Origin of the sequence: Candidatus Cloacimonas sp., assembly GCA_039680785.1 — a bacterium.
Classification (GTDB): domain Bacteria; phylum Cloacimonadota; class Cloacimonadia; order Cloacimonadales; family Cloacimonadaceae; genus Cloacimonas.
In genome coordinates, this window is the sequence record JBDKSF010000025.1 from 1 (window position 1) to 92,462 (window position 92,462).

Below are 92,462 nucleotides of genomic sequence, written 5' to 3' on the forward strand. Positions count from 1 at the left end.
GATATTAACCAGGCGGCAAAATACAGGAGGGTTGACGTCCTCGTCAACCACAACAAATAAACTTTCAAGCTATCATAAAATAAGGCGGAAACTTGATAACTCAGCTGTAAGGGGAACGACGGGGACGCCGTTCTTGGTACAGGCGGACGCTGTTCCGCCTTATTTATTCAGCGCTACAGCGAGGGCCGGTACTCTCACAGATGACACAGATTTAGTTTTTAGAAACGAGGATTTTGATGCGTAGATTGAGGACGCTGTTCCGCCTTATTTATTCGGCGCTACAGCGAGCGCCGGTACTCTCACAGATTACGCAGATTTAGTTTTTAGAAACGGGGATTTTGATGTGTAGATTGAGGACGCTGTTCCTCCGCAAACATAATAATTAAAAGTATGCGGAGCTTCAGCGAGCTCCGGCTACACAAAATGCAGAGCTCCGGCTACACAATAACTTATGACTTTTATAATCTATCAATCTTACGATGTTTACCCTGGGTTTCACTTTTTCACTTTTCCACTTTTCCACCTTCCACTTTTCCACCTTTCCACTTTTCCACCTTTCCACTTTTCCACTTTTCCACTTTTCCACTTTCCAACAAAAAGATAACTCACTGAACCTGTAGTTTCACAATCATTATTCAGAATAGCTGAAAAGCGATTTTATATCTTCCTTGGTCATTGTCTTCAGCACATTTTGTCCGCCTTCAATAACGGTATCAAAAAGTTCGCGTTTACTTTCCTGCAGTTGCAAAATCTTTTCTTCCACAGTGCCTTTGGTGATCAAACGAAAGACCTGAACTTTTTGGGTTTGGCCAATTCTATGAGTTCTATCGATTGCTTGATTTTCCACCATTGGATTCCACCAAGGGTCATATAAAATAACTGTATCGGCGGCGGTTAAATTTAGCCCTGTTCCTCCCGTTTTTAAGGAAATTAAGAAAAGCTTGATATCGGGATTGGTCTCAAAGCGTTTTACGGGAGTGACTCTATCTTTGGTTTGTCCATCCAGATAACAATAGGATAAAGAATTGGCATCAAAAACTTTACGAATAATGGTTAGCATTTGGACAAACTGACTGAAAACCAAGACCTTATGTCCTGCAGATGTTGCTTCGATAGCCAATTCCAAAAGTTGTTCCAATTTGGAAGATGCCTCCAGTTCTGGCAGTATGTCGCTATTGGCAAGATGGGGGTGATTACATACTTGGCGCAGTTTTGTAAGTGCCGCTAAAATATGAAGATAATTTGGCATTGCATTGCCTTCGGGCAGAAGCTTTTTATGCACCATATCCAAGATTTGCAAGTAAAGTTTTTCTTGGAGAGGATTTAGTTTGCACCATGAAATTTGTTCTTGTTTATCGGGAAGTTCAAGCAGGACATCTTTTTTCACTCTTCTCAGTAAAAAAGGAGCAGCCATCCTTTGCAAAGAAAGGCGAGCATTATTTTCTCCTTCAGCGGGAAGGAAGTTTTGTTTAAATTTGTTTAGTGTTCCCAAATAGCCAGGGTTTAAAAAATCAAAGATAGACCAAAGTTCGGTTAAATTATTCTCAATGGGGGTTCCAGTTAAAGCCAAGCGGTGTTTGCTGTTCAGTTTTTTTATGGCGAAAGTGCGCTGGGCGGATACATTCTTGATGTTTTGTGCCTCATCCAGAACAATCCATTCAAAGTCCAAATTTTTCAGATAGGCAATATCTCCCAAAACCATAGAATAACTCATAATAAAGAGCCGAACATTCGGATTGGAAAGAATTTCAATGCGGGTATTCTTGTTACCTTCTACAATAGTATAAGGGATATTTGTGTGAAATTTGTCAATTTCGGCAGCCCAGTTGTAAAGTAATGTTTTAGGGCAAATTACCAGTGATATCTGTCCCGTTGTTGTAGAAATGATGGCAGAAAGTGCTTGAATGGTTTTTCCCAGACCCATTTCATCGGCAAGAATACCATTTAAGTGATAATGCGCCAACATTTTAATCCAGGCAACCCCGCCTTTTTGATAGCCACGCAAAACGGTCTGAAGATAAAGAGGCAAGGATTCAATGCTTTCTAAGCGTCTTTTGATTAAGGCATCATAAAGACCTTCCAACCATTCATCTCCCTGCATTCTAAATGCCGGATTTGCTTCCCGCAAGCGTAAATAATAGGGTAGATTCATCAGGCGGGAACGATATACTTGATCTGCTTTTTGTTCACTGCGAGAAATGAGTTCTTCCACTTCATAAAAGACCTGCGGATTGCTGATAAAGATAAGGTGTCCATCAGCCGTATGTAAAAATTCTTCTTTGCTGCGGAAGAAATGTTTAAGTTCGTCATAAGTAAAACTAAGATCCCGATAATGATAGCGAACTTCATAAGTAAACCAATCAATATCAATATCTTTGCGAGCTATAATTTCCACCTGTAGAGGAATTTTGGCAATGAAATAATCTTGTAACTCCGGCTCAATTTGAATATCCCAGTCCTCGTCACTAAGGTTAAAAAGGGCGGATTTTAATTGGGCAATTCTTTCTTCTCCGCTGAAAACCAGTTCCGCAAATTGTTCCAAACGGTTCATTTCGGGTTCAGGGAGTTTTGTTAGCAATTCCTTGGTTTTGGCAAAAAGGTCATAAGTAAGATGAAACCAGGCATCTCCTTCATTACCCTCAGAAGTATAATGGGAATGAACCAAGGGTTTTTGAAAACGAAGAACCGAAAGCGGTATTTCTCTTTCCCTGGAAAATACCAAAGTGCCGCCAACCAATATTTTATCACCCAATTTTTTGATATGTAAACGCTTCAGGGGTTTTTCATCTATGATCTCCGGCAGGATAATGCTTTCGTCAAAATCAAGATAAATACCCTGCTCACTAAGTTCGCGATGAACGATGCAACGGAAATAAATCAAATCTCGGGCAGAGAGAATTTCGCCGCTGCTAAAAATATTATCGATCAAATTATGCCGAAACGGAAGATTTACGTTGTAAACCCGGTTGCGAAAAAACAACCACACAGGGTATCCTGCAAACCAGGCAGAAAGTTCATCTACAATTACTGCTTTTAAAGCATAATTCTTAGTTCCAGCTGGCTCAATTCTTAAAGATAGGGGATAGGGCTGGGGCTGAAAAATTAGCTCCTCGCCGGTTTCTTTGATAATAAAATGCGTGTGACAATTTTGCATAATCAATAGGGCTTCGGCAAAGTCATTTTTATAGATAGACCAGAATTTGTTTTTTTGACTGTAAGCAGCTCTATTTTTATTTAAATGGCAGAAAAGATGTCTGTCTTCATCTGAAAAAGCGCCTAAATTGGCAAGATAATATTCTGCTTGTTTTAATTGTGCTTCATCCAGTTCATTGTTTTTATACAAATTTCCGATTAAAACAGGGTCCAAAGGATCAAAAGCATTATGATAAAAACGAATTTTATCGGTCTCCGGATTATAAATGCCTTCTACATATATTTTGGCATTACGGGCGATATTTAGCCATAATTCATTGCCAGCCAAAGCAGTTCCATCACAGGTCTCAATTGTGTCCTCCTCAAAAATACGCGTGCTTAAATAAAGATAAGCATAGCGTAAAATGGAAAGATAATGACGACAGGAATCATAAGTTCCACATTCAGAACAAGTATGCGCAACAATCAGTTCGGTTTCGGGGTTAAAAACAATATCTACAAATTCGGCAAAATACTCCTTTTTATCAGGAGCAGGAAAAAAGCGAATTTGATAGTTTCCATCTTCATTGCGGGTTTTCCAAAACCATAAATCATCTTTTTCCAAAACAATGATTGCTTGATTGAAATACCAGCTATCAGATTGGCTATGATAATCCTTGGCAAAGAGGCGAGCCATCTATTGTATAGTCCTTTTATAGTTAATCGGTTCATTTAGATAAAAGAGAGTAAATCTGTCAATTGAAAAAGCTGTAAATAGGGCTGAAGTTTGCCAAAGATGGGTTTTTAAAGGAAGATAGGCAGTTGCATCAGTTTCTTGTTTGCTGAGTTATGGAGTTCCTATATTACCTTTTAGCAACTTCCTAAATATTTTTGATTATGGAAAAAGGAATCAACTCTTCCGAACTTCCATAAATTTGATTTGACAAAAAAAAGCATTATCAGAAAAGGGCTTATATAACAAAATCACATTGGACTATATTTGCAATGCCATATTACAGCTGATTCAAGGCAAGCGAAGTTCAAAATAAATTATCTGATATATAGTGAGGAAGTAAATGCAATCAACCAAAGAAGCAATCCAGAAATTACTGGAAAAAGAAGAAAAAATTCTCCAAATGGGTGGCGAAAAGGCAGTTGCCAAGCAAAAACAAGGCGGAAAATTAACAGCCAGGGAACGCATAAACTTGCTTTTTGATGAAGGCACTTTTCGGGAACTGGATATGTTTGTTGCACACCGTTGTGACAATTTTGGTATGGAAAAAATTGAAATCCCTTCCGACGGAGTTATAACTGGTCACGGTTTAGTTGATGGTCGTCCGGTTTTTGCCTTCAGTCAAGATTTTACTTCTCGCGGGGGTTCTTTGGGCGAAATGCATGCTGCCAAAATTTGTAAAGTTATGGATATGGCATTAAAAAGTGGAGTCCCTTTAGTGGGTATTCAGGACTCTGGTGGAGCCCGTATTCAAGAAGGAGTTGATGCTCTAAAAGGTTATGGAGATATCTTTTTCCGTAATTCGCGTGCCAGTGGTGTAATTCCTCAATTAACGGCAATTATGGGTCCCTGTGCAGGGGGAGCCGTTTATTCTCCTGCAATGACGGACTTTGTGTTTATGGTGAAAAATACCAGCTTTATGTTCATTACCGGTCCTGATGTAATTCGAACTGTAACTGGCGAAGATACAAATCAGGAAGATTTGGGGGGTGCAATGGCTCACAACAGCAAAAGTGGAAATGCCCATTTTGCGTGTGAAAGCGATGCCGATGCCATTGAACAGATAAAAGTGCTGCTGTCCTATTTGCCTTCTAATAATATGGAAGAGCCACCCCGGATAAAAACAAATGATGATCCCTGGCGTTTGTGCCTGGAGCTGGATTCCATTATTCCAGACGATCCTAAAATGAGTTATGATATGCGAGATGTGATTCATAGCGTAGTTGATGATGGCATCTTTTTTGAGCCCCACTATTATTATGCCCAAAATGTGATTATTGGTTTTAGTCATTTAAATGGAAGGACAATTGGCATCATAGCCAGTCAGCCAGCTTTTTTAGCCGGTTGTTTGGATATTGACGCTTCCGATAAATCAACGCGTTTTGTGCGGTTTTGTGATGCTTTCAATATTCCGTTAATCACTTTTGTGGATGTGCCAGGTTACCTTCCGGGAACGCATCAAGAATGGAATGGCATTATTCGTCACGGAGCCAAGCTTTTATGGTGTTATTCCGAAGCTACGGTTCCTAAATTGACAGTGGTTACCAGAAAAGACTATGGGGGAAGCTATATAGCTATGAGTAGCAGACATTTAGGGGCAGATATGGTTTTTGCTTGGCCCACTGCTGAAATTGCCGTTATGGGCGCTCAAGGTGCAGCAAATATTATTTTCCGGAAAGAAATCGCTTCTGCTGAAGATCAAGAAGCCAAAAGGCAGGAAATGATCAAGATTTATGAAGAGCAGTTCAACAATCCTTATGTTGCTGCTTCGCGTGGTTATGTGGATGCGGTCATCGTTCCTTCGGAAACTCGTAAACGCTTAATAGACGCTTTGGAAATACTTTGCACCAAGAGTGAAAGTTTGCCTCCCAAAAAGCATGGTAACATTCCTCTCTAAACATAACAAGGAAACAGGATTATGAAAGATAAAAAAGAAATTGCTGCCATTGGAGCAGTTTTAACCCTAATTCAAAGTGAAGAGACATTTGAACAATATAAGGAACCGGTTAGGGGAATTCCCAGCCAACCCTATACTGCTTATGGCAGACAGTTAACTATGCAATACCGTGATTTAACTCAACGCAGAGTAATTAAAAGAAGCAGATAAAAGGAGATATAAATGGATCAACATAGTTGCGTAAATATCACTACTATGCATTATGAATCAGACCGTCCGAAAGCGGCAAATCCTGTTAAAGTTCAGGATTTAACTTTTAGGGATGGACATCAGTCACTTTTTGCTACTCGGGGCAGAACTGAAGATATGCTAAATGTGGCAGAATTGATGGATCAGGTTGGTTTTTATTCTATGGAGGTTTGGGGCGGAGCAACCTTTGATACGATGCATCGTTATTTGGGAGAAGACCCTTGGGAGCGCATTAGAGTTCTGAAAAAGCATATAACCAAAACTCCCTTTTCTATGTTGCTTAGAGGTCAAAATCTGGTTGGTTACCAAAATTACGCAGATGATGTAGTGGAAGCATTTGTTCAGCGCTGTTGCGATAATGGCATAGATATTTTCCGGGTGTTTGACGCTTTAAACGATTTTCGCAATTTCCAAACAGCCGTTAAAATTATAAAAAAGAATAAAAAGCTCTTTGAAGGCGCCATTTGCTATTCCTTAACCGAACAGCGGATGGGCGGAGATATTTATAATATTGACTATTATGTTAAAAAAGCTAAGCAGTTGGAAGAAATGGGTGCAGATACAATTTGCATTAAAGATATGGCTGGAATTGTTGCACCTTACGATGCTTATGATCTTATAAAAGCACTGAAAGAAAATGTGAAAGTTCCAGTGCATTTGCATACTCACTTCACCTCCGGAATGGGAGATTTGGCTTTGCTAAAGGCAATTGAAGCCGGAGTAGATATTATTGATACTTGTGTAGGGCCCTATGCTTATCGAACTTCGCATCCAGCCATTGAGCCATTGGTGATAACCCTTTTGGGAACTAATCGCGATACCGGTTTTGATATTAAGTTGCTGAATAAAATCGGTAAAGCAATGGAGAAAGATATTCCCAAGTATATGGAATTTGCAGATACTACCAAGTTCTCCATAATTGATACCGATGTGATTATTCATCAGACCCCGGGAGGAATGCTTTCCAATTTGGTAAATCAGCTAAGGGAAATGGACGCATTGGATAAATTGGAAGATGTGTTTAAAGAAATTCCTAAAGTGCGAAAAGACCTGGGACAGATTCCTTTAGTTACTCCCACCAGTCAAATTGTTGGTATCCAGGCAGTTAACAATGCTTTATTTGATACTTATGAAGGTGAATATGCACGCATAACGGAACAAGTGAAAGACCTTTGCTATGGTTTATATGGAAAAACTACTCTGCCGATCAATCCGGAAGTGCAAAAGAAAGCACTGAAAGGTTATCCTAAAGGTGAAACTCCCATTACCTGCCGTCCGGGAGATGTAATTCCCCCCGCGATGGAGAAAGTTCATAAAGAATGTGAGGGCTTGGCTAAAAACATAGACGATGAACTGATTGTTGCCCTCTATAATATTACAGGCAAGAAATTCTTACGCATAAAATATGGCTTGGAGCCAATGCCGGAAGAAATGAAACCCAAAACTCTGGAAGATATAAAAAAGGAAGAAGAATTGATTAATAAAGCTAAAGCTGGAAAACTGATAGAAAAAACCGAACCTAAAGAAAAACCGCAAGATCTGCGTCAATTTGATGTTTATGTTGATGATACTTATTACTTGGTAGAGGTCTCTGAGAAAGGGGGAGCTCCTAAAATTATAAGTTCGCGTCCTGCAATGCGAAATTCGGACCCGGTTGTTAAACCAGTTAATAACCCTACTCCCCAAGTAAGAGCTTCAAATCCTGCTCCGGAACATAAATCAGCGCCTGTAGCTTCTATAGAAGGTGGCACCAAAATAACTTCACCGATGCCAGGAATGTTTGTCCGCTATGAGAAAAAGATTGGTGACCCTATTAAACAGGGAGAAACAGTTTTAGTTTTGGAAGCAATGAAAATGTATAATAATATTCCCTCTCCAGTTGATGGTGTGCTGGTTGATGCACCCTTTTCCGGAGGAGCGAATGTTGCTAAAGGGGATGTGTTAGCGGTTGTGAAGTAAAAAAAGTGGAAAAGTGGAAAGGTGGAAAAGTGAAACATAGGAATAAATTGAGTTGCAGTCCTGTTTTATGTTGACAGGGGATAGATGATTCTCTTAAAAAATATAAGAAAAGGCAGATGAGATGTATAATTACAAAGATATGCAGGTTTGGCAAGTGATACTGTCTCATTCTTTACTATGTTCAACCTGGGTTTCACTTTTCCACCTTTTCACCTTTCCACCCTTCCACTTTTTCACCCTTTCACTTTTCCACCCTTTCACCTTTCCACCTTTCCACTTTTTCACCCTTCCACCCTTCCACCTTTCCACTTTTCCACCTTTTCACCTTTCCACTTTTTCACCTTTCCACTTTTCCACCCTTCCACCCTTCCACCCTTTCACCCTTTCACCCACACCACTTGTAGTTAGGAGGTAAAATGCAAGTAAAAAGTCAAATTATGGACAAAGACCAAATGGAGCGTTCTTTACAAAGAATGGCTCACGAAATTATTGAACAAAACCGCGGACTGGAAAAAATTCGCCTGGTGGGTATTCGTTCCAGAGGAGTTCCTTTAGCAGAACGACTTTCCAGTTACTTAAAACTGATAACAAATCAGGAAATTCCGGTTGGAATTTTGGATATTACTCTTTACCGTGACGATCTTTCCACAATCAGTCATCAACCCATCATAAAAGGTTCTGCCATCGATTTTGAAATTGAGGACGCGGTAATTGTGTTAGTGGATGATGTTCTTTATACAGGCAGAACAGTTCGCGCTGCCATTGATGCCTTGATGGATTTTGGCAGACCGAAACAAATTCAATTGGCTGTCTTAATTGATCGCGGGCATCGTGAACTGCCTATTAAAGCGGATTATGTAGGTAAAAATGTTCCTACTTCCAAAGAGGAAATTATCAAGGTCTCGCTGGAAGATTTAGATGGGGAAGATAGTGTCAAAATCGTTTTGGTCTAAATATCAGGAACGCTATAGAAATACAAAATCTGTTCTTTGCGTAGGCCTGGATTCAGATTTTAGCCAGCTTCCTAAAGAGGTGAAAAATGCCCAAAACCCTATTTGGGAATTCAATAAAGCCATAATTGAAGCAACTTTGGATTATGCTTGTGCCTATAAACCCAATTTAGCTTTCTATTTGGCAGACGGATTACGCGGTTTGGATGCTTTATACAAAACAGTAGATTTTGTTCCGGATAATATTCCTGTTATATTGGATGTAAAAGTGGGCGATATTGGCAACACAATGAATTCCTATCTAACGGCATTTTTTAAGGACCTCAAAGTTGATGCCATTACTCTTAACCCGCTTATGGGAAAAGATGTAATGCAACCAGTTTTGGATAAGAACGGTTTTGCCTTTGTTTTATGCTTAACTTCCAATCCGGGAGCATCCGATTTTTTGAAAAATGGTATGGCAGAGAAAATAGCTAACTGGCTGCAAAATTATCCCAAAGAGAATTTTGGAGCTGTAGTGGGAGCAACCCAAAGCGCGGACTTGAAAAAGATGCGTAATTTATTACAGGATCGGATATTACTTATTCCTGGCATTGGAGCTCAAGGGGGAGACCTAAAAACAGTTTTACAGCAGGCAAAATATAGTGAAGCAACACCTAATATCTTAGTTAATAGCTCACGGGGAATCATTTTTGCCTCCCAGGATCATAATTTTGCCTCTGCTGCCAGAGAGGAAGCAAGAAAAATAGCGGAAAGCGAAGATTTATAAGGATCATAGAGAGTATTGAATCTCCCTGTTCCTTGGTTAAAATAATCGCCAAAGGGATTTTCTGCTCTCCATCTTAATATATTTGAACAGATATTGATCTTAAGAGCATTATCCCAATTGGATTCCGAATCGTTTTTTTTAAGCGGATAAGACCAAAGTGAATCTTCTGGAAATTAAGGAGAACCAATGCCAGGAATAAATTGTCTGATTAATGCCAAGGGCATCACTCCACAGAATCAAAATATTTTTTACCGCACAATGGTTAACCAGACCCGTAAAATTCGCTTAAAAGATAGAAGCCATAAGGCAGCAATCAGTCATCAGCAAAGTTTTGCGGAACAGGATTATATAATAAAGTGGATTTTGGAGCAGAGCCAGAAATCCATTGTAAAGGAAATTATGCCGGGGGCAAAATCATTTCTCAATTTACAGAATTTGAAAAATCTATCATCCAGTCAATTGGGGACATTGTTCACCAGTATTTCCGTGATGACGGGAAGCGCGATGTCACCACAAAAGTAAATTAATCTTGTGCTGCCTGATAATTTGCTTTTTCTTGTTTTTCGCTTAGTTTATATAGAAAGTTGATATTCTGAACTCATTTTTCTGGAAGAGGAGGAAGATATGAGGAAGATTTTTATTCTTATGCTATTTAGTTGGTCAGTTCTCTGTTCCGCATTCCAAGTTGATGTATTTGGTCCTGAGGCAGATGATTTTAATTGTGCCAATTTAGACCAAGAGCCCGCCAGTTTTGGAACGCGGATAAATGAGCAAGAAAAACTTTGTCTTTGGGAAAATGGTGAATGGAATAGCTATTCCTATTATGTTAATGGTTTACCTGTTAGAAGTACTTGTATGTTGAATGCAGACACAATGTTGGTTGCTATGGGGGAAATGACATTCAGTGATGGAATTTACAACTTTGACATTCACACGCATACCTGGCAATTGAATGATTGGTTTATGCTTCCTAATTTCGTTAAATATAACCCCAATAGTCAATTATATTATGTGGGAGAGCGTGATGGTTTGTATCGTTCAACGAATGGATATAACTGGTCACGGATTAATTCTCTCGGTTTAAATGAGTGCAGTTCTCTTGCTTGGTATGGTAACAATATCGTAACGAATAATGGCTCAATAGCTTACTATACTAATGATAATGGACTAAACTGGCATCAGTCATCAATTAGTAATCTCAGTAGTTTCAGGTTTGACGACAATGGCATTCTATATGCCATTATGGATGTAACAAGTGATTCGGACGGACTTTGGCGTTCCAATGATTTTGGCGCAAACTGGGAAAATATTCTTTATACTTCCGCCCTTGCTTGCATAGGCCCTATTTTCAATAACAATGTAACCCTTGGCTGGAGAGAATGTTATGAGGATAGTTCCTATGTGGGAATGTTTCGCTCCAATGGAACCGTATCTCTCTTTAATCATCCTTACATTAATAAACCAGTTAAGCAGATGGGTATTTTTCCCTATATCAATACCCTTTCCTTTTATGTGTTAAATTCCGATGGGTGCTTTTATTTAACCAGTTTTTTGGTAGGAATAGAAGATCCCGTAAATCCGCCAATACCTATGGCAAAAATATCTGCCTATCCCAATCCAGCCACGGCTTATGCTAATATTGCCATTTGTAAAGATAGCCCTGAGCCGGCAGAACTGAATATTTACAACCTGAAAGGTCAATTGGTGAGAAGTATGGAAATTTCGGGAGTTACGAAAGAGAGCACCTTAAACTGGGATTTAAACAGTTTTAATTCCACTAAAGTAGCGGCAGGGATTTATCTATTGGTTTTACGGGACAAAGCCGGAAAACCTTTGGCAAGCAATAAACTGGCAGTAGTTAAATAACGGGCTATGCGTCCTTTTTCACCTGAATGAAGATGGCTCCCAGATTGTCAGGATTATCCTGAGTTGAGAGCTGAAAAAACAGATTATTGATCTTTTGCCTAAGCGGCGCTTTTTCTTCCAAAGTTTGCATCAGTTCCTTTTTGCTAATTGCTTTCAGCAGACCGTCTGTGGTAACCACTAAATTATCACCTGGCAAAAGAGTGGATACCTTGGTGCTAAAATCAATATACATATGGGGTAGAGTAGAACCAAAATAGTTTATAATAGGACTATTGGGGATGTGTTCATATTCTAAATGCGGTCTGGTTATGCGAAGCAAATCTTTATTCCGGTAAAGCCATATTTCTGAATCGCCTACATTCATTGGAATGAAAACTCGGTCACGATAGATAAGCCCGCAAAGAGTTGTGGCTGATTCAGCAAATTTTCCCGCTTCCCGATTCATTTGTACCAGTTTTAGGTTAGCATTTTGCAAAAATGACTCGATTAAATCATACCAGTCAAGTCCAGGAATCAACCGTAGATAATCAATCTGCTCCAAAACATACTGAGCGGCATTCTCGCTGTTTTGCAAACAACCAACTCCATCTGCTACAAAACAAAAAAGCGCAGCGACATTTTCCAGATGTTTTACTCCGCAGGATACAATATCTCCGTTTACAATAACTCTGTCCTGGTTTTTTATTGCACTATTACCATAATGGCAGAAATACGAGACATCAAATCTCATCAAAATTCTCCTAAGGCAGTTTTTGTACCTAAAAAAAAGATCAATCTCGTCTGGGGGTTAGAATTATTTAACCTCTTTTCTTGGCAAGAACTATTTTCATAGGTTGAATTTTTTTATTTTACATCCCGAATGATAAATTTATGAAAATATAGAGTGCTTTATAATTATCATCACATCCGTTAGTTATGCTATGATGACTAAACTGCACTGCAGTAGTAACTTATCCTATGCAAACCTTTGCATATTAGCCATAGTCATAATGTTGTAAATGACGCAGTTTTCCACCAATTTGTAACTGTATTAGCTGAGTTAAGTCCGTTAGTGAATTTCAGTTTTGTTGCCAAGAAAGGATTGGTTCGCCCATTTTTCCTGAACTGTAAAACTTTAGGTCGCTATTATGTCTTATCTTCTTGTGTTTATCTACCCTAAGGTATTTGCCACATTAATGGACAGCATATCGGAAACCAGCTCCGCTTTTCTCTCTTGCTTCAAGGCGTCAATCAAGTGTTTATCACTCCTTAATCAAGCGTTAATTGTTAACGCTTGATTAAGGGTTGTTGAACGCTAAATTAAAGTCCTCAAGCAACTAAGATAGAAGACAAAATTATGGGAATTTTATTTAAAAAGTGATTGATAAACTGGAAGAATGTCGCCCTGCAAAAGTTAGGGCGTGTCCCTTAAATTTGTTATAACATAATGACAGAGCATTGTCCTCAGTTTTATATGCAATAATCTTAGCTAATGTTCTTGTCACGAATGGCTCAATGGTCTGGCAATTATTAGCAGGAGATAGGACTTTAATCTTTTTCCTATTTTAGATTATGACGATATCCCTTAGAAATTAAGTTAGTTATATTAATCAAAATTTCTGGAAGGACAATTCCTTGAGGAGAAGCAACATAAACAGATTCCCAAACAGGTTTAAATTTTTCCTTAAATTGCCTTAATCCCTGCAAACCATAATAAGAACTTCCCAAACGAAAAATTAGAGAGCCAACTCTATGCCAGAGAGGAGCTATCGATCTATCCTGCAAACCTGATAAAGTAACATTTCCCAGATCAAACCATTGATATTGATTTTCTTTTGCCCACAGCATAAGTTTCAAAAAAATATATTCCATAACTCCATTAACTTTATCTGGATTGTAACGCATCAAATCTACAGAAAACATTTCTTTATTTTCGGTAGTCCAAATGTTAGCAAAGGCAACAATTTCATTTTCCTTTTTAACTAAAATTATAGGAAATTCAGAGATATATTCTTCAGAAAAGAAACCTAAGGAGAATCCTTTTTCTTTTTTGTGTTTCAATTTAAGCCAGCTATCAGATATTTCTCTTAGCTTGGGTAAAATATCAGGGATTTGTTCGGGAAGTAATATTTCGGTTGAACATCCGGTTTCTTCCACTTTTCTAATTGTTCTGCGTTGTCTTTTAAATTCTGGATCTGATAAATTGAAAGATTTTAAATCTACTTTTGCTCTTTCTCCAATCTTAAAAGGAATTAATCCCATATCCAAAAAAAGATTAAGAGTTTGAGGACGAATTTGATAAAAAACTGGAATTCCACCATTTTTATCGCAATATTCTCTAAACTGCCAAGCGAGTTCTGAAACGGCTTCTGGAAATCCAACAGGTTCACCCATGGCAATCCAACATCTTCCTTCTATGGCATACATAATAAAAGCAGTTTTAGCTTGATTAAAAAAGAAAAGTTTGTCTCCCAAAAAGGCAAGATTTACATTGGAGTCATCAGAATATTTCACCAGTTTCCTTATGGCATCCATATCCTGATTAATTTCTTTGGTTGGAGCAGGATGCCGTAAAAGTTGGACAATTCCCAAAATTAGCAGAAAAGAAGTTACTCCAACTGTCGCTCTTAAAAATCTGGGAGCATCTCCATGCAAACTAAAAGTCCACCACAATTCATTGGAATAAGTTATATGCTTATAAGAAAAGAATCCGAGCCAAAATGCAGAGATTATGACCATTAGAATGGAAAATATCCAGGAAGGAGTAAAAGGTTGATTAATTAATGAGGATTTCCTATAAAAGTGATTCTTGCTTGGAATTAGGAGAAGTAACATTATAGTTAAGATGATGGCTTCTTCGTAATCAAATCCTTTTAATAACGAAACAAGGATGCCAGCAATTAGCATTAAAATTGTCAGCCAATAAGCGGAATTAATTCTCTTTTGTAAACCCCTTGATACAAATAAAAGGGCAATTCCTATAATACTACAGATAAAATGGGAAAGTTCAATTATCGGTATAGGAATGAATTTGTAAAGCAAAAGTACTCTGCCATAAACTGAAGGAGTAACTGTAGAAAATAATAAAATAATACCGGCTAAGAAAGTTAGAATAGCATAAACTTGGGGCGCAAAAGGGGAGATTATTCTATCATACATACTTAAGGCATATTTTATCTGTTTTCGCTGCAATAATAATTCTTTTCCGGTGAAAATGACGGCACCTAATCCTAAAGGAACAAGATAATAAATTACTCTATAGGTAAGCAGAACTCCCATAATTTTTAAAGGGGAGATAAAATTTCCCAGGATAATCAACATTACCGATTCAAAAACACCTATCCCTCCAGGAACCTGACTAACAATTGCAATTGCCATAGCTACAAGATAATATCCTAAAAAGTTAAAATATCCGATATTTATTTCAGCAGGCAATAAAATGTACAATATAGAACCGGCAAGCAACCAATCAATTACAGATACCAATAATTGAGGAAATACTATGTTCAAGGGCGGAAAAGTAATGCTTCCCTTTTTGAATTTTATATTTATCTTGCCGGAAGCAGAACTTACAATGTATATTAAGATTAAACTTAAAAGCAATATGCCTAATATACGCTTGGAAACGATAGTGAAAGGAAAATTTACGGGAAGGGTTACTGTGGTAAAAGTGAATAAAGAACCAATTAATAAGATAAAACCTAACCAAATTGTATAAGAACAAAATACAATTACTTTGATAATATCTACTGCATTCAAACCCCATCCGGAATATATCCTATATCTTACTGTTCCGGTAATTAAAGGATGTCCTAAACTATTGCTAAAGGAATAACTGATGAATGAAGAGAGAGTAATCTTAGGATAGGATAATTTGAAATTTACATACTTTAACGCTAAGTAATCATATAAAGTCATAACCAGATAGCTGAAACAAGTGAATACAAAAGCTAAAAAAATCTTTGACTGAGGAATACTATGCAAAGATTGAATAATTTGATGGTAGCTGTATGCCTGTAATTTATTATGGATTATCCAATAAGCGAATATCAGGAAACCTAAGCTAATGAACAAGCTTAATAAATTAGTATATTTCTTCTTTGCCATAAAGTTTATTCCTTTCCTTTTTCGCTTTTCCCTCATTAGTTAAAGCTTCTAACTATGAAGCAAATAATTTGTCAATTTATTTGTTTTAAATTGTGGAATAAACTTTTTAGGAAGAATGATAGGGTTTCGTTCTCCTGATAGCCAAGTTATCAAGTTCCCTATAACTTATAGGTAACTGCATAAATATCTTGTTGTGGTTGACCAGGAGGTCAACCCTCCATTATTTCTATGCCGGATTAAAAACCCCATCGCTCAAATCTGTCGGCCTTTGAGTTAAAATCGGTTTTGTTTGTGATCTTCCCCATAATTTCATTCTTTTTTCCCATCTTTGAACAATGTCACTAATAATTCATAGAAAAGGCCGATTTTGACTTAAAGCCGACGAATCGTCAATTATAAAATACAATCCTTCTAATCCTAAAATCTTTGTTTCTAACATTTAATCTGTGAGAGAATATATGAAGGAAGAACGACGGCCTCGTCGTTCACCTTACAACCAAATTATACAGTTTCCGCGAAAATTTATAATAGCTTGATAGTTTGTTTGTTGTGGTTGACCAGGAGGTCAACCCTCCATTATTTCTACGCCGGATTAAAAACTCGTCGTTCAAATCTGTAGGCCTTTGAGTTAAAATCGGTTTTGTTTGTGATCTTCCACATAATATCATTCTTTTTTTCTATCTTTGAACAATGTCACTAATTATCTCATAGAAAAGGCCGATTTTGACCTAAAGCCGACGAATCGTCAGTTATAAAATACAATCCTCTTAAAATCCTAAAATCCTTGTTTCTACTGATTAATCTATGAGAGAATATATAAAGGAAGAACCACTTCCTCGTCGTTCCCCTTACAACCAAATTATCAAGTTTTCCATAACTTATAGGTAATTGCAAAAATATCTTGTTGTGGTTGACCAGGAGGTCAACCCTCCATTATTTCTACGCTGGGTTAAAACTCGTCGCTCAAATCTGTCGGCCTTTGAGTTAAAATCGGTTTTGTTTGTGATCTACCACATAATTTCATTCTTTTTTCTCATCTTTGAACAATGTCACTAATAATCTCATAGAAAAGGCCGATTTTGACTTAAAGCTGACGAATAAAGGAAGAACGACGTCCTCGTCGTTCCCCTGACAACCGAGTTATCAAGTTTCCACTTAATTATAGGTAGCAGTATAAATATCTTGTTGTGGTTGACGAGGACGTCAACACTCCATTATTTCAACGGGTTAAAACCCGTCGCTCAAATCTGTCGTCCCGCTGGGACTAAATTATTTGTTCTTCTTTTCAACGGGTTAAAACCCGTCGTTAGTATGTATCGTTCCTAACGGAACTATTTTCATTATATGTCTTTCTTTTCGAGGGGCTTACGCCACCATCGCTATCATTGTGTCGCCCTGAGGGGCTTTTTTGGAAGACGAGAGATAGAATAGTATTATCGTATCTTTCTCTTTTCGAGGGGCTTACGCCACCATCGCTATCATTGTGTCGCCCAGAGGGGCTTATTTTGAAGGCGAGAGTTAGAATAGTATTATCGTATCTTTCTCTTTTCGAGGGGCTTACGCCACCATCGCTATCATTGTGTCGCCCTGAGGGGCTTATATTGTCTGTATAATTCAATCCTGTAAATCCCTTTCATCTTGTTCATCCCATACCTATTATTTTTTAATCTGTGCAATCAGTATAATCTGTGAGAGTTATTATGTTTTTCGGTGCTCTCGGTCTCTTCGGTGATTTCGGTGTAAAATTATCCCCAGAATCCCCAGAAATCTTGTTCATCCCATACCTATTCTTTTTTTAATCCGCGAAATCTGCGTGAAAAAATTACTGTAGCATTTCTGCGGACGGTTTAGCATTATCGTTTCTTGTCCAGCGATCATCAATTCTGGTCGTAATCGGGCTATTTTTTTGGAAATAATGCACAATAGCATCCCGCAAGTTGATTTGGTGATTAGTGATATTTTCTTGCGGAACTTGAATCAGCATTGTGAGTCCGGCATTACCTTGCATAATGAAATCTGTAGTTGCTACAGTATATATCTTCTTGGGATCAAGCGGTTTGCCTCCAATCTCAAAATGAGTTACGCGGTCAAAATTTTCCCGTTTTTTGGAATAGACAATTTTGCCGCCGGAGACGATTAATCCATGCCGGGAGCCCTCCACGCGGGTTTCGATAATCTTGCGTAAAAATTCGCCAGAACAACGAAAAGAAACTACCATATTATCGAAAGGCATAACTTCAAAAATATCGCGATAAGTAACGGGTCCCGCTTTTATATCAGCTCGCACTCCGCCCAAATTTAAAAAGGCAAAATCGGCATTAACTTCGGCGCGCATAGCATCTACAATCGTATTGCCAATTAAGGATTGGGCATCCACATTAGTTCTGGAAAGATAAACCCCGGCGTAGCCAACAACTTCATCCATTCCTTTTTCTGCAATGGCAACTTGTTCAGCTATCATTTGTCCCAATTCCTCATCGGGAATAAATTCATCTTCAAAAAGAGTTACCATACTGCCTTCGCGTAGGGCAGGGACTTCATAACCGCTAACAGATTTAGTTTTAGGATCAATTTTAAGTGTTATCCAACCCAGATTGGAACCGTAAGCATAACCTTGGATGACCATTGTATGTGTGTAAGGATCAATCCAGGGAGTGGGAATTCCTTTATGCATATGCCCACCGATAAAAATATCTATGCCTTCAACTTCTCTGGCTATTTCTTGAGCATCATATCCCCAAACGGCAGTTCTTTCACTAAATAAAGGATTACCCATAGCATCATAACGCGAAAGATAGGTAGGAACGATATCATAAGGAAGTCCAGAATGTCCCAAAACAATGACGATATCCACTTTTTCCTGATTGCGGAGGATTTTCACATACTTATCTATGGTTTCCTTTTCGGAAAGGAATTTCACATTTTTGATGTTTTCCGGAAAACTCATTTTTTCGGTATCGGTAGTAGTGAAACCTAAAATGCCGATTTTGAGCCCTAAGCGTTCTACCACAATATAGGGCTTGGCATAGCTGGGAATTTGACCGGTTTTTTTATCAATCAGGTTGCAGGAAAGAATCGGAAATTTAGCTAATTGTAAGGTCTCTTTTAGTTTTGCTTCCGGAATATCAAATTCGTGATTGCCAATGGTCATTGCATCGTAACCGATGGCATTCATAAATTCCACAACTGCCTTCCCGTTGGTTACAGTTCCCACGGGACGACCCTGAAAAATATCTCCCGCATCCAAAAGTAAGTTATCTCTATCTGCATCCGCCAAAGAACGAATATGCTTAATTAGAGTGGCTGAAGAACCTCCCCCTCCCAACAGAGGTGGAAAATCTGGATTCATAAAAGTTGCCTCGGAACGGTCTATGCCACCATGCACATCATTGGAAAATATAAGGTCTAAACGCAGGTCTTCCGCTTTGGCGATAGAGCAAAATAAAGTTAAGGCAACAAGTATAATTAAAGCTCGTTTCATAGTTATTACCAGGTAAAATTAAGGCCGGCATTAAGGGAGATATTATTCTCACGCACTTTATCAGGATTTTCCCAACCGCGATTTTGTAAAGTAATATGCGAATTTGGCCACAAGACATAAGTGGAAGAGCCGGTATAGGTTTTATCGTTATAATAGGCATCACCGAACATATCCACAGCTTCATATTCACGCCAAGAATAGCCAAAACCGAGATCAATTTTCAAATTATCCATCAGTTTGATACTGCTGCCACCGGTAATCATAGGGGTAACAATTTTGTTGGCATGATATAAAGTTACAGGAAGGTTATTTTCATCCGTGCCTTCTTCAGTTGTGACATACCAGTTATTAACTGCCTGAAAACCAAGCCGTAAAGGCATAAAATTCACTACCTGATGTTCTACTCCAGCATAAAAATTGACCACATCATCATAGCGTTTATGAATTTCGCTGTAGGCAACATATTCTATATCCATATTGAATTCGGTGCGAACAACATTACGAGGGGTATAAACAAAGCCGAAACGAATTTGAGTGGGAAGCTTGTAATCCTCTTTGATAGCTGTATTGACACTATCTACGGCAGTATTCCGATAGGCATCTCTTTTGTAATAATAGCTCCCTTTTTTATCTAAAGTGGTTCCGGTAGTGAAAGTTGCCGCCAAACCAATACGATTACTTAAAAGAGCTGAAGCGCCAATTTTAAATTGGTCTCCGCTTAATTCATAATCTTCAATCTCAGTTAATTCCGGTAGATGATATGTCCCTACCTGAGTTATCGCCCAATCGGTCCAGCGAATGGATTTTTCGCGTTTTACATCCCCGGCTAAAATACCATATTCAAAACCTAAATTCAGGTCTATCAGATCGCTTAAACCATAAGCGCCAGAAACAACTATGCCAGTTTTATTGAGGGTGCCTTCACTTTCTATGGCGTTGATGGCTATTTTTTCAGGATATACATCATTATCGGTATTGCGATTGTTCCGAACCTCTTCATAATAATTGGCATCAAAACTGGAAACCGGTTTATAATAAGCACCCAAACCAACGCCCCATTTATTAAAACGGTGCGCATAAAAACCAGCTGGTGCATAATCATCAAAAGTATTGATATTGGAGGAATAGACGGAATCGTCAATATAGTTATCAAAGGAATTATACAAGGGAATACTGCGATTATCCTCATTGCGATTCAGATAAGTATTGGCAGAAACTCCTAAGGTCTTTTTCATCAAAGTAAGGTTGGCAGGATTGTCGGCTATTCCGAAAGCACCCTTGCTATTAAATAAACCAGCTCCTCCCATTGCAAAACTGCGGGCATCAAAAGTGGAATAAGGATTGCCGAAATAGGTATCGGTGATGCTCCAGGCAGAAAGAACTGAAGCAAATATTAAGAGAGTTAAAAGTATGATTGTTTTATGAGATAACATTATTCCTCCACATTAGTAACGGTAGTCAATGCTTAAGCGAATAGTATTTTCGCTATGTTCAACTCTTTGAAAATAAACGGGATCATCCAGCAAAGTAGGATCATCCGCAAGATTATAATTACGGATATTTATTTCTTTATCCTGATAGGTCTTATTTTTAAACTTCAGGTTCAGATACATATTTGGGGAAATGCGACTGGTGAAGGCAACCCATGCTTTGGAACCTTTCTCACCCATAAAATCAATTTCCAGATCTTCCCAATCCCAATGCGAAATTCCATGCCCAAACCAATATAGGAAAGAACCTTGCATTTCTAATGCTTTATTAAAATAGTGAGTATAATTAACCGCTATGTAGTCACCAATCATCAATGTCTGAGCCGCTGCCATAGAATTTTCGCCTTCCGTGGCAGGATAAGTTAAAGATGTATAGGGTGGATTCCAAACCGTGTTATAACGATATTCAAATTCCAAGAAGTCACGATTGGAAAGGAAAGACCGAACTGCTAATGTATATTCGTTGGTCTTGGAAACACCGCGTTCAGCATCATCGTCATAACGATTAACTTGATTTTTATAACGCAACCGCAAACCCAGTTGATAGATAGGGCGAAATTCCAGTTCACTTTGAAATCTGGCGCTTCTGCGTCCGTCGGTTAATCGCTCCCAGAGGTCTAAATAGCTTCTGCCAATGGTGAAATAGCGATTGAATTTGTAGCGGGTTTCAAAATATACACCGCGTTCAGGTTGGGACTGATTTGAGTTTTGATATAGGTCTGCAATTGTAGGATTGGTTAAAGCATAAACATTTTTTTCCAAAATTGTATCTTCAAAACGCTGATGTTCCGAAAAGCTGTTGCTGTAAGGATTATCAAAATCCACATCAATATTGCGGAACAAAGTAATGAAATAGAGGTTTTCAAACAGCGTATGCGCAGACACCAGATATGCCTTGGGGTCATCTCCCAATTTGAGGTCATCGCCTTCTACGGAAAGTTCTGCATATTCACCCTGGATGGAAGTGTTGCCAATCACGGTTTGACCATCGAAACCAATCACTCTTCTATAATCTCGAGTGTAGCTATCCGTTTGAGTGCTATAGAGATTACTGATTTCCGCATTCATATTCTTTACCAACTTGGCATAGTAATACGAATCCCTCAATACAGTAGGTAACAAATAATTATAACCGGGAACCACAAAATGGGCATCGTCATAAATGGATGTATAGGTTGTAAAACCAAGCTTTGTACCTAAAAAAGGATTTACCTGCAGATGCGTTCCCCACAATTTTTCCTGCAAAACATCTTTGCGGGTGGCAAGATTAATATAGTTCATTGCATAGGGGACGCCTGCAGAAATTTCATCATTAAACCATTCTTCTGCTTCCAGCATTGTGTCATCATCATAACGCAAAGTAGGATTAATAAGTGCGAAGACCTTGGTTTTATCTCCCTGAACAGCAGTTCCATCTTCATAATTATAGATATGCTGTCCGTTATCATTAAGATAATATTGCCTGCCATAAAAAGCGGAAGTTGTATCCCTATCAGTATAAATATCGTTACCGAGTTCATCTCTTTTAACTGCATAGCCATCGCTATCAATGTAAGTGAGAGCATCTTTATCGTCAACGGATACAAAAGCTGTAACTCCAAACAAGGGAGTAGTATATTCTACGGCTCCCCCTTTCAAGGAATTTTCTTGAGTTCTGGAAAGGTCTGGAGTGATGCCCAAAATTCTTTTGCTGAAGCCAAAACCGGTTTTGCGGGCACTGTAATAATCCGTATTTTCCATCACTAACCCTTCTCCAAAAGTGGCACGATAATTTCCGGCATAAACCTTCAAACGCGAGTTATATAAACCAGGCATTTCGTTATTTTCATAGCCGACATACCATTTGGAATCGGCTAAAAAGTCCTCTGCTTTTGTGTTGAGCAAGTCCTCTTCGCCTTTTGCGGAATAATGCATCAAACCCAGCTTATAGTTATTTCCATAGCGCATTCTAAGCTTTAACATAAGATCGGGATCAAGTTCATCCAAACCAAAATAACCCCAGTAAGAATTGGTTTTTAAGTGCGGAACCACCACATTGGAAGCATTGTAGTCATTACGCAAAAAACTTTCATGCAACATATCATACTGCCCTTCTTCAAAATAGCGAGTATAATATAATAACGACGCATCACACATCAAACGGTTTTTTACCGGCGGTTCATTGTAATATACATAACTGCGCAAGTTCGTATAACCATAATAAGAAAGACCTTGAGTATTGCGTAAATCCCTTGTATCGGCAATAGTATCACCTTGAGCAACTCTTTTCAAAATGGCAACTGCATCAATGCCAGAAACATTGGGCAAGCTCATAAAATCATCCAAGTGCATTTTGTTGACATTTTGAGGCGTCATTAAATAATCTTCCCAAACATCTGCCATTCCTTCAGAAGCGCCTTCATTACTATCCAGACGTTCCAGTAAATCTCTGATTTCATCTCTGCGAATGGCTGCTTCATCGGTTTCCACATATATGGAAACAGCTACTAAGGGTTTTAGCCGATCGAGCGTCGCTTGATCTATGGAAGGGATTTCTTTTAGCTCATAGATATTATCAAAGACCTTCACAAACTGCCGGTAGTCATAGATATCCTGTGCTTGCTTTTCCGTTATGGGCAATTGATTTAAATCTGCCAAAGAAGCTGTGTTTAAATCTACCTTGGCAAATAAAAACGCTGCACCAAACAGAACGAAGAGCATTACTACAAATTTCTTCATCGCTTTTCCTTAAAGTGCTTTATACTTTGTTCCTTTATAATATAACCACTAATTGACATTCTGCAAGTATCGATAAATCTGTCCAGTTTTTTCTTTGATTTTGGTAGCCATTGCGATTTAGTTTTGTTTTAACTCTAAACCAATTCTTTTTTTACTGCAACGAGATACAGATAGCAACAGGTAATTTTGTTCTTGTTTCGATACTGACAAAGCTGAAGCCCTTGTTTGTTTTGACTCTAAACCGATTCTTTCTTCTACTGCAACGAGATTCAGATAGCAACAAGTAATTTTGTTCTTGTTTCGATACTGACAAAGCTGAAGCTCTCGTTTGTTTTGACTCTAAACCGATTCTTTCTTCTATTGCAACGAGATACAGATAGCAACAAGTAATTTTGTTCTTGTTTCGATACTGACAAAGCTGAAGCTCGGTTTAGAGTTAAAATAAAACTTCTATTCCCTCTCTGAGTAGTTTTTGAACAGTTCATAATTTGGCTGACTGAAAATGAATTCTTGTTTTAACTCTAAACCGATTCTTCCTTCGGCTGCAACGAGATACAGATAGCAACAAGTAATTTTGTTCGTAGTTTGATTCTGACAACGCTGAAGCCCTCGTTTGTTTTGACTCTAAACCGATTCTTCCTTCGGCTGCAACGAGATACAGATAGCAACAAGTAATTTTGTTCTTGTTTCGATACTGACAAAGCTGAAGCTCGGTTTAGAGTTAAAATAAAACTTCTATTCCCTCTCTGAGTAGTTTTTGGACAGTTCGTAATTTGGCTGACTGAAAATGAATTCTTGTTTTAACTCTCAATTTTGAAATCTTAATACCAGCAAAAGTTTGACTCTTTAACCTGTAATTTTAGGGAAGTGGTTTTTTTGATGCCTTCGCAAAATTGAAAGTCAAAAGCAAGCATTTTGTTTTGACTCTAAACCGATTCTTTTTTTACTGCAACGAGATACAGATAGCAACAAGTAATTTTGTTCTTGTTTCGATACTGACAAAGCTGAAGCTCGGTTTAGAGTTAAAATAAAACTTCTACTCCATCACAGCGTATTTTTTGAACAGGTTATAATTTGGCTGACTGAAAATGAATTCTTGTTTTAACTCTCAATTTTGAAATCTTAATACCAGCAAAAGTTTGACTCTTTAACCTATAATTTTAGGGAAGTGGTTTTTTTGATGCCTTCGCAAAATTGAAAGTCAAAACAAGCTGTCTGTATCGGTAAAAATGGAGAAGGAAAACCTTTCTTTCTATATTGATGTAGGGATAACTCCAATAGTAAAAAAAAATTATTGGCAATGTGGACAAAAATCAACAGATAAAATTAGCTTAAGAGCATAAAAAATCTCTGTAAATTTGCTATCCAATGTCAATGTTAATTTCCGATGTGGTTTTGTAAGTGCTTCCTAATCAAACTAATAGCAATATGGTCAGTAAACGGCAAATAAAATATTCGCTAAATATCTCCCTATTTTTATTCTGCACTCTATCTAATATTTCAAAAATATGATAATTTCTTTACTCCCATTTTTCAGTTTTTTGCTTGACAGAGTTCTTGCTTTTTGATTAAAGAGAATTAGTATTTATAGGGACTCTGAAATGAACTTCGGTTAAGAATAAAAAAAATTTGAAATATAAGAAGAAGTATATCCAAGGAGGATATGATGTATAAGAAACTATTGATCTTATCAGTCATTTTATTGTGGGCTATAGTGTTAGTAGGAGCAACAATAACTTTGAATTATGTGGGAATTAAAGGACCGAGTAGTAATCCTGTAATTCCCGGGCAAACTGTCTATATAAAAGTAGAATATACTCTCAGTGGTTTTAATTCAGAATTTGGGATAGTAAATGGTGTTTGTGCCTCTACTTCAGGTCCTTATGATAAAGCACGAATTTATTGGTATTCAAGTTCGGATGGAACTGGAAGTTATTTATCTTTCACTGATGTTACTGCAACTCAAATAAACAGAACTGGAATAACAGATAATGCTTACACAGATGAAGTGCAAATTACTTTACCGACATATACAGGAGCTAATAGTTTTAAAATCAGGGTTAGAGTGTATGGTGATGATGGAGAGGGAAATACTATAACATCCGGTTTAGTAATATCTACCGGCCATTTTACCGGTTATAGTGCCTATCTTCAAATAAATACAAATACTGCACCTTATGCTACAAATGTTATAATTACTAATCCGTTATATGCTAAGGTGGGGCAAACTATTTATGGCGATTATGATTATAATGATGACACATTTAATGAAGAAAGCGGAACCATTTTGCATTGGTTAAGAAGTGACAGTCAATCAGGAACTTATACTGAGATAGATGGAGCAACAAGTAAAACCTATACAGTTGTTCAAGATGATTTAGGAAAATATCTAAAATTTGAGGTTACTCCTAAAAATGGAGTAGAACCAGGAACCGGGGCTACTGTTCTAAGTGATCCGACAGGTCCGGTTACTGGAACTCCGAGAATAGAATTCAATGCATCCTATAAAACAATAACAGAAACTACAGACAACGATGGATCTGTTAGTTCTGATACATACCTTAGGATAGATGCTGTTAATACTTCTTTTAATACAGGAATTTCTGTCTCAGATATTATATCAGTGCAAAATCTGCCAGAGGGTCTTCACATAGCAAGTTTAGTTTGTGAAAATGTTTCATATATTGATGTTTATCTTTCTGGAAGAGCCACTTATCACGAATATGCAGCCATTGTAAGTAATTTTAAAATTACTGTTGATGATGCGAAATTAGTTGGAGTTAGTGGAGATAAACAAACGACTAACAGTTGTACTATTAATTTTACCAACAATCCTCCTAAAAATTTAGCTTTAAATAGTGTAGGCAATAACTATGTTAAAATAACCTGGGTAAAGCCGGATGGTTTGAAGAGTTCGGGAAGTGGTCTGCGGAATTTTTATATCTATCGTAATAATTCCTATTGGACGAGTGTTAGTCCTACTACTTATAGCTATACTGATAATAGTGTTTCTAATGGGACACAATATACATATAAGGTTATGGCAGAATATATTAACGGGACAGACGAGACCACAGAAGATATAATTTTAGCAACACCACTGGCGATTACTGCATTTTCTTTCAGTTCTCCTTCTGCAACGGGGACAATTGATCATATCAATAAAACCATCAAGGTAGTTGTCCCGAATGACACTAATGTTACTAACTTAGTTGCTAATTTTACAGCTCCCGGGGCAACTGTAAAGGTTGGAACAGCAACTCAGACCAGTGGCACAACTGCAAATAATTTCACTAATCCTGTAACCTATATTTTAACGACCAGTAGTGATGCTTCCACTTGTTCTTATGTAGTGACAGTTTATAAGATGTTAGCAACTCCTACAACACAAGATGGAAATATAACCACTTCCAGCATTCAAGCAAAGTGGGGTTCGGTTTCAGGTGTCTCAAATTATTTACTGGATGTTTCCACTAACAGCGGTTTTTCCAGTTTCCTTCCCGGTTATCACGATACGAGTATAACTTCTACTTCTTGCACTATTAATGGCCTGAACTATAATACAACCTATTATTATCGGGTAAAGGCAGTTGCCAGTGATCCGGACTTGAATAGTAATTATTCTACTACTAAATCAGTTACAACTAACAATGTTTCCGCAGGCACAGGTAGCACAGAAATCAATAGCAGTGAGGAAACCACAATAAATGTAGGGGATTATGTTTCCGGGCACGGAACTGTTACTCCTACTGTGAAAGTGCATCCTACCAGTTTTAGTCCTTCTGACAATGATATCATTAATGTTTCAATGGGTTATGGAACAGTTGTCCCTCAAGGTTTAATCTATACACTTGCCTTTGCTAACCATACTATTGGCAACGGAACTTTTACTCTTTCCTATTCTGGATTGTATTATGACCCTAAAGATATTGGTTATATCTTAGATGACGGAGAATTGCATTCAATAGGCGTGTTAGGTGTTAATACCACAAATAAGACCATTACTTTTACTATGAGCGGATTAACCAAAGGTAGCAAATCCGCACATACACTAAAAATAATTACCAATGATGGCAGCGATCAGACCCTTCCCGTTGTTCTTTCCTCTTTTACAGCCACTTTAATGGTTCAGGGTAAAGTGCGTCTGGATTGGGTAACTCAATCGGCATCAGGTTTAACTGGCTTTAGAGTTTTGCGCAATACTGTGGCTGAAGTTTCTTCTGCCGTAGTGGTAAGTTCTTTAATTGAGGCAAATAATACTTCCACAGCTGTTTCCTATTCCTTTATTGATAATGAAATTCCCTGCAACGGCACTTATTATTACTGGCTACAGATTGAGGAGCAAGATGGCTATGTATCTTATTCTGCCTCTGCTGCAGTGGAAGTGACCAATGGCGATAATCCCGATATCCCAATTCCGCTCATCACGGCTTTAAATAAACCTTTCCCCAATCCTTTCAATCCTTCTTTGACCATTCCTTTTGATCTTAGCAAGGATGGCAGGGTAACGATTAAAATTTACAATTTGAAAGGTCAGCTGATTAAGAACCTGGTAGATGAAGATAAGAAGGCATCTAACTATCGCATTGTTTGGGATGGAAAAGACAATAGCGGGCACATTGTTTCTGCCGGAACTTATCTTGTGCGGATGAATGCCACCGATTATCAGTCCTCTTGTAAAATTGTAATGGTTAAATAACTAAACGCTTTAGCGATATTGCAGGTGAGTTTTTTGCTCTTCTGCAGAATGCAAGCGTTAAAAAATAAAATGCCGAAAGGTGATACAATGCAAAATATCCCCTTTCGGCTATTTTGTTAATTAGCTGCCAATTAGGTTAAATGTCCTTCTTCTCTTTTTTACTAAATACAATGCCATAAAGGGTAGGATGTCTTTTCCTGCTTACTCTTTCTGCGTGTGCAGCTGGTGATTATCCCGAATCCTTCCCGTGTCGCGATACGGGTTGGATACGGGATGCTGTTTGGCGGGATAGGGTTACCAAGCAAGAAGGGAGCGAGCGAAGCCAAGCAAAATCATTTTCTATAACGGCGTATGCAAAAAAGCCATTGACAGATTTGGCATAGATAAGTTTATGACTAAATATAAAGTATTTTATATAAAGATAAAGCTATGGAGGATAAATGAATACGAGTAAACGACTTTACCTTTTCGGAAATGGAAAAGCCGAAGGTAGTGCAGAAATGAAAAATCTTTTAGGTGGAAAAGGTGCCAACCTTGCAGAAATGAATCTGATTGGGGTTCCTGTTCCTCCCGGATTTACTATCACTACTGAGGTCTGCTCAGAATATAATCAGCTGGGTTCTGCCAAATTACGAGAAATTTTATTGAGCGATGTTCAGGCGGCTGTTCAGCATATAGAAAACATTATGAAAATGCAATTCGGCTCGGCTGAAAATCCACTTTTGGTTTCAGTTCGCTCCGGTGCCCGGGCTTCAATGCCTGGAATGATGGATACAATCTTAAATCTGGGGTTGAATGACACTACAATTCAGGGCTTAATTCAAAAAACCAACAACGAAAGATTTGCCTGGGATAGTTATCGTCGGTTTGTGCAAATGTATTCGGATGTGGTTTTAGGCCTAAAACCTGCCAGCAAAGAAGAACATGATCCCTTTGAAGTGATCATAGACAAAGTTAAGAAAGAAAAAGGCATAAATAGCGATCTGGAACTGACTGCAGAAGATCTGAAGCGTTTGGTGGTTCTTTTCAAAGAGGCAGTGCAGGAAAAAACCGGCAAAAAATTCCCCGATGATCCCTGGGAACAGCTTTGGGGTGCAATTTTTGCCGTTTTTGACAGTTGGAATAATGACCGTGCCATATTCTATCGTAAACTGAATAACATACCCGATGAATGGGGAACTGCCGTAACGGTTCAGGCAATGGTTTTTGGTAATATGGGCTTTACCAGTGCCACAGGTGTCGCTTTTACGCGAGATGCCGCTACGGGTGAAAATATGTTCAATGGCGAATATTTGATCAATGCTCAGGGTGAAGATGTGGTTGCCGGAATTAGAACTCCGCAACAAATCACCAAAATTGGCTCCCAACGCTGGGCAAAACTTGCTGGAATCAGTGAAGAAGAACGCCAAAATAAATATCCTTCTCTGGAAGAAACAATGCCAGAGACCTATTTGGAGCTGTTTGAAGTGCAGAGGAAGTTGGAAAATCACTATCGCGATATGCAGGATATGGAATTTACTATTCAGGAAGGAAAACTCTGGTTGTTGCAAACCCGAAACGGGAAAAGAACCGGAGCTGCGATGGTTAAAATCTCAATGGATATGCTGCGCGAAGCGATGATTGATGAAAAAACCGCTCTTAACCGCATAGAACCTGCCAAACTTGATGAACTATTGCATCCAGTTTTTACTAAAGAAGGTTTGGCAAAAGCAAAAGTGATTGCCAATGGTTTACCTGCTTCTCCAGGCGCGGCTACCGGACAAATTGTCTTTTTTGCCGATGATGCTGAATCTTGGGCTGCCAATAACAAAAAAGTTATCCTTGTGCGTTTGGAGACCTCTCCTGAGGATTTACGCGGGATGAATGTGGCTCAGGGTATTCTTACTGCCCGAGGTGGAATGACTTCTCACGCTGCAGTCGTAGCCAGAGGAATGGGAAAATGCTGTGTTGCTGGAGCGGGTGCGCTGCAAATTGATTATAAAAATAGAACGATGACGGTGAAAGGCATTGCTTATAAAGAAGGAGATTGGATTTCTTTAAACGGTTCTACCGGCCAGGTTTTGGAAGGTAAAATTGACACACAAGACCCTGAACTTAGCGGTGATTTTGGCGCTATTATGCAACTTGCCGATAAATATACCAGAATGAAAGTTCGCACTAATGCTGATACTCCCAAAGATGCTTCCGTAGCCAGAAATTTTGGTGCGCAGGGAATTGGTCTTTGCAGAACGGAACATATGTTCTTTGAGGGCGATAGAATTAAAGCAATGCGGGAAATGATTTTAGCGGAAGACGAAGCTGGACGCCGCAAAGCATTGGGAAAACTGTTACCTATGCAAAGATCTGATTTTGAAGGTATCTTTACGGCAATGAACGGATTTCCCGTTACTATCCGTCTTTTAGACCCCCCCTTGCATGAATTTGTACCTCAAGAGGAATCCGCTCAAAAAGAAATTGCGGACGAATTGGGAATGCCTCTCGAAAAAGTTAAGACGCGTGTTACTTCTTTGCATGAAGTTAATCCGATGCTTGGTCACAGAGGATGCCGCTTAGGGAATACTTATCCTGAAATTACGGAAATGCAAACTCGGGCTATAATTGAAGCGGCGTTAGCAGTAAAAGGCAGAGGAATTACGGTTTTACCTGAAATTATGGTGCCCTTAACCAGTACCGCGGCAGAATTTGAAATGCAGGAAAATATTATCCGGGCAACGGCGGAAAAAGTATTTGCCGAAAAGCAGGATAGAGTGGAATTTTTAGTGGGAACTATGATTGAAATACCGCGTGCCGCTTTAACTGCTGATAAAATTGCGGAGAGAGCAGAGTTTTTCAGTTTTGGAACCAACGATTTAACTCAGATGACCTTTGGTTTTTCTCGCGATGATGCCGGTGTGTTTTTGCCCATCTACTTGGAAAAGAATTTGTTAAAACAAGATCCCTTCCAGATTCTGGATAGAGAAGGCGTTGGTCAATTGGTAAAAATGGGAACTGAACGCGGTAGAAAAACCCGTCCTAATTTGAAAGTGGGAATATGCGGTGAGCATGGTGGCGAACCCAGTAGTGTGGAATTTTGCCATTTAGTTGGTATGAACTATGTTAGCTGCTCTCCATATAGAGTTCCTATTGCCCGCGTGGCTGCTGCCAGAGCTGCTTTAAACGATTAAAAGATAAATAAGTTAATATAGCCGGAAGATGCCATTCTTCCGGCTTTTTTGTTTGTGCGATATTTTTAAGCACACAAGCAAAATAATTACATAGACAGTTGCCTAAATAAAGGAGGGTTGACCTCCTGGTCAACCCACAACAAATAAACTATCAGGTAATCCCAAAATAAAGCGGAAACAGTAAAACTCGGTTGTCAGGTGAACGACGAGGACATCGTTCTTTCTTGAATACTCTCTCACAGATTTATTTTCAATGGCTTCTTACAGTGGGGGCAGAATGCTTTTTGGCAGAGATAAAAAAAAGGAGGAATTAAATCCTCCTTTAATATTTGCAGTATTATGCTTTTCTTATCTTAGGCCTTGGGACATTGCTTCTCCCAGATCAAAGATAGGAAGATAGATTACGACGATTATGCTACCAACAATCACAGCCATAAAGATAATTAACAATGGTTCTATGAGTGAGGTTAAACGGTCAATAACCGAATCTACCAGTTTCTCATAAAATTCCGCTGCTTTGGATAACAATTTATCCATATCTCCTGTTTCTTCACCAGTAGAAATCATTTGCAGCAAAGTGGGAGGAAACATCCCAGTTCTTCTGAAAGCATTGGCAACTCCGTAGCCCTCTTTAACCAAAACTCTTGCTCTGCGGACGGCACCTTCTATAACTGCATTCTGGACAACATTTTCCGTCAATTCCATAGTATCCATTATGGGAACTCCTGCTGCCATTAAGATACTGAAAGTGCGGGAGAACTTACTCATAATAGAATTGGTTAAAACTTTACCAATCACTGGAATTTTCAGCTTAATACTATCAAAAACATATCTTCCTCTGTCCGTTAAATTAACCAGGAAAAAGACGAATACAATAAGAATTATAAGCAATATCGTTACGAAGAGATTATCGGTGATAAAATTACTGATATTGATAGCTATCGTAGTTGGGGCAGGAAGATTGGCATGGAAATTTGCATACACATCCGCAAACATTGGAATAATGTAATAAAACATACCCCACACGACAAATGCTAAAAATACAACTATGAAACAGGGATATGCTAATGCACTATATACCTTACGCCGAGTATCTTCCATTTTTTCCAGGTAATCAGCCAATTCATCTAAAACAGTGTGCAATGTTCCTGAAACTTCACCCGCAGTCACTAAAGCCACATAAAGAGGGTTAAACACACCGGGATGCTGTTGCATTGCTTCCGAAAGAGAATATCCTTTGCGGATATCATCCGATAGTTTTCGCAAGACCTTGGCGAATTTTTTGCTTTTTTCTTCCTTTTCCAGGTCTGAAATTGCTTTTTCGATAGTAAGACCCGCAGAAAACATAGTGGAAAGCTGACGCGTAAAGAAAACAAGGGTCTTTAAGCTGACACCCGTTCTCCATTTATAAAAAGCGAGCATAACTTTGTCAAAAAGAGATAGTTTGCCCTTAAAAGCACCTTCTGCAGCTGCTTTTACACTGATGATTGTGCTGCCTTCTTTAGCCAGCTTGTCAACTGCCATATCAAGGGTTTCGGCTTTAATCATACCCTCAACTCTGGCTCCTTTGGCATCCTTAATAATGTAAGCGAAATTTGGCATTGCGATTTACCTTCCTAAAATTATTCAACTACGGTCATTTTGATGACTTCACGGATAGTAGTTATCCCTTTCTTCATTTTGTTGATAGCTGCATCATGCAAAGTGCGCATCCCGTTTCTTAAAGCTGCTTCTCTGATTAAATCTTGATTGCCGCCTTCATAGATAATCTTGCGGACTTCCGGATTTATCGTAAGTAGCTCAAATATTCCTTCTCTGCCAGAAAAGCCGGTATTATCACAATGGACACAACCCGCGCCAATCTTGAAATTGATTTTAGAAGCTTCTTCAGGGGTTAAGCCAGCATCCTTGATTTCTTGTTCAGAAGGAGTATAATCCTTGATGCAGTGTTTGCATATTTTGCGCACTAAACGCTGAGCCATCACTAATGATAATGAAGAACCAACCAGATAGGGTTTGATGCCGATATCTATCAAACGCGTAATAGTAGCCGGTGCATCATTGGCATGCAGTGTGGTAAAAACCAAATGACCGGTTAGAGAAAATTTGATGGCTATATCTGCCGTTTCTTCATCACGAATTTCTCCGATGAGGACAATATCGGGGTCTTGACGCAAGACCGAACGCAAAGCAGAACCGAAAGTTAGCCCTATTTGTTCTTTTGTTTCAATTTGGGTAACACCTTCCAAACGATATTCAACCGGGTCTTCCACCGTTATGATATTGGATTCTATATCTTGAATCTCTTTTAAGGAAGCGTGCAAAGTAGTGGATTTTCCGCTTCCGGTTGGTCCAGAAACAATAATTATTCCATAAGGTCTGCGAATGACCTTTTTGAAAATAACCATATCTTCGGCTTCAAAACCCAAAGTAGTTAGTTTGAACCCGAATTCGCCTTTATCCAAAAGACGCATCACAACTTTTTCACCCAAGACCGTAGGCGTAATTGAAACACGCACATCCACGCTTTTTAGCGTTGTCTTTAAAGCAATGTGACCATCCTGAGGTAATCTGCGTTCTGCTATGTTTAATTTACTCATCACTTTTACGAGGGATATTAAACTGGCATGCATACCAATGGGTGGAGTCATAACTTCTCGTAAAGCACCATCTACTCTGAAACGAATGCGTGATACTTTTAATAACGGTTCAATATGAATGTCGGTAGCTCCTGCTTTAATTGCTTCGTTGATAATAAGATTGATCAGTTTTACTACCGGCGCATCTACATCTTCTGTAGCTGCCGCGATTGTAATTTCGTTCTCCTCATCATCAACGGCTACAAATTCAAAACCGCCTACTGCATCTTCCACTTGAGAAGTTGTGCGAATACTTTTATAATATTTCTCTATGGCATCGTGCAAACTTGATTCACTGATGAGAATTGGCTTAACTCGTTTACCTAAAAGCTTTTGTAAACTATCCAGAACATTCAAATTTTCCGGATCAGCCATTGCAACAACGATACCATCGCCTTCTTCACGTAAAGCTATTACTCTATTTTCGGTTGCATATAGCTCCGGAATTAAACTTACAATTTCTATATCAAGGTCCATCAGCTCCTTATCTTGTGCAATCTCGTATCCCAGTTGCTGATGTAAGGCAGTAAGTAGTTCATTTTCGGTTATATACCCAAGCTTGATTAGGGTCTCACCAATTTTCAAACCGAAATTACTTTGCTTTACCAATGCCTCTTTTACTTGATCTTCTGTTAAATATGCCTCGTGAACAAGGATTTCTCCCAGACGGGCAAATTGGGGATTATAAACCATTACTTTATCCTTCTTTGACTATAAAACATATTTTTTAATCAGCGGGTTGGAAAATCCAACCCGCTAACCAGATTTCATTATTATATTTTTACCAAGGCGCTTGTCCAGGGTAGAGTATCAAAGTAACAGATACTTCCCTGTTCAGTAATGCCTCCAGTAATGTTCCTCTGATTCCTTTAGGGGTAGGAACGGGAACACCCTGAGCCGGAGGATTGCATTCATCTGCTTTATAGGCAACTCTACCCAGTGCACATCCATCATCATTAGTTAGTAGTAACCACCATTCGTTAACCGGTAAACTGGGATCATATAACCCATTTGGATTTTGAATACAATGTCCTCCATCAGTTGGCAGGAGCATAACCTTAGCATTATGAACAGGGCTACCCTGTCCATCCGTAACATAGAAATATACATTGGTATATTCGTAGCTCGTCTGTCCAGCATCGAACATCAAAACGCGCGGTTGGGCTTCTATCATAGCTTCCGGTGCGTTTAACGGAAGGATACAATCTGTATCTCCAAAAACAGCATTACCATCGGGATCTTCTCCACAATTGGCTCTGATGGTTATAATATCATAAGTCATAGTTCCAGGGTAAGTTATGTAAGTATATGCTACACCTTCTGTGGAATCACCATCGGCATTAACATTGCCTACATAGGACTGTGCTATAATTTGACACCCAGGATTATTTACAATGGAGAACCAGACGGAAGTTCTATAATCAACGGGGTTATTATATCTATCTTTCACGATGGCTCCGCATTGAACACGCCATAAACCACCCCCGTAATCATCTCCGGAATCAAATCCGCTGACGAAGGAAATAATTCCCCCCAAAACTGGTGGACCTGCGTGAATGACAATATTTGATTTTAGAGAATAGATATACCGATTATGATCGCTGCTTACCCAAGAAGCTCGAATTGTAACAATACCGGAATCTATTCCGCTATTTATGGAGACCTGTGCTTCGCCTCCATTGGAAATAACCTCCACGGAATCCTGTTGCGGATACCCATTAAGATTGGCACCTTCGGGAGCATTTGTATTGGATATCCTGAAATAGACCTTCTGGGGGACATCAATCAAATTACCATTAATATCCCTTAATTTCACCCTTAATATGGCTGATTGTAAACCGCCTGTATTGGCAACATTCAGATTTATTTGCTCCGTTTGAGTAAAATCCAAGGAATATAATTCACTGGAAGTAATCATAAAGATCGTAATTACCTGTAAAGTATCACTATTAGCGGTTGCTTTAATTGTAGCGGCACCTGCTGATAAGCCAGGTGTAAATCTTACTGAAGCAACACCATCTGTTTGTGTATTCTGAGTCACTGTTTGAGTTGTATTCAAGAATGAACCTAAATCAGTAGAGAATTTGACCGGCTGAGAAGCACAAGCATTACTGTAAATATCAGTTAAAGTAGCTCGTGCAAAAATCCAATTAGGACTATTAACCGAACTTGTATCTGCGTGAATAAGTTCATTATTAACTTGAACATATGTTTTCAAATCAATATTTGCCGGTCGTCCGGGTCTAATTTCAACCTCTTTGGACTCAGATACACCTCCTATAGTTGCCGATATAACAGCGTTTTCTGAATCCGAAGCAGTTGTGGCATCTGTCCAAGAGTTATATCGTATTGATGCTCGCCCATTTACAGTAGCAACAACTACGCTCGCTCCTATTTCATTATCTTGGCTATCTACAAAACGACCCTTAGTGCAGGCGAAAGTAACCATTGTATTGTCTGGAACCTGATCACCTTCCTCATTGACGGGGAAAGCCATTACATTAATGGATTGCATTACTATCATAGGGAAGGGTTGAACTAAGCTGGGAAGGCGTAAATTTACCGTTTCTATAGGGGGAATGGGTCTGATTTCTATATTGATGGAAGTGGAATCCTGCCAGATTAGTGAATCTCCCTCTGTATTGTAGTTTCGGACAATTGCTGAAATGGTTGCCATCCCTACATCCAGATCATCATAAAAAGTAGTTTTGGCGACACCGCTGCTATCTGTAGCTACATCGGTTAAAACCCTACCCAGATTGGTCTTGAATTTAATCATCTGGTTAGAAACGCCGAAACCTTCTCCATCTTTCACTTCTACGGAGATAATAGAATAGGTAATATTATTATCGGCATAGATAACTGTAGGATTGGCAGTAACTCTGGTTATATGTCTTTCCTCAGAAGGAGAGGGAGGAATTACTTCCGGTGCTAAAACTGGAGGTGGATTCCTTTTATCGCAGCTGGCGCTGAAACCGATTAAAATGATCATTAGTAAGGTGAGAATAGACATTAGAGAGCTATTATTCTTCATTCTTGTTTCTCCTCTTCTTGTGCTTCGTCTTCGTACTGAATTAAAGTACGAGTTAACCTTTTGTCCACTTTAGGGGTTGGACTGATTTCTTGCATAGAGACAAGTCGGGGGGTAATTTCTATAATCAAGTCAGTATTTTCCACTGTTTCATAGCGATGCTGGAATACTTTTCCAATAAGAGGCAGATCACCTAAAAGCGGTAACTTGTTGATTTTCTGAGAGATGTTGGAATTTAACAATCCACCCACAATGATCTTATGTTCATTTGGTACCGTAACTGTGGAAGATACTCTGCGAACCTTAGTCCGAGGGACATATCCACCTACAAGCTCTGTAACTGAACTTACTTCCGGATTGATGTTCATAGTGATGTTACCATCTTTATTAACTTTGGGAGTAACATTCAGGATGATACCTGTTTCCGAACGTTCTACCTGAAGTTGATTTTCGTTATCGGTAACTACAAAAGGAACAACTTCTCCAATATGCATAGTTGCCTGTTCACCGCTTAATGCTGTTACTCTCGTATCAGTAAGTAATTGAGCGGCATTATTTTCCAGCAGCCAATCAATAGTTACATCAAAAGCAGTCAACTGGCGGCTGAAATGTCCGATATCATCTAAACCATTAATTCTTTGGAAGTATTGTTCATCGGGAACAACTCCAAAATCCGTTGGATTACCATGAGGTAAATAACCAGTTTCATCAGAGTAGTTATAAGGTAAGCCAGTTCCGTACTGATTTACGGGGTCCTCGGCTAAAATAGTGGTTAAATGATCTAATTTACTCCAGTCAACCCCTATTTGTTGAGCTTCATTGAGATGAACTTCAATTAAGCGGACTCTGATTTCTACTTGCTGTTGTTGTGTGTCTATTGATTTTACAAGCTGTTCTACTTCTTTAAAAGTATCAGAATTACCGTAAACCATTATGGCATTCTGCCCTTCTAAAGGCGTAATCTTTCCGGTTGTATTCTGTAAGGCATCACTAACTTTCTTGGCGTCCAGATTGTTTAAATAGATTATATCACTCCGTTCACCAATTTCTTCCATAATGTTTTGTTTTTGTCCCACTAAAAAAGTATTGGAACCAACAACACGATAGGAAAGGCCTGCAGAACTTGCAACCAAAGCGACAGCCGTTTCGATAGGAACTTCTTTGATGTTAATGGTAACTCTTTTTTCATCCTTCTCTGCCGTTCCTGTTTGTTCAATTGCCAGAACAATATTAGTTTTGCTCAGGTTGGAGAGTGCCTTGAATACCGAAGAAAGAGTTGCATCATCAGCGTTAAAAGTCACTTTTGTATCCAATATGGGGTCTCTCTTGATCTGTGCGCTTAAAACAGATACACAGGCAAGAAAAGCAATCATAAGGATAATTACATATTGACTTTTGAAATGTTTAATGTGTTTCATATTTACTCCCAGTATCATTATATATATTACCAATTCCCACTTGTACCAGCCCCGAAAGTTGTTGTCTGTTCAACTGGTTTGGGGGGACGGGGTGCTAATTCAGTAGTATTAATAGTGCCATTATAACTGTAACGGATATTTCTATCCTGTATATCCAAGATATGGCGTCCTTCAACATAATCGCCTACATGGGCTTCATACAATTTACCCTGATATTCTATATAGGCAATTTTATTACCATTCTCATCTCTCGCGGTAGTAGCTAAGCGAAATGTATTCTTCAGCATATTTTCATATTCTTTTTCTCTGTCCACTTTATCCTTAATGATATTACCCTGCCGTAAGGGATCTTTATTGGAATTGAAGACAAACATTTTTCTGTCTTGAATGGAATTCTCAATGGATTTAATTTTTACGAGCAGTGTATCGGAAACGGATTCTTTTGTATGTATTGACTTTTCTGGTATCTTATTCAATGTGCTGTATAAGCTTAAAAGATGAATTCCCATTGCAAAGAGAGAGATCACGATTAGGGCTATTGCCAGGTCTTTAATAAATCTCAGCTGCATCTTATGCCTCCCTCTTCACTTTGAATACAGAAAGCTCCAAAGAAACCCTGTAACGATTGGGTCCATTTTCAGCAGCTACATCTTTTTCAGAAGCTGCCAATGGGCTTATATCCAAAGAATGAATTTTGATAATATTATCCATTGATTCCAGGTCGGAGATAAACTGTCCAATTTGAACATAACTTGCTTCCAGTTCCATAGTATAAGTAGTTTCTACCAGACCTTGAAGAGTAAATTTGTTGCTGTCTGAAAGTTTATTTATGGCGATATTTCTTTGATCAGCCATCTTACCGATTGTGGTTTTAAAAGCATTGATCTCGTCAAAACTAAAACTCGGTTCCCTGGTTAAGCTGTTGTCTATTATCATAGAAAACTGGCTAAGCTGTTGATTCATTATGCGAGCGCTGTTCAATTGTTCCTGAGCTGTTTTGATTTTACTATCCAATTCCTTAATTTTGGAGCGATTTGCATTTACATTGTTGATAGTAAACACAAAGAACAGGATCGTAATCAGCAAAATGCACAGAACGAAGATCAGGTATTTATTCCTCATCTTGCTCCTCCCTCATTTGCTTCTCTGCTGTAACATTCAATCACGAATTCCAAGATAGCAGTATCTTTTACGATTTGTTTTGTTATGGAACCTGATTTGATCCTGGGGAAATCATTACTAATTTCTTGATTAGCTTTTAAACGATCTATGAAGGACTGGATTAAATCTAATTCTCTCACATTTTTGTCCACTTCGGTAATGCCATTTAAAGTAAGAATTCCGTTGGCATAAGAAAATTTGCGAATTGCCAGCTTTTGATCTATCGCGTTACTTAGGGCTATCATTTTCTTTGCCCAGAAGATTCTGTTGTTAAATGTTTGGGCGAGTTTATCCAGGTCTTTGCTGGATAAAAAGTCCTTGCTTGTCTCATAACTTGCCAGTTCTTTTTGTAACTCGTTCAAATATTTTTGGCGGTTTTCTACTCTAACCTTTACCATTCCATTAATATAAAACCAAGCTGCAAGCATAATGATCAATATCAGCGTATAGGTAACTATCGAATTGATAAAAACCTTCTTCTCACGCTCTGCTTGCAGACGCATTTCTCCGAATTTATTAAGGTTTATTTTGAAATAAAATGTATTTTCCATCAGCGAAATCCTCCCCTATTCCAGTCGCATTGCCAAGCCGATGGCTAAAGCAAGTTGCGGGTCTTTTTTATCTTGGAATTTTTCAGGCATTTCCACATTAATAAAAGGCATAAAGATTTCTGTTGGAATTGCTACTTTCTCTTCGACAAATTCTCGTAATCCCTTCAGTTTGGCAGTTCCACCCATAAGATAGATCTTACGAAAATCACTATTTCCTGCTTCTTTAACATAGAAACGCAAGGAGCGACGAACTTCTTCCACAATATTTTCTTCCGTGGATTTTTCCGATATATCAAGCATACTAACGGTTTGAACATTATTAGCATCAGGATTATCTTCCAAACCAAATTCCAGTTTATGCCGCTCTGCTTGGTCCCATTCCATTTGGCGTTTTCGCATTATATCACGCGTAAAATTGTATCCCCCGAAAGGTATATCACGGGCAAACATTTTGGCTTGAGGTCCCCAGATAACCATATTCGTTCTATGCGCTCCCAAATTCAATAATATGTAAACCCCTTCTTCCACGAAAGTATTCAAGATGAAACTGTTAGCAATTGCCAAAGAATCGATATCTATTATGTTTGGTGATAAACCAACATTCATTAGAACATTGGTGTGCTCATTCAATACCTCTTTGGAAGTGGCAGCCAAGAGAATGTTCATATTATTGGTCTTTTCTTCCAGATTAATAACCTGATAATCCAAAATCATATCTGTTCCACTGATAGGAATATGTTTCTTTGCTTCAAAGAAGAGAGCCGATTCCAGTTCTTCATCAGGAAGAAAGATGGTTTTAATCTGTTTGATGCTTGTGTTATCTCCCCCAATGGATGTAACTAAATGCTTTATATGCTTCGGGCTTATTTTTAGCGTATTCAGCATTTCACTTAGCACGGGTCCATACCTATCCGGCCGTAAGTCACTGGGAATATATTCAGTTCCCGTTGGAACAGTAGGGCTTATTTCATAATTCAAGAGCTTGAACCCTTCGTGCAATTTTTTCAAGTGAACAATTTTAATACTGTGAGTTCCAATATCTATACCCACAGTTTCTTTAAATCGAACTTGTTTTTTCTTCTTCATTCTTCCTCTTTATTTATCATATTATTTCACAATAGTATTCTATATTAAGTTTCGAGGCGGCTTTTTCAAAAACCAGCTTCCTTGCGCTAAAGGAAGACGTTCTCCTTGCCGCTTGAAATATGGCCAACAAGGTGGTTTTCTGTTATACATTCGAGTATCATAGTTGTAATTTTTCTTATACCCAACTCCCGTACCAGCAGCTCCGTCATAATGTCTGGTATTTAAAGTTACTACTACATTAGGATTTTGGTATAATTGGACATTAGTAACTATTGTAGGCGAACTGCTATTTCCGCAATAATCTATGGGAGGATTCCATGCACCTCCGGAAGGATATTCGTTATCGTAATAATTTCGGTGCACAAAACCACGCCGGCGTTGATTAACTCCACCCCAGATATTAATGGTTCCTCTCTCACAATAGGGATGAAGTTCAGGCCAAATAGGATTATACCACGGAAAATCAAGCCAGCCGGGCCAAGGATGGGATGAGGATTGAGGCCAATAGTTTCGATGGATATCAATCCAATCAAACAATATCATACCGGCATCGGGAGTATCATTAGCAGGATTAAATTTTACTGCCGGGATAGAACCATGCGGATGCTGATATTCAAAAGTAAAAACACCGTCTTCATGGCAATTTGTTCCTCGTCCTAAAGCTGCCATAGCGGCGTAAATCCAGATTCCATTATCTACAGCAGAATCGGCTCCCATATTAGTATGGTAACGAACTGAATCTGCCTGTCCCCTGTAAGCATATTTTATAATAATGGATTTTTCGGAAACTAATCCTAACATATCATAATCGTTATCAAGCGGAGAATCTCCTATGCTCGTATGCTGATAGAGTAAATCATCAACTAACCACATTGTATCAGTAGAAGCCCAAGTTTGAAAGCCAGAAATAGTTCCTCCTATCCAAAGCTTGCATTCTGCATAATAAGCTCCTCCGTTACGAGCGCTGGTTGAATATGGTGACCAGATTGTATCTGCAACAGGGAAATAGTTTATCGTAGTTTCCGAACCGGGAGCATACGGATAGCCCATAGGGTAAGTAGGATACATAGGCAATTGTTTCCGAGAGGGAATGATTTGACCCTGCCACCCGTCTGCCTGATATCCATCTAAAGTGAGCATCAAGATTTGATCTTCACCCCATGCTGATCCAACTCTATCTCCAAGAGACCTAATTTCAACCATATTTTCAGGGAAATCATATTCATCGTAATGTTCAATTAGTCCACCTCTAAATATGGTGTCGCGGGGATATGTGGCAGGAGTTGAAACAACTTCACCTGATGTAGTTACGATTGCCAAAAAGGTAGGCCATCCATTATTATTACCGCCTCCTGCCTGTTTGATCTGGATATCGGTATTACTGTGAACTGGTCCGTTTATAACATCATAGCCATAGAAATATACATTAGTGTCATTGGGTGATAAATCACTATCAGTAAAATACATAAATACAGGCCCTGTATCTTGGACTAAGGAAAGTTCACCATATTTGCGAGTAAGAGATAAGTTTTTTCTTCCATAATAAACATCCGAGGAACCTGTTCTTCCTTCAACTAAAGAACTTATTTGATAATAAGTAGAGCTTTCGCCTGTAAAACTGCCTTGCATAACGCCCCCTACTTCTACAACATTTTCCTCAGATTCCTTATAGACCTTTTTGGCAACTGATTGCATAGTGTATGTTTTTAGGTAATGGCTGCCACTGACGGAAACCTTCCTTACGGGAGTTCTAATTCCACCCATAATTTCAGGATCTCTTTTTGCTGCTACTTCCAGATATGCCTGGCCTCTACCTGCTTCAGATCTTAATAAATGAGTGCTCTGAACATCTTCCAGTTCAGAATTAGTAGCTATAACATCTCGCATAGCCAAGCTGGACATAGTAAGTCCGCTCATAGCACCAATAACCACAAGTAACATAGCAATGGCGACATTACCGCTTTGATTTTTAAGGATGTTCTTCATAATTAACCTCCTTGGGTTTACGGCGACGACGGCCTTTCCATATTTTTCATAGCCATCGTAGTTTTAAAATGGACACTTCGGAACTCATTCTCCCGAATTTGCACCTTAGTTTTAAGCTCAACATTGATTACACAGAGATTCTCATTTGTCATATATTGAAAAATTGCATTATTGGCATTAGCATCACTAATTAAAAAATCTTCAATAATTACTTTATCTTTCGAACCCGCTTGGGGAAAGATAGTTATGGCGGAAGGAGAATCTGTACCATGGTGCCTGTAATCCATTTTGATTACACCATCATGCAAATAGTACTTTACATAATCATCCGGATATTGATTGGTAAGAGGCGGAGTAATTTGAATACCTTTGCTCACTCCTGGAATTGTAGTCATATTTATTAAAGTGAGTTGCTTGGCACTTGTAACTCCTTCAAATTCAATATCTGATGAACGAGATCCAATATGATAACCGTATTTCAGTATATTTAGGAAGGCAGCTGAATCTTTTTGTAAATCTACATAAGCGTTCAGTTCTTGATATTTTCGGAAAAATATACCTATTCCCATTGTTGCCACTACCATCAATATAGTGGAAATAACGATAACAGCTATCGTTTCAAAGAGGGTAAACCCTTTTTCATTGAGTAAAGAGCATTTCATATTATACTCTAATTATAAAAATCTTCGCGCATACGCACATAATGTTCTTTCTCGGTAACTGGATCCACCCAACGGACTTCTCCGATTACATAATAAAATCCATAAGTATTATTCAAATAATACTCTTCTTCCTTTTGGGCAGTCACATACATTCTACCAGTTATTGTCATCTCTTTTGTCTGATCTATTATTACAGGAACATCTTTGAAGGTATGGAAAGTACCTTCTTTCATATAGAGTGTATATTGCTTTTCCAGCTCTCCCGTCAATATAAAAGTAGCTATTCTTTGTCTGTAGTCACGCGTAATTTGTTTCTCAGCGAATTCTATTCCTATATAGATAGTAAGAACCATAACCGCTATAACGATTGCCACAATCAGAAGTTCAGCCAAACTATACCCTTCCTGAGAACGCAGAACGCTGAATAAAGGTTTTGTCCTTTTCGTTTTTTTGTCCTCAGGTAGGGTATGAATATCTTTCTTCATTCCTAAAAACCTGCTCCGGTAGCAAATTGTTTAGGATTATCAGCAAATTCTTCCGCAATTGTCCGTTCGATCAAATTGTTCATTACCAAGTTATACAAGGACTGATCTCTGGTTTGCATACCTTCCTTTGTACTTGCTTGAATAACGGAGGGAATCTGATAGGTCTTTTCTTCTCGAATCAAATTGCGAACTGCAGCGTTAGCTATCATTATTTCCACGGAAGGAACACGACCTTTACCATCTTTTGTAGGTAAAAGAGTTTGAGCGATAACCGCTTCGAGCGATTCAGAAAGCATAGACCGAACCTGTTGTTGTTGTTCTTTAGGAAACATATCTATGATACGGTCAATGGATTTCGTACAACTTCCAGTATGCAATGTGGCAAAAACCAGATGACCTGTTTCGGCAGCTGTCAACGCCAAAGACACCGTTTCCAAATCACGCATTTCACCAACCAAAATTACATCCGGATCTTCACGCAGAGCACTACGCAAAGCAGCAGTAAAGCTCCAAGTATCATGTCCCAGTTCGCGCTGATTTATTAAACTGTTTTTACTGCGATGCACAAATTCAATCGGGTCTTCAACGGTTATAATATGGCAATTACGGCTGTCGTTAATGGAATCAATCATCGTAGCCAAAGTTGTAGATTTTCCGCTGCCCGTAGGTCCCGTAACCAAAATAAGCCCTTTTTCCTTCATTGTTAACCGTTTTAGAATATCGGGCAGGTGCAATTCATCGTAAGTTTTAATTTCGTTTGGAATTACACGAAAGGCACAGGATACACCATTAATTTGATGGAAAGCATTAACCCTGAATCGGACATCGTTACTTAGTTTTGTAGAAAAGTCAATCTCCAAATTCTTTTTAAAGAGTGCTTGTTGTGATTCATTCATCACTCCATAAACAAGGGTTTCTACCTCTTCCGGGCTTTGGATGGGAAGATTTAATTTTTTCATACGGCCATTAACACGCACCATAGGATGTGCGCCAGAGGCAATATGAAGATCTGATGCTCCAGCTTCTGCTGTAAAGCGTAATAATTCATGAATTGTCAATTTAATATCCTCCCGATAATTAGTCGGTCTCCATTCCTCCGGTGTCTGGATTAGTCCATGTATCTATACCATAACCATGGAATTTGGCATCTTCAACATCATACCAAACCTGCTTTCCTTCACCGCCTGCAAAGTCCTGAGTAGAAGTGGCAATATACTTCTTGGGGGGATTACCGACAACTTCAAATTTCCAATTTTTAATAGTGCTTTCACCCAGATTAGCTTCTTTCAGAGCCAGCTCAATCGTGAATCCTTCAGTTGTTCCATTGGTTTGCATATAAATATCGTAGGTCTTGCGAATAGTGTTTATAGCAGTTTGAGCTTCCGTGCTACGAGATTTTTCCACATATCGTAAATAACGAGGAACGGCTAAAGCCGCCAGAATGGCTACAATAATAACCACCACTAAGATTTCAATCAGGGTAAAACCCTTTTGGTTTTTCAGTTTCCTGAGCATTTTTGTATCCTCCTACAGGATTGATTTTTTTATTTGATTATATATGCACAATGCGTGCCAAAATCTCAGCTAAAAATAAAAATAATCGAGTTTGGGGAGAATAAAAACGCATAATGAATAGCGAAAACTCTCCGTAACTTGTAGATACTTATGCAGTTATAAAAATGCAGGGCTATTGATAAAATAGTTTGGGTTTTCTTCTTAGTCCACCATCATACTTGCATTATAATTTGAAATTTCCAGATTGTTACTTAATACACAATGTAATAAAGTGCATTTGGGTTAATTCAATGCCTTATTTATACCGGGAGGATTAGTTATCCTATCAGTAATTTTTTCTCACTGTAGCGTCAGCGCCGTATGTAAACGATAAATCACTTGACCTAATCACCAGTTTCATTTTTTTGTCTTTTAATCAAAATCACAAGTTCAGAATTAAGGAGCATAAAATGTCCCATCCTTTACATTTTTGCCTTGGGCTGTTATTGCTAATAAGTAGTTTTCTGTTATTAGCAGCTGAAAATGTACCTGTTTCTGTCAATAGTGACAGGCGTATTAATGATTCCGACATTCTTGCCGAATATGACGGGGGAGTTATCACCCGCAAAGATTTAAATGACAAAATATCCAGTTTACCTCCACAATATCAAGCAAGGTATAAAACAGTTGAAGGTCAGACAGAGGTCTTGAATGCAATGGCAATGGAAGAGGTATTTTTCAAGAAAGCTCAGCAAATGGGTTTGGAAAATGATCCTACTGTTTTGGAACGCATTGCCGGCATTGAAAAGCGTTTTTATGTGCAGGAATATTATAAACGCAATGTATCTGATTTAATTGTTCTTACGGATGAAGACCTGCGTGCCTATTACGATCAGAATTTGGCGCAATTTTATCAAAATCCCAATATTACTATTGATTATATTCAAGCTGAAAATGAAACGGAAGCACGCAAGGCATTAGCGGAACTTAAAAAGGGCGCTTCTTTTGCCGCGATTTCAGATAAATACAACCAAAATACTTATGCCAAGGGTTTGAAAGGCAGAATTAAGAACATTCGTTTGAATGGAAATATTCCTGGCGTCGGTAATGATGCAGAATTGGAAAATTTAATTCGCAACGCTACAGTGGATACTCTTTCTTTTATCGGTCCCATCAATACAACAAATGGTTGGCATATTTTCCGCATTGTGGATAGGGTGGAAGGATATCAAAAAGATTTTACAGAAGTAAAACCTGAAATTGAACAGCGTTTGCGTCCCCTGAAAGAGAAGGAATTGTTAAATTCCATAACGGAAAATTTGAAAGCGAAATATGCGGTTGTCATCGACACCACTACCGTAAATGCCATCGTTTTAGCACCTGAAAAGCGCAACAACAATAATGCCTTAATGGATAAAATAGTAGTAAATGCCGCGCGACCCGATTTACAAATTACCGTGAAACAATTACTACAGATATACGACAAACTTTCTCCTCAAGAACAGATGTTCGTAACTAAGGGGGGAGGCATCAATTTACTCATTTCTCAGGAACTGATGCAAGACCTTATGTTCATTGAAGCAAAATCTTTGGGCTATGAAAAATATTTTGCGGATAATGCTGATTTCATTCAAGCAAAGCGCTCTTATATTTTGCGCGGGGCATTTGAAAAACTTGTTGCCGACGCTATCGAAGTTAGTGACGACGAGATTGCCCAACGCTATGAACAAGATAAAGAACAATATGCCACTCCCGAATATCGCACCCTTGAAGTTCTCTTTTTTGATAATAAAAAAGTAGCGGACAAGGTATGGAAAAAATACAAAAAGGCATATAAGAAAAATAATGAAAAGGCAATGCAGGATTTAATCAAGAAATATTCCCTCAAGCCGGCTAACGCCATTTTGGATTATCAATATAAAAACGGCATCATTACCGGTATTGGACAGGATGCTGATTTCTCCAATATGGTTTGGAATAATCCCGTTGGTTATCTTAGCCCCGTTTTTAAATCTGCCAGAGGAGATATTGTCTTTTTCCGCACCATCAAGGAAACCCCCAAGGTCTATAAAAGTAAACAGGAAGCGGGACCTCGTATTTATGGACTGATTAAATCCGAGAAAAGTAAAACGAAACAAGGGGAAGTCACCGATTCATTATTTAAGGAATTTCATCTGAAAAAATACCCTGAGCGTCTCACTCTTACAATGAGTGCGGAAGAACTATTCGATCAAGCTGATAATGCAGCCAGACAACGCAATTTCAAAGATGCCATTACTTATTATGACCAAATTATAAAGTATTATAATAATAAGACCGATGATTATAAAGCATCTTTTATGAAAGCATTTCTCATTGCCGAAGAAATGAAACAAACAGACCTGGCTCTGCAGCTTTTCAAAGATTTTTTGCAGAAATATCCTACCGGCGATTTAAATGAATCGGCTCAGTTTATGATTGATAGTTTAGAAGGCAAAGTTCCAGAAGATTTTGAGCCGCAAGAAGAAAAATAACCATTAGATATGCTTTCCGGCTAAGCTCAACCGTATGTTTACATAGTTTCTAAACCTATGTGAGCGGTGGTTTTAGAGCTTATTGTGCCTGCAATAAGAGAAGTTGTAAGTGAGAAGCCCCTACCTCTAAAGGGCTTTCTTGCTTACAATTTTTTTATTATTGCAGAGAAATTACCCAGACAAGAGAGAATTTTGTTTCCACCCATTGGCTGCAAATTTACTGTAGCTTGCCTACATACCTATCGTGGGGTTGTGGTGGGGCTAATGGGGAAAATGCCAAGCAGCGGCACGGTAACTCTATCACAGGTAATTAAGCGAGAATTGGGCATAGTGTCTTGGATTGGGCGTATTTCACGGCAAAAGTAATTGCGCTGGCAAGCTGAGCATTTTTGGGAAAATATTCTTCAGATAACCGTTTTGAGGGCGTCTTTTTTAAGGCGACCCAACTGACCGTTTGGCAGATGAACTAAAAAATGGTTGTTTTCACTTTGCACCAGTTTTACAATTAAACCTGAATGAACCGTCTGAATAATATTATTGCTCGTAGGTGAAAGAAGTTCGGTTTGATTAACGATTACCACTGCATTGGGGTTATGCTTCTGATATTGCAGTTTAATTCCCAGAGAAATATAAGAGGCAAGGCAGATAATTCCGCACAAAGCTAAAGTTAAGATGGGCAAAGCTCTTTCTTTTTTGGGATTATAAAAAAGCAGCCAACAAAGCGCAATTGCCGAAAGCAACAAAAAAACAAGCCCCATAATAGCCAGGCGATTCACGGAAAAGAAATTGATCACTTTATAAAGAACCTGCACCAAAAAAAGGCGTTCAGGATATAATTTGGCGTCCGGACTATAATGAATGGAAAGCTCCAGATTAGCTCTTGCCTGGGGGTGGGCGGAATTAATGTTTAATGCCTTTAAAAAGTATAGATTAGCCATTCCGATTTCTCCGCGGGAAAAGAAGTCCACTCCCAAATTATAAAATAGATCGGCATTCTTTTTTTGTTCCGCTTCTTTCATTGCTTTATCCAAGGAATCTGGCAATTGAGATAGCGTTCCGGAATTGGTTAATTTCCCTGTTTGCAATGAATCGGTTTGGGCATATCCAATCTGGCAAAAGATAACTATAGCTAAGATACAGAGCAGTTGTAATTTACCAAAATTATGTTTATGCCTATCAATATCTTGGCGGAAGGAAAGTATTCTCCGATGAACTTGTTCAAACATTTCTTTTCCTATTATTGTTAAATTTGCCCAGGCGACTGAAACCCGTAAAAATCTGGCGAATGCGAGTGAGATCTTCTGCCAAATTTTCCACTCTATCTGTCTCTGGCATAAATCTGGCTGCCTGGCTATGTTCCAAAAATAGTTGAACTTCTTGCAGCAACCAGTCCGGAATATTTTTCTCGCTTAACGCTTGCAATTTTTCGCTGTTGGAAAGGCGATTGGAGAGTTTATATTTGGAAGCAAGATATTCAAATAATGCCTTTTCCGCCAAAAGATAAAAATCCGTAGAATTATTACGGGCAGCTTCCGTGGCTGGTTTCAAATATCGTAAAAGAACTTTTTCCGCTTTTAAAGAAGCATAGCGTTCAGGATTGTCTCTTTTCATTTTATGTTCCAAGGCAAAAAAAGCCATAAACATTGTGGAGCCGATTATTAAAAACGCCAAAACCCAATACCATAAGCGTTGAACATAAGGAATGTATGCCGGATAAGTGGGGCGGATTACTTTGGGCAGCATCGATTTGGGACTGAGCGATTGCTTAAAACGGCTGAAATAATTTAGCACATTGGCGGAAGAGACCTCTATTTTTTCTCTGGGACTGTGATATACTTTATAAACGCCACGCTCATTATCTAACCAAGCAAAAGTTAAATCAGGAAGTTCATAAACCCCTTTATCCTGAGGAATCAAAGTGTAATAATAGGTTCTGATGCCTTCAATGCCGGCTTTCAAATTGTCAATGACCATCGGACTGGAAACCTGAAAACCTTTTCCGGAAACAAATTGAGGTGCGGAAAACTGATTAAAATTACCCCTGCCCTCAATTTTTAAAGTGAAGGTGATGGTTTCCCCCAAAGATAATTTTTGGCGAGAAAGAGAATGGCTAAGGTTAAAATTGCCTACCGCTCCCCCAAAAGCTGATGGAACATTGTTTGCCGGTAAAGGCAGAACATTTAGGATGCCTCCCTCACTACGCAGGTTTTTATTTAAGTAGCCAAAACTGTAAAGACGAGCTGAACCCTCTAAAATAGGTGCTTGTAACCTACCTTCTTTATTGGGAATGATAGCCAATTTTTTTATTAAAGCGCGTTTATACTTTTTGCCATTCCAGCTTACATCTTCATAATTTAGTGCCGTGGGTTGTTCATAAGTGCTTTTGCCATAGCCATCGGAATCAATTTCATTCTCCAAATTGAAAGAGCTAACCATTTCATCGGTATAAAGATAGTAAGAAACGATGGCGGGAAAACCACGATAAATGGTTTGGCTTTGTGGTAAAGCAACCAAAAAAGTATTGCCAGACCATTCATCTCTGTCATCCCAATAATCTGGTTCATCAAAACCAAAAGAACCAAAACCCTGAACGGGAGGTGAACTTTGGCTGGGCTGTTTGGCAATTCCTTTAATAACTTCAACGCCAATTTCCCGGGTGGAATAATAGCGTCCATCTACTTTTACTTTAAATGCAGGTATGGTAGTTTTTCCTGTTTTGAGCGGAATATAGATAAAGCGAAAGGTCTCTGAAAAGTCAGAAATTAATTTGGTGCCTTCCAAAACTACGGAACTATTGGAAGAACTTGTTACATTGCGAAAACTGAAAAGTGGAATGGAAGGAGGAGTTGGTTCCACAACTTTAATTCTGTTATTATCTGATATCTTTAAAGTTAGCTCCAATTGCTCGCCTGTAGTGATTACATTTTTATTCACCGCTACATCAACTTTCAAAGCATTTAAAAGAAGCGGAAGGAACATAAACAACAATATTATTTTTTTCAAATTACCACCATTTATCGGTTTTGGAGCTTTGATTGGATTTTTGTTGCTGTCTATCCGTGCTTTCTTTATTATCCAGACCTTTTAGAATATTGCGGATTTCTTCTTCTTTCTGATTGTTTTTATTTTGGGTTACTTGCGGTTGAGGAGTGGGTTGTTTTTGTATTTTGCGTAAAGTTAGTTCATAATTTGCCCGCAAATCCTCATCATTGGGATTTAAAAGCAGTGCCTCTTTATAGTCGTCCAATGCTTTTTGATATTCTTTTTGTTGAAAAGCAGTGTTTCCACGATCGTAAAGTAGGTCTTTTTTATTCTTTGTTTTCTCCAAAGCCAGAGAAATGGCAGAGTCCGCTTCCGGATATTGGTTTTGCTTATAAAGACATTTACCTAAGTTAGAAAAAGCGGTGGCGTCGTTTTTTATGGTATTTTTGCGTAATAACTTCTCTGCTTGTTTATAATTTTTGGCTTTATAAAAGGTATCGGCAAAGGTCTGACGCAGTGCTTTGGGTTGTAATAAAATTTCCAATAACAGTAATAAGACAATGATTGCCACAGCGAGTAAAATTATCCGGCGCAATTTATTAGTCATTGTTCTATGCCTCTGTCGTTAATTTCATTATTTTTGTGCCGACTGGGCATTTTCCGGCTATAAAATCATTCATTACTATGCTCCGCTGCCAGCAAGCCCTTTTTTCTTTTTCCTGGGTTTATCAGTGTTTCAATTTCCAGAAAAATGAGAGCTAAGATTCCAAAAAGATAATACTGTGCTTTAAGTAGGGATACTTTTCTGCCTCTGCGTGAACTTTCGCTTTCATAGATGCGTTTTAAAATCAGCTGAATTTCTTCACCCCCAGGAGTAACGCGATAATATTCTCCATCGGTTATGCGGGCGATTTCTTGTAAGGTCTTTTCATCTAATTTACTTTGCACTTCTTCTCCCGTTTCCGGATTACGAATAAGGGTGCCTTCAGGGCTTCCAACTCCCATTGTGTAAACTCTTATGCCTTTGGTTTTAAGTTCTTTGGCTTTGCGTAAAGCAGAATTTTCAAGGTCTTCGCCATCCGAAATCAAAATCAAAGTATTGGATTTTGAGCCCTCAGGAAAAGCGGTGGCAGCCATATTTAGTGCGCTGCCAATATTGGTTCCCGGAATTTCTACGCTGTTACTGTTCAAACCATTTAGCACAATTTTGACCGCCTCGTAATCATCAGTTAAAGGACATTCTAAAGTTGCCGTTCCAGCAAAGGCAATAATGCCAATTCTATCTGTTTTGATCTGCTCCAAAAAGCTGCCAATCTGTAAAATGGCTCTTAGTAATCTACTTGGCATCATATCCGTGGCATCCATACTTTTAGAAACATCTATAGCAAAGATAATGTCCATTCCACTACTTTGCAAGTCCTTTTTTTCATAATCCCACTCTGGTCTTGCCAAAGCTACAATTACGGATGCCAAAGCCAGAATGACCAAAAATAACTTGAAACCAATCCAGAAGGGAGATTGAGAATTATAGTAATGCTCCCTCAAATGTGCTTCTGCATATTTATTAAAGCGGCGTTGTAAATATCTTTCCCTTCTAAACAAGAGAATAAAAAAGATCAGGCAGATTACCGATAGAACTAAGAAATAGGGATTGGCGATATTCATAATTGATCCGGTAAAACAGGTAAAATAACTATTTTAAGCAATAGTTCAATAATCAGAAAAGCAAACGCCAGCCATAAAAAAGGCATAAATTGCTCACTATAATTATAACGGAATTGAGTTGTAAAGCGGGTTTTCTCCAGGCGATCAATTTTATCCATAATATCGGTAAGACCCTTGGCATCAGTGGCTAAAGCCGCTTTTCCCGTTCCTGTGGTGGAGGCAATTTTATTTAGAGTATCCATATCCAGATCAATGATAGTTTTTATGTAGCGGTTTCCAAAGATAGGATCAGAATAGGGAAAAGGCACTAAACCCTTACTTCCTACACCTATGGGATATACTTTTATGCCCAATTCCTTAGCCATTTCAGCTGCCGTTAAAGGATCAATTTCGCCTGTATTGCTAACTCCATCCGTGATTAAAATAATCACTCTACTTTTGGCGGTGCTATTTTTTAAGCGGGCAACTGCTTTTGCCAAACCCATCCCAAGTGCCGTTGCCGACGCTTCTTCATTAACTTTCAAATTATTTAGCGAATTCAGCATAGCCAGATGGTCAAAAGTAAGCGGAACCTGTGTTAAAGCATATTCAGAAAAAGCTACCAAACCAAATCTATCATTGGGACGCCTTTTTACAAAGTCCTCAGCTACGCTTACCGCTGCACTTAAACGATTCTGAGGGGCAAAATCCATAGCTAACATTGATCCGCTAATATCAATTGCCATAACGATATCCACACCCTTGTTACTTAAATCACGAGATTTTGTTCCCCAACGGGGTTCAGCAATGGCAATGATTAAAAAAAACAAAATAAGAGAACGCAAAACGGGAAACAGATAACGATAGGGAAATTGTTTGTGCGCTAAAATCTTTAGTTGCTTCACTCTCGAATGAGGAAGATAGTTTCTGCGTCTGTTATTACAGATTAACTCCCAAATTAGATATAAAGGAATGAGAAAGAGCAGAAAAAGCAACCAGGGATGACCGAATTTAAGCATTCTTTTCCTCTTGCGTTTTGCCTACAAAACTGATCAGGTAATTTTTCAGCCACAGGGTTTTTTCTTCCATTTCCGCCGTAGAGGGTTCTCGCTTGGCAAATTTTACCAGATCACTATAATTTAAAAAATTCCTTATCTCTTTAGCAGAAGGTATGTTATATTTATTTAGAATATTGGCGATTTCATTTCCGGTCATTTCCAAAGCAGGGATATGATAATTTTCTTCCAAAAAGGATCGCAAAATATTGGAGAGGCGAAAATGGTATAAAACCACCTCTCCCTTGGTAGGCAAATCCTCTTTAATTAGTTCATCCAGTGCCTTTAGTGCTTTTTGCCAAGCGGGCAAAACCGGTTGTTTAGTTTCTGTTTGGGCAATATATTCTCGTTTAGGTTTTCGGGGCCTCTTCAGCCAAAGATAAAAAGCCAGAATCAAAGCTACAATAAGTAATGCAATATAAACCCAAAGCGGTAACTGAAGAGGATATTTTTGCATTGGCTTGATATCGCGTAAAAGAGTATCACCTTCTGCTAAAACAGAAAGAACATAGACCCTGAAACCATCAGTGTAAACAGAGGTTACACTACTGTCAACGGGGTTAATTGCTATGGGTGGAAAGGAAAGAGCGCCTGTTTTTAAGGGAGCGATTTTTATTTTCCAAATGTTGCTGTTATTTTTATCCCGTTTGCTATCCAGAATAGCAAAGTCATCTAAAGTATCTGGGATGGATACATTCTTAATGGCAAAATCGGAAGTTATTTGAAACAGAAAAGGAGTGCCAACTTTTAAGCTATCGGCTCCCTGCAATTCTTGCTGTAAAATACTCCAGGTCAAAACGGGAAATAGACAGAAAAGCAGCAAAGTGAAAATTATGCTTCTGTTCATCTTTTCTTTTCCCTTAGGGCGAAGAATTTCCTTAAAGAAGTGATATAGGAGTCCGAAGTCCGAATTAACTGATAATCGCACTTACATTTGCGAAAATATTCCTCTAAATCGTTTTGCTCTTTTTTCACCACTTCTTCGTAGGCCTTAACTAATTTGGGGTCGGAACTATTGATCCAGACCTCTTCTCCCGTTTCCGGATCCTTTAAGGATAAAATGCCTGCAGTGGGTAATTTTAGCTCACTATCATCCAGAATTCTGAGTGCGATTACATCATTCTTGGTTGCCAAAATTTTGAGTGAGTGTTCATAACCTGAATCAATCCAATCGGATATGATAAAAATGATACAGCGTTTTTTGAGCATTTTATGAGCATATTCGCAGGCAGATTGGATAGATGTCTTTTTGCTTTTCGGCTCATAATAGAGAACTTCTCTTAATATCTCCAAAGCATTATTATGCCCTTTGCGAGGAGGCAAAAAATGTTCTACATTGTCCGAAAAAAGAATCAGACCTGCCAAATCCTGATTGGCAACTGCCGAAAAAGCCAAAGCGGCAACCAATTCAGCTATGCGTTCTCTTTTTATCATACTGCGAGTGCCAAATTCTTGGGAGGCACTTATATCCACCAAAAAAACCACTCTCAGTTCTCTGGTTTCGGTGTATTTTTTAGTATAAAGCTGACCCAAACGCGCAGAAACATTCCAGTCAATATCTCTATAATTATCGCCGGGTTGATATTCTCGCACTTCCGAAAATTCCAAACCCTGACCCTTAAACCTACTGTGATATTCTCCTCTGAACATTTCGGCAACGGGATTTCGCGTCCGAATTTCGATCCTGCGAATCTTTTTCAGGATATCGGAAACACTTTGGGTAAACATAAGCAGATTATATCTTTATGGGACTTCTATTTCATCCAAAATTCGGTTGATTATATCTTCGGTAGTCAGTTCTTCGGCTTCTGCCTCATAAGAAAGAATTATCCGATGCCTTAAAACATCTCTGGCAATAGCTTTTATATCGTCAGGGATAACATAAGCCCGACCAGATATATAAGCATTGGCTTTCGCCGCTCTTGCCAAATAAATTGTTGCTCTGGGTGATGCGCCAAATTCTATTAATCCCTTCAAATCATTCAAGCGAGGATAGCGTTCAGGATGACGAGTGGCATTTATCAAGTGCAATACATAGTCCTTCAATTTTTCTTCCATATAAACTATGGACATCACATTACGCATATTTTCAATATCAGAAGGGCTTAGCACTTTATTAAGAAGAATTGGTTGTTCATTCACCATTCTATCCAAAATTTGCTTTTCTTCGTCGTAATTTGGATACTTTATTTTCAGCTTCATAAAAAATCTATCTATCTGAGCTTCCGGAAGAGGATAAGTTCCCTCTTGTTCAATCGGATTTTGGGTTGCCATCACAAAAAAGGGATTGGGTAAAGAAAAAGTGTTGTCACCCAAGGTAACTTGCCTTTCCTGCATTGCTTCCAACAGGGCAGATTGAACTTTAGAAGGAGCACGGTTAATTTCATCAGCCAAAATAAAATTGGCAAATATGGGACCTTTCTTTACGCTGAATTCACTGCTTTTAGGATTGTAAATCATTGTGCCTGTTATATCTGCGGGTAACAAATCAGGTGTAAATTGAATGCGAGAATAAGTGGCATCAAAAACTGAAGCCAAGGATGATATAATAAGCGTCTTTGCCAAACCGGGAACACCTTCAATTAAAATGTGACCATTGGCAAGAATTCCGATCAGCAAACGGTTTAAAATTTCCTGCTGACCAACTATCACTTTGGCAATTTCGGAGCGGACATTTTCCAGCACCGCGGAGCTTTGTTCAACTTGGCTTTGAATTGCCTCAATTAACATATATCCCCCATTTTATCAATCATTATAAGTAAAAAAACGGGAATCCTGAAAACCAAAATTCCCGAAAAAAGATTTATTTTTTATCTTCACAGTTCCTGGCTGCAAAACCGAAAGAACTATTTACGCTTATATGGCTTTTCTCACTTTGTTCGCTTTCAAACAGGAACTGCATATTTTAACGAATTTAGTTCCATTTTCAATTTCTATCCGAACCTTATGCAAATTTGGATAGAATCTACGCTTAGTGGCATTCAAGGCATGGCTGCGATGATTACCTACCTGAGCTGTTTTTCCACATATATCACACACTTTTGACATATTTCACTTCCCGATATTTATGTTTTTTAACCAAAAAATATATAGCTGCTTTTTTGACAAGCATTATTTGGCATTTTGCGGAATCCGCACATCAAATCTACTTCCATGTGGTTCCACCGGAATATATTCTAAGCGACCTTTATGTTCTTGCACCAATTTTTTACAAATTGCCAAGCCCAAACCAGTTCCATGGCTTTTCCCAGCCGTGATGAACGGTTGAAAGAGTTCTTCCTGCACTTTTTTGGAAACACCGGGTCCGTTATCTATCACAGAAATTTGTAACCAACTGGACGAAATGCTGCAAGTGATTTTAATTTCTCCTTCTCCCGTAATCGCTTCGGAGGCATTTTTGATTAAGTTTATCAACACTCGGCGAATTTTTCCCTCGTCAAAATGCACAAAACCTTGAACTTTATTTTCTATCACCAAGCTAATGTTGCGTCCTCTTAAAGACGGCAAAAACATTTCTTGAAACTCCAGCAAAAAAGCATCCAGGTCTATATTTTGAACCAAAGGCGGCGTTTCAGTCCCTCTGGCAAAATCCAAAATTTCATGGACCAGTTGTTCTATAAGTTTGGTCTGTTTAACTATATTTTCGGTAAATTCTCCCCCTTCGGGAAAAATACTTTCCAAAACCTGGGCAGTTAACACGATGACCGTTAAAGGCGTTTTTATATCGTGAATAATTTTGCTGGCAGCTAAACCGATTGCCATTAGACGGTTCTTTTGAATCATCTCATCCATCATTTCCACAAACCGCTCATTGGTATTGCGTAAACGACCGGAAATTGTTCTAACCAAATTCAACATCATCACGGGATAAGAAAAGAGCATATTGTTGAATGTTTCGCGCGGGATAACCATTAATTCTACATCTTCCAGAGCCACCACGCTTGCAGAGCGAGGGCTGTCTTCAATAATACCCATTTCACCAAAAAATTCACCCGCTTGCAAAATTGAGAGTTGAGCAAAAGGTGTTTCGGGATTATTCAAGCCCTTATTTATTTCTACTTTGCCTTGGCAAATAAAAAAGAGATTATCTCCCCAGGAGTGTTCAGTGATGATTGCCTTGCCTTTTTTAAATTTTATTCTTTCCAGATTTTGGGTTAATTCATCCACCGTCTCATCCGAGAGACCTCTAAAAATTCCTATGCTTTTTTCTTCATTCTGCATTATATCCTCTTTTCCCCTTAAAGTATTCCTCCATCCAAAGTTACCATCTATCAATAAAACGGGCTTATGCTCAGCTGAATGAACATATCGGTTCCATCAGTCAAAAAAACTTTTTTCGGCAGGGATTTATCTATGGTCTGTTCATATTCCCAATCAGTTTCGTAATAAGCATCTCCTGCCAGCCAATCATCCACTTTATCTTTGCTGAACCATCTGCCTTTCACTTCGGGTGTTTGTCTCACACCCAAAGCCAAAGCTATAAACCAATTGTTATATATTCTTACACCCAAACGGGCAGATGCCTCAGCGGAAAAATGTATATAGGGCTCGGGTTGATTGATTTTGGTTACCCGATTTGCATAATTATCGGCATCATATTCGTATTCAATGGATTTAACAAACAAATGTTCCACGCCCAAAGCAGTTAATTTATCAGCGAAAGGAGCATCATAAGTAGCGGCAGCTTTTATGCCAGCATTAGCATAAGCTCCATAATTTAAGAGGGGAATGGTATAACTTCCCGATAAGGATGCCAGGTCTATAAAATAGGAATTTTTCAGGTCTCCGTTAAAAGAACCCTGAATCGTAGATACATTGTCCAAAATACCAAAAGTGACCATAGGCAATGCTTTGGGGACAGTTTGGGAAGCAAATTTTGACCAAGAGTAATGTAAAAGGACTATAGAAGCAGATTCAATATGGTCAAATCCCTTTTCCGGCGTCAAATATTGGTAATAAGTTCCGGAGGTTAAATATCCACCTCTCATATAGCGGACAAAAGATTCCTGAGTAGTTGCCGGAACATTCTGCGGGACAAAAAAATCTACAATCTGGGCAATTTGGGCATCAGCAGTTCCGCATAAAACTACCATTAGTATTATCAGAAGTATATTCCAGCTTTTCATAAAGTATCCTAATTTCTTTTGCTTTTATTATTTTTTATTATGCCAATAACTGTCAAGAAAATTTATTCGCTTCTTCCCTAATTCGCAAACTATCTTGTTTTTTCCCATCCCCATCCGAAGTCCGCATTTCCTATATCTGTTGGGCATAATTAGGTGGCAGAAATAAATTGCCAATTTATTGTCTTACATTTCAGATATTAAGCATTGGCTAATTGTTTTAAACACAGTGGCTTCTTTAACGACCAAGTAACACTGCCGTAACACTGTCGTTACTTCGTTACTTGGTCGTTACTGATTTGTTACTGAAGCATTAGATGATAATGCTGGCTACCCAAGCAAGAGATTCTTCTGCCTTTTATTCTTGCTTGGTACACCCTTGGAAACTAAATTTGGCATTATGTAAGTTCTCATTTTGTTAAAATACCGTTATCAATATCCGCCGTCCCGCTGGGAATATAACTCATTGCATTATCCCTAAAATAAAATCTGCGTTATTGGGGAAAAACATCTTTTCCGTGGACTCGGCGAGAAACCCATATATAATTGTTAGCTACCTTTTATTCTGGCAACATATACACGGAGAGGCAGGATTTATCAAAGCCGAAATATTGTTTGGCTGCCTTGGTGATTGCCTGTTTATTCACTTTATCATAAAGAGAAGGATAATTCAGAAAGCAATCGATGGGCAAGTTATGCGAAATATTCTCACTCATATTACTAATCCAGTATCTATTGGTGCTGATATTTTCCTCGTAGGTCTTATGCAGAGTGGTTTTGCTGGATTCAATATATTTATCGGTAAAAAGTCCCTTTTTCAAACTATCCAGAGTTGCAAAAGTGGCTGCATTCAATTCCTTGGCTCTTTCGGGATCGCAACCCATCCAGGTTTGAGTTACAGAACTTAATTTGGGGAGATAATCAAAGCTATTCCAAACAGCGATAACATATACGCCGCTTCTATTTTCGCGGACATTTTCGCGTAATTTGTCATTTGCCAAAATCATCAACGCATTTGTATTAACAATGTTTTGAGCCGAATAAGATGCTTTGCCGACTGTAACATTGGATACAAAACTGCGGTCTGTGCCTTTCTTAAAAATAATTTCCTTTTTACCAGCAAAAGATTTAATGCCAACATCGCGGCGTTTTTCATGGCGTCCTTGGGCAGGTAAATTAGCCAGATATGTTTTACAATAGTCCTTTAGCTGGTCTTCTTCAAAATTACCAACCACATAAAAAGTGAAATCGGAATAATCGCCAAACCTCTCGTGAAAAACATCTTCCACTTGTTTCAGAGTAATTTTATCCAGATCTTCCGGATATAGATTTCTTTTTAAGGGATGATTATTGTATATCAGCACATCCAAAGTATCAAAGAAAGCATTGGTGGGATCAAGAAAATAATTCTGCGTCCAGGTTTTCATAGTGGCGACGGCAGCCGAAAATGCCTCTTCGTTAAAACGCGGAGACATATTATATTGATAGAGCATTTGGAAAAGCAATTCCATATCGCGGGGGGAACAACTGCCTCTCCAACCTTCGGAATAATTGGACAGAGTGGGAAAAACAAAAGCAATTTTACCTGCCATTGCTTTCTTCAAGGCATTTCCATCAAAGTTTCCAAAGCCAGAAACATCAAAATATTGGGAAAGTAAATCGGCTGCGTGGTAATTTTCCGGTTTCAATTTTGCTTTTCCACCGGTGCTTTGAGCCAGAATCATCACTTCATCTGCCTTAAAATCGGTCTTTTTGCTGTAAACCGTTATCCCATTGGAAAGAACCCATTGTTTAATTCCCGATTGAGGGAAAACCTTTTCTTTGGTTATTTTCCCTGGCGTAGGAAGGGTTTCCAAAAGCGGTTCATTTACGGTTATATCTTCCCAGGGTTCAAGATTCTGGGCGACTGCCTGCTGATAAATGTTCAGTAAATCATCTTTAGTGGGATATGTTACGCCTTCTTTCACTGTTCCTGCCAAGCTTAAAGTAAGATTTTGGGAAGTAATGACTTCATCAACTATTTCATTTACTTCGCTTAAAGCAATCTCATCAATCAGCGCTTTTAACATTTGTTCATAGACCTCAGGGCTTAAAAAAGTATTTCCAGAGCTGGTATCATCCAAAATTTCCCAAATTAGGTCTTCGGAATCCCTGGTTTTTTTCTCTGCTATTCTTTGTTCCGCTTCTCTAATCATAATTTGTTTGGCTCGTTCATATTCGCCAGGTTGAAAACCGTGCTGACGAACCCGAGCCAATTCTGTAATCAAAGTTCTAAAGGCATCTTCACTTTGACCCTCATTGGCAAACATAATACAATCGGTGGCATTAAAACCTTTCAGCCAGTTCTGATTATAAATATAGGCATAAGAAAAAGGCGGATTGGGTTGATTGCAAAGTTCATCCAAACGCGCATTTACCATCGTGAAAAACAAATTCTGCCTAAGGTCATTATAGAAAGCGCTTAGATTTGTGATGGGAGTGGATTTAACTTTCCAAGTGCATCTAAGCATTGTGTAGGGCTGTTCTTTATCCAAAACGGTTACAGCTCGCGGTTCAATATTGTCAGGAACCGTATAATTAAGCCGGGGACGCGGATTTTCGCGTTTGGGAATAACCCCAAAATACTGTTTAACAAGCTGTTCAATTTTGTTAGGATCACAATCGCCCACGATGACAACTGTCTCTAAATCGGGACGATACCAATCCTGATAATAACGAATTAAGCTCTCGGGTTTAAAGGTCTTAAGATTTTCAATTGTGCCGATGGGATTACGCTCAGCATAACGCGAACCGGCAAAACGCACTTTATCTATTTGATCCTCAATTCTTTGCTGTGCACTTTGTCCCAATCTCCATTCTTCTTGAATAACCCCTCGCTCGCGTTCAATTTCACTACGGTCAAAACTTACTTGCCAGGCAATATCGGCAAGAATGGAAATTCCTTTTAGCATTTTAGCTTCGTCATCAGTGGGCAGTTTAAATTGGTAAACTGTATTATCATAACTGGTTCCACCGTTTAAGCCATTATGATAACCCATTCCAATGGAGGTTAAATAATCTACCATCTCGCTTCTGGGGAAATTTTTAGTGCCATTAAAAGCCATGTGTTCTACAAAATGAGCCAATCCGCGTTGATCATCATCTTCAACTATGCTGCCGGCATCAATGTAAAGACGAAGTTCAATCCGCTTTTCAGGTTTGGTATTTGGCATAATGTAATACTTCAATCCATTAGCCAAAGTGCCGGAAATCAGTTCAGTATCCTGTTGTAAAGGAATAGCTGCATATTCCGGAGTAAGAATTGCCTCTAAAGAAAAGAGACAAGCAATCAGGATCAAACCAAGGACTATTTTTTTCATCTGTGCTCCCTGTTAATTTTTTTCTGATGTATATGTAACTAAAAACTGTTGATCTTTATCTAAAATGGTATTATGGCTACCAAAGGTCTGATGAGTTCCATCGGGAAGATAAAGCTCCACTTGGTAATAATAATTTCTTCCATAGTCCACGCGCAAAAATTTGTTTTCGCCAGGCATAATATTTGTTAAAACCCCTACTTGTAAATGGGTTAAATCACTATGTTGCCAAATTTCTGCCCGGCTAATAGTTTGCTCCGAGGCATTAATTATTTTCACGCTGGCTCTATTGGGCAAAAGGAAAATTTTATAGGTCTCTCCCGCTTCAATTTTTACCCAAGCAGAATCAATATAAGCATTTAAGTCCTCATCGTGAATACTATATGTTTCTCCAATTAACCACACCAATAGGTCCTTCTTTACTGTGCCGGTAAAAATATTCTGGGTCTTTGTATCTATATTATAAACAATTTCTTCATCTGCGCCAAGTGTCTTTTGCTCGTATCCTTCCACTTTTATATAAGCCGGATAAGAACAACGGTTATAAACTTTTAGCTTTCCTCCTGATTCACAAGCGGAAAGCAAAAACAGGATAATTGCTAAACTCGGGATTATATAAAATCTCTTTCTCATTTTTTCCTCCCTTCTAAAAAGTTATCCCTTTTATTAGGCACTGCCTGTGTCAAGTAAATTGTTGTTTGGATTTTGTAAACCCTTTGCCAGATTTGAAGTTAGCAAAGCTGCGAAAATTATTTAGACAATTGCAAAAATAAAGGAGGGTTGACCTCCTGGTCAACTCACAACAAATAAACTATCAGGCAATCCCAAAATAAAGCGGAAACAGTAAAACTCGGTTGTCAGGTGAACGACGAGGACATCGTTCTTCCTTGAATACTCTCTCACAGATTTATTTTCAATGGCTTCTTATTTTATATACCATAAGAAAATAAAAAATTCAAATGGGATTTGCTATCAATATTCCGCACTTGCATAATTTTGGATGTATTAGCTAAACTAATTTTGAAGGTGCTATCCAAGGGGGAGGTGAATTTCATTGACAGTATTTAACGCTGGATTTTTATAGGATATATGTAATTTGGGGTAATAGTTTTTTAAAAATGGCCTATCTGGTTATCCAGTTACACTTCGCTAAAACTACAAATTGCTATATACAGAAAGGTTCTTTGAGCTGAAAGATTTAAAGGAATAGAGAATAAGTATGATTCCAAAAGCTCAAAAGAAAAGTCCTGATATAGGAAAAGTAAGTGTCATTAATAAATATGAGTTATAGAATTAGATGAGGTGGAAAACATAAAATAAGTGTTTATTAGTTTGTCGCTAAAGTAGAAAGGGAATCATACACTTTTCTATTATCACAAAAATATTAGGACTGCACTAGGATTATAAACGAAATGATAACATCGCATAAAATAATTATAGGTGATTCCAGATGGATGAAAGAAGTAAAAGATGAATCTGTTCATCTTATTGTTACTTCTCCACCCTATTGGCAATTAAAAGATTATGGCAGTAATAAACAGATTGGTTTTAATGATACTTATGAAGAGTATATTAATAACCTTAATCTGGTTTGGAATGAATGCCAGAGAGTTTTACACAGTGGCTGTCGTTTATGTATTAATATTGGAGACCAATTCGCTCGTTCTGTTTACTATGGCAGATATAAAGTAATACCAATTAGAACGGAAATTATCAAATTCTGTGAAACTTGTGGTTTTGATTATATGGGAGCTATAATTTGGCAGAAGGTTACAACTTGTCATACTACAGGAGGAGCAACAATTATGGGCTCTTTTCCTTATCCAAGAAATGGAATTATCAAATTGGATTATGAGTATATCCTGATATTTAAAAAATATGGAGTTCCACCTTCTGTTAACTATGAAATTAAAGAGCAATCCAAATTAACAAATGATGAATGGAATCAGTATTTTACAGGGCATTGGAATTTTGCGGGAGAAAAACAGGACAAACATTTGGCGATGTTTCCAGAAGAATTACCAAGGCGTCTGATCAAAATGTTTAGTTTTGTGAATGACATTGTTCTTGATCCTTTTTTGGGAAGTGGAACTACTTCTTTAGTGGCTAGGAAATTGCAAAGAAATTCTATTGGTTATGAAATAAATGAAGATTATCTACCAATAATAAGGCGTAAATTAGAATTAGATCAAGGGAATATCTTTCAAGAGGAAAATTTTGAGATAATTAAACAACGAGATATAGAGATAAACTTTCAAGCTGAAATTAATAAACTACCCTATATATTCAAGGATCCTATCCAATTTGATAAGAAAATTGATCCACGGCAATTAAAGTTTGGCTCAAAAATTGATAATTCAAATGCTGAATGTGATTCTTATTTTACTGTGGAAGATATTATCTCACCGGAAATATTACTGCTTAGCAATAAAATAAAAATCAGGTTATTAGGAATTAAAGAAATACCTCAGAAAACGAGTGATGCCATTAGATTTTTACGAGATAAAACACGCGGTCAAAAAGTATTCTTAAACTACGATAATGTAAAGTATGATGAAAATAATAACTTACTCTGTTATTTATATTTATGGAACAAAACATTTATAAATGCACATTTAATTAAAAATGGCTTAGCTGATGTTGACACTTCCAACGATTATAAATATAAAATAAAATTTTTATCTTACAAAGGGAAGGACTAATGCCAAAGGAATGGATAATAAATCAGTCAAATATGAGATGGGGACTTACTAAGAAAAATAAAGTTGGTCCGGTAGCCGAAATGATTAGAAAGTTGTCTCCCAAGACATTAATGGAATGGGAGAGCTATTATTTTAAGAATGCTTATCCCAAAGAACATTTGGAGGAACTGGGCAGAAAACTTTATATAAAAATAACGGAAGTTTGTGCAGCAGAAATAGAAAGCATAACCGAAGAGGATTGTATTGATTTTATTTTCAATTTGGTTATTAACAGAACTTATGATGGATATCTGTCTGAAATTCAAACAATTTACGGCCAGCTCCAACAAGAACTAAATGTTAAGATAGAACCAGCTCCTGATGCATGGGACAGAGGTTATAATGTAGATTTTTTTATTAAGATAAAAAAAAATTATATCGGTTTGCAAATCAAACCAGCTGGATATGCTTATATTCCGCAAATTATCAACGAATTGCACTTCCAAAAAAAGACACACGAAAAATTTACTGCTAAATATGGTGGTAAGGTCTTTTATATCATTTCACTAACAGATGGGAAAAAGAAAATCATTCAAAATCAGGAAGTTATAGAAGAAATTCGTAAAGAAATTGACCGCCTTAAGAAAGTATAGAATAAATTTGAAGGGAAACATTCTTTAACAATCTCCATAAATTTTGAGATTTCATTTCTCCTTGAGATATTAACATTTATCATTAATAACCTTTTCTAAAATAAGCTGATTCAATATGAACAGTAAAACGGCTCTTACTCGTCTCGCTTATGCTGCTGCAAAGTTTCCCGAAAACATCCCGTATTTCCATTCGGGATGCATTCGGGCTGCTTATCGGAAGTATAAGTGTAATAAGCAAGTATGGACTTGAAAGGATAAAGAAATAAGCAAGTGTGGATAAGTAGGCATAAAAGCAAAAAGAAGAGAGTAAATGCTCAATGATTTGGCAAAGCTAAACTTTCTAAACAGCACGCTTGATAAGCTCTACGGCATTAATTTTGCTTAAGCGTTTCAGAGGCAATAAAACACTTAAAATAGTAATAAAATAAGCAACCACGATGATCAGTAGGTAGTCCGTGAAAATAAATTTCACGGGTAAAATTATGGCTTCTCCGCTTCCCATTCCCAATTTAATAATTCCAGCATATTTTTGAATTAGCAATAAAACAGAGCCCAAACCCAATCCAACTACAATTCCCGCAGAGCATAAAAAAAGCGCTTGCAATAAAAACAAGGTCTGTAGGTCTTTATCGGTTAAACCAATGGCTTTTAGCAGCCCCAATTCTCGTTTTTTGCGTGAGATTGTTTTCAGCAGATTGCCCGTGAGGTTAAAACCGGCGATAATAAACATAAACAGCATAATTACAAACATCAGGAATTTTTCAAAACGAATGGCAGAATAGAGATTGGGATCAAAACTGCTCCAATCCTCAATTTGATAATTGGGAAAGGCATTATGGAGAGTTTGCAAAAGGTGATTTGGGCGTAATTTGGCAGCTGGCTTCACTTCAATATAATCCGCCTCATTTTCTTTACAGGAAGCAAAAAAGGCAGCATTATCAATTCCGATTAAACTATAATTTTGGTCATATTCAGGCATACCCGCGGCAAAAATTGCCTGCACTTTCAGATAACGAATGCGCGGTATCATTCCAAAAGCGGTAGGGATGTTGAAAAGAGGAGAAATCACCTGCACTTCATCTCCCAAATAAACACCCAATTGAGAAGCCAAACCAGCTCCCAAAGCGATTCCGGAGGCAGAAAAATCTTCCGGAACAATATTTCCCGCTACAATACCTTGAACAATTTCTCCACCTTGAAATTCCGTTTTTTGTAACAGCGAAGAAACATTTTGATGCTTATTGGGCTCAATACCAAAACACAATGTTGGCAAGACAACAGAATTGCATCTAATCAATAATTCGTTACGGATAACTGGGCTGGCATAGAACTTCAAATTTTGCAGTTGGTTACAAACATCATTAGTGTCTTTAATGCGCTGCCCATCTTCTGTAGAAATTCTAATTTCGGAAAAAGTGCCTGTAATTCGATTGCGTATGTCAAAACGGAAACCATTCATCACAGTGGTCACGCAAAGCAGAGCTAAAACGCCCAAAGTTATGCCAATTAGGCAAAGGTAATGTCCTTTGCCAATTCCTCTTGTTTTGCGTTCACTTAAATATTTGCCAGCAAGGTAAACAGTGCTTTTTTTCATCATCTTAATTGATACTACTAACTGAGATGAAGGAAATTAGTCAAGCTTTGTTTAAGGTTTGGTCTGTTTCTTGCACACCAAAAAAAGGAATAATAATGAGAAATAAGTAAAAAACAGGTATGAAGAAAGAACACTTTGAGGCATTTCTAAGCTCCAATGAAAAGCGCATCTATAATTATGTATTGTCTTTATGTACTAATGAACAGGATGCTCTTGATATTGTGCAAACCGTGTTCATAGCAGTTTTCCAAAATCTGGAACGGATTGAGGAAACCACGGCTTTGGCATATACCTATAAAATAGCGCATAATAAATGTCTCAGTTTTCTGAAACAAAAATCCCGTTATATAAATGTGGAGCCAGATAAGTTCAATGGCCTTCCCGAAAGAAACACAAATACTAAAGAGCCAGATTACACGGTTCTAAAAAAAGCCATTGCTGATTTGCCACCGCGTTTGTCTGCCGTCATTCAAATGCAATATTATGAAAAGATGTCCTATAAAGAAATTTCCACTAATTTGGGAATAAGCGTTAAAGCAGTTGAATCACTTTTAGTGCGGGCAAAACGCATTTTACGCAAAAAAATTTTGCAGGATAAAGAGAAATGAAAGGTATAGTAAATAGAACCCAAAATAAAATGAAGGAGCAGAAAAAATGAAATGCAGCAAAGCCAAACGCTATCTACTTAAACAGATTGATGGCGAATTGGATATTCGCTTTCAGGCAAAACTTTTATCTCATCTGGATAAATGTCCTGCCTGCAAAGCATTTCTGGCTGATGCCCAAAAAATGCAAAGGAAACTTTCTGCTCTGCCAGAAGCGGAATTTCCTGCTTGGGTTCATAATCAAATTATGGCTAAGGTGCACCAATTAGAAACAAAGAATCCAGGTTTTGCCCGTCGCGTCAAACTAATACCTGTAACTGCTATGTTGGCAATAACTTTAAGTTTGTGGGCGGGGATAAAAATCGGGGTTGGCAGCTACAAAAATATCATTCCGAAGAATCAGGATTATTCAATATCAACCTCAATTGCCTACGGAAGTTTTGGCGAAAATACCATACTGGATGATGTAACGGAAAATGGAGAATAAAATGAATAAACGCTGGTTAGTCATCATTCTGCTGATATCGGTCAGTTTCAATCTTGCTTTTATTGGCAGTTTTATTTACTTACACTGGTTTCACCCTTATCCCCAACCTCCCATGGGAAAAGAAGAAATGAAAAGAGACCTCCCACCTTTTGGCCCGCCGCCTTTTGAACGCGATGATGAGATTAGAGCTCTAAGAGACATATTTGAAAATATCAAACATTCTCTGATGCTGGAATTGGCTAATGACCCAGTTGATATGAACAAAGTGAATGCCTTAATTGATTCTTCCCTTATTGCGCAAAACAATCTGGAACGAAAATTGGCGGAAAGAATGGTGGAATATCGTAAAACACTCAGTGCGGAAGAAGCAAAAGAACACTTTTTGCGTCGCGCTGAATTTGCTAAAAACCGTTTTAACAGACAAAATAATCTGAATAGAAGGAGACACAAATGAAAAGAATAGTATTCCTAACCCTCACTCTGATGCTTGTTTGTGGCATTGTATTTGCCCAAACAGATGCACCTAAAGATCGAACCGCACCCAAAGCAATGAACAAGGAAGTCCAAGTTGGAAACCAAGAAAGACCAATGCAAAAATGTATGGACGACTTAAAACTAAACGATGCCCAAAAGGCAAAATGGGAAGAACTGAAAATAAATTTTGAAAAGACCAAAAATACCCTGCAGGCAGAAATCAAAAATTTAAGAATTGATGTGCAATCAGCTTTGAAAGATGAAAACTACCTGCGCGCCAAAGATTTGAACAAACAGATAGCATTGAAAAACAACGCTTTGGCTGATGCGAGAGTAGATTTCTTAGCTGCCAGAATGAAAGAACTCACTTCTGAACAAAAAGCCATTCTGAAAAAGAATATGAAACAATTTCAGGCAGATAAACCAGGACCTATGCACAATAGACAAGAAATGAAATTAAAACATTCTGGAATGGAAAATTGTGGAGAATGTGGAGAATGTGACAATATGGATATGCCACCTCAAAATATACCTCCCCAAAAAGAAATAGATAGGAATATCCCCAAATAATCCCTCCTCAGCAACACACAGACAAAACCACGGGCTACTCCTCCCGTGGTTTTTTTTCCCGCTTGACAGAAAGAGCTGTTTTTTTTCTGGTAAATTGAAGAAAGTCCTGTAATATTTATATCAGGGAGAAAAAATGGCGCTGATTTTAAAAACAACCCGTTTCATCGAAACCCAGATTGATGCGTTTCTGGATATTTTAAGTGATTCAGCCACAACTTTTGAGCTGGCTACTGAAGATTATCTTTGTAACCGGGTAGAGCAATTTGAAACCCGTTTAACGCAAATAAGAGAAAATGAACACAAGGCGGATGATTTACGAGTGAGCATAGAGCATTTTCTTTATGAGCGAACCTTGATTCCTGAAAATAGGGGAGATGTACTTGCCATTTTGGAAAATACGGATGAAGTTATAGACAATATAAAGGATTCGTTAGTTCAATTTTCCATCGAAATGCCAGAAATCCCTGCAGCGCTAAATGATTTATGGATTCAGACGGCTAAGGCATCCAGCAATGCAGTTGAACAGCTTTCTTTTGCCGTGCGTTCATTTTTTCGAGATTTGGCAGCCGTGAACAATTATATTCACAAGGTCTATTTTTTTGAACGCGAGGCAGATCATATTGGTGAGCGTTTGCGCAGGGAAATATTCAGTTTGGATATTGATCTTTCCCGTAAAAGTCATTTGCGTTATTTTGCCCTGCACATAGAAAAAATATCAGATTATGCGCAGGTTGTTTGTGATCGTCTTTCCATTTATGCCATCAAGCGTCAATTATAAATGATTTTTATTTACTTGCTCAGCGGTCTGTTTTTAGGTTGGTCTTTGGGAGCCAACGATACAGGCAATATATTTGGAGCCGCGGTAGAAACCAGAATGCTGAAATTTAAGACAGCTGCTCTTCTGGCATCAATTTTTATCTTTTTGGGGGCGGTTTTGGAAGGTAGCGGACCTTCCGGAACTTTAGGTCATTTAGGTTCCGTAGATGCTTTGGGAGGAGCATTTACAGTTGCTTTGGCAGCCGCTTTAACCATCACTGCCATTGTTCGAACAGGCATTCCAGTTTCCACTTCGCAAACCATTGTGGGAGCGATAATTGGCTGGAATTTCTTTGCGGGGCGGCTGACTGATTATCGCAGTTTGTTAACTATTGTTTTTAGCTGGGTGATTGCTTTCGTGCTTGCCGGCGTTATAGCAGCCATTCTTTTTTATTTAATCAGACCATTGATTAACAGAGGAAAAATCCATCTTTTGGAGCAGGATGTTTTTACGCGGATGGGGTTAATCGTAATTGGCGCTTTTGGTGCCTTTTCTTTGGGAGCCAATAATATAGCCAATGTAGTCGGGGTTTTTGTGCCGGTTTCGCCTTTCAGGGATATAAGTTTGGCTGGTTTCACTCTGAAAGGAGTTCAGCAGCTTTATATTTTGGGTGCCATTTCCATAATCATCGGAATTTACACTTATTCGCATAAAGTTATGCGCACCGTGGGCAAGGACATTTTTCATCTTTCACCTGTAACTGCACTTATAGCAGTAACTTCTGAAGCAATTGTGTTGTTTATTTTTGCTTCGCGCTGGCTCCAAAAAATCTTATTGAGCATTGGAATTCCACCCATTCCATTAGTTCCGGTATCTTCCACGCAAGTAATTGTAGGAGCGGTAGTTGGCATCGGTTTGGTAAAAGGTGGCAAAAACATTCGTTACAATATTTTAGGCAAGGTATCTCTGGCCTGGGTAGCGGCTCCGGTCATTGCTTTTGTTTTTTCCTTCATTGCCCTTTTCATTGTTCAGAATGTATTTGAACAAAATGTTTTCCACAAAACAGGATATATCTTTAATCGCATCACTATCAGTCAGATGGAGAAAGAAGGCATTAACCCAAATCACCTATCAACCGTAAATGGCCGCAAATTTGGCAGAGAGCTGGATGTTTATAAAGAATTGAAAGAGGACGAATATTTCCACCGAGAACAGATGGTGAAAATCCTTAAAATAGCGGAAGTTTTTCCCCTGAAAGTAAATACCAATCTTTTACGCGAGAAAGGATTAGCCAATCACTTTTCTTTAAAGCAATGGGAAGCGCTCACCAAAATGGAAGGCAGGGAATTTAACCATAAATGGCAATTGGAACAAGCGCTTGCCCAAACGGAATCTTGGCAGAAAAAAGCGGGTCTGTCCGAGAGAGATAAAATGCACAATCGAGAGTTGGAAGAGCAGTTAGACCTGCTGTATCGGACTTTTTTCGTTGCCAATAAGTTATGAATCCCTTCGTTGAAAAGATAATTCCGCTTATCCTTGCCTTTTTCATTGGCATTGCATTTAAGGCATTAAAGCTGCTTTCCGAAGAGGATGCGCCCATTCTATTGAAAGTTGTCTTAAATGTTTGTTTACCCTGTTTAACGATTATTTCCATTGCCCAGATACAGTTAAAACTCGATATGATTCTGATACCTCTTTTAGCCATCATTGTTGTGCTACTTATGTATGTAATTTCCCGCATAATCGGCAAATTCTGGAAGATGGAAAAAACTACTTTCGGCAGCTTTTTGGTAGGGACGATGATTATGAACACCGCCTATGCTTTGCCTTTTTTCTTTGCCGCTTTTGGCAATGAAGGGCTGGCAAGAGCATCTTTATTTGATATTGGCAACACTTTTATGATCTTCACTTTCACCTACTATAATGCCATAAAATACGGAGGCAATAATCAGTCCGCCCAAATTCAATGGAAGAAATTTTTGCGTCTGCCTCCTCTTTGGGCTATGGTTATTGCTTTCACTTGGAAGTTCTCTACCTTGCCAATGCCGCACTTGGCACTGAATTTCCTCAATTTTTTAGGCCAACCCACCGTTCCTTTAATGATGATTGCTTTGGGATTATATTTTAATCCTCAGCTTTGCAATCTCGGCAAAGCGGCGCTTGCCATTTTTGTCAGAATGGGGATCGGACTGGGAATCGGAATTGGTTTAAGTGCAATATTCGGTTTAAGCGGGGTCTCCAGAATTGTGGTTACGGTTTGTCCCGCATTACCCATCGGTTTTAATACGCTTATTTTTGCCAATCTGGAAAATTTGGACAGGGAGTTTGCCGCCACCATTGTTTCCATTTCTATTTTTATTGCTCTTTTCTATGTTCCGTGGCTGATTTATCTTTTTAGCTAATTGCGTAGTGAAACCCTGCCCACGCCTTAGCAACATATTTTGTCTTCATTGCATACTCTATCTTCTAATAGTTCAGTAACATTTCCGTAACAGTTCTCTTACGAAATAACAGCAGTGTTAGAGAAGTGTTACTGCGTCGTAAGGCAATCAACTATGTGACAAGCAGTTATGCTGTTGCCATCAAGTAGGGCAGGAGATAGTGCAAACAAACTGACATTTATGCTGAATTGCATTCTGAATGTGAGGTAATCTTACCATCTTATAACACAAAGGGGAGGCAAATTTTAATTTGATGGTTGCTATTTAAAGAGGGACAATTTTAGGACTAATGAGAAAAGAAAAGCTGGGGATCGGTTTTGAGGGCGGAAATGAGATCAATTCCGGTTTTGCGATCTACCACGGTAGTAATGCTTTTTTCGATGGCTTGCTGCAAAAAGGAAAGGGTTCCTTGAATGGAAGTAACGAGATCATAGCCGTTTAACAATCCGGCTAAAAGCATTGCTGAAAAGCAATCGCCCGCTCCGGGAAAAACTACGGGAGCATACTGGCAGGCAAATTCTTGGAAAAAACCCAGCCGAGCATCAAATAGAGCAACGGAAGAAAATTCGCCTTTGGCATTGGGTGCGCTGGTTATAACAACATAGCGAGGTCCCAGAGCGGCGAGTTTTTCACAGCATTCTTGCACTTGGTTGCCATTTGAATTTTGCCCATAATGGAAATCAGTTAAAAAAATTGCCTCCGTCCAATTGGGAGTGATGATGTCGCTGATAGAAATCAGAGAACGCATTGCCTCAACCATTTCCCAGGTGTAACAACTGTATAATTTGCCGGCATCAGCTAAAACTGGATCAACCAAAACAAGGGTCTTGTCATTTTTGAGCGGAAGCAAATTTTCCAGCAAAACAGATACCTGCAAAGGTGAGCCCAAAAAGCCGGTATAAATGGCGTCAAAAGTTAGCTGCAATTTCTGCCAGTGCTGCAGTGATTTTTTCAATAGCACACTATTATCCTGCAAAACATAATCGGGGAAATCCGTATTGGCAGAAAGCAAAGCACTGGGCATAGTGACGACCTCAATTCCCATTCTATTCATAATCGGAATTACAGCCAATAAAGAAGTGGTTCCAAAGCCGGATAAATCATTGATGGCAAGAACCTTAGGATTGGGCATAATTAAAAACCGAGGAGGGTAAAAGTATCTAACGGCTTCCCCTCTATATCATAAACATTAAAAACGACCTTACCGTCTATGCGGTCTCCAATGAGGTAGTTATGGCCTTTAATAAACAATTGGGAATAGGGATTGGGATTATCTTCTTCCCGCAAAGGAGCTCCTCCGCCACCGGAAACGATATAAGTAATGCCTTTATATTCGGAACGCTCATAATTGTGATCGTGGGCGCTAAAAACGGCTTTTACTGAGGAATTTTTGAGCAATTCCGGCAGAAAGAGCTGCAGACCAAGCTCATCACTATGCTCTCCGGAAGAAAAAATCGGATGATGCAACAGCAGCAAAGAGGGAGTTCTTTCTAAAAGCTGTTTTTGTAGCCAGCGATATTGTTCCGAGCCGGGAGAAAGGTCTAACACACTATCCAAAATAATGAAACGGATGCTATCCGCATAAATTGTGTAATAAGAACTGCCCTTCAAATAGGGAAAATTTTTTAAAAATAAATTCAGGTCTTTTTCGTGATTACCTCTTGCCGGGTAAAAAGCTTTGTTTATATTCAAAGGAGCAATGATCTGCAGGAAATTGTCATATTCTTTTTGAGCTAAACCAAAACTGTTCAGATCGCCTAAATGAAAAGTTGCCTCGGGATGGTGAGAAACAATTTGCTGAACTATTTGGCGATGGATTTCAGGATTGCTGCGGGTATCTCCATAAATGGCAAAACGAGCCGCTAAATGGAGACAGAGAAAGATAAACAGAAAAACAAAAAGGAAAGATAAACGAAGCTTACGCATTTAGGCAAGTTTAATGGATTTTAGATAAGTGAACCAACATAGTTATTTTGCCGCTTCTGAATTCGGCAAATCATTAGTGGAAGCTAATTTTTGATACTCTTTGGCAAATTCTTGTAAATCGATCCAAGCAAGTTTTTTCCATTCTGGATTTCTTAACAAGGCGGAAGGATGATAAGTTACGAAAGCGGGAATACCTCTAAAATAGTGTATTTTCTCTCTGTGCCAGCCAAGCGTATTATTGTTATTCAATAAAGTATGTGCTGAAACCAAACCCAAGATCAGTAACATTTTCGGCTGGATAATTTCTATTTGTTCAAGTAAATAGGGCAGACAAGCCATACATTCAACTGGTTCTGGATTACGATTTCCCGGAGGACGGCATTTTACGATATTGGCAATATATACATCTTTGCGTTCAATATTTATGGCAGCCAACATTTTGTCCAGAAGCTGGCCCGCTGCGCCTACAAAAGGTCTGCCTGTTTTGTCTTCTTGTTCTCCGGGACCCTCTCCGATAAGCATAGCAATGGCATCGGGATTTCCTTCTCCATAAACGAAATTGTTACGAGTTTTATTTAGAGTGCAGTTTGTGCAATTGGCGTATTTATGGCGAAGTTTATCCAGCAATTTGGCTTTGCTCATTTCCGGAGGATACAATTCTTTAATACCGCTGTTTTTTAACAATTCCAAATATTGGCGCAAGGCATCAATGGACATATTCTTTTTTAGAGATCATCATCGTTGTCGTTATCGTCGTCGTAGAAATCGTCTTCCTCGTCTTCGTCTTCGTCCTCATCTTCGTCTTTGTCTTCGTCCTTGTCAAAATCGTCCGAACCGCCAAGATCTTCAATAAATCTTTCCGAATCGTCAATGGTTTCTTCCGCTTCTTCTTCGCTCATTTCTTCTCCTAAGAAAGGATTTTCCTGTTTCTGAGCAGCAAGTTCCGCTTCCAGCAATTCTGCTTCAGCAAGTTCGGAAATATAATCCGGAACTTCATTTTCAGCCACATGATTCATAGCCAGCACGGCTATTTTATCAGGAAATTTTTGTTTCACATAAGTAGGAAACTGGAGCAAACGGCTTGCTTCCAATTGAGCTAATAGGCAGAACAAATAGTTCATATCGGCTTTTTCCAGAAAGTTTTCAATTTTCTCGTTAATCATACATTTTCTCCTGTGTTCCGTAAATTAGGGATGGCAGATTATTTTCCGTCACAATTTGCCGCTGCGGAAATCGGCAACCCATATATAAGGGGGTGACAAATATTGTCTTGTCACCACTTGTGCTATCCTTTTGGAAAAGGAAGCAGATAGAACATTTGTGGTAGCGGAAATGGGTGAGCATTGAACTGACCTTTTTTTTAGGAAGCTTCATTCCTCGCCAATGAAATCAGCAATGGGATTCAGATATCGGTTCACCCGATTTTCTTCTGCTCTGATAATAGCCAAAACATCTTCAATAGCTGTCTTTAGCTCATCATTAATAACCAAATAATCATATTCGGAAATATGAGTAACTTCTGTGCGGGCAATTTGGAGGCGTTTGGTAATTTCGTCATCACAATCCGTAGCTCGTAAAATCAAACGCTGTTTTAACACATCCATCGAAGGAGGCAGAATAAAAATTTTTACATAAGGAATATCAGAAGCGCTGATCAGAGAAGCACCTTGCACATCAATATCTAAAATAACATGATGCTTCTTTGCCAACTGGCTTTTAATAAAGCTTTTAGAAGTACCATACCAATTTCCGAAGACCTGTGCGCATTCTAAAAAATCGCCTTCTTCCTTGCGTTTTAAAAAATCTTGCTCACTTACAAAGTGATAATGAATTCCATTTTGTTCTGTTCCCCGCGGCTGGCGCGTGGTATAAGAAATGGAATAATCAATATTATCCGAAACCTTCAAGATCTCGTTCAAAATGGTACTTTTTCCACCCCCTGAGGGTGCGGAAAGGATAATCAGAAAGTTGGGGATTTTGGAGATCACAGAGTAAAAACTGCCCTTAGTTTAGCTCAAGGAATTAATTTTTGATATTCTGCCGCACTAAGCAGGTTTTCCATCTCATCTTTATTGGAAAGCTTGATTTTGAACAGCCAACCCTCTTCGTAAGGGGATTTATTGATTAAATCTGGGCTATCTTCCAATTCGTTGTTCTTTTCTTCCACTTTGCCACTAATGGGGCTAATTAAATCTTCAGCTGCTTTTACGGCTTCTATGGAACCACAGGGTTCACCGGCTGCCACATTATGTCCAATTTCCGGCAGTTCAACAAAAACAATTTCACCCAGCTCGTGTTGAGCAAAATCGCTAATACCGACAATGGCAGAATCGCCATCAATACGAACCCATTCATGGGTCTCAGTGTAAAATAGATCATCCGGGATTGTCATAATTTCCTCCCTTACCGGATATTATTCTTGCATAGCCCAAATCTTAAAATGGTGATTTTATGTCAAGAATAATCGGGTTTGATTTCTTCATCCTCCCCGAAATTGATAAGATATAACAATTTTTGCACTTCGTTAACCAGCTCATCCGGTAAAAGGGGTTTGCTTAATAATTTATCAACTTTTGCCTCGGCGGCTCGTTGTTGAACATTATGATCGCTGAATCCAGTGTAAAGAATAACAGGAATGTTCCTTTTGGCTTTGATTCTGGAAGTAAGTTTCATTCCATCCAGCTGAGGCATAGTTATGTCGGCAATGACCAAATCAAAATTTTCCGGATTGGATTCGAAAGCATCAATGGCTTGATTTGAATTATTGAAGGATTGAACCATATAGCCAGCGTTGGTCAATGCCTGACTGAAGATATCAGCCAAATCTGGTTCATCATCTACAACCATTAGTTTGGCAGGAATAAAAGGATATGTTTTGGGCTGTTCTTCTTGTCTGACTTCTTCCGGGGCATTTACGATAGGCAGAAAAATGTGAAAACTGGTTCCTTCGCCCTGAATGCTGTGGACAGTGATAAATCCTTTGTAACCGGTTACGATTCCGTGCACAATGGATAAACCCAAACCCGTTCCTTCTCCTGCTGCTTTGGTACTGAAATAGGGGTCAAAAATACGATTGATAATTTCAGGTGCGATGCCAAATCCTGTATCACTAACTTCCAAATGTAAATAGTCCCTTTCCAATTCTATATGAGGGTCTATGCCAATAAGTTCAAATCCCGAAATTTCATTTAGCTTGATGGAAAGAGTTCCGCCATCGGGTCGCATAGCATGAAATGCGTTGTTGGCAAGATTAATCAGAACTTGTTGCAGTTCAGTTACATCTGCCATAATGTAACGATTACAATCTATCTCTGTTTCGATGTAAATATTGGAAGGCAAGGTTGCTCTAATCATTGGCAGAGCATCTTCAATTACTTCTTTTACGCAGACCTGTTCTACATCCGGTTCACTTTGACGGCTGAAGGTTAGGATCTTGCCGATCAAGCTTTTTCCTCTTAAACAGGCCTTAATTGCCTGATTTAAATCGAGGACTGCCGTTTCTGGGTCGTTAATTTTGCCTCTGGCTAAAGCAATGTAACCGGCTATGATTGTTATAATGTTGTTAAAATCGTGTGCTATGCCACCGGCTAAAGTGCCAATGGATTCCATTTTTTGTGACTGACGCAGCTGGCGTTCCAAATTTTTCAGTTCAGTTATATCCCGCGCAATAAAAATTAGTTTGGAAGGGTTTCCCTCTTCGTCAGTAATGACAGAAGCACTAATCAGACAGGGGAAATTGATGCCCTTGCCGTTATCGAAAGTGATTTCTAAATTTCTAACGGGTATGCCTTTGCGTAATTGGGAGAACATTTGATAAAGAGAACGCTGTTCCCAATGCGGAACAATATCTTTGGCGGAAAGAACATTATGCAAGATACTGTCTTCATTTTCCAGCCCCAGCATTTTTAGCCCCTCGGCATTGATGCTTATTACACTTCCCTGCAAATCGGTAACGATAATGGCTTCGGGAGAAGTTAAAAGTATTTTTTGGGTTTGTTCTTCTGCTTCTCTAAGCTTCATTTCAGTGCGAGTCCGCTCTTCAATTTCCTGAACTAATTGTTCTTTTTGAGCGAAAAACTTTTCTATCAATAGGGCGATGGCTCCGAATTCGTTATTCTTTTCCACCAGCGGTTTTATGTATTCTGGATCATCATTACTTAAGGAACTGGAAATCAATTGCAGAGGGGAATTAATCCACTGTTGAATAAGGATAAATTGAAGCAGCAAAAAGATAAAGATGAATCCCAAAGTTCCGAAAAGAATCAAATTTCCCAATGAACGCAACTGCCTAAGATAGGGATTGGAACGGGTAAAATTAAGCCAAGCAATTTCGTAGCCGTTGAGATCATTTAAAGGAAAAGTGATTACCGTTTTATAATGGTCTTTGCTACTATTTTTTTCCGGGACGGGCTTGCTTAAACTTAAGGTTACGCTAAGATCAAGAAGCTTTGTAAATTCACTTAGCCGTTTTTGATCCCAAATTTGGGCAATAAGTAGATAGCCACCTACTTTTCCTTCGCGCATAGAATCACTGGCGGAATGAATGCTGCCTACGGAATTTTCCAGAATTAAATGCTGATAGCGGGAAAAATGTTGAACTGCTTTTCCTTGTTTCAGAGAATCAAGTAAAATCGGTTCTGTAAGCACTGTTTCTAATTCGGGATGGGATTCACTGTAGAGATTCAAGAGCAGATTTTTATCTGTATCGTAAACCTGAACCAGATTGTAGCCAAAAGAACTGATCAAAGGAGTAAGCAATTTCTCGGTGCGAGGAATATTATGGGAAGTAACGGCATCGTATATATCTGCGTTTATGCTGTATTCATCCAAAAATCGCATCTGCTGATCATTTCGGGTGGCAATTAAAGCATTCAGGGCAAGGCGTTGCTGATTATTATCGTATTCAATGTAAACTTTCAGCTCTTTATGTTTGATATAATTGAACAGATAGAAGAAAGCTCCGAATACAAGAGCTATAACAATAAAGAGCAGTAATAAGCGTTGGGATATTTTCACTGTTTCATTCTCCGTTTCTCAGGTTTAACTTTTGGTAGATCGCGATTCCAGCAATCTGTCTATAGCATTATCTACAATCTCAGCTTTGATGGTTATAACAAGTTCTCTTTCTTTTTTCTCAACTGTGTTGTAACCGGTTAGATAGCGTATGCCAAAAACCCACCAGGGTAGGTCTTTCAGGAATGGAATGCCACTGCGGACTTTGGTTTCGTCTGTATCAAACATACCGGCTATGGCAATTTCTTCATTACTGAACATAATTACATCCGTAGAGGAAGTGCTTTTGGTGATGATGGTGGAAACATCACTGGGAACTCCACTGGAGCGTTCAATATTTAGTTTCAGGTAAATTACTTCTTCATCATCCACTTTGACAATAGTGGGTTCCACATCCATTATTACGCCTGTGGAGAAAAAGGACTCCACAGTGTTGCCAGCTTCATCAACTCGCTTGACGGAAATATCTTGTCCAACCTGTATATGTCCTTTGCGGGCGTTGGAAACTCTAATATTGGGCTTGGCAAGAATAGTTCCTTTTTGCTCCGTTTCTATGGTCTTTAGCAGAGTATTTATGTCAATAGTGTAATTACCTGCTTCGGTGGATGTCCCAACGGACAGATTCATCGGAGCGGTTACTTGCGAGGCACCCGAAAATCCGGCATTTACTTTTACTTTGCCGTCCACCAGGGTTGACCAGTCAATTCCTAACGATTTAGAATAGCTTTTATCCACCAGCATTATAACGGCGTTAATTAAGACCTGTTTATCTTTAGGGCTAACTCCCTCGGGTAATTTTGTCGTATCCTCAGTAGTACCAACGGCAGAAGTTCCTTCTTTTATGTCCGTCCCTATGCCTGATGCAGATTTGTCTTGAATGGCAATATAACCAACCGCTTCATTGCGAATAAGATTATTTTGCAAAAGGATCAAATCCAATGCCTGAGTATATTCCAAATTATTAATCGGCACATCTAAAGGTCCATTATAAGAGGAAAGGTTAATCAGTTTTTTCCCTGTGTCTCTGATAAAATAGGGCTCCAAGATCTGTAATGCTTCATTGATCTTGAGATCTTTGCTCAAAGTGATGGTTTCCTTATCTTTTTTGGTTTGCCCCAAAATTCCTGTAATGCATAATGCCAATATCAGGCAAGTTAAGATAATCATTTTTTTCATTTGGAATAACCTCATTTTTCCTTGATTATGGTTAATACCTGGTCTTCTTCGTAGCCATATTTATTTACTTTAAAGATTGCTCTGCCTTCTTTGGCATCAATTTGATACAAATATCCCCAGAGAACTCTATCGCCCGGGCTGAAAATTCGAATTATGCCTTTATTATCGCGAATAAATGCTTTGTTTTCGGTAATAGCGATAAGCGTGCTATTATCAATATCCGTTAAACGAGTATCAATGTCATAGTCCGGTATATTTTCATGAATGCGGGGTTTAAATAGTTGATAGGCGGCAACATATTTTTCTATTTTCTTAGCAGTTAATTCAGAGATAGGAACTCCTCCCTGCTGATAATGAGTTCTAAACACAACGGAAAAATCAATGGTGTCGTTATTGGCAGTTCCCGCCAGGGAGATATCCTCAATCGTAATGAGCGCTCTCTGATATTCCAGATTGCGAGTGAAATCCACAAAATCAAGGTAATTGCTTTTTCCTGATAGGACATACTCATTGAAGGTTCCAGAAGTGCCTTCTTTATTATCTCCTTTACCTGAGATGGCAAAATCGTAGATAATATCTTTATCCATCCACTGCAATATTCGCAATAAATAATCGTAAGTAATCGTCGGAGTATCTACATCAATAATTGCTTTGCTCCGCTGACTGGCAAGAGCAATTTGCATATTTCTTTCGCGTTCCAGTTCTTCTCTGTTTTCCATCATACTTTTAATATTGGCTATCTGATGGGTCAAGTCCTTATTTTTGGCTTTCTGTTCGTTCAATTTACTTTGTCTGCTGTTATTAATTGCATAAGTAATGGCGCCGGTTACGATCAGCAAACTTGCCAGAACTAATGTATTGCGTGCGGTATTAGTCATCTTAACACTCCCTCTCTGATATTTTTCAGGTCTGTGATTGCCTGCCTATAAATATCGGAATTGGGGTATTGAGAAATAAGAGAATCATAAAGTTGTTGAAAACGGCTGTTTCCAGTGGCAAAATCAATTCTTGCCTGCAGCAAAACGCTATAGGGATAGTAATAATCCGTAGTTCGCAAATTTGGTTCCAAAGTAAGGGAAGCGGTTTTATAGTCCTCATCACAATAAAGACGATAGGCAATCCACCAGCGGATTAAAGGTATCAGAGAACTATCTTCGTATTTGGTAAGCAATTTATGCCCTTGGAATCTATAATCCAGCATATTAACTTTATTGATGGAAGCAAGAAAATCCTGGAAGTCCTTTGCCAAATTACGATTATTGCCAAGTTCATTACCAACGGGCTGAGGGATATTTTCGGGAAGAATAAGAGGCAACACTCCATAATTATAGGCAATGCCCAAACCGTTAGTTTTTGTAGATACGGCTTTATGATAGGAAGTATTTCCGTTTACAGCTTTGGGTCGGGTTTTTGCCGATGTGGGTTTTGGAGTTGTGGTTATTTTTTGGATCAGTTCGGGGTTTTCTTCGGCAAATTCACTTTCTATGCCTTGAACCCAGTCAACTTCCGGTAGGGTAAAATCCATTTCAAAATTCCATATTTTCTTTCTTCGGATTTCTGCATTAGTAACTTTGCTGATTCTGGCATCAGGCAAAGAATTGGCAAGGCGTCCGATATTTTCTCTGCGAGAAGTGGTGCCGCTGATAAAAATTCGATTTTCTTTATCTGCTTTTTTTAAATTGGTTAGCCAGCTGGAAGGGTGGCTGGAAAAACTGGCATTCAAGATATCAAACATTTCTGTCCAGCGATTCTTTCCCGTTAAAATATTGCCGATTTGAGTAATATTTTCCTTGTAACTGTTAATTTCCGTTCTGATTTGTTCCAGAATGGCGTTTTCCGCTTTCAGACGGTTTAAAGTAAATTCCAGTTCCTGATTTGCCGAGGTGTATTTTTTGAGGTTTTGATTCAAAGTAAGATAGTGGATGGTAAAAAACATCACTAAAGCGAAGATAAGAGATAGAACAATGAAACCGTGCCAAACAACTTTCAGCTCTTTCTGCTCTTCCAATAGTTTAGATGGGAGAAAATTACTTTTGGTAAATATTGGATTTTCATAATTCAGGGCTTTGTAAGCAAGAGCGATAGCCAAGCCATAAGGACAGAGTATTTCATCATTAATTTCACTGTCTCCGGTGCGAGTGATCGTCAGATTGGGAAAATGCAAAATTCTCACATCGAGGTTAATATTTTGCGTATTCATATAATCACAGAGTTCTCTGCTTGCCAAATCTCCTGCCAGAACAATTTCATCTGGCTCAACCAATTGAGCGCTATCCAAAGCTAAGGCAATTTTGGAATTGATTACTTCTGGTTCGGGCTTGCTTTGCGTGATTTGTAGAGGAAGAGTAGCAGTCCAATTTCCGCCCTGAAACACATAAATTTTGCGAAATTCAATTCCCAGATAGGCAAGAAGAACTGTCTTGCCTTCTTCAAAAATTTTCGTATAGCGGAAATAATCCGTTAAAATTAAGTCATTGGCGTCAGCTAACTTGTAAAATAATTTTAGATGGGCTTCTTCGGCATAATCTTTCAGCATATTGAGCAGCATATTGGGCCCTGTATATAACCAGTGTTGTTTGTTACTCGCCGTTTCTACTATACAGGAACTCCATTCTCCGGATTTCAATTGCAGTTTGTTCAGATTCAGTTTGCGAAATTTTACCATATCTTTTTTGGTTATTTTACCGGAAACATCTCTGATTATGTGTTCTTCATGGATATTTAAAGCGATGATCCCATCCTGGAGATTAAATTTGGAAAGCATAACTGTGGTCGGTTTTGCATTCGTAGATGGTAAAACTGATCCCTTATCTTCTTCTTCTGGAGAACTTAGTTGGTCAAATTGTCCCAAATCAAGATTTTGAATTTCTGTGGGGATAAAACCTGCAGTAGGGCTTCCGGCTGTAATATGATCTACTTTATACCAATCCGAATCCAGTTCTAAACTATCCAATCCCATTAAGAAAGTATCAGATTCATCTTTTCGTAGATAAACTATCCGGATAAATAAGCCATCCTGAACTATAGCATACGCCTCTTTTGCCTTCTTTTTCATTATATATCCTCAAAGTCCATTATTATAACATTGTAAGTAGCTGCTGCATTCGTTTTTTGTTATTGGCGAAGTTTATGGCTGCCTGTTGAGTGATTATCCCCTTCCGAAACAGTTCTTTCAAATCCTGTTCCAGAGTGCACATTCCGGTTCTGCGTCCTTCTACCATCATTTGATATATCTCTCCGATATTTTTATTGCGGATTGCCGCTTGCACGCTGGAATCCACGGAAAGAATCTCCTTTGCCAAAGCCAATTTGCCATCTACCGTAGGGACAAGTTTTTGGCTCATTATCACAGTTAGAACATCTGCCAAACGGTTTCTGATTCTTTCTTGTGAATCGGGAGGAAATTCTGCCACGATACGGTGAATACTATCAATGGCAGAGCTCGTATGTAAAGTGGTAAACGCTTTATGACCGCTATCGGTAATTTCCAAAACCGTAGCGATGGTTTGGGGATCTCTCATTTCGCCTATCACAATAATATCGGGATCTTGACGCAATGCCTCTATTGCCCCATGTTCAAAGGAAAGCACATCTATTCCTACTTCTCTGTGCCGAACCAAACTCTGTTTAGAATTATGAACATACTCTATGGGGGATTCTATCGCAATGATGGCAGCGGCATTATTTCTATTATTCATATCGATTATGGCATCCAAAGTGGACGATTTGCCACTGCCTGTGATTCCCGTAATTAAAATCAGACCTGTTTTTTCATATTTCAGATTCATTCGGTTTACGATTGGTTCCGGAATGCCTAAGTCCTCCATACTGAAGATAAAATCGTTTATTCTACGGAAATTGGCTCCCAGATAATTACGATCAAAATAAGCAGTTCCTCTGAAACGAACATCTTGGTTACCAACTTTGAAAGCAAGAGGAAAATCCAAGCTCTTTTGACTGAACAAGCGTTGTCTTTGAACTGGTGTTAACCAGCTGATAATTAATGCATTGGATTCTACAAAAGTAAAATCTCCCAAATCTTCCACTGGCTTTTTGCTGCCAAAGATGCGCATCCAAACTTTGTTATTGCATCCGGGGGCACCTAAATCAACATCCGAAGCCGATAATTCCCTTGCTTTCATCAAAATTAATTTCAATAAATCACGGCATTCACTTTCCTGATCGGTATGATGAATTAACCATTGATTGATAATATCGCACGCTTCCATCCCCTGATAATAATCAGGAATTTCCCTACTTAATGCCTCAGTAAAACTTAAACGCATATTATACCTTTTATATATCCTGTTCCACTGCAATAGTTCGAGTAGCCAGTGCAAGGCGAACAATACTTCTACGCCATTTAATATACATACATTGAATTAGATTGATTGTATAGCGGTCAGTTAAATTCTTATCGCTGTAAGTGAAATATTCAATCAATTTTTTGCGGGGGAAATAACGAATAATTGCATCGCTGTTTGCTCTTAGAGTTGTAAACAAAGCGCTTGGGTTTATAAAGGTCTCTTCTCCCCAAATATCTCCTTCTCTTAAAGTATCTACCAGGTCTGTATTATAATATACATTCACAAAGCCCCGTTCTACGAAAATCATAGAGCCATCTTCTTTATCCATTGTGATACTTTCGCCTGCTTTATATTCTGTAGTTATGCCCATGCTTTTGAATTGCAGTTCTTGTTCCAGTGAAAAACCATGCAGTAGTAGCTTCTCCGGCATCTTATCGGTAGGGCCTGTTTCTTCCATAATCATTGCCGTAGGGCTCTTACTATGATCTCCGCTATGCGCTAAACCAGCTTCCACGGCTCTAATTAATTCATCTGGCTGAATTGGTTTTGCCAGATACATAAAAGCCGCATTACGAATACTCCGAAAGTCAACATCCAAACCGGAATAGCCAGTAGTAACGATTATTACTGCCGAAGGGTGCAGCTCTTTCAAACGCGTAATAAGTTCCAGACCCCCCATGCGAGGCATATAGATATCCACAATGTAGAGATCATATCTATCTTTGATTATTTTATCCAAAGCATCAATACCATCCACTGCGGTAGTAACTGAATAGCCCAGGTCATCCAAAAACGCACGGAACAAATCCCGCACATTCTGTTCGTCATCTACAACCAGGATTTTTTTTGTTGCGCTCATACCGTTCCCCTTTCTTCACCAACATTATTTCCACCGGATTTATATGAGATTAAAGGACTTTTTTTCAAAACCACTACTTTTTGCATAATTTTGCCTATCTGATCAACAGCTCCCAATATATCGTTTACCATAGATAGCAATGCTTCATCGTGTTGCTCTCTGCCGACTTTTTGAGCTCTGCCCAAAGATAGTGTCACTACACAAAGTGGCGTATTAATATCATGATCCAAACGCGCTATTTCTTTTAGATCAGGAATTAGTTTATTCCATTCTTCCAATTTGGCAAGGGCAATATCCAGTTCTGTTTTTTGCTGTTGATAATTTGCCATCGTTTCCTCAAGTTGTTTGGCTTTATTTTGCAAGTGCTCCATATCTATGGTTAGTTGCTTGAACTCAGCCATAATTTTATTCCGTTGGGATAATTTTCGGCTTTGCCTAACATATAGTAAAATAAGCAAAAGACAAATAATAACTAACAACCAGAGCAGAATATGGGTATTTCCCATAAGATTCGATACAGAGAAGACAACACCTATACTAAACTTCATCACTGCTAATCCTTTACATAAAATATTGTAGCTGGAGATAAAACCCCGTTATGCCAACTTTGCATTTCACTGGGTGTTAAGAATTTATCTTCCATACCTATCTGATCCATTACACCACAAAAATATCTGTAATCACTGGAACTGAAACTTCCACCTCTTAAATCTTTTCTACCTATGCTCATACCATTAGTGCTGGGATACGCTCTTACATTTGTTCCGGCTGCAGTTCCAACTAACGCGCCATTTATGTAACCTTTCAATACTCCATTATTATAAGTGAGCCCGAAAGAATTCCATTCATATTCCAAATGACCAGTATAAATTGGAAAACCGAGCAAGAACCAAAAAATATCCGCAGTTCTTGTATAGGGAGCCGTCACTTCCAGCATTGTCTTTGAAGCATCATTTTGGGTAACGGCAAAATGCATTGTTCCGGAAGCGGAAGAACTGGTATTGGGAACAAACCAAATTCCGGCAGAGGGTTTATTTCTTAAAGTAGCGTCATTCGGATTACTGGGAATCCACATTAAAGTCCCCATTTCGGTCTCATGACCATCTCGTCCCTGTTTATCCATTTTGGCAAAACACATCAGTGAAAAAGAACTATCGGTATTGATGCTGTCATTGGTAGCTTTAGGTGCTACTTTTATATAGTTATCTACACCGTTGAATTTGGAACAATATCGGCTGAAAGCTCCACCCCAAGGGACTGTAGAGCTGATTAAGGAAAATCCCTCAAATGTTCCTGTGTAATCATTACCGGAAGTATCGGGCAATTTGTTATTGGAAGAGCCCAAAAGTTCATAAAGCCAAGGGAAAAGAAGCAACTGTTCCATTTCCAGATATACAACATTTGGTTTTGAGCCAAAAGCGCTTAAAGGATAATCAAAAGCCATCTCTGCCGTTTTGGATACTTGCTGTCCGTGCATAGTTCCAGTTATATAGCATTTCACCATAAAATTAGTAATATCTTTATAAAAACTGTAACGAATGCTATCCACTTTGCAAGTTCCTATATAATAATTATTGAACACTTGCGTGAACGAAGGGTTATCCTCAAAGTTTAAATCAGAGCCCAAAAATCTTTTCAGAAACTCAACTGAATTAGCGTTTCTTATGGCATTCCTGAGGGTGAAGTCACTGGCATTCTCCGTCTCCAAATAGAGCTGGTTTCTAACCATCACCGTGGGGAATTCTACCATATGATCATAAAGGGTAAGCAAAGTTCCGGCAAATACGGTAGTCATTAACATAATGATAAGTAGAGATGATCTTCCCATTATATACTGTGCCCCATTCTTAAATAGCTGTTCATAAAGAAACATCTTAATTGAATATTGGTTCGTAGAGGACGGTTAATCAAACTGGGTGCGTCCCTGCGGAAAGTTAAATAAACATCTACTGATCTGACGGCAGAAGGAGTTGTTGTAACCTGTCCTAATTTATTATAATACTTAAATTTCAAGGATTCGATATACAGAATATATCCTAAGTTGTTCAGCATAGTTCCATCCTGTGATATCACTATTGCTGTTCCCAGAATGGGGTGCGTAATTGTTCCCAGTTTCAATTGTATAGAGTGAGGAGAATCAGTGATTGTATTTCCATTATAATCCCAACAAGTTCTAAAAGTAACTTTATTGCTATCTGCCACTACGCAGGTGGAATCAGCAGGAAGACCTATTCCGGCAAGAGAGAATAAATTGTTGATATTGATAGCCGATTGATCCATATGATCAACCATTGTAGCAGTATATAAAGAACGCTGAGTGGTTTCCTGCAACTGAACTGTAAAAGTAAACAGCATCACAAGCAGCATTCCGCCCGTTACTACACTACCTATGACATCTAATAAGGTTCCCATAATTACATATTCGTTTTTGTATAAAGTCGTTTTAGTGATACATTATGTTTCAAGGCAGCAGGTCCTGAAACGGTTACAGTTACAGTTTTAAATAAACTATTGGGATTGGGGGAAGGAAGTGAATGCCCCAAAGAATCACTGTTTATGGCTGAAATTTTAATAGTGAAACTTTGTTTAAGATGAGGATAGTAAACTACATTCGTAGAATCTTGGAACATCGAAACAATATTGAGAAAACTATATGCTTTGGAGAATAGTTTAGCGTCTATTTCATCCAATACGGAATGGCATATATGGTTTGCCTGAACCACAAGAGTGGCATTATTTAAATAGTCCGTTTGAGCCCATAATGCCTGATTATAACTCAGCGAGATGGAAGTAAATAAAACCACTGCAAGTAATGCCAAAACCATTTCCCACATACTCATTTTAATCCTCCGCGGTTACATATAGAACTTCTGTCATATCTGTCAATCCTTCGCGCATTCTGGCTATGCCGCTGTCGCGCATAGAAAGCATCCCTTTTGTTTCTGCAATTTTGCGAATCCTATCTTCATCAATATCGTTTACCGATCTAACAATTTCAGCCCGGACTTCGGGATAAAAATATAATGCTTCAGCTACATTTATTCTGCCTTTATAGCCGGTTCCATTGCATTTAGGGCAGCCAACGGCTTCATAAATTTTCCCCGCTTCCAATTCTTCTTGGGTTATTCCCATTTGCATCGCTGCTTCCCAATGTTCTTTGGATAGCGGCCTACGGCATTCCTGACATAATTTTCTCACTAAGCGTTGAGCGATGATTATATTGATGGAATATGCCAAAAGAAATGTCTCCACTCCCATTTTATATAAGCGGGTAATGGCTGAAGGAGCGTCATTTGTGTGTAAAGTGCTGAAAGTTAAGTGACCGGTATTGGCAAGTTTGATAGCCGTATCGGCAGTTATTTTATCTCTAATTTCGCCCACCATAACAATATCTGGATCGTGACGCAGTATGGAACGAACTGCTAATTCAAAATCCATTTTATGGCTGATTTTAAGTTGGCGGGCACCTTTAATTGCATATTCTACCGGGTCTTCACAGGTTAGCACATTTACTCCGGGATGAATGACATGATGAAGGGCTGCTATTAAAGTAGTGGATTTTCCACTTCCTGTAGGGCCCGTAACGATAACTATGCCTTTGGTTGTATTGATGGATTTTAAAAACTCGCGTTCCGCTTGTTCTTGAAAACCGAGCTTGCGGAAATCAGTAATCACTTTCCGGTCGTCAATCACGCGAATAACGATACTTTCAAAGCGTCTTTCAAATTCTTGTGAGACAATGGGTAAAATGGATATTCTAAAGCGGATTAGATTGTCGTCAATAGTTCGCTGAGCAAAACCATCCTGGGCAGTATCTCTCTCAAAACGATCAACGCCGGTGGAACGATCTTTTACCACAGCTGCCACTGCTTCTGGGGCAGTATTTTCTTGTCTGAACCAAAGTTGCAGTTTTCCATCAATTCTAAAATAGAAATCGGTTGAGGTCTTTCCGGAAGGGATAATATGAATGTCACTGGCATCTCTCCGCACTGCTTCGATAAGTGCACCTTCAAACAGGTTCACCAGCATACTTTTGTTTATTTCTTCATCCAGTTCCTGTTCATTTAGAGATGTTTCTTCCGTTTCTTTAATGTCGGAAAGCACTTGACCCGCTTCTTCCAACATCATTAGAAATTCATTCTTTTGCGGAGCAACTTTATTGATAATATCTTCAATCAGCTTCACTGGCGCCCAATATACTTCCATTCGTTTATATTGAGTGTGTTCTGGTATTTCTTGAATCAATAAATTGGTGGGATCACTTGCCAAAACTTGTAATATATCCCGGGGAGAGCGTTTTATGGCAAAAGGAAGAATTTTATTGAAAAACAACCGCTGTTTAAAATTCTCATCGCTTTCGCGGTGCATATTGGTCAGAATTTTTTTGCAGGCATCCAGTTGTTGATCGGTTATATCTTCGATAGTATGTTTGAAGGTGGGAAAAGCATAATGCAAAGCCAGAGCTTCATAAACTTTATCGTGAGGAGCGCCAAATTCAATTTCCAGCACGCGTGCCAAAGCGCCGGAAGAAGTTCCTCCGTATTCTTGCATTTTCTTTTCCGCTTTTTCCATCGTATCTTCATCAAAAAGATTGTTTTCTACGAGGTACCTGGAAAATTTATTAGTTAGCATAGTTCTTTTGTCTTCTTAATAGGTAGGGGGCGAGATTGTGGCAATCTCCGCTGAAACCACAGTTAAAAAAGTTATTGCTATTGATACAACCAAACCCACAATACTTTGAATGTATTCTATCAGGTTATTCATTTTATAGGTAGTTTCCGCCTCATAGAATGTAGCTATTTGTTGAGCCGATTGTAAAATTGTTCCTGTTTCTTGGCCGGTTTTCAGACGCGTTAAGGCAGTTCTTGTAAAAACACCTGCCTGTTCCATAGCGGGAACGAATGCTTCACCTTCTTTTAACATTAATGGAATGGTAACTTTCTTTATTCTATCTTCCATCCAGGCATTTCGGCATGCTTCCGCGGCTGTTTTTATCGTTTCTATATTGTCTCCTGCGCCGCTGTAGATTGTGCCAAAAACTCGAAAATATATCTCAATGGACTGTTTGTGTAACAAGTTCCCTATTAAGGGAATCTTTACAATATGCTGATCGCGCCAGATTTTACCTTTGGGAGTGCTCCACCAACGCCAGATAATTAGAACTGGAATTAAAAATATCAGAAGAATAACCCACCAATAAACTCCCAGCCAATCACTCACTTCTAAAGTCGCTTTTGTCATAGGGGGTAAGGGAAGATTGTATTTTAAAAACATTTTGGCGGTGGAGGGGAAAATGTCTATTATATAATAAATTGTAGCTCCAATAGTGGCTAATAAAGCAAAAGCGGGTGATATTGTCGCTTTCTTGATGTTTTTCTTGATCTCCATATCCCGCTCTATAAATTTACTGGTGGCATCAAAGACCTCAGCCATATTTCCGCTGCGCGTGGCCAGACCCAACATATAAGCTGGAAATTTACCAAATATATGTGTATAGCGCATAAAGACCTCGCGCCCTTCTGCTCCTGATTTTAACTGACTTTCAATTTGCAAAAGCGCATCCCGAAATCCTCTTTTTGGCTGTTCTTCTGCCAGCATTTCTAAAATCTTGCCAAAATTCATTTTATCGCGCAGCATCGTGGATGATAGCTTTATAAACATCATTATATCTGGAACGGAGGGCTTGGAGGGTAAATCAAACAAAACGGGATTCACTTGAAACTTTTCATAGCCCATCTTATTTAAGGCAGCCACAACTTCTTCTTTACTAAAAGCGCTTAAACGACCCTTAGTTGGCTTGCGCTCTTTAACCCAGACCTTGTATAACCAGTCCCTTTTCTTTTCTAAAGATTGAATCCTTAGCTTATAGCGCAGCTCCACTTTTGCCAATTGGGCTTTGGCATCTTTCAAACTATCAGCCATGAAAGTGCCTTGAACCAGTTTCCCATCAGGGCTTATGCCTTTAAACCGATATTCTCTGGTCATTAACTCTCCTATATTAACCTTTAACAAATCTTATTATATTGCAGCTGAATAATTAGTCAAGTATTTTTTACTGAGAGCAAGTTATATTTTGAAAAACGAGACATCGGTGTGTTTTTTTCTCTCACTGCATTGCTGTTTTATTTTAACTCGAAACTGGTATATGCTTGCTTTTGACTTTCAATTTTGCGAGGGCATCACTAAAACCACCTTCCTACTATTTAAAGTAAGAGTATTTATCTTCAACTGGTTTCAAGATTTCAAAATTGAGAGTTAAAACAAGGATTCTAAAGGATTGCAAGATTTCAAAATTGAGAGTTAAAACAAGGATTCTTCCTCAACCAGCCAAACTATTAACTGCTCACAGCCACCGCATTGATGTTTTATTTTAACTCTAAACCGAGCTTCAGCTTTGTCAGCATCGAAGCACAAACAAAATTACCTGTTGCTATATAAACCTCGTTTCAGTAGAAGAAAGAATCGGTTTAGAGTCAAAACAAACGAGAGCAGTTTTTTCCCACCGCGAGGATGTTTTATTTTAACTCTAAACCGAGCTTC

General features: G+C 38.6%; 71 protein-coding genes. 19 read left to right on the forward strand and 52 right to left on the reverse strand.

Features of this window, described 5'->3' with window-relative positions; translation table 11 throughout:
* Window positions 1-631: 631 nt before the first annotated feature.
* Window positions 632-3,829, reverse strand: a complete 3,198-nt coding sequence (locus ABFC98_01005) for a DEAD/DEAH box helicase (GenBank protein MEN6444604.1) — start codon at window positions 3,827-3,829, stop codon at window positions 632-634.
* 379 nt (window positions 3,830-4,208) lie between these two features.
* Between ABFC98_01005 and ABFC98_01010 the strand changes: the two genes are divergently transcribed.
* From ABFC98_01010 to ABFC98_01020, 3 genes are read left to right on the forward strand one after another with little or no spacing between them, the layout of a single operon-like run.
* The gene (locus ABFC98_01010; GenBank protein ID MEN6444605.1) at window positions 4,209-5,762 is read left to right on the forward strand and encodes a carboxyl transferase domain-containing protein; all 1,554 of its coding nucleotides are present in this window, start codon (window positions 4,209-4,211) and stop codon (window positions 5,760-5,762) included.
* 21 nt (window positions 5,763-5,783) lie between these two features.
* On the forward strand, window positions 5,784-5,972 hold the full coding sequence (locus ABFC98_01015) for a hypothetical protein (GenBank protein MEN6444606.1): 189 nt from the start codon (window positions 5,784-5,786) through the stop codon (window positions 5,970-5,972).
* Window positions 5,973-5,984: 12 nt separating this feature from the next.
* Complete coding sequence (locus ABFC98_01020) at window positions 5,985-7,970, forward strand: pyruvate carboxylase subunit B (GenBank protein MEN6444607.1); 1,986 nt, start codon at window positions 5,985-5,987, stop codon at window positions 7,968-7,970.
* Between the two features lie 165 nt (window positions 7,971-8,135).
* Here ABFC98_01020 and ABFC98_01025 read toward each other — a convergent pair whose 3' ends face one another.
* On the reverse strand, window positions 8,136-8,279 hold the full coding sequence (locus ABFC98_01025) for a hypothetical protein (protein MEN6444608.1): 144 nt from the start codon (window positions 8,277-8,279) through the stop codon (window positions 8,136-8,138).
* A 107-nt stretch (window positions 8,280-8,386) separates the two neighbouring features.
* Between ABFC98_01025 and pyrR the strand changes: the two genes are divergently transcribed.
* From pyrR to ABFC98_01045, 4 genes are all read left to right on the forward strand, one after another.
* Window positions 8,387-8,923 (forward strand): bifunctional pyr operon transcriptional regulator/uracil phosphoribosyltransferase PyrR, encoded by a 537-nt coding sequence (gene pyrR / locus ABFC98_01030; protein ID MEN6444609.1) that lies wholly within the window; start codon window positions 8,387-8,389, stop codon window positions 8,921-8,923.
* The gene (gene pyrF / locus ABFC98_01035) at window positions 8,901-9,689 is read left to right on the forward strand and encodes an orotidine-5'-phosphate decarboxylase (GenBank protein ID MEN6444610.1); all 789 of its coding nucleotides are present in this window, start codon (window positions 8,901-8,903) and stop codon (window positions 9,687-9,689) included. Before pyrR ends, pyrF begins: the two co-directional genes overlap by 23 nt.
* Window positions 9,690-9,875: 186 nt before the next feature.
* Window positions 9,876-10,211: a hypothetical protein gene (locus tag ABFC98_01040; protein ID MEN6444611.1), complete on the forward strand. Its 336-nt coding sequence runs from the start codon at window positions 9,876-9,878 to the stop codon at window positions 10,209-10,211.
* A 102-nt stretch (window positions 10,212-10,313) separates the two neighbouring features.
* Window positions 10,314-11,555: a T9SS type A sorting domain-containing protein gene (locus ABFC98_01045; GenBank protein ID MEN6444612.1), complete on the forward strand. Its 1,242-nt coding sequence runs from the start codon at window positions 10,314-10,316 to the stop codon at window positions 11,553-11,555.
* Between the two features lie 4 nt (window positions 11,556-11,559).
* Here the strand turns inward: ABFC98_01045 and ABFC98_01050 are convergent, their stop codons facing one another.
* The 5 genes from ABFC98_01050 to ABFC98_01070 form a co-directional block, all read right to left on the reverse strand.
* Window positions 11,560-12,285, reverse strand: a complete 726-nt coding sequence (locus ABFC98_01050; GenBank protein ID MEN6444613.1) for a protein phosphatase 2C domain-containing protein — start codon at window positions 12,283-12,285, stop codon at window positions 11,560-11,562.
* An 809-nt stretch (window positions 12,286-13,094) separates the two neighbouring features.
* Complete coding sequence (gene mprF, locus ABFC98_01055) at window positions 13,095-15,641, reverse strand: bifunctional lysylphosphatidylglycerol flippase/synthetase MprF (GenBank protein ID MEN6444614.1); 2,547 nt, start codon at window positions 15,639-15,641, stop codon at window positions 13,095-13,097.
* 1,822 nt (window positions 15,642-17,463) lie between these two features.
* Entirely contained in the window at window positions 17,464-19,122 is a 1,659-nt protein-coding gene (locus ABFC98_01060) for a bifunctional UDP-sugar hydrolase/5'-nucleotidase (protein ID MEN6444615.1), read from the reverse strand.
* A gap of 5 nt (window positions 19,123-19,127) precedes the next feature.
* Window positions 19,128-20,555, reverse strand: a complete 1,428-nt coding sequence (locus ABFC98_01065) for a hypothetical protein (protein ID MEN6444616.1) — start codon at window positions 20,553-20,555, stop codon at window positions 19,128-19,130.
* Between the two features lie 12 nt (window positions 20,556-20,567).
* Window positions 20,568-23,330 carry a helix-hairpin-helix domain-containing protein gene (locus tag ABFC98_01070; protein MEN6444617.1) on the reverse strand — a complete coding sequence of 921 codons (2,763 nt, stop codon included), beginning with the start codon at window positions 23,328-23,330 and terminating at the stop codon, window positions 20,568-20,570.
* Between the two features lie 1,666 nt (window positions 23,331-24,996).
* Between ABFC98_01070 and ABFC98_01075 the strand changes: the two genes are divergently transcribed.
* Together ABFC98_01075 and ppdK are read left to right on the forward strand one after the other, a co-directional pair.
* The gene (locus ABFC98_01075; GenBank protein MEN6444618.1) at window positions 24,997-28,029 is read left to right on the forward strand and encodes a FlgD immunoglobulin-like domain containing protein; all 3,033 of its coding nucleotides are present in this window, start codon (window positions 24,997-24,999) and stop codon (window positions 28,027-28,029) included.
* A gap of 440 nt (window positions 28,030-28,469) precedes the next feature.
* The gene (gene ppdK, locus ABFC98_01080; GenBank protein ID MEN6444619.1) at window positions 28,470-31,193 is read left to right on the forward strand and encodes a pyruvate, phosphate dikinase; all 2,724 of its coding nucleotides are present in this window, start codon (window positions 28,470-28,472) and stop codon (window positions 31,191-31,193) included.
* A gap of 348 nt (window positions 31,194-31,541) precedes the next feature.
* On the opposite strand, the gene ABFC98_01085 is transcribed toward ppdK, so the two are convergent.
* The 13 genes from ABFC98_01085 to ABFC98_01145 form a co-directional block, all read right to left on the reverse strand.
* On the reverse strand, window positions 31,542-32,795 hold the full coding sequence (locus ABFC98_01085) for a type II secretion system F family protein (protein ID MEN6444620.1): 1,254 nt from the start codon (window positions 32,793-32,795) through the stop codon (window positions 31,542-31,544).
* A gap of 20 nt (window positions 32,796-32,815) precedes the next feature.
* Complete coding sequence (locus ABFC98_01090; GenBank protein MEN6444621.1) at window positions 32,816-34,525, reverse strand: ATPase, T2SS/T4P/T4SS family; 1,710 nt, start codon at window positions 34,523-34,525, stop codon at window positions 32,816-32,818.
* An 88-nt stretch (window positions 34,526-34,613) separates the two neighbouring features.
* Window positions 34,614-36,866, reverse strand: coding sequence for a hypothetical protein (locus ABFC98_01095; GenBank protein MEN6444622.1), 2,253 nt, complete (start codon window positions 36,864-36,866; stop codon window positions 34,614-34,616).
* Complete coding sequence (locus ABFC98_01100) at window positions 36,863-38,281, reverse strand: secretin N-terminal domain-containing protein (GenBank protein ID MEN6444623.1); 1,419 nt, start codon at window positions 38,279-38,281, stop codon at window positions 36,863-36,865. The genes ABFC98_01095 and ABFC98_01100 overlap by 4 nt, the downstream gene beginning before the upstream one ends.
* A gap of 26 nt (window positions 38,282-38,307) precedes the next feature.
* The gene (locus ABFC98_01105) at window positions 38,308-38,850 is read right to left on the reverse strand and encodes a hypothetical protein (GenBank protein ID MEN6444624.1); all 543 of its coding nucleotides are present in this window, start codon (window positions 38,848-38,850) and stop codon (window positions 38,308-38,310) included.
* A gap of 1 nt (window position 38,851) precedes the next feature.
* Window positions 38,852-39,403: a type 4a pilus biogenesis protein PilO gene (gene pilO / locus ABFC98_01110; GenBank protein ID MEN6444625.1), complete on the reverse strand. Its 552-nt coding sequence runs from the start codon at window positions 39,401-39,403 to the stop codon at window positions 38,852-38,854.
* The gene (locus ABFC98_01115; GenBank protein ID MEN6444626.1) at window positions 39,400-39,993 is read right to left on the reverse strand and encodes a hypothetical protein; all 594 of its coding nucleotides are present in this window, start codon (window positions 39,991-39,993) and stop codon (window positions 39,400-39,402) included. Before ABFC98_01115 ends, pilO begins: the two co-directional genes overlap by 4 nt.
* Window positions 39,994-40,008: 15 nt before the next feature.
* Window positions 40,009-41,079, reverse strand: coding sequence for a type IV pilus assembly protein PilM (pilM, locus tag ABFC98_01120; protein MEN6444627.1), 1,071 nt, complete (start codon window positions 41,077-41,079; stop codon window positions 40,009-40,011).
* Between the two features lie 39 nt (window positions 41,080-41,118).
* On the reverse strand, window positions 41,119-43,065 hold the full coding sequence (locus ABFC98_01125) for a hypothetical protein (GenBank protein ID MEN6444628.1): 1,947 nt from the start codon (window positions 43,063-43,065) through the stop codon (window positions 41,119-41,121).
* Between the two features lie 17 nt (window positions 43,066-43,082).
* The gene (locus tag ABFC98_01130) at window positions 43,083-43,727 is read right to left on the reverse strand and encodes a prepilin-type N-terminal cleavage/methylation domain-containing protein (GenBank protein MEN6444629.1); all 645 of its coding nucleotides are present in this window, start codon (window positions 43,725-43,727) and stop codon (window positions 43,083-43,085) included.
* Window positions 43,728-43,735: 8 nt separating this feature from the next.
* A complete protein-coding gene (locus tag ABFC98_01135; protein MEN6444630.1) occupies window positions 43,736-44,212 on the reverse strand; it encodes a hypothetical protein in 477 nt (158 codons plus the stop codon).
* A 2-nt stretch (window positions 44,213-44,214) separates the two neighbouring features.
* Window positions 44,215-45,270, reverse strand: coding sequence for a type IV pilus twitching motility protein PilT (locus tag ABFC98_01140; protein ID MEN6444631.1), 1,056 nt, complete (start codon window positions 45,268-45,270; stop codon window positions 44,215-44,217).
* A 19-nt stretch (window positions 45,271-45,289) separates the two neighbouring features.
* Window positions 45,290-45,727 carry a prepilin-type N-terminal cleavage/methylation domain-containing protein gene (locus tag ABFC98_01145; protein MEN6444632.1) on the reverse strand — a complete coding sequence of 146 codons (438 nt, stop codon included), beginning with the start codon at window positions 45,725-45,727 and terminating at the stop codon, window positions 45,290-45,292.
* 449 nt (window positions 45,728-46,176) lie between these two features.
* On the opposite strand from ABFC98_01145, the gene ABFC98_01150 reads away from it, so the two are divergent.
* Complete coding sequence (locus tag ABFC98_01150) at window positions 46,177-48,219, forward strand: peptidyl-prolyl cis-trans isomerase (protein ID MEN6444633.1); 2,043 nt, start codon at window positions 46,177-46,179, stop codon at window positions 48,217-48,219.
* Window positions 48,220-48,623: 404 nt separating this feature from the next.
* Here the strand turns inward: ABFC98_01150 and ABFC98_01155 are convergent, their stop codons facing one another.
* From ABFC98_01155 to ABFC98_01215, 13 genes are all read right to left on the reverse strand, one after another.
* Complete coding sequence (locus tag ABFC98_01155; protein MEN6444634.1) at window positions 48,624-49,445, reverse strand: hypothetical protein; 822 nt, start codon at window positions 49,443-49,445, stop codon at window positions 48,624-48,626.
* Entirely contained in the window at window positions 49,438-51,222 is a 1,785-nt protein-coding gene (locus tag ABFC98_01160) for a BatD family protein (protein ID MEN6444635.1), read from the reverse strand. Before ABFC98_01160 ends, ABFC98_01155 begins: the two co-directional genes overlap by 8 nt.
* A 1-nt stretch (window position 51,223) precedes the next feature.
* A complete protein-coding gene (locus ABFC98_01165; protein MEN6444636.1) occupies window positions 51,224-51,808 on the reverse strand; it encodes a tetratricopeptide repeat protein in 585 nt (194 codons plus the stop codon).
* 65 nt (window positions 51,809-51,873) lie between these two features.
* Window positions 51,874-52,866 carry a VWA domain-containing protein gene (locus ABFC98_01170; protein MEN6444637.1) on the reverse strand — a complete coding sequence of 331 codons (993 nt, stop codon included), beginning with the start codon at window positions 52,864-52,866 and terminating at the stop codon, window positions 51,874-51,876.
* Window positions 52,863-53,864, reverse strand: coding sequence for a VWA domain-containing protein (locus tag ABFC98_01175; GenBank protein ID MEN6444638.1), 1,002 nt, complete (start codon window positions 53,862-53,864; stop codon window positions 52,863-52,865). The genes ABFC98_01170 and ABFC98_01175 overlap by 4 nt, the downstream gene beginning before the upstream one ends.
* A complete protein-coding gene (locus tag ABFC98_01180; GenBank protein ID MEN6444639.1) occupies window positions 53,857-54,747 on the reverse strand; it encodes a hypothetical protein in 891 nt (296 codons plus the stop codon). Before ABFC98_01180 ends, ABFC98_01175 begins: the two co-directional genes overlap by 8 nt.
* On the reverse strand, window positions 54,744-55,628 hold the full coding sequence (locus tag ABFC98_01185; GenBank protein ID MEN6444640.1) for a DUF58 domain-containing protein: 885 nt from the start codon (window positions 55,626-55,628) through the stop codon (window positions 54,744-54,746). Before ABFC98_01185 ends, ABFC98_01180 begins: the two co-directional genes overlap by 4 nt.
* A 15-nt stretch (window positions 55,629-55,643) precedes the next feature.
* The gene (locus tag ABFC98_01190; GenBank protein MEN6444641.1) at window positions 55,644-56,630 is read right to left on the reverse strand and encodes a MoxR family ATPase; all 987 of its coding nucleotides are present in this window, start codon (window positions 56,628-56,630) and stop codon (window positions 55,644-55,646) included.
* Between the two features lie 126 nt (window positions 56,631-56,756).
* The gene (gene rpmB, locus ABFC98_01195) at window positions 56,757-56,948 is read right to left on the reverse strand and encodes a 50S ribosomal protein L28 (protein ID MEN6444642.1); all 192 of its coding nucleotides are present in this window, start codon (window positions 56,946-56,948) and stop codon (window positions 56,757-56,759) included.
* A 63-nt stretch (window positions 56,949-57,011) separates the two neighbouring features.
* Window positions 57,012-58,121 (reverse strand): HAMP domain-containing sensor histidine kinase, encoded by a 1,110-nt coding sequence (locus tag ABFC98_01200; protein ID MEN6444643.1) that lies wholly within the window; start codon window positions 58,119-58,121, stop codon window positions 57,012-57,014.
* Window positions 58,122-58,171: 50 nt separating this feature from the next.
* Window positions 58,172-59,026 carry a hypothetical protein gene (locus ABFC98_01205; GenBank protein ID MEN6444644.1) on the reverse strand — a complete coding sequence of 285 codons (855 nt, stop codon included), beginning with the start codon at window positions 59,024-59,026 and terminating at the stop codon, window positions 58,172-58,174.
* 557 nt (window positions 59,027-59,583) lie between these two features.
* Window positions 59,584-62,382: an insulinase family protein gene (locus ABFC98_01210; GenBank protein MEN6444645.1), complete on the reverse strand. Its 2,799-nt coding sequence runs from the start codon at window positions 62,380-62,382 to the stop codon at window positions 59,584-59,586.
* Between the two features lie 12 nt (window positions 62,383-62,394).
* Window positions 62,395-63,012, reverse strand: coding sequence for a hypothetical protein (locus tag ABFC98_01215; GenBank protein ID MEN6444646.1), 618 nt, complete (start codon window positions 63,010-63,012; stop codon window positions 62,395-62,397).
* Between the two features lie 779 nt (window positions 63,013-63,791).
* On the opposite strand from ABFC98_01215, the gene ABFC98_01220 reads away from it, so the two are divergent.
* Together ABFC98_01220 and ABFC98_01225 are read left to right on the forward strand one after the other, a co-directional pair.
* Complete coding sequence (locus ABFC98_01220; GenBank protein ID MEN6444647.1) at window positions 63,792-65,081, forward strand: DNA methyltransferase; 1,290 nt, start codon at window positions 63,792-63,794, stop codon at window positions 65,079-65,081.
* Window positions 65,081-65,713, forward strand: a complete 633-nt coding sequence (locus tag ABFC98_01225; GenBank protein ID MEN6444648.1) for an MjaI family restriction endonuclease — start codon at window positions 65,081-65,083, stop codon at window positions 65,711-65,713. The genes ABFC98_01220 and ABFC98_01225 overlap by 1 nt, the downstream gene beginning before the upstream one ends.
* A 340-nt stretch (window positions 65,714-66,053) precedes the next feature.
* On the opposite strand, the gene ABFC98_01230 is transcribed toward ABFC98_01225, so the two are convergent.
* Entirely contained in the window at window positions 66,054-67,307 is a 1,254-nt protein-coding gene (locus tag ABFC98_01230; GenBank protein MEN6444649.1) for an FtsX-like permease family protein, read from the reverse strand.
* A gap of 119 nt (window positions 67,308-67,426) precedes the next feature.
* Between ABFC98_01230 and ABFC98_01235 the strand changes: the two genes are divergently transcribed.
* The 7 genes from ABFC98_01235 (at window position 67,427) to ABFC98_01265 (ending at window position 72,602) form a co-directional block, all read left to right on the forward strand.
* On the forward strand, window positions 67,427-67,915 hold the full coding sequence (locus tag ABFC98_01235; GenBank protein ID MEN6444650.1) for an RNA polymerase sigma factor: 489 nt from the start codon (window positions 67,427-67,429) through the stop codon (window positions 67,913-67,915).
* Between the two features lie 46 nt (window positions 67,916-67,961).
* The gene (locus ABFC98_01240; GenBank protein MEN6444651.1) at window positions 67,962-68,399 is read left to right on the forward strand and encodes a zf-HC2 domain-containing protein; all 438 of its coding nucleotides are present in this window, start codon (window positions 67,962-67,964) and stop codon (window positions 68,397-68,399) included.
* Between the two features lies 1 nt (window position 68,400).
* Complete coding sequence (locus ABFC98_01245) at window positions 68,401-68,853, forward strand: hypothetical protein (GenBank protein ID MEN6444652.1); 453 nt, start codon at window positions 68,401-68,403, stop codon at window positions 68,851-68,853.
* On the forward strand, window positions 68,850-69,443 hold the full coding sequence (locus ABFC98_01250) for a Spy/CpxP family protein refolding chaperone (GenBank protein ID MEN6444653.1): 594 nt from the start codon (window positions 68,850-68,852) through the stop codon (window positions 69,441-69,443). Before ABFC98_01245 ends, ABFC98_01250 begins: the two co-directional genes overlap by 4 nt.
* 133 nt (window positions 69,444-69,576) lie before the next feature.
* Complete coding sequence (locus ABFC98_01255) at window positions 69,577-70,221, forward strand: DUF47 family protein (protein MEN6444654.1); 645 nt, start codon at window positions 69,577-69,579, stop codon at window positions 70,219-70,221.
* Complete coding sequence (locus tag ABFC98_01260; protein MEN6444655.1) at window positions 70,222-71,703, forward strand: inorganic phosphate transporter; 1,482 nt, start codon at window positions 70,222-70,224, stop codon at window positions 71,701-71,703. It begins immediately after the preceding gene.
* Window positions 71,700-72,602: an AEC family transporter gene (locus ABFC98_01265; protein MEN6444656.1), complete on the forward strand. Its 903-nt coding sequence runs from the start codon at window positions 71,700-71,702 to the stop codon at window positions 72,600-72,602. Before ABFC98_01260 ends, ABFC98_01265 begins: the two co-directional genes overlap by 4 nt.
* Before the next feature lie 325 nt (window positions 72,603-72,927).
* Here the strand turns inward: ABFC98_01265 and ABFC98_01270 are convergent, their stop codons facing one another.
* From ABFC98_01270 to ABFC98_01355, 18 genes are all read right to left on the reverse strand, one after another.
* Window positions 72,928-73,773 (reverse strand): pyridoxamine kinase, encoded by an 846-nt coding sequence (locus ABFC98_01270; GenBank protein ID MEN6444657.1) that lies wholly within the window; start codon window positions 73,771-73,773, stop codon window positions 72,928-72,930.
* A 2-nt stretch (window positions 73,774-73,775) separates the two neighbouring features.
* Window positions 73,776-74,567, reverse strand: coding sequence for a metallophosphoesterase (locus ABFC98_01275; protein ID MEN6444658.1), 792 nt, complete (start codon window positions 74,565-74,567; stop codon window positions 73,776-73,778).
* Window positions 74,568-74,609: 42 nt separating this feature from the next.
* Window positions 74,610-75,284 carry a uracil-DNA glycosylase gene (locus ABFC98_01280; protein MEN6444659.1) on the reverse strand — a complete coding sequence of 225 codons (675 nt, stop codon included), beginning with the start codon at window positions 75,282-75,284 and terminating at the stop codon, window positions 74,610-74,612.
* Window positions 75,285-75,292: 8 nt separating this feature from the next.
* Window positions 75,293-75,730, reverse strand: a complete 438-nt coding sequence (locus tag ABFC98_01285) for a hypothetical protein (protein ID MEN6444660.1) — start codon at window positions 75,728-75,730, stop codon at window positions 75,293-75,295.
* 207 nt (window positions 75,731-75,937) lie between these two features.
* Window positions 75,938-76,555: a guanylate kinase gene (gene gmk, locus ABFC98_01290; GenBank protein MEN6444661.1), complete on the reverse strand. Its 618-nt coding sequence runs from the start codon at window positions 76,553-76,555 to the stop codon at window positions 75,938-75,940.
* Window positions 76,556-76,581: 26 nt separating this feature from the next.
* The gene (gene gcvH, locus ABFC98_01295) at window positions 76,582-76,959 is read right to left on the reverse strand and encodes a glycine cleavage system protein GcvH (protein ID MEN6444662.1); all 378 of its coding nucleotides are present in this window, start codon (window positions 76,957-76,959) and stop codon (window positions 76,582-76,584) included.
* 62 nt (window positions 76,960-77,021) lie between these two features.
* Window positions 77,022-79,583 carry a response regulator gene (locus ABFC98_01300; GenBank protein ID MEN6444663.1) on the reverse strand — a complete coding sequence of 854 codons (2,562 nt, stop codon included), beginning with the start codon at window positions 79,581-79,583 and terminating at the stop codon, window positions 77,022-77,024.
* Between the two features lie 24 nt (window positions 79,584-79,607).
* Entirely contained in the window at window positions 79,608-80,756 is a 1,149-nt protein-coding gene (locus ABFC98_01305; GenBank protein ID MEN6444664.1) for a hypothetical protein, read from the reverse strand.
* A gap of 11 nt (window positions 80,757-80,767) precedes the next feature.
* Window positions 80,768-81,634, reverse strand: coding sequence for a hypothetical protein (locus tag ABFC98_01310; protein ID MEN6444665.1), 867 nt, complete (start codon window positions 81,632-81,634; stop codon window positions 80,768-80,770).
* Complete coding sequence (locus ABFC98_01315) at window positions 81,631-83,811, reverse strand: hypothetical protein (GenBank protein ID MEN6444666.1); 2,181 nt, start codon at window positions 83,809-83,811, stop codon at window positions 81,631-81,633. Before ABFC98_01315 ends, ABFC98_01310 begins: the two co-directional genes overlap by 4 nt.
* Window positions 83,812-83,833: 22 nt before the next feature.
* Window positions 83,834-85,042 carry an ATPase, T2SS/T4P/T4SS family gene (locus tag ABFC98_01320; protein MEN6444667.1) on the reverse strand — a complete coding sequence of 403 codons (1,209 nt, stop codon included), beginning with the start codon at window positions 85,040-85,042 and terminating at the stop codon, window positions 83,834-83,836.
* Between the two features lie 10 nt (window positions 85,043-85,052).
* Complete coding sequence (locus tag ABFC98_01325) at window positions 85,053-85,922, reverse strand: response regulator (GenBank protein ID MEN6444668.1); 870 nt, start codon at window positions 85,920-85,922, stop codon at window positions 85,053-85,055.
* Window positions 85,919-86,323, reverse strand: coding sequence for a hypothetical protein (locus ABFC98_01330; GenBank protein MEN6444669.1), 405 nt, complete (start codon window positions 86,321-86,323; stop codon window positions 85,919-85,921). Before ABFC98_01330 ends, ABFC98_01325 begins: the two co-directional genes overlap by 4 nt.
* Window positions 86,324-86,475: 152 nt before the next feature.
* Window positions 86,476-87,750: a hypothetical protein gene (locus ABFC98_01335; protein MEN6444670.1), complete on the reverse strand. Its 1,275-nt coding sequence runs from the start codon at window positions 87,748-87,750 to the stop codon at window positions 86,476-86,478.
* Window positions 87,750-88,334: a hypothetical protein gene (locus ABFC98_01340; protein MEN6444671.1), complete on the reverse strand. Its 585-nt coding sequence runs from the start codon at window positions 88,332-88,334 to the stop codon at window positions 87,750-87,752. Before ABFC98_01340 ends, ABFC98_01335 begins: the two co-directional genes overlap by 1 nt.
* Window positions 88,335-88,336: 2 nt before the next feature.
* Complete coding sequence (locus tag ABFC98_01345; GenBank protein MEN6444672.1) at window positions 88,337-88,762, reverse strand: hypothetical protein; 426 nt, start codon at window positions 88,760-88,762, stop codon at window positions 88,337-88,339.
* 1 nt (window position 88,763) lies between these two features.
* Complete coding sequence (locus tag ABFC98_01350; protein ID MEN6444673.1) at window positions 88,764-90,554, reverse strand: GspE/PulE family protein; 1,791 nt, start codon at window positions 90,552-90,554, stop codon at window positions 88,764-88,766.
* Window positions 90,555-90,569: 15 nt separating this feature from the next.
* A complete protein-coding gene (locus ABFC98_01355; GenBank protein ID MEN6444674.1) occupies window positions 90,570-91,907 on the reverse strand; it encodes a type II secretion system F family protein in 1,338 nt (445 codons plus the stop codon).
* Between the last annotated feature and the right edge of the window lie 555 nt (window positions 91,908-92,462).

Excerpts from the sequence above, each read along its gene's own strand:
- ABFC98_01005 (MEN6444604.1), bottom strand. The coding sequence starts at position 3,829 with ATGGCTCGCCTCTTTGCCAAGGATTATCATAGCCAATCTGATAGCTGG.
- ABFC98_01175 (MEN6444638.1), bottom strand. The coding sequence starts at position 53,864 with ATGCTTAAATTCGGTCATCCCTGGTTGCTTTTTCTGCTCTTTCTCATT.
- ABFC98_01040 (MEN6444611.1), top strand. The coding sequence starts at position 9,876 with ATGCCAGGAATAAATTGTCTGATTAATGCCAAGGGCATCACTCCACAG.
- ABFC98_01145 (MEN6444632.1), bottom strand. The coding sequence starts at position 45,727 with ATGCTCAGGAAACTGAAAAACCAAAAGGGTTTTACCCTGATTGAAATC.
- ABFC98_01050 (MEN6444613.1), bottom strand. The coding sequence starts at position 12,285 with ATGAGATTTGATGTCTCGTATTTCTGCCATTATGGTAATAGTGCAATA.
- ABFC98_01115 (MEN6444626.1), bottom strand. The coding sequence starts at position 39,993 with ATGGAAAATACATTTTATTTCAAAATAAACCTTAATAAATTCGGAGAA.
- ABFC98_01170 (MEN6444637.1), bottom strand. The coding sequence starts at position 52,866 with ATGAATATCGCCAATCCCTATTTCTTAGTTCTATCGGTAATCTGCCTG.
- ABFC98_01020 (MEN6444607.1), top strand. The coding sequence starts at position 5,985 with ATGGATCAACATAGTTGCGTAAATATCACTACTATGCATTATGAATCA.
- ABFC98_01235 (MEN6444650.1), top strand. The coding sequence starts at position 67,427 with ATGAAGAAAGAACACTTTGAGGCATTTCTAAGCTCCAATGAAAAGCGC.
- rpmB (MEN6444642.1), bottom strand. The coding sequence starts at position 56,948 with ATGTCAAAAGTGTGTGATATATGTGGAAAAACAGCTCAGGTAGGTAAT.
- ABFC98_01100 (MEN6444623.1), bottom strand. The coding sequence starts at position 38,281 with ATGAAACACATTAAACATTTCAAAAGTCAATATGTAATTATCCTTATG.
- ABFC98_01280 (MEN6444659.1), bottom strand. The coding sequence starts at position 75,284 with ATGTCCATTGATGCCTTGCGCCAATATTTGGAATTGTTAAAAAACAGC.
- ABFC98_01200 (MEN6444643.1), bottom strand. The coding sequence starts at position 58,121 with ATGCAGAATGAAGAAAAAAGCATAGGAATTTTTAGAGGTCTCTCGGAT.
- pyrR (MEN6444609.1), top strand. The coding sequence starts at position 8,387 with ATGCAAGTAAAAAGTCAAATTATGGACAAAGACCAAATGGAGCGTTCT.
- ABFC98_01350 (MEN6444673.1), bottom strand. The coding sequence starts at position 90,554 with ATGCTAACTAATAAATTTTCCAGGTACCTCGTAGAAAACAATCTTTTT.
- ABFC98_01015 (MEN6444606.1), top strand. The coding sequence starts at position 5,784 with ATGAAAGATAAAAAAGAAATTGCTGCCATTGGAGCAGTTTTAACCCTA.
- ABFC98_01105 (MEN6444624.1), bottom strand. The coding sequence starts at position 38,850 with ATGCAGCTGAGATTTATTAAAGACCTGGCAATAGCCCTAATCGTGATC.
- ABFC98_01340 (MEN6444671.1), bottom strand. The coding sequence starts at position 88,334 with ATGGGAACCTTATTAGATGTCATAGGTAGTGTAGTAACGGGCGGAATG.
- ABFC98_01355 (MEN6444674.1), bottom strand. The coding sequence starts at position 91,907 with ATGACCAGAGAATATCGGTTTAAAGGCATAAGCCCTGATGGGAAACTG.
- ABFC98_01315 (MEN6444666.1), bottom strand. The coding sequence starts at position 83,811 with ATGAAAAAGAAGGCAAAAGAGGCGTATGCTATAGTTCAGGATGGCTTA.
- ppdK (MEN6444619.1), top strand. The coding sequence starts at position 28,470 with ATGAATACGAGTAAACGACTTTACCTTTTCGGAAATGGAAAAGCCGAA.
- ABFC98_01090 (MEN6444621.1), bottom strand. The coding sequence starts at position 34,525 with ATGGTTTATAATCCCCAATTTGCCCGTCTGGGAGAAATCCTTGTTCAC.
- ABFC98_01255 (MEN6444654.1), top strand. The coding sequence starts at position 69,577 with ATGGCGCTGATTTTAAAAACAACCCGTTTCATCGAAACCCAGATTGAT.
- ABFC98_01260 (MEN6444655.1), top strand. The coding sequence starts at position 70,222 with ATGATTTTTATTTACTTGCTCAGCGGTCTGTTTTTAGGTTGGTCTTTG.
- ABFC98_01335 (MEN6444670.1), bottom strand. The coding sequence starts at position 87,750 with ATGGGAAGATCATCTCTACTTATCATTATGTTAATGACTACCGTATTT.
- mprF (MEN6444614.1), bottom strand. The coding sequence starts at position 15,641 with ATGGCAAAGAAGAAATATACTAATTTATTAAGCTTGTTCATTAGCTTA.
- ABFC98_01285 (MEN6444660.1), bottom strand. The coding sequence starts at position 75,730 with ATGATTAACGAGAAAATTGAAAACTTTCTGGAAAAAGCCGATATGAAC.
- ABFC98_01230 (MEN6444649.1), bottom strand. The coding sequence starts at position 67,307 with ATGAAAAAAAGCACTGTTTACCTTGCTGGCAAATATTTAAGTGAACGC.
- ABFC98_01270 (MEN6444657.1), bottom strand. The coding sequence starts at position 73,773 with ATGCCCAATCCTAAGGTTCTTGCCATCAATGATTTATCCGGCTTTGGA.
- gcvH (MEN6444662.1), bottom strand. The coding sequence starts at position 76,959 with ATGACAATCCCGGATGATCTATTTTACACTGAGACCCATGAATGGGTT.
- ABFC98_01070 (MEN6444617.1), bottom strand. The coding sequence starts at position 23,330 with ATGAAGAAATTTGTAGTAATGCTCTTCGTTCTGTTTGGTGCAGCGTTT.
- ABFC98_01205 (MEN6444644.1), bottom strand. The coding sequence starts at position 59,026 with ATGAAAAGCTGGAATATACTTCTGATAATACTAATGGTAGTTTTATGC.
- ABFC98_01065 (MEN6444616.1), bottom strand. The coding sequence starts at position 20,555 with ATGTTATCTCATAAAACAATCATACTTTTAACTCTCTTAATATTTGCT.
- ABFC98_01320 (MEN6444667.1), bottom strand. The coding sequence starts at position 85,042 with ATGCGTTTAAGTTTTACTGAGGCATTAAGTAGGGAAATTCCTGATTAT.
- ABFC98_01305 (MEN6444664.1), bottom strand. The coding sequence starts at position 80,756 with ATGAAAAAAATGATTATCTTAACTTGCCTGATATTGGCATTATGCATT.
- ABFC98_01240 (MEN6444651.1), top strand. The coding sequence starts at position 67,962 with ATGAAATGCAGCAAAGCCAAACGCTATCTACTTAAACAGATTGATGGC.
- pilO (MEN6444625.1), bottom strand. The coding sequence starts at position 39,403 with ATGAGGAATAAATACCTGATCTTCGTTCTGTGCATTTTGCTGATTACG.
- ABFC98_01245 (MEN6444652.1), top strand. The coding sequence starts at position 68,401 with ATGAATAAACGCTGGTTAGTCATCATTCTGCTGATATCGGTCAGTTTC.
- ABFC98_01265 (MEN6444656.1), top strand. The coding sequence starts at position 71,700 with ATGAATCCCTTCGTTGAAAAGATAATTCCGCTTATCCTTGCCTTTTTC.
- pilM (MEN6444627.1), bottom strand. The coding sequence starts at position 41,079 with ATGAAGAAGAAAAAACAAGTTCGATTTAAAGAAACTGTGGGTATAGAT.
- ABFC98_01010 (MEN6444605.1), top strand. The coding sequence starts at position 4,209 with ATGCAATCAACCAAAGAAGCAATCCAGAAATTACTGGAAAAAGAAGAA.
- ABFC98_01325 (MEN6444668.1), bottom strand. The coding sequence starts at position 85,922 with ATGAGCGCAACAAAAAAAATCCTGGTTGTAGATGACGAACAGAATGTG.
- ABFC98_01125 (MEN6444628.1), bottom strand. The coding sequence starts at position 43,065 with ATGAAGAACATCCTTAAAAATCAAAGCGGTAATGTCGCCATTGCTATG.
- ABFC98_01275 (MEN6444658.1), bottom strand. The coding sequence starts at position 74,567 with ATGCGTAAGCTTCGTTTATCTTTCCTTTTTGTTTTTCTGTTTATCTTT.
- ABFC98_01225 (MEN6444648.1), top strand. The coding sequence starts at position 65,081 with ATGCCAAAGGAATGGATAATAAATCAGTCAAATATGAGATGGGGACTT.
- ABFC98_01155 (MEN6444634.1), bottom strand. The coding sequence starts at position 49,445 with ATGTTTGAACAAGTTCATCGGAGAATACTTTCCTTCCGCCAAGATATT.
- ABFC98_01345 (MEN6444672.1), bottom strand. The coding sequence starts at position 88,762 with ATGAGTATGTGGGAAATGGTTTTGGCATTACTTGCAGTGGTTTTATTT.
- ABFC98_01045 (MEN6444612.1), top strand. The coding sequence starts at position 10,314 with ATGAGGAAGATTTTTATTCTTATGCTATTTAGTTGGTCAGTTCTCTGT.
- ABFC98_01075 (MEN6444618.1), top strand. The coding sequence starts at position 24,997 with ATGTATAAGAAACTATTGATCTTATCAGTCATTTTATTGTGGGCTATA.
- ABFC98_01310 (MEN6444665.1), bottom strand. The coding sequence starts at position 81,634 with ATGACTAATACCGCACGCAATACATTAGTTCTGGCAAGTTTGCTGATC.
- ABFC98_01190 (MEN6444641.1), bottom strand. The coding sequence starts at position 56,630 with ATGTTAATTGAGGCAATTCAAAGCCAAGTTGAACAAAGCTCCGCGGTG.
- ABFC98_01060 (MEN6444615.1), bottom strand. The coding sequence starts at position 19,122 with ATGAAACGAGCTTTAATTATACTTGTTGCCTTAACTTTATTTTGCTCT.
- ABFC98_01165 (MEN6444636.1), bottom strand. The coding sequence starts at position 51,808 with ATGACTAATAAATTGCGCCGGATAATTTTACTCGCTGTGGCAATCATT.
- ABFC98_01330 (MEN6444669.1), bottom strand. The coding sequence starts at position 86,323 with ATGGCTGAGTTCAAGCAACTAACCATAGATATGGAGCACTTGCAAAAT.
- ABFC98_01095 (MEN6444622.1), bottom strand. The coding sequence starts at position 36,866 with ATGAAGAATAATAGCTCTCTAATGTCTATTCTCACCTTACTAATGATC.
- ABFC98_01215 (MEN6444646.1), bottom strand. The coding sequence starts at position 63,012 with ATGAGAAAGAGATTTTATATAATCCCGAGTTTAGCAATTATCCTGTTT.
- ABFC98_01250 (MEN6444653.1), top strand. The coding sequence starts at position 68,850 with ATGAAAAGAATAGTATTCCTAACCCTCACTCTGATGCTTGTTTGTGGC.
- ABFC98_01220 (MEN6444647.1), top strand. The coding sequence starts at position 63,792 with ATGATAACATCGCATAAAATAATTATAGGTGATTCCAGATGGATGAAA.
- ABFC98_01150 (MEN6444633.1), top strand. The coding sequence starts at position 46,177 with ATGTCCCATCCTTTACATTTTTGCCTTGGGCTGTTATTGCTAATAAGT.
- ABFC98_01135 (MEN6444630.1), bottom strand. The coding sequence starts at position 44,212 with ATGAAGAAAGATATTCATACCCTACCTGAGGACAAAAAAACGAAAAGG.
- ABFC98_01185 (MEN6444640.1), bottom strand. The coding sequence starts at position 55,628 with ATGTTTACCCAAAGTGTTTCCGATATCCTGAAAAAGATTCGCAGGATC.
- ABFC98_01130 (MEN6444629.1), bottom strand. The coding sequence starts at position 43,727 with ATGAAATGCTCTTTACTCAATGAAAAAGGGTTTACCCTCTTTGAAACG.
- ABFC98_01085 (MEN6444620.1), bottom strand. The coding sequence starts at position 32,795 with ATGCCAAATTTCGCTTACATTATTAAGGATGCCAAAGGAGCCAGAGTT.
- ABFC98_01180 (MEN6444639.1), bottom strand. The coding sequence starts at position 54,747 with ATGAACAGAAGCATAATTTTCACTTTGCTGCTTTTCTGTCTATTTCCC.
- ABFC98_01210 (MEN6444645.1), bottom strand. The coding sequence starts at position 62,382 with ATGAAAAAAATAGTCCTTGGTTTGATCCTGATTGCTTGTCTCTTTTCT.